The sequence below is a fragment of the Halomonas getboli genome (genome assembly GCF_023094245.1).
Lineage (GTDB): Bacteria > Pseudomonadota > Gammaproteobacteria > Pseudomonadales > Halomonadaceae > Halomonas > Halomonas getboli.
Genome location: NZ_JALMEW010000001.1, coordinates 277,432 through 371,038, shown reverse-complemented (window position 1 = coordinate 371,038; position 93,607 = coordinate 277,432). Strand labels below are relative to the sequence as shown.

The 93,607-nt window shown below is 69.5% G+C and carries 86 protein-coding genes (1 of these 86 cut by a window edge); 28 read left to right on the top strand and 58 right to left on the bottom strand.

Features of this window, described 5'->3' with window-relative positions; genetic code table 11:
- Window positions 1-1,099: TolC family protein (locus MYL53_RS01805; RefSeq protein WP_247851648.1), on the bottom strand; the 1,099-nt coding region annotated here is incomplete at its 3' end.
- Window positions 1,100-1,419: 320 nt separating this feature from the next.
- Between MYL53_RS01805 and MYL53_RS01800 the strand changes: the two genes are divergently transcribed.
- The 3 genes from MYL53_RS01800 to MYL53_RS01790 all read left to right on the top strand — a co-directional run bounded on the left by MYL53_RS01800 (window position 1,420) and on the right by MYL53_RS01790 (window position 4,226).
- The gene (locus MYL53_RS01800) at window positions 1,420-2,361 is read left to right on the top strand and encodes an ABC transporter ATP-binding protein (RefSeq protein ID WP_247851647.1); all 942 of its coding nucleotides are present in this window, start codon (window positions 1,420-1,422) and stop codon (window positions 2,359-2,361) included.
- On the top strand, window positions 2,358-3,119 hold the full coding sequence (locus MYL53_RS01795; protein ID WP_247851646.1) for an ABC transporter permease: 762 nt from the start codon (window positions 2,358-2,360) through the stop codon (window positions 3,117-3,119). Before MYL53_RS01800 ends, MYL53_RS01795 begins: the two co-directional genes overlap by 4 nt.
- Window positions 3,120-3,224: 105 nt before the next feature.
- A complete protein-coding gene (locus MYL53_RS01790; RefSeq protein WP_247851644.1) occupies window positions 3,225-4,226 on the top strand; it encodes a nucleoid-associated protein in 1,002 nt (333 codons plus the stop codon).
- Window positions 4,227-4,251: 25 nt separating this feature from the next.
- On the opposite strand, the gene trxC is transcribed toward MYL53_RS01790, so the two are convergent.
- Complete coding sequence (gene trxC / locus MYL53_RS01785) at window positions 4,252-4,689, bottom strand: thioredoxin TrxC (protein ID WP_247851643.1); 438 nt, start codon at window positions 4,687-4,689, stop codon at window positions 4,252-4,254.
- 96 nt (window positions 4,690-4,785) lie between these two features.
- Window positions 4,786-7,170 carry a DNA polymerase II gene (locus tag MYL53_RS01780; protein WP_247851642.1) on the bottom strand — a complete coding sequence of 795 codons (2,385 nt, stop codon included), beginning with the start codon at window positions 7,168-7,170 and terminating at the stop codon, window positions 4,786-4,788.
- A 305-nt stretch (window positions 7,171-7,475) separates the two neighbouring features.
- On the opposite strand from MYL53_RS01780, the gene MYL53_RS01775 reads away from it, so the two are divergent.
- The 4 genes from MYL53_RS01775 to MYL53_RS01760 all read left to right on the top strand — a co-directional run bounded on the left by MYL53_RS01775 (window position 7,476) and on the right by MYL53_RS01760 (window position 10,941).
- Complete coding sequence (locus MYL53_RS01775; RefSeq protein ID WP_345740344.1) at window positions 7,476-8,501, top strand: NAD(P)-dependent oxidoreductase; 1,026 nt, start codon at window positions 7,476-7,478, stop codon at window positions 8,499-8,501.
- Between the two features lie 134 nt (window positions 8,502-8,635).
- Window positions 8,636-9,283 carry an RNA polymerase sigma factor gene (locus MYL53_RS01770; RefSeq protein ID WP_247851640.1) on the top strand — a complete coding sequence of 216 codons (648 nt, stop codon included), beginning with the start codon at window positions 8,636-8,638 and terminating at the stop codon, window positions 9,281-9,283.
- Entirely contained in the window at window positions 9,280-10,023 is a 744-nt protein-coding gene (locus MYL53_RS01765; RefSeq protein ID WP_247851639.1) for a DUF3307 domain-containing protein, read from the top strand. Before MYL53_RS01770 ends, MYL53_RS01765 begins: the two co-directional genes overlap by 4 nt.
- A gap of 3 nt (window positions 10,024-10,026) precedes the next feature.
- Window positions 10,027-10,941 carry an N-acetylmuramoyl-L-alanine amidase gene (locus MYL53_RS01760; protein ID WP_247851638.1) on the top strand — a complete coding sequence of 305 codons (915 nt, stop codon included), beginning with the start codon at window positions 10,027-10,029 and terminating at the stop codon, window positions 10,939-10,941.
- On the opposite strand, the gene MYL53_RS01755 is transcribed toward MYL53_RS01760, so the two are convergent.
- The gene (locus MYL53_RS01755) at window positions 10,857-11,495 is read right to left on the bottom strand and encodes a helix-turn-helix domain-containing protein (protein WP_247851637.1); all 639 of its coding nucleotides are present in this window, start codon (window positions 11,493-11,495) and stop codon (window positions 10,857-10,859) included. The genes MYL53_RS01760 and MYL53_RS01755 overlap by 85 nt on opposite strands.
- A gap of 169 nt (window positions 11,496-11,664) precedes the next feature.
- Between MYL53_RS01755 and MYL53_RS01750 the strand changes: the two genes are divergently transcribed.
- The 3 genes from MYL53_RS01750 (at window position 11,665) to MYL53_RS01740 (ending at window position 14,504) form a co-directional block, all read left to right on the top strand.
- Window positions 11,665-12,891, top strand: coding sequence for a benzoate/H(+) symporter BenE family transporter (locus tag MYL53_RS01750; protein WP_247851636.1), 1,227 nt, complete (start codon window positions 11,665-11,667; stop codon window positions 12,889-12,891).
- Between the two features lie 108 nt (window positions 12,892-12,999).
- Complete coding sequence (locus MYL53_RS01745) at window positions 13,000-13,596, top strand: GNAT family N-acetyltransferase (RefSeq protein ID WP_247851635.1); 597 nt, start codon at window positions 13,000-13,002, stop codon at window positions 13,594-13,596.
- The gene (locus MYL53_RS01740; protein WP_247851634.1) at window positions 13,593-14,504 is read left to right on the top strand and encodes a carbon-nitrogen hydrolase family protein; all 912 of its coding nucleotides are present in this window, start codon (window positions 13,593-13,595) and stop codon (window positions 14,502-14,504) included. Before MYL53_RS01745 ends, MYL53_RS01740 begins: the two co-directional genes overlap by 4 nt.
- A 4-nt stretch (window positions 14,505-14,508) precedes the next feature.
- Here MYL53_RS01740 and MYL53_RS01735 read toward each other — a convergent pair whose 3' ends face one another.
- Window positions 14,509-15,447 carry a LysR family transcriptional regulator gene (locus tag MYL53_RS01735; RefSeq protein WP_247851633.1) on the bottom strand — a complete coding sequence of 313 codons (939 nt, stop codon included), beginning with the start codon at window positions 15,445-15,447 and terminating at the stop codon, window positions 14,509-14,511.
- An 89-nt stretch (window positions 15,448-15,536) separates the two neighbouring features.
- Between MYL53_RS01735 and MYL53_RS01730 the strand changes: the two genes are divergently transcribed.
- Both MYL53_RS01730 and MYL53_RS01725 read left to right on the top strand, forming a co-directional pair.
- Window positions 15,537-15,968 (top strand): DMT family transporter, encoded by a 432-nt coding sequence (locus tag MYL53_RS01730; protein ID WP_247851632.1) that lies wholly within the window; start codon window positions 15,537-15,539, stop codon window positions 15,966-15,968.
- Window positions 15,969-15,979: 11 nt separating this feature from the next.
- A complete protein-coding gene (locus MYL53_RS01725; protein ID WP_247851631.1) occupies window positions 15,980-16,468 on the top strand; it encodes a DMT family transporter in 489 nt (162 codons plus the stop codon).
- Window positions 16,469-16,496: 28 nt separating this feature from the next.
- On the opposite strand, the gene scpC is transcribed toward MYL53_RS01725, so the two are convergent.
- Window positions 16,497-18,032, bottom strand: coding sequence for a succinyl-CoA:acetate CoA-transferase ScpC (gene scpC / locus MYL53_RS01720; RefSeq protein WP_247851630.1), 1,536 nt, complete (start codon window positions 18,030-18,032; stop codon window positions 16,497-16,499).
- A gap of 236 nt (window positions 18,033-18,268) precedes the next feature.
- Here scpC and MYL53_RS01715 point away from each other — a divergent pair, with 236 nt between their 5' ends.
- Window positions 18,269-19,981 carry a proline--tRNA ligase gene (locus MYL53_RS01715; RefSeq protein ID WP_247851629.1) on the top strand — a complete coding sequence of 571 codons (1,713 nt, stop codon included), beginning with the start codon at window positions 18,269-18,271 and terminating at the stop codon, window positions 19,979-19,981.
- Window positions 19,917-20,657 carry a transglycosylase SLT domain-containing protein gene (locus tag MYL53_RS01710; RefSeq protein WP_425591727.1) on the top strand — a complete coding sequence of 247 codons (741 nt, stop codon included), beginning with the start codon at window positions 19,917-19,919 and terminating at the stop codon, window positions 20,655-20,657. The genes MYL53_RS01715 and MYL53_RS01710 overlap by 65 nt, the downstream gene beginning before the upstream one ends.
- Window positions 20,658-20,909: 252 nt before the next feature.
- On the opposite strand, the gene MYL53_RS01705 is transcribed toward MYL53_RS01710, so the two are convergent.
- The 4 genes from MYL53_RS01705 to rfaH form a co-directional block, all read right to left on the bottom strand.
- On the bottom strand, window positions 20,910-22,106 hold the full coding sequence (locus MYL53_RS01705) for a PqqD family protein (protein WP_247851628.1): 1,197 nt from the start codon (window positions 22,104-22,106) through the stop codon (window positions 20,910-20,912).
- Complete coding sequence (locus MYL53_RS01700) at window positions 22,106-22,468, bottom strand: hypothetical protein (RefSeq protein ID WP_247851627.1); 363 nt, start codon at window positions 22,466-22,468, stop codon at window positions 22,106-22,108. The genes MYL53_RS01705 and MYL53_RS01700 overlap by 1 nt, the downstream gene beginning before the upstream one ends.
- Window positions 22,469-22,607: 139 nt before the next feature.
- The gene (locus MYL53_RS01695) at window positions 22,608-23,114 is read right to left on the bottom strand and encodes an FKBP-type peptidyl-prolyl cis-trans isomerase (protein WP_247851626.1); all 507 of its coding nucleotides are present in this window, start codon (window positions 23,112-23,114) and stop codon (window positions 22,608-22,610) included.
- 42 nt (window positions 23,115-23,156) lie between these two features.
- A complete protein-coding gene (rfaH, locus tag MYL53_RS01690; RefSeq protein WP_247851625.1) occupies window positions 23,157-23,699 on the bottom strand; it encodes a transcription/translation regulatory transformer protein RfaH in 543 nt (180 codons plus the stop codon).
- Window positions 23,700-23,849: 150 nt separating this feature from the next.
- Between rfaH and MYL53_RS01685 the strand changes: the two genes are divergently transcribed.
- Entirely contained in the window at window positions 23,850-25,220 is a 1,371-nt protein-coding gene (locus MYL53_RS01685; protein ID WP_247851624.1) for an AmpG family muropeptide MFS transporter, read from the top strand.
- Window positions 25,221-25,226: 6 nt separating this feature from the next.
- Here the strand turns inward: MYL53_RS01685 and MYL53_RS01680 are convergent, their stop codons facing one another.
- Both MYL53_RS01680 and MYL53_RS01675 read right to left on the bottom strand, forming a co-directional pair.
- Complete coding sequence (locus MYL53_RS01680; RefSeq protein ID WP_247851623.1) at window positions 25,227-27,098, bottom strand: SEC-C metal-binding domain-containing protein; 1,872 nt, start codon at window positions 27,096-27,098, stop codon at window positions 25,227-25,229.
- 61 nt (window positions 27,099-27,159) lie between these two features.
- Window positions 27,160-28,404 (bottom strand): ABC1 kinase family protein, encoded by a 1,245-nt coding sequence (locus MYL53_RS01675; RefSeq protein WP_247851622.1) that lies wholly within the window; start codon window positions 28,402-28,404, stop codon window positions 27,160-27,162.
- Between the two features lie 135 nt (window positions 28,405-28,539).
- On the opposite strand from MYL53_RS01675, the gene MYL53_RS01670 reads away from it, so the two are divergent.
- The 3 genes from MYL53_RS01670 (at window position 28,540) to MYL53_RS01660 (ending at window position 32,145) form a co-directional block, all read left to right on the top strand.
- On the top strand, window positions 28,540-30,546 hold the full coding sequence (locus MYL53_RS01670) for a DNA topoisomerase III (protein ID WP_247851621.1): 2,007 nt from the start codon (window positions 28,540-28,542) through the stop codon (window positions 30,544-30,546).
- Window positions 30,543-31,475 carry a ketopantoate reductase family protein gene (locus MYL53_RS01665; RefSeq protein ID WP_247851620.1) on the top strand — a complete coding sequence of 311 codons (933 nt, stop codon included), beginning with the start codon at window positions 30,543-30,545 and terminating at the stop codon, window positions 31,473-31,475. Before MYL53_RS01670 ends, MYL53_RS01665 begins: the two co-directional genes overlap by 4 nt.
- 85 nt (window positions 31,476-31,560) lie before the next feature.
- Entirely contained in the window at window positions 31,561-32,145 is a 585-nt protein-coding gene (locus MYL53_RS01660) for a hypothetical protein (protein ID WP_247851619.1), read from the top strand.
- A 177-nt stretch (window positions 32,146-32,322) separates the two neighbouring features.
- On the opposite strand, the gene ppc is transcribed toward MYL53_RS01660, so the two are convergent.
- From ppc to cysM, 5 genes are read right to left on the bottom strand one after another with little or no spacing between them, the layout of a single operon-like run.
- Window positions 32,323-34,971, bottom strand: coding sequence for a phosphoenolpyruvate carboxylase (ppc, locus tag MYL53_RS01655; RefSeq protein WP_247851618.1), 2,649 nt, complete (start codon window positions 34,969-34,971; stop codon window positions 32,323-32,325).
- Between the two features lie 14 nt (window positions 34,972-34,985).
- Window positions 34,986-35,876: a nucleoside triphosphate pyrophosphohydrolase gene (gene mazG, locus MYL53_RS01650; RefSeq protein WP_247851617.1), complete on the bottom strand. Its 891-nt coding sequence runs from the start codon at window positions 35,874-35,876 to the stop codon at window positions 34,986-34,988.
- Window positions 35,873-38,155 carry a GTP diphosphokinase gene (gene relA, locus MYL53_RS01645; protein WP_247851616.1) on the bottom strand — a complete coding sequence of 761 codons (2,283 nt, stop codon included), beginning with the start codon at window positions 38,153-38,155 and terminating at the stop codon, window positions 35,873-35,875. The genes mazG and relA overlap by 4 nt, the downstream gene beginning before the upstream one ends.
- Window positions 38,148-39,581, bottom strand: a complete 1,434-nt coding sequence (locus MYL53_RS01640) for a methyltransferase domain-containing protein (protein WP_247851615.1) — start codon at window positions 39,579-39,581, stop codon at window positions 38,148-38,150. Before MYL53_RS01640 ends, relA begins: the two co-directional genes overlap by 8 nt.
- A 1-nt stretch (window position 39,582) precedes the next feature.
- Window positions 39,583-40,479: a cysteine synthase CysM gene (cysM, locus tag MYL53_RS01635; protein WP_247851614.1), complete on the bottom strand. Its 897-nt coding sequence runs from the start codon at window positions 40,477-40,479 to the stop codon at window positions 39,583-39,585.
- A 119-nt stretch (window positions 40,480-40,598) separates the two neighbouring features.
- On the opposite strand from cysM, the gene MYL53_RS01630 reads away from it, so the two are divergent.
- A complete protein-coding gene (locus MYL53_RS01630; protein ID WP_247851613.1) occupies window positions 40,599-43,301 on the top strand; it encodes a hybrid sensor histidine kinase/response regulator in 2,703 nt (900 codons plus the stop codon).
- A 6-nt stretch (window positions 43,302-43,307) separates the two neighbouring features.
- On the opposite strand, the gene acpS is transcribed toward MYL53_RS01630, so the two are convergent.
- From acpS to rpoE, 11 genes are all read right to left on the bottom strand, one after another.
- Window positions 43,308-43,685, bottom strand: coding sequence for a holo-ACP synthase (acpS, locus tag MYL53_RS01625; protein ID WP_247851612.1), 378 nt, complete (start codon window positions 43,683-43,685; stop codon window positions 43,308-43,310).
- Window positions 43,682-44,494 (bottom strand): pyridoxine 5'-phosphate synthase, encoded by an 813-nt coding sequence (gene pdxJ, locus MYL53_RS01620; protein ID WP_247851611.1) that lies wholly within the window; start codon window positions 44,492-44,494, stop codon window positions 43,682-43,684. The genes acpS and pdxJ overlap by 4 nt, the downstream gene beginning before the upstream one ends.
- A 94-nt stretch (window positions 44,495-44,588) precedes the next feature.
- The gene (gene recO, locus MYL53_RS01615; RefSeq protein WP_247851610.1) at window positions 44,589-45,293 is read right to left on the bottom strand and encodes a DNA repair protein RecO; all 705 of its coding nucleotides are present in this window, start codon (window positions 45,291-45,293) and stop codon (window positions 44,589-44,591) included.
- A 96-nt stretch (window positions 45,294-45,389) separates the two neighbouring features.
- Window positions 45,390-46,289, bottom strand: a complete 900-nt coding sequence (era, locus tag MYL53_RS01610) for a GTPase Era (RefSeq protein WP_247851609.1) — start codon at window positions 46,287-46,289, stop codon at window positions 45,390-45,392.
- Window positions 46,286-46,975: a ribonuclease III gene (rnc, locus tag MYL53_RS01605; RefSeq protein ID WP_247851608.1), complete on the bottom strand. Its 690-nt coding sequence runs from the start codon at window positions 46,973-46,975 to the stop codon at window positions 46,286-46,288. The genes era and rnc overlap by 4 nt, the downstream gene beginning before the upstream one ends.
- A gap of 42 nt (window positions 46,976-47,017) precedes the next feature.
- Window positions 47,018-47,824 carry a signal peptidase I gene (gene lepB, locus MYL53_RS01600; protein WP_247851607.1) on the bottom strand — a complete coding sequence of 269 codons (807 nt, stop codon included), beginning with the start codon at window positions 47,822-47,824 and terminating at the stop codon, window positions 47,018-47,020.
- 15 nt (window positions 47,825-47,839) lie between these two features.
- Window positions 47,840-49,660 (bottom strand): translation elongation factor 4, encoded by a 1,821-nt coding sequence (gene lepA / locus MYL53_RS01595; RefSeq protein ID WP_247851606.1) that lies wholly within the window; start codon window positions 49,658-49,660, stop codon window positions 47,840-47,842.
- Window positions 49,661-49,828: 168 nt separating this feature from the next.
- Window positions 49,829-51,253: a DegQ family serine endoprotease gene (locus tag MYL53_RS01590; protein ID WP_247852357.1), complete on the bottom strand. Its 1,425-nt coding sequence runs from the start codon at window positions 51,251-51,253 to the stop codon at window positions 49,829-49,831.
- Between the two features lie 148 nt (window positions 51,254-51,401).
- Complete coding sequence (locus MYL53_RS01585) at window positions 51,402-52,415, bottom strand: MucB/RseB C-terminal domain-containing protein (protein WP_247851605.1); 1,014 nt, start codon at window positions 52,413-52,415, stop codon at window positions 51,402-51,404.
- Entirely contained in the window at window positions 52,415-53,134 is a 720-nt protein-coding gene (locus MYL53_RS01580) for a sigma-E factor negative regulatory protein (RefSeq protein WP_247851604.1), read from the bottom strand. Before MYL53_RS01580 ends, MYL53_RS01585 begins: the two co-directional genes overlap by 1 nt.
- Before the next feature lie 192 nt (window positions 53,135-53,326).
- On the bottom strand, window positions 53,327-53,932 hold the full coding sequence (rpoE, locus tag MYL53_RS01575; protein WP_247851603.1) for an RNA polymerase sigma factor RpoE: 606 nt from the start codon (window positions 53,930-53,932) through the stop codon (window positions 53,327-53,329).
- A 313-nt stretch (window positions 53,933-54,245) separates the two neighbouring features.
- Between rpoE and MYL53_RS01570 the strand changes: the two genes are divergently transcribed.
- Window positions 54,246-55,325, top strand: a complete 1,080-nt coding sequence (locus MYL53_RS01570; RefSeq protein ID WP_247851602.1) for a 3-deoxy-7-phosphoheptulonate synthase — start codon at window positions 54,246-54,248, stop codon at window positions 55,323-55,325.
- A 79-nt stretch (window positions 55,326-55,404) separates the two neighbouring features.
- Here the strand turns inward: MYL53_RS01570 and MYL53_RS01565 are convergent, their stop codons facing one another.
- Window positions 55,405-56,268: an Nmad3 family putative nucleotide modification protein gene (locus tag MYL53_RS01565; RefSeq protein WP_247851601.1), complete on the bottom strand. Its 864-nt coding sequence runs from the start codon at window positions 56,266-56,268 to the stop codon at window positions 55,405-55,407.
- Between the two features lie 159 nt (window positions 56,269-56,427).
- Between MYL53_RS01565 and MYL53_RS01560 the strand changes: the two genes are divergently transcribed.
- Both MYL53_RS01560 and MYL53_RS01555 read left to right on the top strand, forming a co-directional pair.
- On the top strand, window positions 56,428-57,282 hold the full coding sequence (locus MYL53_RS01560; protein WP_247851600.1) for a cytochrome c oxidase assembly protein: 855 nt from the start codon (window positions 56,428-56,430) through the stop codon (window positions 57,280-57,282).
- Window positions 57,283-57,301: 19 nt separating this feature from the next.
- A complete protein-coding gene (locus tag MYL53_RS01555) occupies window positions 57,302-57,892 on the top strand; it encodes an SCO family protein (protein WP_247851599.1) in 591 nt (196 codons plus the stop codon).
- A gap of 40 nt (window positions 57,893-57,932) precedes the next feature.
- On the opposite strand, the gene dinG is transcribed toward MYL53_RS01555, so the two are convergent.
- Window positions 57,933-60,068: an ATP-dependent DNA helicase DinG gene (gene dinG, locus MYL53_RS01550; RefSeq protein WP_247851598.1), complete on the bottom strand. Its 2,136-nt coding sequence runs from the start codon at window positions 60,066-60,068 to the stop codon at window positions 57,933-57,935.
- 218 nt (window positions 60,069-60,286) lie between these two features.
- Window positions 60,287-61,567 (bottom strand): DEAD/DEAH box helicase, encoded by a 1,281-nt coding sequence (locus MYL53_RS01545; protein WP_247851597.1) that lies wholly within the window; start codon window positions 61,565-61,567, stop codon window positions 60,287-60,289.
- Between the two features lie 161 nt (window positions 61,568-61,728).
- Between MYL53_RS01545 and MYL53_RS01540 the strand changes: the two genes are divergently transcribed.
- Both MYL53_RS01540 and xthA read left to right on the top strand, forming a co-directional pair.
- Entirely contained in the window at window positions 61,729-61,965 is a 237-nt protein-coding gene (locus MYL53_RS01540) for a hypothetical protein (protein WP_247851596.1), read from the top strand.
- A gap of 3 nt (window positions 61,966-61,968) precedes the next feature.
- Window positions 61,969-62,799 (top strand): exodeoxyribonuclease III, encoded by an 831-nt coding sequence (xthA, locus tag MYL53_RS01535; RefSeq protein WP_247851595.1) that lies wholly within the window; start codon window positions 61,969-61,971, stop codon window positions 62,797-62,799.
- 23 nt (window positions 62,800-62,822) lie between these two features.
- Here xthA and MYL53_RS01530 read toward each other — a convergent pair whose 3' ends face one another.
- From MYL53_RS01530 to MYL53_RS01505, 6 genes are read right to left on the bottom strand one after another with little or no spacing between them, the layout of a single operon-like run.
- Window positions 62,823-63,959, bottom strand: a complete 1,137-nt coding sequence (locus tag MYL53_RS01530) for a tetratricopeptide repeat protein (protein WP_247851594.1) — start codon at window positions 63,957-63,959, stop codon at window positions 62,823-62,825.
- Window positions 63,956-64,702: an energy transducer TonB gene (locus tag MYL53_RS01525; RefSeq protein WP_247851593.1), complete on the bottom strand. Its 747-nt coding sequence runs from the start codon at window positions 64,700-64,702 to the stop codon at window positions 63,956-63,958. The genes MYL53_RS01530 and MYL53_RS01525 overlap by 4 nt, the downstream gene beginning before the upstream one ends.
- Window positions 64,702-65,109 (bottom strand): ExbD/TolR family protein, encoded by a 408-nt coding sequence (locus MYL53_RS01520; protein WP_247851592.1) that lies wholly within the window; start codon window positions 65,107-65,109, stop codon window positions 64,702-64,704. The genes MYL53_RS01525 and MYL53_RS01520 overlap by 1 nt, the downstream gene beginning before the upstream one ends.
- Window positions 65,102-65,638 (bottom strand): MotA/TolQ/ExbB proton channel family protein, encoded by a 537-nt coding sequence (locus tag MYL53_RS01515; RefSeq protein ID WP_247851591.1) that lies wholly within the window; start codon window positions 65,636-65,638, stop codon window positions 65,102-65,104. The genes MYL53_RS01520 and MYL53_RS01515 overlap by 8 nt, the downstream gene beginning before the upstream one ends.
- The gene (locus MYL53_RS01510) at window positions 65,619-67,031 is read right to left on the bottom strand and encodes a MotA/TolQ/ExbB proton channel family protein (RefSeq protein WP_247851590.1); all 1,413 of its coding nucleotides are present in this window, start codon (window positions 67,029-67,031) and stop codon (window positions 65,619-65,621) included. Before MYL53_RS01510 ends, MYL53_RS01515 begins: the two co-directional genes overlap by 20 nt.
- Window positions 67,031-67,828 (bottom strand): DUF3450 domain-containing protein, encoded by a 798-nt coding sequence (locus MYL53_RS01505; RefSeq protein WP_247851589.1) that lies wholly within the window; start codon window positions 67,826-67,828, stop codon window positions 67,031-67,033. Before MYL53_RS01505 ends, MYL53_RS01510 begins: the two co-directional genes overlap by 1 nt.
- A gap of 188 nt (window positions 67,829-68,016) precedes the next feature.
- On the opposite strand from MYL53_RS01505, the gene MYL53_RS01500 reads away from it, so the two are divergent.
- Window positions 68,017-68,424, top strand: coding sequence for a hypothetical protein (locus tag MYL53_RS01500; RefSeq protein WP_247851588.1), 408 nt, complete (start codon window positions 68,017-68,019; stop codon window positions 68,422-68,424).
- A gap of 186 nt (window positions 68,425-68,610) precedes the next feature.
- Here the strand turns inward: MYL53_RS01500 and MYL53_RS01495 are convergent, their stop codons facing one another.
- Together MYL53_RS01495 and MYL53_RS01490 are read right to left on the bottom strand one after the other, a co-directional pair.
- Window positions 68,611-69,537, bottom strand: a complete 927-nt coding sequence (locus MYL53_RS01495; RefSeq protein WP_247851587.1) for an electron transfer flavoprotein subunit alpha/FixB family protein — start codon at window positions 69,535-69,537, stop codon at window positions 68,611-68,613.
- On the bottom strand, window positions 69,534-70,286 hold the full coding sequence (locus MYL53_RS01490) for an electron transfer flavoprotein subunit beta/FixA family protein (protein WP_247851586.1): 753 nt from the start codon (window positions 70,284-70,286) through the stop codon (window positions 69,534-69,536). Before MYL53_RS01490 ends, MYL53_RS01495 begins: the two co-directional genes overlap by 4 nt.
- Before the next feature lie 365 nt (window positions 70,287-70,651).
- On the opposite strand from MYL53_RS01490, the gene MYL53_RS01485 reads away from it, so the two are divergent.
- Window positions 70,652-72,328, top strand: a complete 1,677-nt coding sequence (locus MYL53_RS01485; protein WP_247851585.1) for an electron transfer flavoprotein-ubiquinone oxidoreductase — start codon at window positions 70,652-70,654, stop codon at window positions 72,326-72,328.
- A gap of 231 nt (window positions 72,329-72,559) precedes the next feature.
- Here the strand turns inward: MYL53_RS01485 and MYL53_RS01480 are convergent, their stop codons facing one another.
- The 16 genes from MYL53_RS01480 to MYL53_RS01405 form a co-directional block, all read right to left on the bottom strand.
- On the bottom strand, window positions 72,560-73,390 hold the full coding sequence (locus MYL53_RS01480; RefSeq protein WP_247851584.1) for a sulfurtransferase: 831 nt from the start codon (window positions 73,388-73,390) through the stop codon (window positions 72,560-72,562).
- Window positions 73,387-75,588, bottom strand: a complete 2,202-nt coding sequence (locus tag MYL53_RS01475; protein ID WP_247851583.1) for an ATP-dependent helicase — start codon at window positions 75,586-75,588, stop codon at window positions 73,387-73,389. The genes MYL53_RS01480 and MYL53_RS01475 overlap by 4 nt, the downstream gene beginning before the upstream one ends.
- Window positions 75,585-76,124: a DUF1285 domain-containing protein gene (locus tag MYL53_RS01470; protein WP_247851582.1), complete on the bottom strand. Its 540-nt coding sequence runs from the start codon at window positions 76,122-76,124 to the stop codon at window positions 75,585-75,587. The genes MYL53_RS01475 and MYL53_RS01470 overlap by 4 nt, the downstream gene beginning before the upstream one ends.
- Before the next feature lie 22 nt (window positions 76,125-76,146).
- Complete coding sequence (locus tag MYL53_RS01465) at window positions 76,147-76,977, bottom strand: TatD family hydrolase (protein WP_247851581.1); 831 nt, start codon at window positions 76,975-76,977, stop codon at window positions 76,147-76,149.
- Between the two features lie 48 nt (window positions 76,978-77,025).
- Window positions 77,026-77,361, bottom strand: coding sequence for a PilZ domain-containing protein (locus tag MYL53_RS01460; protein WP_247851580.1), 336 nt, complete (start codon window positions 77,359-77,361; stop codon window positions 77,026-77,028).
- A 25-nt stretch (window positions 77,362-77,386) separates the two neighbouring features.
- Entirely contained in the window at window positions 77,387-78,376 is a 990-nt protein-coding gene (locus MYL53_RS01455) for a DNA polymerase III subunit delta' (RefSeq protein WP_247851579.1), read from the bottom strand.
- Window positions 78,373-79,023 (bottom strand): dTMP kinase, encoded by a 651-nt coding sequence (gene tmk, locus MYL53_RS01450; protein WP_247851578.1) that lies wholly within the window; start codon window positions 79,021-79,023, stop codon window positions 78,373-78,375. Before tmk ends, MYL53_RS01455 begins: the two co-directional genes overlap by 4 nt.
- 14 nt (window positions 79,024-79,037) lie before the next feature.
- Complete coding sequence (mltG, locus tag MYL53_RS01445) at window positions 79,038-80,042, bottom strand: endolytic transglycosylase MltG (protein ID WP_247851577.1); 1,005 nt, start codon at window positions 80,040-80,042, stop codon at window positions 79,038-79,040.
- A gap of 13 nt (window positions 80,043-80,055) precedes the next feature.
- Window positions 80,056-80,886, bottom strand: a complete 831-nt coding sequence (gene pabC, locus MYL53_RS01440; protein WP_247851576.1) for an aminodeoxychorismate lyase — start codon at window positions 80,884-80,886, stop codon at window positions 80,056-80,058.
- A 2-nt stretch (window positions 80,887-80,888) separates the two neighbouring features.
- Entirely contained in the window at window positions 80,889-82,127 is a 1,239-nt protein-coding gene (fabF, locus tag MYL53_RS01435; protein WP_247851575.1) for a beta-ketoacyl-ACP synthase II, read from the bottom strand.
- 193 nt (window positions 82,128-82,320) lie between these two features.
- Window positions 82,321-82,554: an acyl carrier protein gene (acpP, locus tag MYL53_RS01430; RefSeq protein WP_083005609.1), complete on the bottom strand. Its 234-nt coding sequence runs from the start codon at window positions 82,552-82,554 to the stop codon at window positions 82,321-82,323.
- 125 nt (window positions 82,555-82,679) lie between these two features.
- On the bottom strand, window positions 82,680-83,423 hold the full coding sequence (fabG, locus tag MYL53_RS01425; RefSeq protein ID WP_247851574.1) for a 3-oxoacyl-ACP reductase FabG: 744 nt from the start codon (window positions 83,421-83,423) through the stop codon (window positions 82,680-82,682).
- 32 nt (window positions 83,424-83,455) lie between these two features.
- Window positions 83,456-84,427 (bottom strand): ACP S-malonyltransferase, encoded by a 972-nt coding sequence (gene fabD / locus MYL53_RS01420; RefSeq protein ID WP_247851573.1) that lies wholly within the window; start codon window positions 84,425-84,427, stop codon window positions 83,456-83,458.
- A gap of 11 nt (window positions 84,428-84,438) precedes the next feature.
- On the bottom strand, window positions 84,439-85,557 hold the full coding sequence (gene plsX / locus MYL53_RS01415) for a phosphate acyltransferase PlsX (RefSeq protein WP_247851572.1): 1,119 nt from the start codon (window positions 85,555-85,557) through the stop codon (window positions 84,439-84,441).
- A 42-nt stretch (window positions 85,558-85,599) separates the two neighbouring features.
- A complete protein-coding gene (rpmF, locus tag MYL53_RS01410; protein ID WP_016854357.1) occupies window positions 85,600-85,773 on the bottom strand; it encodes a 50S ribosomal protein L32 in 174 nt (57 codons plus the stop codon).
- Window positions 85,774-85,805: 32 nt separating this feature from the next.
- On the bottom strand, window positions 85,806-86,336 hold the full coding sequence (locus MYL53_RS01405; RefSeq protein ID WP_247852356.1) for a YceD family protein: 531 nt from the start codon (window positions 86,334-86,336) through the stop codon (window positions 85,806-85,808).
- A 116-nt stretch (window positions 86,337-86,452) separates the two neighbouring features.
- Between MYL53_RS01405 and MYL53_RS01400 the strand changes: the two genes are divergently transcribed.
- The gene (locus MYL53_RS01400; RefSeq protein WP_247851571.1) at window positions 86,453-87,034 is read left to right on the top strand and encodes a Maf family protein; all 582 of its coding nucleotides are present in this window, start codon (window positions 86,453-86,455) and stop codon (window positions 87,032-87,034) included.
- Window positions 87,035-87,155: 121 nt separating this feature from the next.
- On the opposite strand, the gene sppA is transcribed toward MYL53_RS01400, so the two are convergent.
- The 3 genes from sppA to MYL53_RS01385 are packed head-to-tail and all read right to left on the bottom strand — an operon-like array spanning window position 87,156 to window position 89,880.
- Window positions 87,156-88,238: a signal peptide peptidase SppA gene (sppA, locus tag MYL53_RS01395; RefSeq protein ID WP_247851570.1), complete on the bottom strand. Its 1,083-nt coding sequence runs from the start codon at window positions 88,236-88,238 to the stop codon at window positions 87,156-87,158.
- Between the two features lie 31 nt (window positions 88,239-88,269).
- Complete coding sequence (locus MYL53_RS01390; RefSeq protein ID WP_247851569.1) at window positions 88,270-88,920, bottom strand: HAD family hydrolase; 651 nt, start codon at window positions 88,918-88,920, stop codon at window positions 88,270-88,272.
- A 12-nt stretch (window positions 88,921-88,932) separates the two neighbouring features.
- Window positions 88,933-89,880, bottom strand: a complete 948-nt coding sequence (locus tag MYL53_RS01385) for an RluA family pseudouridine synthase (RefSeq protein ID WP_247851568.1) — start codon at window positions 89,878-89,880, stop codon at window positions 88,933-88,935.
- 568 nt (window positions 89,881-90,448) lie between these two features.
- Here MYL53_RS01385 and rne point away from each other — a divergent pair.
- Window positions 90,449-93,607, top strand: the 5' portion of a protein-coding gene (gene rne, locus MYL53_RS01380) for a ribonuclease E (RefSeq protein ID WP_247851567.1). 57 nt of this gene lie beyond the right edge of the window; 3,159 of the gene's 3,216 nt are visible here — the first part of the coding sequence; it begins with the start codon at window positions 90,449-90,451; its stop codon lies beyond the right edge, outside the window.

Below are 93,607 nucleotides of genomic sequence, written 5' to 3'. Positions count from 1 at the left end.
CCTCGAGCAGCGTTTCGCGATAGGCCTGGTAGGCATGGGCGCCCTCCAGCTCGGCGATGTCCGCCGCCGCCTTGAGCTGCCCGCCCTGGAACAGCGGTGCGGTGAGCTGGCCCAGCAGTGACCACAGCGGATCGCCGAGCAGGGCCTCGTGGGGCGTCTCGGCGACGTCCTCCAGCGCCGCCGTCACGTCCAGCGAGGGCAACAGGTCCTTGTAGGCCACATCGGTGCGGCGCTCGGCGGCCTCGATCGCCGCATAGGCGGCCTGGAGGTCCGGGCGCCGCGCCAGGGTCTGCTCCGGCAGCTCGGGGCGAACCAGCAGGGTCTCGGGGAAGTCATCCGGCACCGTGATCTGATCGGACGAGGAACGCCCCAGCATTTCCGCCAGCGAGCGACGCTGCTGGGCCAGCGTCTCGCGCTGCTCCTCGAGCGTAGCGCGGGCGCTGGCGACGTTGCTGCGCGCCGTGTCGAGGTCTTCGAGGCTACCGAGCCCCGCGCGATACTGGTCGATGATCAGCGCCTGGTTGGTCTTCAGGGTATCCAGGCGGCGCGTCTGGATCGCCACGGCGCGTCGCTGCGCGATCAGGCCCACCCAGGCGCTCATCACCTCCCCGGCCAGGGTGTCTCGCGCGGACTGGTAGAGCCCCTGCTCTTTGGCGACGTCCGCCACGGCGGCGGCTTGCTCGTCGGCGAGCTGTCCCCACAGGTCAACCTCCCAGTCGATGCTAACGCTGCCCGTATAGCTGGCCGCGGCGTCCTCGTCACGGGAGCCGGAAAGCCCCGCTTCCAGGCTGGGCCAGCGTTCGCCACTGGTCTGACGCAGCTCGGCCTGACGGGTGCGCAGCGTCAGCCAGGTCTGGCGCAGCCCGGGATTGGCCACCAGCGCCTCATGCACCAGCGCCGCGAGAGTGTCCGACGGGATCAACTCGTCGAGGGAACCGGCACTCTCCGCTTCCGACAGCGCGGGCCAGGCGGCAACCTCCGAGCGATCCGCCTCGGCGCGATCGGCGAGGCCGCCATCGGCGTGATCGAACGTACTGCAGGCCGACAGCAATAGCGTCAGGGGCAATACCCAGACGGGCAGCCAGGAACGGTGGGACATCTCGGCAGACTCCGGAGACACAGGGCGGCCGGCAGCCGCCGGCGCAAGAATGTCACAAAATGATACAGAATAATGAGGCAAGACAATGTTAACGCATTAAGCAAATACGCCGGCTTACGCGGTTCGAGGTTCGAAAAAAGAACCGCCCGGGGCGGGCGGTCAAGAACAGGGAATTGCACCTCATAAGAGGTATGGGCAGCTTGTACCCTCGCGGGTTAGGAAAGGGTTAAGGTGGAGAAAGGGTCAGGGGGCGAAGTAAGGAGTCAAGGAACAAGGAACAAGGAGCGAGCGGCATGGACGATGCACCAGGGAGGCAACCAGTGAGCGACAACAGCGTGATCCACGTAGAGGGGCTGTCGAAGACCTACGACAGCGGCTTCGAGGCCCTCAAGGGAGTGGATCTTAAGATCCGGCGCGGCGAGATCTTCGCCCTGCTCGGCCCCAACGGCGCCGGCAAGACCACCCTGATCAGCGTGATCTGCGGGCTGGTCAACGCCTCCGCAGGCCGCGTGCTGGTGGCCGGTCACGATAACGTCGCCGACTATCGCCAGGCGCGCCGCCTGATCGGCCTGGTGCCCCAGGAGCTGACCAGCGAGGCCTTTTCCACGGTATGGGACACGGTGAGCTTCAGCCGCGGGCTGTTCGGCAAGCCGAAGGACCCGGCCCACATCGAAAGAGTGCTGAAGTCGCTGTCGCTGTGGGACAAGCGCCGCAATCGCCTGATCACGCTGTCCGGCGGCATGAAGCGCCGCGTGCTGATCGCCAAGGCGCTGGCCCACGAGCCGCAGATCCTGTTCCTCGACGAGCCCACCGCCGGCGTCGACGTGGCGCTGCGCCGCGACATGTGGGAGGTCGTGCGCCAGCTGCGCGACAGCGGCGTGACCATCATCCTCACCACCCACTACATCGAGGAGGCCGAGGAGATGGCCGACCGCATCGGCGTGATACGCTCGGGCGAGCTGGTGCTGGTCGAGAACAAGCGCGAGCTGATGCGAAAGCTCGGCCGCAAGGAGCTGACCCTGCAGCTTCACGAGCCCCTCGAGCGCCTGCCCGGGGAGCTGGACGCCCACGGCCTGGAGATCGCCGAGGACGGCCAGGCGCTGATCTACACCTATGACGGCCGCGACGACGGCGACGACTCGAGCGGCATCGCCGAGCTGCTCGCCGACCTGGACGCCGCCGGCATCCGCTTCAAGGACCTCCACACCCGGCAGAGCTCGCTGGAGGACATCTTCGTCAGCCTGGTCAGGGAGGACGCATGAACCTCGAATCCGTGAAGACCCTCTACGTCGCCGAGATGTCGCGCAGCCTGCGCACCGTGCTGCAGAGCATCGTCTCGCCGGTGATCTCCACCTCGCTCTACTTCGTGGTGTTCGGCGCCGCCATCGGCACCCGCATCAGCGAGGTGGAAGGCGTCAGCTACGGCGCCTTCATCGTGCCCGGGCTGATCATGCTGATGCTGCTGACCCAGAGCGTCTCCAACGCCTCCTTCGGCATCTTCTTCCCGCGCTTCTCGGGCTCGATCTACGAGATCCTCTCGGCGCCGGTCTCCTACTTCGAGGTGGTGCTGGGCTTCGTCGGCGCGGCGGCCACCAAGTCGGTGATCCTGGGGCTGATCGTGCTCGGCACCGCGAGCCTGTTCGTGCCCTTCACCATCGCCCACCCGCTGGTGATGCTGCTGTTCCTGGTGCTCACCGCCCTGACCTTCAGCCTGCTCGGCTTCATCATCGGCATCTGGGCCGACGGCTTCGAGAAGCTGCAGCTGGTGCCGCTGCTGGTGATCACCCCGCTGACCTTCCTCGGCGGCACCTTCTATTCCATCGACATGCTGCCGCCGCTGTGGCAGGCGGTGACGCTGGCCAACCCGGTGGTCTATCTGGTCAGCGGCTTCCGCTGGAGCTTCTACGGCCTGGGCGACGTCAGCATCTGGGCCAGTCTGGCGGTGATCACGCTGTTCCTGGCAGTGGCGCTTGCCGTGGTCAGCTGGATCTTCCGCAGCGGCTATCGGCTCAAGCCCTGACCGTCCCGGCAGGATACCCGCCGTGCTATTGCCGACCCGCTATCGCCGCCGCGTCGCGGCGGGTATCATCGCCAGCCCCGTTCACCGAGGCCGAGGGAGGTCCCCATGCCGATCCTGCACAGCATCATCCACCGCATCGACAAGGGAGACGGCGAGACACCGGCTCGCCTCGTGCCCGCCGGGGCGCCGCTCGCGGCATCCACTGCCCTCGACGACCTGGTCTCGGGGCTCAACGACGCCTATCACGGCAAGGCCAAGAACTGGGGCCGCTTCGCCGACGACGAGCCGGCCGCCTTTCCCGCAGCGCTGAGCGCCTTCCTCGACGGCGAACGCGACTTTCCCAGCCTGACCCGGGCGCTGGCCGAGCAGATCGTGCCGCTGATCGACGACCACCTGCCCGTGGGCGGCCACCTGCTGGTCGTCGACCATCGCCAGGGCGAGGCCCGCTACCTGATCCTCGCGCTGCTGCATCACCGCGACGGCTTCGGCATCGACGATGCCCTCGGCGTGGTGCCCGCCCGCCAGCTCAACCTGGCCCAGATGACGCTGGCCGCGCGCCTCGACGTCAACCAGTGGCAGAACGGCTCGGCCTCGCACCCCTATCTCTCCTGGACCCGCGACCGCGGCGGCAAGAAGCTGTCCGAGGCCTTTGCCGAGGCACTGGGCGCCCGCGAGCAGCGCGACGCCGACGAAGAGACCCGCACCCTGCTCAAGGCCTTCAGCGACTTCGTCGAGAACGAGGACCTGCCGGAGGAGGCCAGCCGCGAGAAGACAGACGCCCTGGTCGACTACGCCAGCGACCAGGCCAAGCTCGGCGAGCCCATCACCCTCGAGGATCTCTCCGAGCTGGTCGACGAGGAACGCCCCAGGGCCTTCTATGAGCACATCCGCAACAGCGACTACGGGCTGAACCCCGAGATCCCGCCGGACAAGCGCACGCTCAACCAGTTCCGGCGCTTCACCGGCCGCGCCGCCGGCGTCTCGATCAGCTTCGACTCCCACCTGCTGGGCGCCGCCGTGGAGTATGACGAGGACGGTGACCGGCTGATCATCAAGAAGGTGCCCAACGGGCTGCGCGACCAGCTCAAGCAGCGCCAGGGCGACTGACGCCGGCCGCCCCGATCAATGCCTCTCAGCCGAGGTGCGGCGCCAGCCACTGGCGCAGCTGCGGCCCCTGCAGCAGCCCCGGCTGGCGGGCCGCCTCGCGGCCGTGCTTGAACAGGATCAGCGTCGGGATGCTGCGAATCCCGAAGCGGCCGGCCAGGGCCTGCTCGGCCTCGGTGTCGAGCTTGGCGAAGCGCAGGCGCGGCTCCAGCTCGCGGGCCGCCTCGGCGAAGATCGGCGCCATCGCCTTGCAGGGGCCGCACCAGCTGGCCCAGAAATCGACCACCACCGGCAGCGAACTGCGCGCCACCAGCGACTCGAAGTTGGCATTGGTCAGCGTCAGCGGTTCACCGGTGAACATCGGCCGGCGGCACTTGCCGCAGCGCGGACCGGCGGACAGACGCTCGGGACGAACCCGGTTCATGGCATGACAGTGGGCACAGCCCAGCAGCAGGGCATCGGACATGGAGGGGCTCCTGTGGGTGACGACTCGAAAACTATGTCGCCAGATGCCGGCGTCATCAAGCGCCGCGACGGCCGCCCATGGTGACGCCGATCGGGCTCAGAACAGCCCGAGCTGACGGTCGATCAGGGTCGCGAAGTCGTCGCCCACGAACGGCAGGATGGCATCCGCCACCGGCTGCAGCTGGGTGGTCAGGTAGTGCTCGGTGTCGATGGCCGAACGCCGCTGCTCCAGCGGCTCCGGCCCCGCCACCGTCATCACGTAGCGGATCCAGCCGCCGTGCTGATACTGACGCGGCCGACCGAGCCGGTCGTTGACCTCGTCGGCGATCCGCGCCGCCCGCACATGGGGCGGCACGCTGCGCCGATAGTCGGCCAGGGAGCGCCTCAGCCGCTTGCGATAGACCAGGCAGTCGTCAAAGTCGCCGGCCCGGGTGCGACGCACGTAGTCACGCACGAAGTCCCGATGGGGCTCCCCGGCAAAGATGCGCCGATAGAGCTCCTGCTGGAAGTTCTTGGCCAGGTCCGTCCAGTCGCTGCGCACGCTCTCAAGCCCCTTGAAGACCATCCGCTCCTCCCCCGCCGGATCGCGTACCAGACCGGCATAGCGTTTCTTGCTGCCCGCCTCGGCGCCGCGAATGGTCGGCATCAGAAAGCGTCGGTAATGGGTCTCGAACTGCAGCTCCAGCGCGCTCGCGAGGCCATGTTCCCGGGCCAGGTGGTCACACCACCAGACATTGACGTATGCCACCAGGCGCCGGCCGATCGCCGCCGCCTGCGCCTCGGGATGCGCGCGACCGAGCCACACGAAGGTGGAGTCGGTGTCGCCGTAGATGACGGTATAGCCTTCGGCCTCGATCAGCTCGCGGGTGCGTCGCATGATCTCGTGGCCGCGCATGGTGATCGACGAGGCCAGGCGGGCATCGAAGAAACGGCAGCCCTTCGACCCCAGCACGCCATAGAAGCTGTTCATGATGATCTTCAGCGCCTGGGAAAGCGGCGCGTTGCCCGCGCGCTTGGCGGCCTCGCGCCCGCCCCAGACCCGCGCCACGATATCTGGCAGCGCATGCCGAGACCGCGAGAAGCGCGCGCCGCGAAAACCCGGCACCGAGGCCGCATCCGCGGGATCGGCGAGCCCCTCCACCAGGCCCGCCGGGTCGATCAGGAAGCTGCGGATGATCGAGGGATACAGGCTCTTGAAGTCCAGCACCAGCACCGAGTCGTAGAGCCCGGGGCGGGAATCCATGACGAAGCCGCCGGGGCTCTCGACGGCTTCGGCCTCGCCGAGGTTCGGCGCCACGAACCCCAGGCGGTGGAGGCGTGGCAGGTAGAGGTGGGTGAAGGCCGCCACCGAGCCGCCGCTGCGGTCGGCGGACAGCCCGGTCACGGTGGCCCGCTCCAGCAGGAAGTCGAGCAGCTCGGTCTCGGCGAAGATCCGCGTCACCAGCTCGCAGTCCTTGAGGTTGTAGCGCGCCAGCGCCGGCTTGTCCTCGGCAAACATGCGCAGGATGTCATCCAGCCGCTGGTAGGGATTGTCGATGGCCTTGCCCTCGCCGAGCAGGGCCTGGGCCACGTGCTCCAGGGAAAAGGAAGAGAAGTGCCAGGTGGCCGAGCGCAGCGCCTCGATGCCATCGATGATCAGCCGCCCCGCCGCCGAGGCGACGAAACGATTGACCTGATGGCCATGGGCGCGCCACGCCATCTCGGCGCCGCCACGACCCAGGCGCAGGGGCACGCCGCACCGCCGCGCGTGTTCGTGGAGAATGCGCAGGTCGAACTGCACCAGATTCCAGCCGATGATGGCATCCGGATCGTGCTCGGCGAACCAGCGGTTGAGCCGCTCCAGCAGGGCCGAGCGGCTATCGCAGTACTCGAGGTCGAAATCGAGCCCGTCGGCCACGCCGTTGGGCGGGCCCAGCATCAGTACCCGGCGTTCTTCCCCGCTTTCCAGGGCAATGGAATACAGCTCGCCGCTCCCGCTGGTCTCGATGTCCAGCGACACCACCCTGAGCCGCGGACGATAGTCCGGCGCCGGCCTGAGCCGCGTCGCCATCAGGCCGCCCACGCCGTCGGGCTCGCCCTCGACGCTCACCGGCGCGGTGATGAAGCGCTCCATCAGATAGCGCTCCGGCGGCCGGATATCGGCCTCGTAGACCTCCACGCCGGCGTGCGTCAGGCGCCGTTCCAGGGCCGTCAGGCGGTGATGCGGCCGGCAGTAAAGCCCCAGCACGGGGCGTCGATGAAAGTCGCGCAGCGCCAGGGAGCGCAGCTCGACGTCGCGCTCGCCATGCAGCACGACCTCGGCGTGTCGGCGCTGCTCCACCGGGATAAAGGCCACAGACGGCCGCGGCGGCACGCGCACTCGCAGCGGCCCCTCGTCGGTCGCCAGCCAGAACTCGGCCTGGGGGCCCTCGGACGTCTCCTGCCAATCTCGAGTCAGGATGAACCCCTGCCGCACCACTACCGTCGCTCCTCGCTTGCCCATGAGCCTCCATCATATCGCGGCGGCAAGACGCTCACGGGTCACGGACATAAAAAAAGCCTCCCCGAAGGGAGGCCAGTTGGAGCACGCCAGCTCACTCGTCGGGCCGGTCGTCTTACTGCGACGCAATGACGACCGGCAGACAATCGGAGCAAAACCCAGACGGGAAAGGCTCCGACCGCCGACACTCAACCAAAAGCAACACATAGGCCAGAAAATAAATAAACGCTTTAAATCATATATTTAATAAAATTCAGCAGTGCACTGCGACGATACCGCGTCGAGCGATCACGCTGCGACGCACCATCATGAACCGCCTAATGGATGCGATGCGTCATTTCGGAGCGCCGGACACCTGTTGCGATGCCTCGCGGGACTTGATGGAAATCCCTTCCATCGCGCATTCTGATGCTTTCCTTCATTCCCCTCGGAGCATCGCCATGTCCTCTCTCCGCCTCGGCTTCATCGGCATCGGCCTGATGGGCGACCCCATGACCCGCCGCCTGCTGGCGGCCGGCTTCGATGTCACGGTCTGGAACCGCTCGCCGGACAAGACCGCCGGCGTGGCCGAGGCCGGTGCTTGCGTGGCCGGCTCGATCGGCGAGCTGGTCTCGGCCTCGGACGTCATCCTGCTGTGCCTGGCCAACACCGCCGTGGTCGAGGCCGTGGTGTTCGGCGAGGACGGCGTGTCCGCCCATGCGCGTCCCGGCCAGCGCCTGCTCGATCTTTCCAGCAGCGACCCCGAGGCTACGCGCGACATGGCCGCGCGGCTCGCGGACGCCTGCGGCGTCGCCTGGGTCGATGCCCCGGTCTCCGGCGGCGTGGCCGGCGCCGAGGCCGGCGAGCTGGCGGTGATGTGCGGCGGCGCCGACGCGGACGTCGACGCGCTGCGCTCGGTGCTCGCCCCGCTGGCCGCTCGGGTGACGCACATGGGTCCGGTCGGCAGCGGCCAGGTGACCAAGGTCTGCAATCAGATGATCGTCGGCTGCCAGGCGGCGGTGATCGCCGAGACGGTCGCGCTGGCGGAGGCCAGCGGCGTGGACGCCACCCGGCTGACCGAGGCCCTGGCCGGCGGCTTCGCCGACTCCAAGCCCTTTCGCATCCTCACGCCGCGCATGGCCGAACGCGACTTCGCCGCCCCGCCCTGGCACCTGCGCACCCTGCTCAAGGACCTGGACATGGCGGTGGCCCAGAGCGGCCGCGCCACCAGCGCCACGCCGATGAGCGCGCTGGCCGCCCAGCTGATGCGCGGTCATGCCGCCCGCGGGCACGGCGAGGCGGACCCGGCCACCCTGGTCGAGGCCTATCGCTCGCCGGGCTCGGGCGAGGCGTGAGGCGTGAGGCGTGAGGCGTGAGGCGTGAGGCGTGAGGCGTGAGGAGCCTAGATATAGCCATATAAGGCTATTACATTGAAAAATAGCCTTGAGAATCTATCCTGAGACATGACCGCCGTCCTCGGGAGCCCCCCATGGCCACACGCCTTGCCGTCATCACCGGCGACATCATCGACTCGCGCCGCCTCGAAGAGGGTCCACGCCTCCACCGGATCCTCGAAACGACCCTGGCGGGCCTCGCCGAGCGCCACGAGGGCGACTATCAGCGCTACCGCGGCGACGGCTTCCAGCTCGCCATCGCCCGGGCCGAGGCGGCCCTGGACGCGGCCGTGGCGCTGCGTGCCGCCCTGATCGCACACTCCGAGACCGGACACCGCTGGGATGCCCGGCTCGCCATCGCGGTGGGGAACGACGACTGGCGGCCCGGCGATGCGCTGGCCTCCGCCGACGGGCCGGTCTTCGTCGCTTCAGGCCGGGCACTGGACGCGCTGGACGCGTCGGACGCGTGCCTCGTGCTGCATCACACCGAGGCCGACGATGCTGACTGCGAGGCGCTGCTGATCCGCCATCTGGATGCCCTGCTGGCCGACTGGTCCCCCCGCGCCGCCGAGGCGGTCGGCCTGCGTCTGACCGACGATCTCACCCAGCAGGCGCTGGCCGAGCGGCTGGGCATTCGCCAGCCCAGCGTCCACAAGCGCCTGCGCGCCGCCCGCTGGCCCCTGCTGGCCGACACCCTGACGCATGTCCGCGCTTCGCTCGCCGACAAGGAGGCGACGCCATGACCGCCACGGCCCTGACGACGCTGTTCGCCCTGATCATCGCCCACCTGGTGGGCGACTTCCTGCTCCAGCCGCGACGCTGGGTCGAGGCACGCCAGCGCGACAAGGCCCGCGCCGGCGTGCTCTACCTGCATGCCGGGGTGCACGGGCTGCTGGCCCTGGCGGTGCTGATCGTCGCCGGCGTCGATCCGCTCGCCGCCGCGGCCTGGTCGGTGACCATCGCCGCGAGCCACGCACTGATCGACCTGGGCAAGGCACACCTGGACTCGCGGCGGCTGTGCTGGTTTCTGGTCGATCAGGCCCTGCACCTGACCGTGCTGGTCGGCGTCTGGCTGGCCTCGCTGGGCAGCCTGGCGCCTCTGAGCGCGGCGGTCGACTGGCTGAGCCGTCCCGAGGTGATGGCTCACGGTCTCGCCTATCTGCTGGTCACCCGCCCCATGGCCATCGCCATCGCGCTGGCCATGCGCCCCTGGAGCGAGGAGGTCACCGACCCCGGCACGCTGGTCGCCGCCGGGGCGCGCATCGGCATGCTCGAACGGCTGCTGGTGCTGACCCTGGTGCTGCTCGACGAGCTGACCGCGGTGGGCTTTCTGCTCACCGCCAAGTCGGTGCTGCGCTTCGGCGACCTGCGCGCCCGCCGCGACCGCAAGCTCACCGAGTACGTGCTGCTGGGCACCCTGCTCAGCGTCACCGCCACCCTGGCGCTGGGGCTGGCGGTGCGCCAGCTGCCCTGGACAACCTGAGCCATGCGATCCATGACGCTGCTCCACATTTCGCTCGCCCTGCTGCTGGGCGGCTGCGCCGGCGGCGAACGCCCCGGCGAACCCACTGGCGTGGCGATCGACGACAGCCACCCGTCCAGCGCCCACTCCAGCCGGGTGCGCTTTCTGGTGCTGCACTACACCGACGAGGACGAGGCGACCTCGCTGGAGATCCTCACCGGGCCTCGCGTCAGCGCCCACTACCTGGTGCCGCGCCATCCCGACCGGGAACTCGGCGCGCCGCGCGTCTATCGCCTGGTCGACGAATCGCGCCGCGCATGGCACGCCGGTGCCAGCGCCTGGGCGGGCCGCCCCCATCTCAACGACAGCTCGCTGGGCATCGAGCTGGTCAACGCCGGGCCGGATCGCCCGTCCATCGAGGCCGCCTCGACGGTGGCCTGGGCGCCCTTCCCCGACGACCAGATCACGGCGCTGATCGCCCTGCTCAGGGACCTGATCGCGCGCCATGACATCGCCCCCACCGGCCTACTCGGCCACGCCGAGATCGCGCCCACGCGCAAGATCGATCCGGGGCCGGCCTTCCCCTGGCGGCGCCTGTACGCGGTCGGCGTCGGCACCTGGCCACTGGAAGCCGATCTGGCCCGCTACCGTCGCCTCTTCGCCGCGGGCCCGCCGCCGCTCGCCACCCTGCAGCGGGCGCTGGCGGCCTGGGGCTATGCGGTCACGCCGAGCGGCGAACTCGATAACGCGACCCGAGGCGCGCTGAGGGCCTTTCAGATGCGCTATCGGCCCGCCGACTATCGCGGCCGGCCGGACGCCGACACTGCCGCCCGACTGTGGGCGCTGCTCGCTCGCTACCGACCCGAGGCGCTGGTCGATCCGGCGCTGATCGCGCCGTCCGAGGCGACGCCCGGAGAACCGCCCGCGCCGCGGGGATAGTGGATGACGTCGTGGAAGCGCGCCGGCTCCGGTCCCGGGTTGCGATAGGCGTGGGGCAGGTCGGCGGCGAAGCGCAGCCCCTCGCCCGCCGCCAGACGCCGCCAGACGCCGTCCACCCGCACCTCCAGCTCGCCCTCGACCACCACCAGATGCTCGACCACGCCCGGCGCATGGGGCGCCGACTCGCTGATCGCACCTGCGGCCAGGGTCCCCACCAGCAGCTCGAAGCCGAGCGCGGGGTCGAAGGGAAACAGCGGCACGGCCGACATGCCGGCGGCGTCGCCCTCGGAGGCCGGCGCCGCCTGACGCGCGGCACCGGTCGCGCCAGCGTCCGGGGCAACGGCCTCGGGTTCGAACAGGCTCGAGAACGGCACGCGGAAGCCGCTGGCGATCTTCCACAGCGTCGCCACCGTGGGGCTCGATTCGCCGCGCTCGATCTGGCCCAGCATGGCCTTGCTGACTCCGGTCTCCCGGGCGGTGCGATCGAGGCTCCAGGCCTCGGCGCGGCGCAACGTCCTGAGCCGTTCGGCGATATGCTGCGAGATCTCCTGCATTGGCCTCTCCCGGTCGCGTTTGGACAGTTCTGATAGATCGTTCGAAGGAATGGAAAGGCGCCATTGTAGCGCGGTCGCCGCATCCTGCCTGCCCATTTGTGCGTTATAGCGCACGGTGCTAGGGTGACGCCATCGTACGTTATAGCGCACAGCCACCCGGAGCCCTCCCATGTCCACGTCAAGCCGGCCGACGCCGAGCCCCGCTACCGCCGAGCGTTTCTCGCTGTGGCGCGACAGCAGCCTGTCGACCCTCACCGCTGGCTTCATCGCCGTGCTGATCGGCTATTCCAGCTCGGCGGCGATCATCGTTCAGGCCGCCGAGGCGGGCGGCGCCAGCCAGGCCGAGATCGGCTCCTGGCTGTGGGCGCTGGGCATCGGCTCCGGCATCACTACCCTGGTCTTCTCGCTGCGCTACCGCATGCCGCTGCTCACCGCCTGGTCGACCCCGGGCGCGGCGCTGCTCGCCACCAGCCTGCCGGGCCTGCCGATGAGCGAGGCGATCGGCGCCTTCCTGTTATCGTCGCTGCTGATCACCCTGTGCGGCGTGACCGGGCTGTTCGAGCGGCTGATGCACCGCCTGCCGCGAGCGCTGGCCTCGGCCATGCTGGCCGGCGTGCTGCTGCGCTTCGGGCTCGACCTGGTGATGACCGTGGAACATCGGCTGGTGCTGCCGCTGGCGATGGGGCTGACCTACCTGGTGGCCAAGCGGCTGTGGCCGCGCTACGCGATTCCGCTGGTGCTGGCCGCGGGCGTCCTGGTAGCCCAGGTCCAGGGCCTGCTGGATCTGGGCGCCATCACCCCGGCGCTGGCGGTGCCGGCGTATACGGCGCCGAGCTTCGACCTCGGCACGCTGATCGGCGTCGGCATTCCGCTGTTCGTGGTCACCATGGCCTCCCAGAACCTGCCCGGCGTGGCCGCCCTGAGCGCCGCCGGCTACCGGCCGCCGATCTCGCCGCTGGTCGGGGGCACCGGCCTTGCCGGACTCGCGCTCGCGCCCTTCGGCGGCTTCGCCCTCAACCTGGCGGCGATCAGCGCCGCGGTCTGCCAGGGTCCGGAGGCGCATCACGACCCGAGCCGGCGCTACGCCGCCGGGGTCGCGGCCGGCGGCTTCTATCTGCTGCTGGGGCTGTTCGGCGCCACCGTCAGCTCGCTGTTCGCCGCCCTGCCCGGCGAGCTGGTGGTGGCCATCGCCGGCCTGGCGCTGCTGCCGACCCTCGGCGCCGCGCTGGCCGATGCCCTGGGCGATGCCAGCCAGCGCGACGCCGCCCTGCTGACCTTCCTGGTCACCGCCTCGGGCATCGCGCCGGGCGGCATCGGGGCGGCTTTCTGGGGCCTCGTGGCCGGGCTGGTGGCACTGGCCATCGGTCGCTGGCGCGCCGCGGGCAAGGGCGCATGAGCCATGTCGCCCTCGGCACCGCTGGCGTCGCCGCCGCACTGCGTTACCCCGGGCGCATCTGCTAGGGTGCCGCGATCCAATAACAAATTCCTTCCCTGGAGCATGCCCATGGCGATTCCGACTCTATCCATCTGCCGGGGACGCGACATCACCCCGCACCTGCCGGCCCTGGCCCAGCTGCGCATCCGGGTCTTCCGTGACTTCCCCTATCTCTACGACGGCGACGCGGCCTACGAGGCCAGCTACCTCGAGCGCTATGCCGCCAACCCGGAAAGCTTCTTCGTGCTGGCCTTCGACGGCGACACCCTGGTCGGCGCGGCCACCGGCCAGCCGCTGAGCGACGAGGTCGACGACTTTCGCGCGCCCTTCGAGGCCGCCGGCTACCGCCCCGAAGGCGTCTTCTACTACGGCGAGTCGGTGCTGCTGCCCGAATACCGCGGCCGCGGCATCGGCAAGGCCTTCATGGAGGCCCGCGAGAGCCACGCCGAGAGCGAGGGCTTCGGCCATGCGGCCTTCTGCGCCGTGGAACGCCCGGTCGACCATCCGCTCAAGCCGGACGACTACCGGCCGCTGCACGATTTCTGGAACGCCTGGGGCTATCGCCGTACGCCGTCGCTCTCGACCACCTTCGCCTGGAAGGACATCGATGCGGAGGAAGCGACCGCCAAGCCGATGATCTTCTGGCTCAAGGCCCTGGATTCATGAACGAACGCCGCCGGCCGCCGGTGACGGTGGCGACCGCCCAGTACCCCATCGACCGCTTCGCCACCTTCGCCGATTTCCAGGCCAAGGCGGCACGCTGGGTGCATGACGCCGCCAGCCGCGGCGCCGAGCTGCTGGTGTTTCCCGAGTACGGCGCCATGGAGCTGGCCTCGCTGCTGCCCGAGGCCGAGCAGGGCGACCTGGCGGCCCAACTGCACGGCCTGCAGCCCTGGCGCGACGCCGTCGTCGAGACCTGGCGTGAGCGTGCCCGTGAGTACGGCGTGACCCTGCTCGCCCCCTCGCTTCCGTGGCGGCTCGACGACGGCCGCTTCGTCAACCGCGCCTGGCTGTGCGGCCCGGACGGCGATCTAGGCCATCAGGACAAGCAGGTGATGACGCGCTTCGAGAACGACGAATGGGGCGTTGAGGCCGGCCACGGCCTCAGAGTCTTCGACACTCCGGCCGGGCGACTGGGCGTGCTGATCTGCTACGACAGCGAGTTTCCGCTGCTGGCCCGGGCGCTGGTGGACGCCGGCGCCGAGCTGCTGCTGGTGCCGAGCTGCACCGACACGGAAGCCGGCTATCAGCGGGTGCGGCTCAGCGCCCAGGCCCGCGCCATCGAGCAGCAGGTGACGGTGGTGCAGTCACCCACGGTGGGCGAGGCGCTGTGGTCGCCGGCGGTGGACATCAACATCGGCCGGGCCGGCGTCTACACGCCCTGCGACCACGGCTTCCCGCCCGACGGCGTGCTGACCCGGGCCGCGGATGCCACCCCGGGCTGGCAGATCGCCCGCCTCGACCTGGCCGCGATCCGCGAGCTGCGCGACCACGGCCAGGTCAACAACCACGCCGACTGGTCCCTCCAGGACGCCTGCCTGGCCGCGGGCATCGCCCAAGAGACGTTCACCTAGCGTCTCAACCGCCCGCCTCGAGGCGCGGCGACAGCCGCTCGCGCCGCGCCATCAGGTCGTCGACGAAGGCGGCGACCTTGGAGGAGCGCAGCCGGTGCTCCGGGAAGATCAGGTGGATGGCATCGAGCCGCGGCCGGTTGGCGACCTGCCAGTCGCGCATCACCGGCACCAGCTCCCCGCGCTCCAGCGCCTGCTGCAGCAGCCAGGTGGGGAACAGCACCAGCCCCTGATCCTGGCACGCCGCCTCGCAGAGGCTCTCGGCGTTGTTGCTGCGCAGGTTGCCATGGACCTCGACGGGCCGGAACGCTTCCCGGTCTTCGCGCCGCACGTACCACGCTTCCCGCCCCCGGGTTCCCTTGTAGATCAGACAGTTGTGGTGGAGTAGATCGTCCGGATGCTCGGGCCGGCCGTGGCGCGCCAGATAGCCCGGCGAGGCGGCGATGGCGAAATGCTGCGGCGCCAGCTCCCGGGCCACCAGGCTGGAGTCCTCCAGCGCGCCGATCCGCACCACCAGATCGGCGCCCTCCTGTACCGGATCGACCAGGGCGTCGGTCAGCGTCAGCTCCACCTCGAGCTCGGGATAGCGCGACTGGAAACCCTCCAGCCAGGGGGCGATGTGCCGGCGACCGAAGGCCACCGGCGCATTGATGCGCAGCACGCCGCGGGGAGAGCGGGTCGCCCCCGCCACCTCCTCGGCGGCACCGTCCAATAGCGTCAGCGCCTCGCTCACCTGCTCCAGATAGCGCTGCCCGGCCTCGGTGAGCCGCACCGCCCGGGAATGGCGATACAGCAGGCGCTGCCCGAGAGCGCGCTCGAGGGCGGCGATGCGCCGCGACACCGACGACGGCGGCAGTTCGAAGGCCCGCGCCGCCTCGGTGAAGCTGCCGCCCTGGGCCACCCGGGCGAACAGGCGCAGCGACAGCAGCTGAATATCATTGTCCATTCGGCAAAGAACCTTTGTCAGAACACCGGATTGTTCCCATTACAGCACATGAGTAGGGTAAGCCGCCTTTCCCCATCACGGAGGCGAACATGCCACCCCTCACCATACTGCTGCTGGTGCTCTGCGCCGGCATGGGCCTGTCGGTGGAAGCCGGCCTGCTCGGCCCGCTCGGCGAACAGGTCGGCCATCTCTCGGCGACGCTGTCGATCTTCCTGGTCGGCGGCCTGCTGCTCTCGCTGGCCATGGTGTTCAGCCGCGGCGTCTCGCTGGGCACGCTGTTCCGCCAGCCGCGCTGGCAGCTGATCGGCGGCCTGCTGGGGCCGATCTACGTGGTGGTGCTGACCGTCACCACCCCGCTGGTGGGCGTCGGCATCACCATGGTCGGCATCCTCTTCGGCCAGGTCGGCGCCAGCCTGGTCATCGACCACTTCGGCTGGCTGGGCAGCGAACGCCGCGCCATCGACGGCTACCGGGTCGGCGCCCTGGTGCTGATTCTCGCCGCCCTGTGGCTCATCCACTGAGGAGACCCGACATGCTGCTGACCCTGATCTTTCCCCTGCTGCTCGCCGGCGGCGCCGTGCTGGCCGCCCAGTCGTCCGTGAACGGCCGCCTCGGCGCCACCGTCGGCGTGCTGCCGAGCGCCTGGCTGACCTTCATCATGGGCGCCGTGGTGACCTTCCTGCTGATGTTCTTCTTCGAGCCTCCCCATGAGGCGACGCTGTTCAGCGTGCCCAAGTGGCAGCTGACCGGCGCGCTGTTTGGCGTGGTCTACATGCTGGCCATCGTCTTCGCGGTGCCGCGGGTCGGCACCGCCGCCGCCACCGTGGCGGTGATTTCCGGCCAGCTGCTGATGAGCCTGTTGATCGACCACTTCGGCTGGCTGCACAACGACCGCCTGCCCTTCGACGCCTCGCGCCTGGCGGCGGTGGCGCTGCTGGCCGGCGCGCTGTGGCTGATCTACATGAGCAACGCCCGCCGGGAGCGCCGGCAGGCATTGGAGGCAGAAGCGGCGTCGGGCTGACGCCGCCGAGGCGGGATCGCGCGCGGCGTCAGGCCGAGCGCGGCTCGACCTGTTCGATCAGCGAGCGCATGTGGCCGTCGCGTTGGGCGGCCAGGTGCCAGGACAGCGCCGATTCCAGGCAGTGCGGCGTGTGGCCGCCGCGCTCGCAGGCCGCCGCGAAGTAGGCGCGCAGCGCCGGGCGATAGCGCGGATCGGCGCAGCGCTCGATGATCACCTCGGCGCGCTCCCGCGGCGCCAGCCCGCGCAGGTCGGCCAGGCCGTGCTCGGAGACCAGGATATCGACGTCGTGCTCGGTATGGTCGACGTGGCTGGCGAAGGGCACGAAGCTCGACAGGTCCCCACCCTTGGCCACCGACTTGGTGACGAACACCGATAGCTGGGCGTTGCGGGCGAAATCGCCGGAGCCGCCGATGCCGTTCATCATCCTGGTGCCGTTCACGTGGGTGGAGTTGACGTTGCCGTAGATGTCGGCCTCCAGCGCGGTGTTGACGGCGATGATGCCCAGCCGACGCACGATGCCGGGATGGTTGGAGAGCTCCTGGGGCCGCAGCACCAGGCGGTCGCGGTAAGCGGCCAGGCGCGGCCAGACGCGCTCGCCGCAGGCCTCGGACAGCGTGATCGAGCAGCCGGAGGCGAAATCGAGCTTGCCGGCGTCGAGCAGGTCGAAGGTGGAGTCCTGGAGCACCTCGGAGTACATGGTCAGGTGCTCGAAGGGCCCCTCGGCCAGGCCGCACATCACCGCGTTGGCCATGCTGCCGATGCCGGCCTGCAATGGCAGCAGCGACGGCGTCAGGCGCCCCGCCTCGACCTCATCGGCGAAGAAGCCGATCAGGTGCTCGGCGATGCGCGCGGTGTCAGCATCCGGCGGCAGCACCGTGGAGGGGCTGTCCCGCCCCTCGGTGATCACGATGGCGGCGATGCGCGCCGGATCGACGGGAATGGCCGCGGAGCCGATGCGCGAGTCCGGCGCCACCACCGGAATCGGCGGGCGCGTCGGGCGCATGGCGGGCACGAAGATGTCGTGCATGCCCTCTAGCTCGGCGGGCGCGGCCAGGTTGAGCTCGACGATCACCCTGTCGGCCAGCAGCGCGTAGCTGGCCGAGTTGCCCACCGAGGTGGTCGGCACGATGCCGCCGTCCTCGGTGATCGCGCAGGCCTCGACCACCGCCACGTCCAGATCGGCGAGCTGATGGTTGCGCAGCAGCTCGACGGTCTCGGAGAGGTGCTGGTCGATGAACATCACCCGCCCGTCGTTGATCGCCCGGCGCAGGGTGGTATCGACCTGGAACGGCATGCGCCGCGCCAGCACGTTGGCTTCGGTGAGCAGCTTGTCCAGGTCGTTGCCGAGCGAGGCGCCGGTCATCAGGGTGATCGACAGCGGATCGCGGGCGGCCCGCTCGGCCAGCGCCAGCGGCACCGCCTTGGCCTCGCCGGCCCGGGTGAAGCCGCTCATGCCGACGGTCATGCCGTCCTCGATCAGCGCCGCGGCCTGCTCGGCCGATTGGAGCCTGTCGCGCCACAGCGGCCAGCGGCAGCGTTGCCGAATGCGATCGTCGTCGTACACGCCTGCAATCTCCTGTCGGATAACCATTTCGAGCTAATAGATTGCCAGCTATTGATAATCGTCACCCTTCGACCAAAGACGTAGCCATGTCTCTTCCTCATGCCGCCGCTTTTGCCGCCGCTGGCGCTTGATCGTACAATGCCGTCCATATCCGGGCCGCTCATATCCAGGCCGTCCCTATCCGGGCGGCCCGACCGCCCCTCCCTGACAGACGCTTTCGAGGACATCCCCGACCCATGCGCGCCACGCAACTGTTGATCTCCACCCTCAAGGAAACACCCGCCGACGCCGAAGTGGTCAGCCATCAGCTGATGCTGCGCGCGGGGATGATTCGCCGCCTGACCTCGGGGCTCTACACCTGGCTGCCGCTGGGCCTGAAGACCCTGCGCAAGGTCGAGCGCATCGTTCGCGAGGAAATGGATCGCGCCGGCGCCCAGGAAGTGCTGATGCCGGCCGTGCAGCCCGCCGAGCTGTGGCAGGAGTCCGGCCGCTGGGACCAGTACGGGCCCGAACTCCTGCGTCTCAAGGACCGCCACGAACGCGACTACTGCGTCGGGCCGACCCACGAGGAAGTCATCACCGATCTGGTGCGCAAGGAAATCGCCAGCTACAAGCAGCTGCCGTCGAACTTCTATCAGATCCAGACCAAGTTCCGCGACGAGATCCGCCCGCGCTTCGGCGTGATGCGCTCCCGCGAGTTCATCATGAAGGACGCCTACTCCTTCCATATTGATGAAGCCTCGCTGATGGACACCTACCAGGTGATGTATGACGCCTACGTGCGCATCTTCACCCGCCTGGGGCTCGACTTCCGCCCGGTGATCGCCGACAACGGCTCCATCGGCGGCACCGGCTCCCACGAGTTCCACGTGCTGGCCGACTCCGGCGAAGACGACATCGTGTTCTCCACCGAGTCCGACTACGCCGCCAACATGGAGAAGGCCGAGGCGCTGGCGCCCCAGGGCGAGCGCGACGCCCCCGCCGAGGAGCTGCGCCTGGTCGACACGCCGGACGCCAAGACCATCGCCGCGCTGGTCGAGCAGCACGGCCTGCCGATCGAGAAGACCATCAAGACGCTGATGGTGCACGCCGCCGAGGGCGGCCTGATCGCGCTGCTGATGCGCGGCGACCACGAGCTCAACGAGGTCAAGGCCGAGAACCTGCCCGAGGTGGCCAGCCCCCTGACCATGGGCACCGAGGAAGAGATCCGCGCGGCGGCCGGCGCCGGCCCCGGCTCGCTGGGTCCGGTGAACCTCGACATGCCGGTCGTCATCGACCGCAGCGTGGCGATGATGAGCGACTTCGGCGCCGGCGCCAACATCGACGGCAAGCACTACTTCGGTATCAACTGGGAGCGCGACCTGCCGCTGCCCAAGGTCGCCGACCTGCGCAACGTGGTCGAGGGCGACCCGTCGCCGGACGGCCAGGGCACGCTGTCGATCAAGCGCGGCATCGAGGTCGGCCACGTCTTCCAGCTGGGCCAGAAGTACAGCGAAGCGATGAATGCCACCGTGCTCGACGCCAACGGCAAGGCCGCACACCCCTGGATGGGCTGCTATGGTATCGGGGTGACCCGTGTGGTGGCCGCCGCCATCGAGCAGAACCATGACGACGGCGGCATCATCTGGCCGGACGCCATCGCGCCCTTCCACGTCACCGTGGTGCCGATGAACGCCCACAAGTCGCAGCGCGTGCGCGAGGAGAGCGAGCGCCTCTACCAGGAGCTCAGCGCCGCCGGCTTCGACGTGCTGCTCGACGATCGCGATCTGCGCCCCGGCGTGCGCTTCGCCGACCAGGAGCTGATGGGTATCCCCCACCGCCTGGTGGTCGGCGACCGCGGGCTGGACAAGGGAGAACTGGAGTACAAGGGACGCCGTGACAGCGATGCCACCATGGTCCCCGCCGGGGACATCCTCGCTTTCCTGCGCGAGAAGATCGACGTCCAGTAAGCGGCGTCTGACGGCCGCCGCCCTGGCGGCGGCCTACCTGCTGCTGGTGGCCCCGCTTGCCGCCCAGGGCAGCGACGATTTCCTCGACGCCCTCTCCGCGCGCCCGGTCCTGGACCGGGCGCCGGTGGTTCGGGCCCTGCCACCGCTTCCCGCCACGCTGCGCCCGACCTTCGACGCCAGCCGGCAGACGCCGCGCTCGCCCGCCGACGTCTGGGCGACCCGCCAGTGGGTCAACGACATGGCGCCGCGCCTGGCCCGCTACGTGGCCGATTCCGATCGTCGTCAGGCGCTGCTGGCCCGCATCCATCAGGAGGCCCAGCTGGCCGGCCTGCCGCCGGCGCTGGTGCTGTCGGTCATCCAGGTGGAAAGCGCCTTCCGCGCCGAGGCGGTGTCCTCGGCCGGCGCCGTGGGACTGATGCAGATCATGCCGTTCTGGATCCGCGAGCTGGGCCTGCCCGCCGACGATCTCAAGGATCCCGTCCGCAACCTGCGCTACGGCTGCACGATACTGGCCCACTACCTGGCGGTGGAAGACGGCGACCTGACCCGCGCCCTGGCCCGCTACAACGGCAGCCTGGGCAAGACCTGGTATCCCGAGCGGGTGATGCGCGCCCTGGCCCGACGCTGGACGCCCGCGACCCCCGGCCTGCCCGAGCGCCTGACCGCAGATCGCTGAAGGCCCCGAACGACGCACAAAAAAAGGCCGGCCCCGAAGGGTCGGCCCAGTGGGGGGAACTCCCCCCTCCCCTGACGACTGAGGAACGGCTGGTGATACGCGGGTGACTGCCCACGACATGCGCATCCCTGATCCAGCCATCCGATACGATGCGTATGGGCTCACTGTACGGCGCCATCGCCGTGCGTTCGCTGACCTGGATCAAGTGAGCGGCCGGCGCGACGCCTGGGGCGGTGCCGGGATTGATACAGATCAGTTCTCGAGCCGAGTCACCAGCCGGTGGCCTGCCAGCTCGTCGAACAGCCCCGCCACATCCGCCGCCAGCCGGGCGGACGCTATCTCGGGAAAGCGCTCGGCCAGCAGCGCCACGATCTCGTCCTGCGTCAGGGGCTCGAGCCCCAGCAAGCGCCAGATGCCGGCGGCCACGGCACTGAGCCGGTGAACCTCGCCTCGGGCATCGACCAGGAAGTGCTCGTCGCCCAGCGCATGCTCCGACACCATCGGCAGGCGGCGCCACGTCGCCCGTGGCGCCCGGGCACCCGACATGGCCGCTGCTGACGCAGCGGCCGACGAGACGCAGACGGCCTCCTCGTCCACGTCATCCAGCCCCGCGATGACCCGCTCGACGGCCGCCATGGGGTCGTCGTAGCGCAGCAGGCGACAGGGCAGCCCCTCCATCAGGGGCAGCAGTCGTTCGAGCAAACGCGCCGAATCGTGATCCTTTCCGGCGAGCGTCTGACTCAGCAGTTGCAGGAGCCCCTCCCCCGGGCTCAGCCGAGTCAGGCGCGCGTCCTGCGCGCCTGGCACGCGATCCAGCATCACGATGGCACCGAGGGGCCTCGTCTCGCCGTGTGCGGCGAGACGATCGCGCGCCAGGGCCAGGAAGCGGTAGCGATGGTCCGACACGCCGTCATGCTCGGCGATGAACCTCCCGAGCGGGGGCGTGAGCCCCTCGGGCAGGGGCAGCCTCAGCCGCGGCGCGATACCCAGCGCCACCCCCTCATCCTCGGCATTGAGCAACAGCACGTCGTCCGCGAAGACCCGATAGCCGGCGGCGGCGAAGGCCGCGCTGAGCAGGCTCTTGCCCGTCCGATGGGGGGCGGGAAAGAGCACCAGCCGCCCCGCGACCTCCACGGCGGCACAGTGCAGTCCGACCAGCCCGGGGCGCGCGTCGAGGAGCGGCGGTATCAGATCGGCGATCAGGCTGGCGGCCGCGGTGGCCAGGCCCGGCAGCCATCGGGGCCGGGCACGACCGGGTACCCGCTGAAAGTAGCGACCGCCCGCTTCCCAGGCCGACAGCTGCCAGGCCTGCGCGGCTCGGGTCGGCCAGCGGCCGAGCGACCAGCCGGGCATCGCCGCCTGCAGCGCTGGCGCGAGGCGCGGAGCATCGTCCAGCCGCACGCTGGCCTCGAGCCCGGCCGGCTGCAGGACCTCGATGTAACGGCCCATCACCAGCGGCTGGGATGGCTGTGACGGCTATGGCTGTGCCGGCTGTGGCTATGATGGCTGTGCTTCGAGTGCCGATGATGACGGCGATGCCGCTCATGGCGATGGCGCCGGTGCTCGCGATAGTCGTCGACGTAGCGGCGTTCGTGATGCCGGGGTGCGCTTTCGTAGACGATGCGCCATTGACCGTCGTCCCAGCCGTTGGCGCTGGCCTGGCCGAAGGTGGTCAGGGTGGGGGCCGCATAGGCGGCGATGCCGGCCAGCCCGAGGGCGGCCAGCAGGCGCCGGCGTCGCGCTGACGCCGAATGCGAGGTCGTGGCGGAGGCGTTTACGTCGTTCGCCTTGTCATGCGCACTGTCATTCATGAGCAGGCTTCCTGGAGGAACAATGGTCCCCCTAGCCTACCGGTCGCAAACGCGGACGACGCCTGCCCGGCCGCGACTTCCGCGATCGCTGCATATTACCTCCGCCGCGTCGCCGAGCGACGACGAAAGCCGACAACGCTCACACCATCTTCTTGTCTTCGACCTGATCCGGGGTGGTGCCCGGCGGCAGCGGATGGCCCTTGGCCAGCTCGGCGCGGGTGGCGTCACGCACCTCGAGCACCTCGAGGCGATAGTGCAGGGTGCGACCGGCCAGCGGATGGTTGGTATCGATGCGCACGCTGTCGTCGCCGACCTCGAGCACGGTGACGATCTCCGGGCCGTCGTCGCCGCGGGTCTGGAAGCGCATGCCCGGCGCAAGATCGGGGGCCGGGAAGGCGTGCCGGCCGACCTCGCGCACCAGCGCCTCGTCGCGCAGGCCGTAGGCCTCGGCGGGCGCCAGGGTCACGTCGAGCTCGGCGCCGGCCTCGCTCCCGGCCAGGGCGCGCTCCAGCCCGGCCATCAGGTTGTCATGGCCGTGCAGGTATTCGAGCGGCTTCTGTCGGGCGCGGGAGTCGTCGAGGACCTGACCGTCCTCGTCGCTCAGCACGTAGTGCAGGGTCACGACCCGCTGGGGGGCGATGGTCATGGAACCTCCGATTCTGGGGAATGAAAGATCAGGGGCGGCGCCTCAGTCGCGACGGCGCAGCCGGGAGACGGGCATCTCCAGGCGCTGCTGCTGGTGCAGCATGTTGAGCAGCACGATGGCGCGCTCCTCGCCCTTGTGGCTGGCGAAGACCGCCTGCAGGTCCTTGAACGGCCCCTCGGTGATCTCGACCGTCTCGCCGGCGCGGAAGTAGACGTGGGCGACGTCGTGGCCATCCTGACTGGCCTGGCGGCGCAGGGCCTCGATCAGGCCGTCGCCGACCGGCACCGGCATGTCGCCGCCGAAGGTGACGAGCTTGAGCACGCCCCGCGTCGAGCGGATCGGCCGCCAGTTGCTGACCAGCCGGTCGAGGCGGATGAACAGGTAGTAGGGAAACAACGGCTCGCTCACCCATTCGAGCTTGCCACGACGCTTCTTCTGCACCTCGAGCACCGGGTGAAAGACCTCGTAGCCCTGGTTGCCCAGGTGCTCGGCGGCGCGGAAGGACTCGCCGCCCTTGCACTGGATGGCATACCAGCGGGGGACCGCCTCCTCGGCGGCCTCGAGCGAAAGGTCGTCATCACGCATGTCGTCGATCGTCTCTGGCTGGTGTCGGCGCCGGGGCTCTGCAACAATCGGCGGCGCGCGCCGCCCGGTGTCGCCGGACCCCGAACGAGGCCGCCATCTTACCATCGATGGCCCGGCACGTGACCTGACCCAACGCAAGGAGAGCCCGTCATGCCGACCCCCACCGCGCCCCGCAGCTGGCGCAGCTGGCGCAGCGCCCTGTCGGTCTATCTGCGCGCCCCGGTGCTGACCATGCTGTTCCTGGGCTTCTCGGCGGGCCTGCCCTTCCTGCTGGTGTTCTCGACGCTCTCGGCCTGGCTGCGCAGCGACGGCGTCGAGGTGGCGGCGATCGGCTTCTTCGCCTGGATCGGCATCCTCTACTCGATCAAGTTCTTCTGGGCGCCGGTGGTCGATCGCCTGGCACTGCCCGGCCTGACCCGCTGGCTCGGCCAGCGCCGCGGCTGGATGCTGCTGGCCCAGGCGATGATCGCCGCCGGCCTGGCCGGGCTTTCGAGTCTCGATCCGCCGAACCAGCTGCCGCTGGTGGCGCTGTTCGCGCTGCTGGTGGCCTTCGGCTCGGCGACCCAGGACATCTCCATCGACGCCTTTCGCATCGAGTCGGCGCCGGAGGATCTGCAGGCGGCCATGGCCTCGACCTATATCATCGGCTATCGCGGCGGGCTGATCGCCGCCGGCGCGGGAGCGCTCTACCTGGCCTCGCTGGTGTCCTGGCACGCGGCCTATCTGGCGATGGCGGCGCTGATGGCGGTAGGGATGCTGACGGTGCTGGTGCGCCCGGAGCCCGAACGCCTGGCGCTTTCCACCCAGCTGATCCACGAGCCGAGGGTGCGCGCCTTCCTGCGCGCCAGCCGCGGGCGGCCGGCCTGGCTGCGTCGGCTGGGCGCCTGGGTAATCGGCGCGGTGGTCTGCCCGTTCACCGACTTCTTCGCCCGGCACGGGCTCAAGGCGCTGTGGCTGCTGGCCTTCGTGGCCGTGTTTCGGATCAGCGACCTGGCCATGGCCTCCATGGCCAACCCGCTCTACATCGACCTGGGCTTCAGCCTGGAGGCCATCGCCAACGTGACCAACGTGTTCGGCATCGCCATGAGCATCGGCGGCGGCCTGCTGGGGGGCCTGCTGGTGGCGCGCTACGGCGTGGGGCCGATCCTGATCCTCGGCGCCTGCGCCACCACCCTGACCAACCTGCTGTTCGTGGCCCTCTCGCTGACCGGCGACAGCCTGCCGATGCTGGTGATCACCATCGTCGGCGACAACCTCTCCAACGGTTTGGCCAGCGCGGTGTTCATCGCCTTCCTCTCGGGGCTGACCTCACGCGCCTACACCGCCACCCAGTACGCGCTGTTCTCGTCGCTGATGACGCTGCCCGGCAAGTTCCTGAGCGGCTTCGGCGGCCTGCTGGTGGAAGCCCACGGCTACGCGGACTTCTTCCTGGCGGCCTCGGTGCTGGGCCTGCCGGCCATCGCGCTGGCGGTGTGGGTCAGCCGCGACCGCCGCCTGGCGCCGGCACCGACGACGGTCTGACGCGGCTCAGTCCAGCCGATCGGCGAGCCACTCCAGCGCGCCCGGGGTGGTGCGCCACTGGTCACGCATCAGGGTGCGGTACTGCCAGGCCTCGGCCCGCGAGCCGGGCGCCGCGGTGCCGTCGCCCGACGGGCTGGCCGGCCGCGGGTTCTCGGCACACAGCAGCGACAGGGCGTGGCCGTTGTGACGCCGGGACGCCTCCAGGGCCTCGACGGCCTCGTCGACCCGCTCCAGGCGGTAGAGCGCCAGCGCCCGCCCCATCAACAGTCCCAGCACCGCCTCGTCCTCGGACGGCTTGGCCAGCGCCGACTCGCTGAGCGCCAGCGCCTCGGTATCGCGGCCTTCGCGCAGCAGCTGGTCGAGCACCAGCTCGCGCAGCCCCAGGCTGTCGCGGTCGTCCAGCTCGAGCAGCTTCTCGGCCAGGTGGCGGGAACGCTGACGGGCACCGCGCTCCATGCCAACCACCAGCGCCAGGCCGGTGCGCAGCAGCACGGCGTTGTCGGCGGCGTCCCAGCCCAGCGAGGCGTCGCCCGGCGAAGCGTCGCCCGGCGAAGCGTCGCCCGGCGAGGCGTCGCCGGATGCCGCCTCACGGGCCTGCTCCAGCCAGCGTTCCAGACGCTCGGCCAGCGGCTCGAACAGGCTCGGCGCCATCCACGGCAGGCTGCCGAAGCGGCTGGTCAGCGCCAGCGCCAGCGACTGCACCACCGTCGGCGAGTCCAGCCACTCCGGATGGGCGCACAGCGCCGGCAGCCATTCGCCGGCCGCGGGCCAGGGATCGTCGTCGAAGCCCAGCGGGGCCTCGTTCTCGACCTCGGCCGGGAACACCGCGCGGAAGGCGGCATAGAGGGTGTCCTCCCGGGCGCTGCGGTGATAGGCCAGCTGGCCCTCCTCGACGCGCAGGTCAAGCCGAGGCGCGCCGCCCAGCGACTCGAGCAGCGCCTGCAGGGCGACCAGCGGCTCGGCCAGGTCCTCCTCGGCGTTGAGCAGCTGTTCGGCCAGGGTGGCGCCGGGATTGTCGGCCAGATCGGAGAGAAACTGCAGCTGGTCGGGATCGAGCTCGCCCTGGCGCGACAGGCGGCGGAACCAGAAGCGCGAACGCTCCCGGGCCTCGTCCTCGTGTCCTTCATGCAACAGCAGCATGGCCTCGATGTAGGCCAGGGTCGGCGAATCCGGCAGCGCCTGCTGGGCGCGCACGAAGGCGGCCCGGGCGCTGTCCAGGTCGTCGTTGTCGAGGTGCATCAGGCACAGCCGCTCCAGCGCCACGCCGCGCAGGAACAGCGGGCCGCGATCGAGCACGGCATCGAGCAGCGCCTCGCGCTTGCGATGGAAGCCGCGCTCCTGATACAGATCGACCAGGATCTCGAAGGCCGGCTCGGCCTGTTCCGGCAGGCGCGACCAGTCGGCGGTCTCGAACAGCGACTCGAGGATCTGCTGGGCACGACCGCGCTGGCCGGACTCGGCGGCGATCAGCCCGGCCTCGAGCAGCGCCTGGGCCGGCGCCTTGCCGCTGGCCAGCGCGGCCTTGAGGGTATCGCCCTTCCACTCGCGCAGCGACAGCATCCACATCAGGTGATCGGGCACCTCGCCCGGCAGGCTGACGGCGCCGCAGCAGCGCTTGGTCTTGCGCCCGGAGTCGCACCAGCAGGGCTCGTTGCGCCCGGGGCGGGCCAGCGCCTCGCATTCGAAGTCGAGCCGCGCCAGCGGGGTCTGCGACCACAGTTCCGGAGCCAGCGCCTGGGCCATGGCCGGGTCCCCGGTGAGCTTGGGGCCTTCCTCGCGGGCCCAGGCCATCAGCGTCGGATAACGCTCGTCTTCGCGAATCGCCTTGAGGGCGCCCGAGGCGAACCCCAGCAGCTGTTCTACCCATACCGCCAGCATGGCCGTCTCCCCTGCCGAAAAACCGAACAGTCTACCAGCCGCGGGCCAGGCTGGCAGCCGCTCAGCGTGATACCTTCGCCAACAGCGGCCGCACCCGGGCGTCCATGTCCAGCCGCGCACCGAGACGCACCAGATTCCAGTAGTGGCCGTTGAGGGTCCGCGACAGCAGCAGGGTGTCCGCCGGCGGCTGCAGGCGATCCATGGCCGCCCACACACGCGGGCTCAGCTCGCGCAGCCGGCGGTGCACTCGCACGTCGCCGAAGTCCTGCAGGCCGGGGGCGAACAGCGGGACTACCGCCTCGGCGGCCTCGCGATAGAGCGCCAGGGGCGCCCCCTCTCCCTGGCGCCCGCCCAGTTCGCGCATCGCCGCGTCCATGGCCATGGGATCCGCGGCCAGGGTGGCCTCGAGCAGGCGCATCATCGCCGCCAGCCGCTCGCGGGGCACCGGGATCACGGCGCCGAAGTCGTAGATCACCAACCGTCCCTGGTCATCGGCGGCGAAGTTGCCGGCGTGGGGATCGGCGTGCAGCTCGCCGAAGGTGAACAGCTCCTCGGTCAGCCAGTCGGCCAGCGTGGTGGCGACGCGCTGACGCACGGCGTCGTCGGCGTCTTCCAGCTCGCGCAGCGGCGTGCCCGCCACGTGGCGCATGGCCAGCACGTGGGGCCCACAAAGGTCGGGCAGCGGCTCGGGGATCACCAGCGAGTCGAGATGCGCGTAGCGCGCCCGGTAGCGGGCCAGATGCTCGGCCTCGGCGCGGTAGTCGAGCTCGTCACGCAGGCCGGCCGCGAGCTCCTCGAACAGCGCATCGAGGCGCGCCTGGGGCACCTTGAACCAGCGTCCCAGACCCATCAGCCGGCGCAGCTGGGCGAGATCGCCCTCCAGTACCTCGGCGAGGCCGGGATACTGCACCTTGAGCACCACCGTCTCGCCGTCGCGGGTCACCGCCCGGTGCACCTGGCCCATGGAGGCGCTGGCGAAGGGCGCGGTCTCGACCTCGGCGAAGACCGACTCGAGGTCGCCGTACTGGGCCTCGAGCGTGCCCCGGATGGCCTCCCAGGGCATCGGCGTGGCCTGACGCTGCAGCCGGGCCAGCTCATCGGCCAGCTCCGGCGGCAGCAGGTCGTCCCACTGCGACATCACCTGCGCCAGCTTCATGGCCGGCCCCTTGAGCTCGGAGAGGCCTTCGAACAGCGCCTCGCCAAGGGCACGCCAGTCGGCCTGCCCGCCCAGCCGGGTGCGCAGCATGGCACCGCCGGTACGAGTGCCGAGGCCCAGCAGGCGCCGTGTGCGGCCGCGTTCGCGCATCTCTCGCGCCCTCCGATAAAGTGTGACAAGCATTGTACAATGGATCTCCATCTTACCCCTGGCGACCCGCGACAAATACTGTAAGAATCCCCATGACTTTCACCCTATCGACGTTTACCCCGCCGACGAGACGCCATGCGCCTGATCATCGCCGAGAAGCCGAGCCTGGCCCGGGCCATCGCCGACGCCCTGCCCGCCGCCGTTCGCCGCGAGGACGGCGCCCTGGTGGCCGGTGACACCACCGTCACCTGGTGCCTCGGCCACCTGCTGGAACAGGCCCCGCCCGAGGCCTACGACCCCGCCCTCAAGAGCTGGCGGCTCGATACCCTGCCGATCCTGCCCGAGCAGTGGAAACTCGCCCCGCGGCCCAAGGCCAGGGGGCAGATCGCAGTGATCCGCCGGCTGCTCAAGCAGGCCGGCGAGGTCGTCCACGCCGGCGATCCCGACCGCGAGGGCCAGCTGCTGGTGCAGGAGGTGATCGAGCACCTGGGCTGGAAGGGACCGGTGTCGCGACTGCTGGTCAGCGACCTCAACGCCCCGGCCGTCAAGCGCGCGCTATCGCGGCTGGAGGACAACGCCCGCTATGCGCCGCTCTACCGCGCCGCCCAGGCCCGTTCCCGGGCCGACTGGCTGTACGGCATCAACCTGACCCGCGCCTGGACGCTGGTCGGCCGACAGGCGGGAAACGACGGCGTGCTGTCGGTAGGCCGGGTGCAGACGCCGGTGCTGGGCCTGGTGGTGCGCCGCGACGCCGAGATCCGCGACTTCGAGCCGCGGCCCTTCTACGTGCTGTGGGCCGATCTGGCCGTTTCCCGCGGCCGCCTGAGGGCCTGGTGGGCGCCCGGCGAGGGGCATCCGCTGGACGACCAGGGGCGGCTGCTCGAACGCGCCCCGGCGGCCGCGCTGGCCGAGCGCCTGCCCGGCGCCGAGGGCCGGCTGACCAAGCTCGAGCGCCGCGACAAGCGCCAGGCCGCGCCCCTGCCCTACTCGCTGTCGGCGCTGCAGGTCGACGCCGCCCGCCGCCACGGGCTCTCGGCCAAGGCGGTGCTGGACATCTGTCAGCGCCTCTACGAGCGCCACCAGCTGATCACCTATCCGCGCTCGGACTGCCGCTACCTGCCCGAGGAGCACTTCGCCGGCGCCCGCCGCACCCTCGAGGACGCCTGCGCCGGCGACGACACCCTGCGCGGCTGGCTCGCCGGCGCCGACTTCTCGACGCGCTCCAAGGCCTGGAACGACAAGCAGGTCGGCGCCCACCACGCCCTCGCGCCCACCGGCAAGACCGCCGATCCGGCGAAGCTCTCACGCCAGGAGGCCGATGTCTTCCGCCTGATCGCGCGCAACGTGCTGGCCCAGTTCTATCCGCCGCTGGCGACCCGCGAGGTGAAGGCCGAGTTCACGATTCTCGATGAGCGGTTCCCCGCCCGCGGCCAGGAGATCCTCGATCCCGGCTGGAAGCCGCTGTTCACCACCCGCGACGAGGCCCCGCCACTGCCGCCCCTCGACGAGGGCGAAGCGTGCCGCGTCGAGGACGCCGGCGTCGAGGACCGCGAGACCCGCCCGCCGGAGCCCTTCACCGACGCCAGCCTGATCAAGGCGATGATGAACATCGCCCGCTACGTGGACGACCCGGCGGTGCGCCGCACCCTGAGGGACGCCGACGGCCTGGGCACCGAGGCCACCCGCGCCGGCATCCTCGAGACGCTGGAGACCCGCGGCTATCTGGTGCGCGAGGGCAAGGCCCTGCGCGCCACCCGCCTGGGCGACGCCCTGATCGCCTCGCTGCCCGAGGCCGTGAGCCGCCCCGAACGCACCGCGCTGTGGGAGCAGCGCCTGGCCGCCATCGCCGAGGATGGCGACGCCCCGGCGCCCTTCCTCAACGCCCTCGTCAGCGACCTGCGCGAGCTGCTCGGCTGTGCCGACGCCGGCCGCATGCGCCAGTCTCTGGCCAATGCGCGAGGCGCCGAGCCGGCAGCCCGTTCAAGCAAGTCGGGCGGCAAGGCGCGACGCGGGACGGGAGGCAGAAGCGCTGGCAAAGGCAGTGGCAAGAGCGGCGGCCGGCGCGGCAACGCCGGCAAGGGCACGAAGGCCGGCAAGACCGGCACGAGCACCGCCCGGCGCAAGCGGAGCACGTCCTCATGAACACGCTGATCCTCGGCCCCGGCGCCGTCGGTCGGCTGCTGGCGCTGCACCTGGCCACCCGCTCGACGAACGCCGACAGCGTGATGCTGGTCGGCCGCCGCCCGCTCCCCCGCCGCCAGACCCTGACCACCCCGACCGGCCAGACGTTCTCGCAAGAAATCGACAGCGCCACGGCCGCGACGCTGCCCGCCGGACTCGCCGAGCGCGCCGAGATCGTTCACCTGACCACCAAGGCCTACGCCGCCGAGGCCGCCTTCGAGGCGATCGCGCCCCGGCTGGCCCCGGACACGCCGCTGGTGCTTTGGCAGAACGGCTACGGCGTGCAGCCGCGCCTGAGCGAGCGCTGGACCGGCCCGGTGCTGTGCGCCAGCACCACCGAGGGCGCGTATCTCGACGGCGACACGGGTGCCGTGCACGCCGGACGCGGGCAGACGGTGATCGGCGACCTCGCCGGCCGTCACGCTCGGCTGGCCGGGCATGTCGCGGCTCATCTTTCCGCCGCGGGCCTCGCTACCGGCGCCGTCGACGATATCCGCGTGCGGCTATGGCACAAGCTGGCCGTCAACGCCGCCATCAACCCGCTGGTGGCGCGCTTCCGGATCCGCAACGGCCAGCTGCGCGACCGGCCCTTCCGGCCCATGGTCGAGACCGTGATCGACGAGGTCGCGGCGGTAATGGCCGCCGAAGCCATTCCGGCCCCCGCCTCCGGCTGGTCGGCGCGGGTGTGGGCGGTGGTGTCGGCGACCGCCAACAACCGCGCCTCGATGCTGCAGGACGTGCTGGCCGGCCGGCCCACCGAGCACGACGCCATCCTCGGCCCGCTGCTCGCCGCCGGGCGCCGCCACGGCCTGGCCACGCCCGTGCTGGCGGGGCTCAACGCTCGACTGGTCGACGCCTCCCCCGCGGCCGGCCGCGTCACCAGGGACTGATCGCCGCCTGGCCGTTTCGGGTGTCGCCTGCTAGCCTCAACTTGCTGACGACACCCGACGGGCTACTCCTTTCCAGACCTGAGCGATGAAGATCCCGGACTCCTGGCGACCTCCGCTGTTCGCCCTGCTGCTGCTCCCCACCCTCGGCGCCCCTCCCGCGTTGGCGGGATCCGACGAGCCCGCCTATGCCGGCGACGCCATCGATCTCGCTCACTTCGATAACGGCATGCGCCTGCTGGGCGGCGATGTCGAGAGTCCCGACGGCGTGACCTCGGGCTTCCGCCTGGCGGCCGGCTTCTCGCCCCGAGGCCTGCCGAGCTTCGATCTCGGCGCCGAGGTGCGCTATCGCGAGAGCGACGATGTACCGGTTGCCGGCGCCACCCGCAGCACCCTGCTCGACACCACCAGCCTCGGCGGCAGCCTGCTGGCCGGTGTACGCTTCGGCGCGCTCGGGCTGTATGCCAAGTCGGGTCTCGCCGGCTGGCAGGGCAAGGCGGCCGGCGGCCACGCGCCCGAGCTCCCCGAGGGAGGCATGACGCGGGTCAACGGCTTCGGCGCACGCTTCGGCTTCGCCAACGACTGGGTCAGCCGCCTGGAGGTGGAGCGCGTCGACGACCCGGCGCTCGAGCATCTCAATATGGTCACCGCCTCGATTCAGATGGCGTTCTGAGGGGCGAGGTGCGAGGTGCGAGGTGCGAGGTGCGAGGTGCGAGGTGCGAGGTGCGAGGTGCGAGGTGCGAGGTGCGAGGCAGCATGATCCGCCCCTGTATCGCAAACACCCCCGGGGTTGCCCCCGGGGGTGTTTTTCTTGCCGCCTGGAACCGACGGCTAACGGACGACGCCCGGCCTAGCCGGTGTTGCGCAGCCCGGCGGCGATGCCGGCCATGGTCACCATCAGCGCCCGGGAAAGATCCCCGCTGATCGCGCCGTCGGCGTCGCGGTTACGCTGCAGAAGCTCCGCCTGCAGGCCGTGCAGCGGATCGATGTAGGGATTGCGCACCTCCACCGCCTGGCGGATCAGCGGCGTGCTCTCGAGCAGCTCGTCCTGATCGAGGATCTGCAGCACCGCGCCATTGAGGCGCCCGAAGCGCTCGCGCAGCCGTTCGCCCAGGGCCTGCAGGGCCGGCTCGTCGACCAGGCGCTGCTCGTAGTAGGCGGCGATGCTGACGTCGGCCTTGGCCAGCAGCATCTCGAGCATGTCGAGGTAGGTGCCGAAGAACGGCCAGCGGTCGCGCATCTCGCGCAGCACCTCGAGCCCGCCGGGCTCCTCGAGCCGCTTGGCGAAGGCCTCGCCGCTGCCCAGCCAGGCCGGCAGCATCAGGCGCGTCTGGGTCCAGGCGAAGATCCAGGGGATGGCGCGTAGGGTCTCGACGCCGCCCTCCTGACGCCGCTTGGCCGGGCGCGAGCCCAGCGGCAGGCGGCCCAGCGCCGTCTCCGGGGTCACCGAGCGGAAGTAGGGTACGAAGTCGGGATCCTCGCGCACCACGCCCACGTAGGCCTGATGAGCCACGTCGGCGAGGCGGTCCATCTCCTCGCGCCAGGCCGGCTCGGGGGCCGGCGGCGGCAGCAGCGAGGCCTCGAGCACCGCACAGGCATAGATCTCCATGGAGCGCAGCGCGATGTCGGGCTGGCCGAACTTGAAGCGGATCATCTCGCCCTGCTCGGTCACCCTGAGGCTGCCGTTCACCGAGCCCGGCGGCTGGGACAGGATCGCCGCGTGGGCCGGGCCGCCGCCGCGACCGACGGTGCCGCCACGGCCGTGGAACAGCGTCAGGTCGACCCTGTGCCGCTGGCAGATCTCGACCAGGGTCTCCTGGGCGCGATACTGGGCCCAGGCCGCGGCCAGCTGGCCGGCGTCCTTGGCAGAATCCGAGTAGCCGATCATCACTTCCTGGCGATCCCCGGCCAGCTCACGGTAGCCCGGCAGCGCCAACAGCCGGTCGATGACGTCGCCGGCGCGATTGAGGTCGTCCAGGGTCTCGAACAGCGGCGCGATCGGCAGCGTGCCTTCGCCGCCCACTTCCTTCATCAGCAGCGCCACCGCCAGCACGTCGGAGGGCTGACCGGCCATGGAGATGATGTAGGTCCCCAGCGCCTCGATATGCTCGGAGCCGATCACGCGGAAGGTGTCGAGCACCTCGCGGGTCTCGGCGGAGCACTCCCATCGGCGCGGAATCAGCGGGCGCCGCGAGCCCAGTTCGTTGAGCAGGAACTCCTGGCGCTGCTCCTCGCTCCAGTCACGATAGTGGCCGAGCCCCAGGCTGTCGGTGAGCTCCTCGAATACCTGCTCGTGGCGGGTGGACTCCTGACGCAGATCGAGCTTGGTGAGGGTGACGCCGAACACCGAGACCCGACGCAGGGTGTCGAGCAGCACGCCGTTGGCGATGGTGTCGAGCCCCACGTCGCACAGCGAGCGGTAGCAGGCCAGCAGCGGCGCGTAGAGCTGATCGCGGGTCTCGATGATCGGCCCGCCGTCGTAGTTGACGCCATCGAGCTGGGCCTGGGCCCAGTCGCGAGTGGCCTCGACCTTGCTCAGCAGGCGCTTGATCAGCTCGCGATACGGCTCGGCGACGTCGCCCACCTCGGCCTTGAGCGCGCTGTTGGCCTTCCACATCGACAGCTCGGCCTTGAGCTGCTCGAGGTCGCGCGAGTAGAGATCGGCGGCCATCCAGCGGCCCAGCAGCAGCACCTCGCGGGTGACCTTGGCGGTGACGTTGGGGTTGCCGTCGCGGTCGCCACCCATCCACGAGGCGAAGCGGATCGGCGCGGCGTCCAGCGGCAACCGCTCGCCGGCGGTATCGAGCAGCAGGTTGTCCAGGTCGCGGTGGAAGTCCGGTACCGCCTGCCACAGCGAGTTCTCGATCACCGCGAAGCCCCAGCGGGCCTCGTCGACCGGCGTCGGTCGCTCATGGCGGATCTCGTCGGTGTGCCAGGCCTGGCTGATCAGCTCCTCGAGCCGGCCGTGGGCGCGGGCCGCACGCTCGGGATAGTCGGCGGAGGACTCGATGATGGTCAGGCACTCATCGATGGCGTCGTACTTCTGGATCAGGGTACGGCGGATGACCTCAGTGGGGTGCGCGGTCAGCACCAGCTCGACGCGCATGTTGGCCAGCGCCTCGACCAGCTTGCGCGGCGTGTGGCCCTCGCTGCGTGCACGCTCGAGCAGCTCGCCGAGCACCGGCTGGGCGCCGGGCTTGTAGTCCTCGACGCGGCGGAAGCGGGCGCGGTAGTGCTGCTCGGCCATGTTGGCCAGATTGAGAAACTGGTTGAAGGCCCGGGTCACCGGCAGCAGGTCGCTATCGGGCAGGCCACGCAGGTACTCGATCAGCTGGCGGTTGCTGTCGGCCTCGCGCTGGCGACCCTGCTTGGCGAGGCCGCGAATGGTCTCGATGCGGTCGACGAAGTCGTTGCCGAGATCATCGGCGATGGTGCGTCCCAGGCTGTCGCCCAGGATGCGGACGTTGTCGCGCAACGATTCGTGCAGGTCGTGGCTCATGTCCAGTCTTCTCCTTACTCGCTGGTGGTAGGGGGAATGTTGTTGTGCTTGTGGCTGTGATTGTTGTGGTGATCGTCCTTCTGCTTGGCCGCCTGCCAGTGGCGTTCCATGCGCTCTAGTCCCGCTTGTGTCAGCGGCACCCCCTCCTCGCGGAGGGTCGCTTCCACATGGCGGAAGCGGCGCTCGAACTTGTCGTTGGTGCCGCGCAGGCAGCGCTCCGGGTCGGCATCCAGGGTGCGGGCCAGGTTGACGGCGGCGAACAGCAGGTCGCCGACCTCTTCCCTGGCGTGGTCACGATCGCCCTCGGCCAGCGCTTCCTCGACCTCGGCGAGCTCCTCTCGCAGTTTGGCGATCACGCCGCGGGTATCGGGCCAGTCGAAGCCGACCCGGGCGGCACGCTTGGAGAGCTTGGCGGCGCGGGACAGCGCCGGCAGATTGCGCGGCACGTCATCCAGCACCGAGGCCGTGCTGGCCTGCGAGGCGCGGGCGTCGCGCTCCTCGGCCTTGAGCGACTCCCAGCGGGAATGCACCTGACGGGTCTCGACCTCGGCGGCACTCACGCCCTCGCGGCGCGAGGCCAGGGTGCCGTCAGGAAAGACATGGGGATGACGGTGCAACATCTTGGCGGTGAGGACGTGAACCACGTCGTGAAAATCGAAGCGGCCCTCCTCGACGCCGAACTGGCTATAGTACACGACCTGAAAAAGTAGGTCGCCCAGCTCCCCGGGCAGCTCGTCGAAGGCGCGGCGTTCGATGGCATCGGCCACCTCGTAGGCCTCTTCCAGGGTGTGGGGCACGATGCTGTCCCAGTCCTGCTTGACGTCCCAGGGGCAGCCCTGCGCGGGGTCGCGCAGCACCGCCATCAACGTCAGCAGGTCATCGAGATCGAAGCGGCGCTCGGTCATTGGCCCCTGCCCTGTTTCTTGCCCTTCTTGCTCTTGCCGCCGCTGCGCAGACGGCGCACCTCGATGACGTTGGACAGCTGCTGGATGCGCGAGAACAGCCGCCCCAGGGTTTCCAGGCCATCCACCTCCAGAGTGATCTGCATCCGCGCGATGCCGTCGTCGGTGTCGGTGAGAGTGTTCACCGACAGCACGTTGACCTTCTCGTGGCTGAGCACGGCGGTGACGTCGCGCAGCAGGCCGGAGCGGTCCCAGGCCTGGATCTCGATGTTGACCGGATACTGGGTGCGGGCCCGCTCGCCCCACTCCACCTCGATCACCCGCTGCGGCTCGTCGAGGCGCAGCTGCAGAATGTTGGGACAGTCCTCTCGGTGTATCGTGACGCCGCGCCCCTGGGTGATGAAGCCGACGATCGACTCGCCGGGCACCGGGTGGCAGCAGTTGGCCATGCTGGTCTTGAGATTGCCGACCCCGAGCACCGTGATGCCGTCGCCGGCGGCCTTGTCGCCGCCCTTGCGTGGCTTGGCCAGCAGCTTGTCGAGCTGCTCCTGATCGTCGCTCTCGCCGAACAGCTGCTGAGCCTGGTGCAGCACCTGGCCGATGCGCAGATCGCCGGCGCCGAGCGCGGCGTACATGTCGTCGGGGCTGGCGTAGTTGACCTGGTTGGCCAGCCGGGTGAGGTCCATGTCGCCGACGTCGAGGCGCTTCATCTCGCGCTCGAACAGGGCGCGGCCCTCCTCGAGATTGCGGTCGCGGGCCTGGTGCTTGAACCAGGACTGGATCTTGGCCCGGGCCCGAGAGGTGCACACATAGCCGAGGCTGGGATTGAGCCAGTCGCGGCTCGGCCCGCCCTTGCTGGCGGTGAGGATCTCGACCTGCTGGCCGGTGCTGAGACGGTAGGTCAGCGGTACGATGCGGCCGTTGACCTTGGCCCCGCGGCAGCGATGGCCGACCTCGGTATGCACCCGGTAGGCGAAGTCGATCGGCGTGGCCGCCCGCGGCAGGTCGATCACATGGCCGTCGGGCGTGAAGACGTAGATGCGATCCGGCGCCACGTCGCTGGACAGCCCCTCGCGGATATCGGCGAAGTCGCCGACCTCCTCCTGCCACTCGAGGACCTGGCGCAGCCAGGCGATCTTGTCCTCGTAGCTGGCGCTGCGGGCGTTGGTGTCATGGCCCTTGTAGCGCCAGTGGGCGCACACGCCGAGCTCGGCCTCCTCGTGCATGGCGAAGGTGCGAATCTGGATCTCCAGCACCTTGCTCTCGGGGCCGAACACCGCGGTATGCAGCGACTGATAGCCGTTCTTCTTGGGGTTGGCGATGTAGTCGTCGAACTCCTGGGGCACGTGATGCCAGCGCGAGTGGACGATGCCGAGCACGGTGTAACAGTCGGATATCTCGGGAACCAGGATGCGTACCGCGCGGATGTCGTGGACCTGGGAGAAGTCGATGTGCTTGCGCTTCATCTTCCGCCAGATCGAATAGATGTGCTTGGCACGGCCGTCCACCTGGTACTGATGGATGCCCTGGGCCTCCATCAGCCCCTCGAGGGTCGCCACCACGTCCTCGATGTAGCGGTTGCGGTCGAGACGCTTCTCGGCCAACTGACGGGCGATGGTCTTGTAGTCTTCCTCGTGCAGGTAGCGGAACGAGAGGTCCTCCAGCTCCCACTTGAGGTGGCCGATGCCCAGACGGTGGGCCAGCGGCGCGTAGATGTCGAACACCTCGCGGGCCACCTGCAGGCGCTTCTCGCGCGGCGCGTCGCGCACCTGGCGCAGCGCGCAGGTGCGCTCGGCGATCTTGATCAGCGCCACGCGCACGTCGTCGATCATGTTGACCAGCATCTTGCGCAGGTTGTCCTGCTGGTCGTGCTGGCTCAGCCCGTGGCTCGGCATCTGGGAGGTGCTGATGGCGGCCATCTGCAGCACGCCGTCGATCAGCCCGGCAACCTCATGCCCGAAGCGCTTGGCCACCTCGTCCAGGTCGAGCAGCCCCTCGCGCACCGCGCGATACAGCACCGCGGCCTCGAGGGCCGGCTGGTCCAGGCGCAGCTCGCCGAGGATATCGGCCATCTCCAGGCCCATGCGAAAGCTCGAGCCGTCCTTGAGCCAGGCCTTGTGAGGCCGGTCGGACTCCTGCTCGAGGCGCTCGGCCAGTTCGCAGGCCGCGCGCATCTCATCGGCGTCGCGCAGCTTGACGTCCTCCTGGAGGCGCTCGACCCAGCGTGGGATGTCGACCGCCCCCCGCTCGGTCAGGGGCTGATCTTCCCGCACTTTAACCATCGCTTGACGCTCCTTCGCCCTGCTGCCCGGCGTCCGGGTGCTCGAGCAACAGCATGGATTCGAGATGGGCGGTGTGGGTGAACATGTCGGCCACCGCCCATCGCCGGATGACGTAGCCCGCCTGGACCAGGTGAGCGGCATCCCGTGCCAGCGTCGCCGGGTCGCAGGACACGTAGAGCACCCGCGGCACCGGCCGTTCGGCCAGCGCCCGGCATACCGCCTCGGCGCCGTCGCGGGGCGGATCGAGCAACACGCTGTGAGGGCCGGGCGCGTCGAACAGCGCGCCCACGGCCTCGGCGCGATTGAGGTCGGCCTGGCGCGCCGTCACCTCGAGCGCATTGCGCCGGGCGTTGTCGGCCAGCCGCTCGACCATCGCCGGGCTGCCCTCCACCGCGGTCACCTCGGCGCCCAGGGCCGCCAGCGGCAGGCTGAAGTTGCCGACCCCGGCGAACAGGTCGAGCACTCGCTCCCCGGGCGCCAGCGGCGAGAGCCACGCCAGAGCCTCGCTCACCATGCGCTGATTGACCGCCTCGTTGGCCTGCAGGAAATCGCCGGGCGCGAAGCCGAGCGTCAGCGAGCGTTCGCCGACCGCCAGCTGGGCGTACAGATCGGGCGCCGGCGTGAGCCACTCGAAGCTCGGCGACTCGCGCCCCACCCAGCGTGCCAGATGCAAGCCCCGGGCCAGAGCGAACTCGCGCCAGCGCTGCGTGTCGGCGTCGTGCGCGCGCAGCTGGCGCACCACCAGGGTCACGCCGGCGTCGCTCGCCGACAGCTCCAGATGGCCGACCTGACGCGGCGCCTCCAGTTCGGCCAGATGCCGGTGCAGCGGCGTCAGCAGGGCCGCCAGTGCCGGCACCAGAATGGGGCAGTCGTCGAGGTCCACCAGCCGGTGACTGTGGCGCGCGCGGAAGCCCAGGTGCACTCCGCCGTCGGCGTCGACCTTGACGCCGAGCCGCGCCCGGCGCCGATAGCCCTCGCCGGCCGCCGCCAGCAGCTCGGGCTCGCCGTCCGGGGCGATGCCCTGGCGGGCCAGCAGCTCGCGCAGCACCACCTGCTTGTGGCGACGCTGTCCCTCCAGGCTCAGGTGCTGCAGGTCACAGCCGCCGCAGGTGCCGTAGTGGGCGCAGGGCGGCGTGACGCGCTCGGGCGAGGCCTCGACCACCTCGCGCAAGTGGGCCTCGTCGAAGCGCTGGCGGGTGCGATGCACGGCGATCTCGATCCGCTCGCCCGGCAGCGCGCCGTCGACGAACGCCGTCTTGCCGTCGGCCTGGCGCCCCACGCCGCGGCCATCGTGGGCCAGGCCGTCGATGGTCAGGAGGGAGGACGAATCGCCGTCGCCACGGGCGCCCTTCTTGCCGCGCTTCGCCGTCTGCAGCCCCGAGACGCCAGAGCTCTTGCGCGCGGGGCGTCGCTGTCCAAGACCCACCTCAGGACTCCGGGGCGAACAGGCCGGTGGACAGATAGCGGTCGCCGCGGTCGCAGACGATGAACACGATCACCGCGTTCTCGACCTCCTCGGCAACGCGCAGTGCGCCGGCGAGCGCCCCGCCGGACGAGACGCCGGCCAGGATGCCCTCCTCCCGGGCCAGGCGACGCATGTGGTCCTCGGCCTCGGTCTGGCCGATATCCAGCACCCGGTCGACGCGGGCGGGCTCGAAGATGCCCGGCAGATAGGCCTCCGGCCAGCGGCGGATGCCGGCGATGCTGGCGCCGTCTTCCGGCTGCAGGCCGACGATCTGCACTGCGGGATTGCGCTCCTTGAGGTAGCGCGAGACGCCCATGATGGTGCCGGTGGTGCCCATGGAGCTGACGAAGTGGGTGATGGTGCCGCCGGTCTGTTCCCACAGCTCGGGGCCAGTACCGCGGTAGTGCGCCAGGGGGTTGTCGGGATTGGCGAACTGGTCGAGCGGCTTGCCCTCTCCGCGGGCGATCATGGTGTCGGCCAGATCACGCGCGGCCTCCATGCCGCCCTCGCGGCTGACCTCGATCAGCTCGGCGCCGTAGGCCGCCATGGCCTGCTTGCGCTCGCTGGAGGCATTCTCCGGCATGATCAGGATCAGTCGATAACCCTTGATCGCCGCGGCCATGGCCAGGGCGATGCCGGTGTTGCCCGAGGTCGCCTCGACCAGGGTGTCGCCCGGAGCGATGGTGCCACGCGCCTCGGCCTGCTGGAGCATCGACAGCGCCGGACGGTCCTTGACCGACCCGGCCGGATTGTTGCCCTCGAGCTTGGCAAGCAGGGTGTTGTTGCGCCCTGCCGTGATGCGCTTCAGGCGGACCAGCGGCGTGTGGCCGATGGTCTCCTCCAGGGTGGGGAAATGCATGCAACCGTCCTTCTGGAAACGTCTTTTCGGCATTATATCCTCGGGCACCGACACTGGACAGGCATCCTGCCCGGCTGTGGCATACTGGGCCACGACACCCCAGCCGACGAGCCCTCCCGATGTCATTGAAGACCCGCCTGATGCTGGCCATCCTTGCCCTGCCCCTGGTGCTGATCGCCCTGGTGGTGGTGGCGGTGACGGAGCTGAACGATCGTCATCATCGGCACCAGATGCGCGAGCAGCTGACCCAGGCCGCCGACCTGCTGGCACCGAGCCTGGGACAGGCGCTGGCGGACGGCGACGCGGCCGCGCTCAAGACCCTCGCCGACCGCCTGCTCGACCTGAAGGACGTGCGCGCCCTGGGCATTCTCGACGCCGATGGCGATCCGCGGCTGGAGCTCGGCCGGCTGCGTCAGGCCCAGACGCCGTCGGCGTCGGCGTCGGCGTCGGCGTCGGCGACGACGCTGATCGAGGACGGCCGGCACTGGCAACTGCTGGCGCCGCTGCCCGGCACATCCGGCGCCCGGCTGGTGATGGACATCGACGCCTCGGTGCTGCCGCTGACCTATTACCGGCACCTGGCCAGCGGCGGCCTGCTGCTGCTGATCGTCGGCCTGCTGCTGTTCCTGGTGGCCTACGGGCTGGGGCGGCGGCTGACACAACCGCTGGAGAACGCCACGCGCATGCTGGAGTGGCTGACCGCCGGCAGCGCCCCGCCGCCGCTGGCGGTGCCCAGGGAAGCTGAGCTGGCGCGCCTCGCCCAGCGCCTCAACGCCATGGGCGAACACCTGGCCTCGGCGCGGGAAGATCTGCAATCGCAGATCGAGCAGGCCACCGGCGAGCTGCAGGAGTCGATGGAGACCATCGAAGTCCAGAACATCGAGCTCGACCTCGCCCACCGACGCGCCCTGGAGGCCAACCGCGCCAAGTCGGAGTTCCTGGCCAACATGAGCCATGAGATCCGCACCCCGCTCAACGGCATCATCGGCTTCTGCCGCCTGCTGCACCGCACCGAGATGGCCCCCCGCCAGCGCGAATGGCTCGACCACGTGCAGCGCGCCTGCGACAACCTGCTGATGCTGGTCAACGACGTGCTCGACTTCTCCAAGATCGAGGCCGGCCGCCTGGAGCTCGAGCACACCGAGCTCGACATGGTGGCACTGGTCGACGAGGTGCTCGGCCTGCAGGCGCCCCAGGCCCAGGCCAAGGGCATCCAGGTGCTCGGCCTGGTCTACGACGACGTGCCCGAGACGCTGAGCGGCGACCCGCTGCGCATCCGTCAGGTGATGACCAACCTGGTCGGCAACGCCGTCAAGTTCACCGAACGCGGCGAGGTCGTGGTGCGGGTGATGGTCGAACAGCGCGCCGGCGGCCACGTGGTGCTGCGGGTGGCGGTCAGCGATACCGGCATCGGCATGAGCGACGAGGCCCAGCGCCGGCTGTTCCAGGCCTTCCGCCAGGCCGACGCCAGCCATCAGCGCGAGTTCGGCGGCACCGGTCTGGGGCTGGCCATCAGCCGCCAGCTGGTGGAGCAGATGGGCGGCGAGATCAGCGTCGAGAGCACGCCGGGCGACGGCTCGACCTTCGCCTTCAGCCTGCCGCTGGCCTGCCCGCCCGACGCCGGTGAAGAGCGCGAACCCGAAATGGCGCTGGACGGCAAGCGCGTGGTGCTGGACGAACCCCATGGTCCGACCCGCTCCGCGCTGCGCCATCTGCTGGGCCGTTGGGCCGCGCGCGTGATCGACGAGCGCCAGGCGCTCGGCCAAGACGCCTCACTGGCGGTGCTGGGACTGACCGATGCCGATCTCACCCCCTCGGGGCAGACGGCCCTGCAGCAGCGCCTGGAGCGCCTGGCCTGCCCGGCCATGCTGCTGGTCAACGTCAGCCCGCCCGACCTGCCGGCGCTGCCGCTGCCCTACGGCGGCGAGATACTGAGCAAGCCGCTGTCGCGGCGCACCCTGGTGGAGTCGGTGAGCCGCGCCTTCACCCGCGTGCGTCGCGATCAGCCGCCGGCACGCCAGGCGGACGCGCCGCGGGGGCCCCTGCGTCTGCTGGTGGTGGATGACACCGAGTCCAACCGCCTGCTGCTGCAGGAGCTGATCAGCGGCCCGCAGCTCGAGGTCGGCCTGGCCGCCAGCGGCGAGGAGGCCCTGGCCCTGGCTCAGGAGACCCGCTTCGACGTGGTGCTGATGGATATCCGCATGCGCGGCATGGACGGCGTGGAGACGACCCGCGCCCTGCGCGAGCTGGGCGGCCCCTGGCGCCATGTGCCGATCATCGCCGTGACCGCCCACGTTCAGAGCGAGCAGCGACGCCAGCTGCTGCAGAGCGGCATGGACGGCGTGCTCGAGAAGCCGCTGGACACCGCTCAGCTGTCGAGCCTACTGCGCCACCATCTGGGGGTCGGCCTGGCGCTGGAGGAAGCCGGCGAGGCGCCGGAGGCCGACCCGGCCACCGATAGCGAGCTGGCCTCGGTGGACCTGGCTCTCGGCACCCAGCTGGCCGGCGGCCGAGAGGCCCTGGCGCGCAAGCTGCTGGGTCAGTTGATCGACTCGCTGGACGACAGCGAGGCGCAGGTCCGCCAGGCCATGGACGATGACGACGCCGAGGCGCTACTCGACGCCATCCACGCGCTTAACGGCGCCTGCCGCTACTGCGGCGTGCCGCGCCTGGGGCTGCTGGCCGAAACCCTCGAGACCCGGCTGCGCTCTCGTGGCCAGGAGGCAGTCACGCCGCTGCTGCCCGACCTTTACGCGGCCATGGCCGCGCTGCGCGACTGGCAGGCGGCTCAACCGACCGGCATACAGACCTCCGGCGCCTGACGCTCGCTAGGCTTCCAGCACCACGAAGGCCACGGCGAAGGCCGCTTCGTCCGACAGCGTCAGGTGCAGATGCCTGACGCCCTCGGCCTCGGCCAGCTCCCGGGCGCGCCCGGCCAGCGCCAGCGACGGCCGCCCCAGGGCATCGTTGACCACCTGAATCTCGGTCCAGCGCATGCCGTGACGCAGCCCGGTGCCCAGCGCCTTGACGAACGCCTCCTTGGCGGCGAAGCGCTTGGCCAGGAAGGCGGCCGGCTCGCCGCGCTGCCGATAGCTCGCCAACTCGTCGTCGCCCAGCACCCGCCGGGCGAAACGCTCGCCGTGGCGCGCCTGGGCGGCCTCGAAGCGCGCCACCCGAGCGATATCGGTGCCGATCCCCAGGATCATCCGCAGCAGCTGCCGTCGGCCTGATGGTCGTGATCATGCTCGTGGTCGTGCTCGTCGAGGGCCGCCACGAAGCCCGCCTCCTGGCCGGCGATCGCCAGGCGCTTCATCTCCGCCACCGCCTCCTTGAGGCCGACGAACAGCGAGCGCGCGATGATGGCGTGACCGATGTTGAGCTCGTGCAGTCCCGGGATGGCGGCGATGGCCTCGACGTTGTGGTAGTGCAGGCCATGACCGGCGTTGACCGTCAGCCCCAGCTCGCCGGCCATCTCCGCGGCCGCCACCAGGCGGGCATGCTCGGCGGCCGCGGCCGCGCCGGAGGCCTCGGCATAGGCCCCGGTGTGCAGCTCGATCACCGGCGCCCCGGCCTTCGCCGCCGCCTCGATCTGCGCCGGCTCCGGATCGATGAACAGCGACACCTCCGAGCCCGCCGCGGCGAGCCGACGGCAGGCCTCGGCCATCGCCTCGAAGCCGCCGACCACGTCCAGACCGCCCTCGGTGGTCAGTTCCTCGCGCTTCTCCGGCACCAGGCACACGTGGGCCGGGCGAATCTCCTCGGCCAGCGCCAGCATCGCCTCGGTGACCGCCATCTCCAGGTTCATGCGCGTGTTGAGCACCTCGGCCAGCAGCCGCACGTCACGCTCCTGGATGTGCCGACGGTCCTCGCGCAGATGAACGGTGATGCCGTCGGCCCCGGCCTCCTCGGCCAGCAGCGCCGCCTGGACGGGATCGGGATAGCGGGTGCCGCGCGCCTGGCGCAGGGTGGCGATATGGTCAATGTTGACGCCGAGCAGGATGCGGGGAGGATGCATGGGAACTCTCCAGGTCCGGAATACGAGGAAAACAGGGCCACAAGGATAAGGGTAAGCGGACGGGCACGCGAGGTGCGAGGGGCGAGGGGCGAGGCTAGGACGCCTGGCCGCTTCGGCGGCGTGCGACCAGCTGCTGCATCCATTCGCGGGAGCGCAGCGGCCGGCTGCCCAGCAGCGGCGCCAGCGCCGCCCGGGTCACCGCCTTGGCTGCCCCGGCCAGGCCCGGCTCGCGCCAGTCGCCACCGGACAGCAGCTTGAGCGTGCGGCCGTCGATGCCGGCCTCGGCGACCACGAAGGCGCGAGAATCGACGTCGAAGCGATAGCGGGTCTGGGGATCGAGGGCCTGACCGCCCGGCGTGCAGAAGCGCGGCTCGGCGTCCAACGCCTCGAGCAGCGACAGCTCCAGGCGACGCAGCGCGCCGGCCCGACCGTCGGGGCGCGGCAGCGCCTCGAGAGCGGCGGCGTAGAAGGCGAAGACGTCGCTCACCGGCAGCTCTACCGGCAGCAGCCGGGTCAGCAGCTCGTTGGCATAGAGGCCGCAAAGCAGCCCCTCGCCCGCCAGCATCGCCGCCGGCGCCCGACTCTCCATCAGCGACAGGCGCTTGAGCTCGCCCTGGCCGCTCCAGGTGATGTGCAGCGGCGCGAAGGGCTGCAGGGTCGCCCGGGCGCGGCTGCCCGGGCGCTGCACGCCCCGCGCCACGGCCCGCACGCGCCCGTGATCGAGCGTCAGCAGCTCGACCAGGGCGCTGGTCTCGCGGTAGGGGCGCTTGTGCAGCAGATAGGCCGGCTGGGGGGTCATGGTCTGGCGTCAGGAGTGGGAAGTGAGGAGTGAGGGGGAAAAACACAAGGCGCGATCGCTCTCCTCACACCTCACTCTCATCCCCTCACCGAGAGGTCAATCCAGATCGTAACCCAGGCTCTTCAGGGCCCGCTCGTCGTCGGACCAGCCGCTCTTGACCTTGACCCAGAGGTTGAGCATGACCTTGGCATCCAGCGCCCGCTCCATGTCGAGGCGCGCCTCGCGGCCGATCTTCTTGATCCGCTCGCCGCGCTCGCCGATCAGGATCTTCTTCTGCCCCTGGCGCTCGACCATGATCAGGGCGCTGATGTGCACGATGCGCCCCTCGTCGCGAAATTCCTCGATCTCGACGGTCATCTGGTAAGGCAGCTCGTCGCCGAGCTGGCGCATGACCTTCTCGCGCACCAGCTCGGCGGCCAGGAAGCGCTGGCTCTTGTCGGTGACCTGGTCCTCGGGGAAGTAGTGGATGCTCTCGGGCAGATGCTTGGCGACCTCGGCCTCGAGCGCCTCCACGTGGGTGCCGTGCTTGGCCGCGATCGGCACGATGGCGGCGAAGTCGCGCCGCGCGCCGAGCGATTCCAGCCAGGGCAGCAGCTCCTTCTTGTCCTGAAGTCGGTCGACCTTGTTGACCGCCAGGATCACCGGTACCTCGACCTTGGCCAGGCGATCGAGCACTACCTGGTCCTCGGCGGTCCAGCGGGTACGGTCGATGATGAAGACCACGCAGTCCACGTCGCGCAGGGCCTGGGTGGCGGCCTGGTTCATGAAGCGGTTGATGGCCTTGTCGCGATCCTTCTCGAGGATGTGAATGCCCGGGGTATCGACGTAGATGAACTGATCGTCACCCTCGGTCTTGATGCCCATCACCTGATGGCGCGTGGTCTGCGGACGCCGCGAGGTGATGGAGATCTTCTGGCCGAGAATACGGTTCATCAGCGTCGACTTGCCGACGTTGGGACGACCGACGATGGCCACGAAGCCACAGCGTTGGGTCATGAGCGACCTCCATGGCCTTCGATGCGAGACAGCGCCTTCTCGGCGGCCTGCTGTTCGGCATGACGCCGGCTCGAACCGACGCCGCGGGTGTGTTCCTCGAGCATCTCGATGTGACACTCCACGGTAAAGGTCTGGGCGTGGGCCTCGCCTTCCACCGAGATCACCTCGTAGCGCGGCAGCGCCGACTGACGCGACTGCAGGAACTCCTGCAGCCGGGTCTTGGGATCCTTCTGAGTGTCCTGCAGGTTGATGGCCTCCAGTCGCTCGGCGTACCAGGCCAGCACGCGGGCCCGGGCGGTCTCCATGCCGGCATCCAGATAGATGGCGCCGATCACCGCCTCGACCGCATCGGCGAGGATCGAGTCGCGACGATGGCCGCCGCTCTTCATCTCGCCGGAGCCCAGCAGCAGGTGGCCGCCGAACTCCATCTCGCGGGCCAGCTCGGCCAGGGTCTGGCCCTTGACCAGGCGCGCGCGCAGGCGCGACAGCTGCCCTTCCCGCGCCTGCGGGAAGCGCTGGAAGAGGTCCTCGGCGATGACGAAGTTGACGATGGAGTCGCCGAGGAACTCCAGGCGCTCGTTGTTACGGCCGCCGTAGCTGCGGTGGGTCAGGGCCAGCTCGAGCAGGTCGGGCTGCGCGAAGTCATGGCCGATGCGACGGCTGAATTGGGTCAGGGAATTGCTCACGAAGCTCCTGCTATGTCATGCAAGGAATGCCGCTCCCGGCACTCATTGAATACGGCGTACACTGGTGAAACTCGGCAGGCCGCTGTCCCAGTGCATCCAGACGGCGAAGGCCTTGCCCACGATGTTCTCTTCCGGCACGAAGCCCCAGTAGCGGCTGTCGTTGGAGTGATCGCGGTTGTCCCCCATCATGAAGTAGTGCCCCGGAGGGACGGTGATCTCGCGCATCTGCGGACCGGGATCACGAGGATTATTGTAGATAGGGTGCACCGCCTCGCCCAGCTGCTCCTGCAGCAGCCGCTCGTCGGGCGCCTTCAGGGGACCGTTCTCGAGCAGCGACTTCGGCACCGGCTCACCGTTGACGTAGAGCTGCTTGCCCTCGTAGCGGATATGGTCGCCGGGCAGGCCGATCACCCGCTTGATGAAGTCCACCGACGGGTCGTTGGGGAAGCGGAACACCATGACGTCGCCCCGCTCGGGCTCGCCGACGTCGAGGACCTTGGTGTCCAGCACCGGCAGGCGCAGCCCGTAGGCGAACTTGTTGACGAGGATGAAGTCGCCCACCTCGAGGGTCGGGCGCATCGATCCCGACGGGATCTGAAAGGGCTCGACCACGAAGCTGCGCAGTACCAGCACCACCAGCAGCACCGGAAAGAAGGAGCGCGCGTAGTCCACCGGCCACGGCTCCTTGAGCGCCCTTTCACGCGCGGCGGGATCGGCGCCCTCGGTGGTGCCGGCCTCGACGCTGGCCGTCAGGCGGGAGCGACGCGCCGGCCGCCACCACACCAGTTCCAGCAGCCAGATCACGCCGGTGACCAGCACGGCTACCGTCAGCAGGAGTGTAAAGTCCATCGGTCGTTGCCTTCCCTAGTCGTCATTGACCTTGAGCACGGCGAGGAAGGCATCCTGGGGGATTTCCACCCGGCCGACCTGCTTCATGCGTTTCTTGCCCGCCTTCTGCTTCTCGAGCAGCTTCTTCTTGCGCGAGGCGTCGCCGCCGTAGCACTTGGCGGTCACGTTCTTGCGCATCGCCTTGACGGTGGAGCGCGCCACCACCTGGCCGCCGATGGCCGCCTGGATCGCCACGTCGAACATCTGACGCGGAATCAGTTCCTTCATCTTCTCGACCAGCGCGCGGCCGCGGGAATGGGCATGGTCGCGGTGAATGATCACCGCCAGGGCATCCACCCGGTCGCCGTTGATCAGCACGTCGAGGCGCACCAGCTTGGCGGCCTCGAAGCGCTCGAAGTTGTACTCCAGCGAGGCGTAGCCCTTGGAGATCGATTTCAGGCGGTCGAAGAAGTCCATCACCACCTCGGCCATCGGCAGCTCGTAGGTGAGCTGGATCTGGCTGCCGAGGAACAGCATGTCGAGCTGGGTGCCACGGCGCTGTTCGCATTCGGCGATGACGTTGCCGACGAACTCCTGGGGCACCAGGATGCTGGCTCGCACGACCGGCTCGCGCATCTCCTCGACGTCGGCCATGTCGGGCAGCTTGGACGGGTTGGAGACGTAGCGGACCTCGCCGTCCTTCATCAGCAGCTCGTAGATGACCGTCGGCGCGGTGGTCAGCAGGTCGAGGTTGTACTCGCGCTCCAGTCGCTCCTGGATGATCTCCATGTGCAGGGTGCCGAGGAAGCCGACCCGGAAGCCGAAGCCCAGGGCATCGGAGTTCTCCGGCTCGTAGTCCAGCGAGGCATCGTTGAGCGCCAGCTTCTCGAGCGCGTCGCGGAACTCCTCGTAGTCGTCGGAGGAGACCGGGAACATGCCGGCATAGACCTGCGGCTTGACCTTCTGGAAGCCCGGCAGGCGCTTGATGTCCGGCGTCTTGGTATGGGTGATGGTGTCACCCACCGGGGCGCCGTGGATGTCCTTGATGCCGGCGACCACGAAACCGACCTCGCCGGCGCGCAGCACGCCGGTCTCGCGGCGCAGCGGCGTGAAGATGCCGACCTCGTTGGCCTGCCAGTCGCGACCGGTGGAGGTCATGCGAATCTTGTCGCCTTTCTTCAGCGTGCCGTCGAAGATCCGCACCAGCGACACCACGCCGAGGTAGTTGTCGAACCAGGAGTCGATGATCAGCGCCTGCAGCGGCGCCTCGGGATCGCCCTTGGGCGGCGGAATGTCGCGCACCAGGCGCTCGAGCAGCGCGTCGATGCCGAGCCCGCTCTTGGCCGAGACCTGGCAGGCGTCGGTGGCGTCCAGACCGATGATCTCCTCGATCTCCTGGGACACCTTGTCCGGATCGGCCTGGGGCAGGTCCATCTTGTTGAGCACCGGTAGCACCTCGAGCCCCTGCTCGATGGCGGTGTAGCAGTTGGCCACCGACTGAGCCTCGACACCCTGGCCGGCATCGACCACCAGCAGCGCGCCCTCGCAGGCGTACAGCGAGCGCGAGACCTCGTAGGAGAAGTCCACGTGCCCCGGGGTGTCGATGAAATTCAGCTGATAGGTATTGCCGTCCGCGGCCTGGTAATCCAGCGTCACCGACTGGGCCTTGATGGTGATGCCGCGCTCACGCTCCAGGTCCATGGAATCGAGCACCTGCTCCTTGAGCTCGCGTTCGGTGAGCCCGCCACAGGTCTGGATCAGGCGGTCGGCCAGGGTCGACTTGCCGTGATCGATGTGGGCGATGATGGAGAAGTTCCGTATCCCATTGATTACTTTGCGGTTATCGCTTTCTGACATTCGAGAAGATCCGGTTCGTGTACGCAACCCCGTATGAACTACAGGCTTGCCGCCCTCTGCGGGTGCGTCGAGTGAGATGGCGGCATTGTAGCGGGATGCGCCTTCCAGATACAGCGACCCGACGGCGGGCACCGTCGGGTCGCGAGTCATGACCTGAGCGCGATGGGCTCAGTCGTCGGCGAGGCGCAGGGCCACGTAGTAGGAGCGGCCATCCCGATAGAGGCGCACCGGCACGGCGCTGCCGGCCGGCAGCTCGGCGACCAGCTCGGCAAGCTGCTCGGGGCTCTCCACCGCCTGCTGGCCGATGCTGACCAGCACGTCGCCCGGGCGAATGCCGGCCGCCGCGGCGATGCCTTCGGGATCGATCTGGGTCACCTGGACGCCGTGATCGAGCTTCAGCTTGCTCTGCTGGGCCTCATCCAGCGCCTGGACCGCAACGCCGAGTCGCGTGGGCGCGGCATCGCTGCCCTGATCGCCCCCGCCCTTCTGGTTGTCCGGCCATTCGCCGACCTCGACGTTCAGGGTCTTGTGCTCGCCATCGCGCAGCACCTTGATCTCCACGTCGCCGCCGGGCGCGACGTGCCCGATCAGGCGCGGCAGGGTGCTGGAGCGCTCGACCGCCCGGCCGTTGACCTCGAGAATGACGTCGCCGGCCTCGAGACCGCCCTGGGCCGCCGGCCCCTCGGGGTCGAGATCGGCGATCAGCGCGCCCTCGGGGTTGTCCATGCCGAAGGACTCGGCCAGCTCGCGCGACACCGGCTGGATCATCACGCCGAGCCAGCCGCGCTCGACGGAGCCGCTGGACTTGAGCTGGTCGGCCACGTCCATGGCCACGTTGATCGGAATCGCGAAGGACAGCCCCATGAAGCCGCCGCTGCGGGTGAAGATCTGGGAATTGATGCCCACCACCTGGCCATCGAGATTGAACAGCGGGCCGCCGGAGTTGCCGGGGTTGATCGCCACGTCGGTCTGGATGAAGGGCACGTAGGAATCACGCGGCAGGGTGCGGTTGATGGCACTGACGATGCCGTTGGTCACTGAGTGATCGAAGCCGAACGGCGAGCCGATGGCAGCGACCCATTCACCCACCTCGAGCTGGTCGGAATCGCCCAGCTCGAGGGTCGGCAGGTCGGTGGCGTCGACCTTTAGCACGGCGATATCGGTTTTCTCATCGGCGCCGACCAGCGTGGCCTCGAGCTCGCGGCGATCGTTGAGCCGGACCAGGATCTGGTCGGCCCCGTCGACCACGTGGGCGTTGGTCATGATGTAGCCGTCGGCGCTGATGATGAAACCGGAACCCAGCGACTGACGCTCCTCGCTGTGGCTATGCCCCTGGCCGTTGCCTCGCGGCATCGGCATGCGGTCGCCGAAGAAGTGACGGAAGATCTCGGGAATCTCCTGGTTGCCGAAGCCCTGGAAGGGAGAATCGGCACGTTCCACCATGCGCGACGTGGAGATGTTGACGACCGCGGGCGCGGCGTCCTTCACCAGCTCGGTGAAGTCCGGCAGCTCACGGGCCATGGCGGACTGAGCGGAGAACAGCGCCACGACCAGCAGTACCCAGAGGGCTAGCGCGCGCGGCATGCGTGTCATGCGTGTCATGAATGGCTCCTGTGACAAGATGCAATGAATGGCAAGGACATCTGCCCCTACCTCTTACCCCGACGAGGGCAAAAGGTTCAGCGCGGTGGCTCGAGCCGACAGGCTCGGGGCCACGCTGGAATCGGTGGGAAGCGGCATTTCAGCGCTCATCGGCATCGGAAGCCCCCGCCTGGGCGTCGGCCTGCCAGGTCACGGACTCGACGACCCGCTGCAGGACCCGGGACGGCAGCTCGCCCATGGCCACGACCTGACACGGCCGGCCGCCCAGCTCGCGGTGCATCACCGCCGCGCGGGAAACGCCCAGGCGATGGATGCCGGGGATCAGCAGGCTACGCCCCTCGAGGGGCTCGACGAACAGGCTCAGGGTCGACAGGCCATCACCGTAGACGCGATGTTCGATGCCCGGACGCCGCCCGCCCTGCGTCGCGATTGCCTGGGGCACGAAGCCCCTGGGCAGCCAGTCCGGACGCCAGGACAGCGCAGGCAGGGAAGGCGGCGAGGCCAGATCGATCGCCCCCTGATGCAGCCGGGGAGCGCGCAGGTCGGTGATCTGGAAGGTTTCGATCACTCGCCCCTGCTCATCGAGCAGCATCTTCTTGAGCGGCAGGGCGGTATTGGCATCGAGCCACAGTCGGTGGCCGTAGCGCTGGTCGTCGAGGGGTTCGATGTCGAGGCGCATGGCGTGACGGCCCGCGATGCGGTCCGAGCCGGAGAGCTGCAGGCGGTAGAGGCCGTCGAGATGCTCGACGATCGCCTCGGGGGGCGCAGCCGAGGACGCGCTCGACGTCATGCCGCCGGGGCGCGCGATGCGACCCTCGCGCTCGAAGGCGACGGCAGGGCCATCGAGGTAGCGGGCCCGCTCGCGCTCCACGCCATCCTCGATCCCGTGAGACATGGCCAGCGCCCTCACCCCATCGCTGCCGATGCGCACGGCTCGCGCCTGGAAGGCATAGCAGTGACTGGCCCACAGACTGCGTTCGTACCAGGCCGAGGCCGAGTCGGGCTCATCCTCCTCGGCCAGCTGAGTGCAGTCGACGCCCGAAGAGGCGGGCATCGCGGCCTGCACCGAGGGCGTCAGCGCGGCGGCGACGAGCGCCACCCCGGCCAGCCGCCACGCCAGCGGGCGCGACGACCGCTGCCACCGGCCCGCCATCAGCGCTGCCCCAGTGACTCGCTTCCCGAGGCCCGGAGCAAGGGCATCCAGGGGTCGCCCCCGGTGGCGGCCGCGCCTTCGGCGTGGCGGTTCAGGTAGGATTGCAGCAGCAGCGCCTGCTGACGATCCATGCGCAGCGACTGGCGCTGGGCCGGCGACAGCATGATCGGCGCCCCGGTGCCGACGTTCATCAGCCCGGTCTCCCCACCGCTACCAGAGGAGAAGATCGGCATGTCGACCAGTGAGGCGCCCTGGCCGGAGGAAGCACCACCGCCCAGCGACTCGAGCCCGGACGTCGCATGGGTGGCGACGCTGGTGGCGCTGGCATTCGTGGCCCCGGCATTGGTCGCCACCGGTGCCTCGCCGCCGCCCAGCGGAGACGCCCCGTTATAGAACTGCACGCCGGTGATCACCATCAGCGACACCGCCGCGGCGATGCCGGCACTGCGGCCCAGCGGCAGCGAACGGCGCGAGGTCTCGCTGGAGGCCGGCAGCGGCGTCGGCTCGTCCTGCAGGGCCGCCATCACGCCCGCGGAAAGATCGGCCGTCATGTCGACGTCGTTCTCGCGTCGCATCAGGCTTCGCATCATATGATAGCGGCGCCAGGCATCCGCCGCGTCGGGCTCGTCATCCAGCGACTTGAGGACGCGCCGCAGCTCGAGCTCGTCCCCCTCGTTGTCCATTAGCGCAGAAAGCGATTCCCGTGCGTTCTGACTCATGTCTCTACACCCTCACAATCGTCAAGGCGACACCGCCTTGCAGCCTGTTGGAAGCCTGGATTTCCGACCTCATTGCCCGTCGTGACGGCCCCGTCGCGAGGCCCAAGATCCACAGCCATGGATCGGTCACCGCATATGACGTCACTGACGCCCGACAGTTCAGCCAATGGGCAAAAACGATGAAAATTCGGCTCATTCGGTGACCGCCTCCTGGTTGCGAGACGTGGCGACCAGCGGCCGAATGTGCTGATCCACGGCCTCTCGGGCGCGGAAGATGCGCGAACGCACCGTCCCCACCGGGCAGTCCATGATGTTGGCGATGTCTTCATAGGACAGCCCGTCGAGCTCGCGCAGCGTGATCGCCGTACGCAGATCGTCGGGCAGCGCCTCGATGGCCTCGAACACGGCGGACTGCAACTCATCGCGGGCGATCGCGGCTTCCGGCGTCTCGATGTCGGCCAGCCGGCCGCTGTGATCGACCATCTCGGCATCGACGATGTCCAGATCGCTGCCCGGCGGGCGGCGTCCCTTGGACACCAGATGGTTCTTGGCGGTGTTGATGGCGATGCGATACATCCAGGTATAGAAGGCGCTCTCGGCGCGAAACTTGCTGAGCGCCCGATAGGCCTTGATGAAGGCTTCCTGGGCCACGTCCTGGACTTCGGCGTGGTCGTGCACGTAGCGGCCGATCAGGCCGATGATCTTGTGCTGGTACTTCTTGACCAGCAGATCGAAGGCGCGGGTATCTCCCTTCTGCGCGCGTTCGACGAGCTGCTGATCCGTTTCCCGGTTGCCCATTCAACGCCTCCCCGTGGCGGGAGCTTGCCGCGATGCCTCGAGAGGACGTCGCGATGAAACGGGTGTCGCTTCCATATGTATCAACCTAGACCCTGGGGTGAGCGTGCGCCGATCTCGGCGGGTGACCAAGTGTTCCTGTTTCGCCGTTCGGCATCAAGCCTGAGCGCCGCCACGAGCGCCCGCCGCCGATGCGGGCGCTGTGACAACCGCCCCGCCCGCAGAGTTCCGTCTTCGATTGAATTTGCCTGTCACGCGGGCGATAGTAGGGGTTTATAACGCATCAGCGCTGACACGATACAGGTAGCAGAATTCCATGTCCGAGCAACAGGTCAACAACCTCAACGTCCTGGCCGAGGACGTCCTCCTCACCCCGGCCGAGCTGAAGCGAGAGATCCCCCTCTCCGACGACGCCGAACGCACGGTGATCGAGGGCCGCCAGGTCATCCAGAACATTCTCGACGGCAGCGATCCGCGCCTGCTGATGGTCGTCGGCCCCTGCTCGATCCACGACGTCGATGCCGCCCTCGACTACGCCCGCCATCTGCGTCGCCTCGCCGACGAGGTCAAGGACAGTCTCTACATCGTGATGCGCGTCTACTTCGAGAAGCCGCGCACCACCGTCGGCTGGAAGGGCCTGATCAACGACCCGCACCTCAACGGCTCGTTCGAGATCGAGGAAGGCCTGCACATCGCCCGCCGACTGCTGGTCGAGCTGGCCGAGATGGGCCTGCCGCTGGCCACCGAGGCGCTGGATCCGATCTCGCCCCAGTACCTGCAGGACTGCATCAGCTGGTCGGCGATCGGCGCCCGCACCACCGAATCCCAGACCCACCGCGAGATGGCCTCCGGCCTGTCCGGCCCGGTCGGCTTCAAGAACGGCACCGACGGCAGCCTCGACGTGGCGGTCAACGCCCTGCAGTCGGTCGCCCATCCGCACAACTTCCTGGGCATCGACCAGGCCGGCAAGGTGGCGATCATCCGCACCCGCGGCAACCGCTACGGCCACGTGGTACTGCGCGGGGGCAACGGCAAGCCCAACTACGACAGCGTCAGCGTGGCGCTGGCCGAGCAGGAGCTGCAGAAGGCCGGCGTGGCCCCCAACATCATGATCGACTGCTCCCACGCCAACTCCAACAAGGACCCGAGCCTGCAGCCGCTGGTGCTGGAGAACGTCACCAACCAGATCCTCGAGGGCAACCGCTCGATCATCGGCCTGATGGTCGAATCCAACATCGGCTGGGGCAACCAGAAGGTCCCCGAGGACCTGAGCCAGCTGGCCTACGGCGTCTCCATCACCGATGCCTGCATCGACTGGGACGCCACCGAGCAGGCACTCCATACCATGAACGACAAGCTGGCGCCCGCGCTGGCCAAGCGGCGCGCGGGCGCCTGATCACGCCCGCCTGACGCGACGAGGGCCCGCCACTAGGCGGGCCCTCGTCGTTTTCGCTCCCTCTTTTGCCCTCGCCCCGCTACACCGCGCCGCACGCGGCGATCAGCGACCGCGCCCAGGGCATCGTCTCGGGATACTGATCGGCGTCCAGCACGAACTCCTGCCCCCGGGCCACGGCCTGCAGCGCGACCTCGTCGCCGCGCCGCGCCCAGCGCCCGGGATCGGCATGATAGGAAAGCGGCGCCCGCCCCTCGCCGGGGTGCCACCAGCCCGGCAGGCGCCACTGCGATATCGTCTCGGCGTCCGGCGCGGTCAGCCGCTGCCGGGTCGTCTCGTACGGGAAGATTCCCGCCCCCGGCAGTCCGCCGCCTTCGCCGCCGGGCAGCGCCAGAGAATGACGCGCGATATAGAGCGCATTGCGCGCCTCGCCCAGCCGCTGGCAGTGCGGATGCTCGCGCGCCCACTCGAGGCCCGCCGGCAGCTGATCGCCCAGCGTCAGCGCCTCGCCCACCTGCAGCCAGCCCCACAGCACATGACGCGGCCGCGCCTCGGGCACGAAGCGCCATCCACCGTCGACGCGCTCGATGTCGCGAAACAGGCCAAAGAACAGGAACAGATCGCCAGATCCCACGCCCTGATTGCGCAGATGACTCTGGGCCGCGCCCCGCTGGCCGAACAGCGGCCGCCAGCCCACCGGACGCGGGTGCTGATCGGGCACCAGATCGGGATCCAGGTGGGCGCCGGCATCCGGCGAGACCCGCCCCCGGGTCAGATCGGCGACCAGCGGCCCCAGCGGCTCGCCCTGCTGGGTGATCGCCCGGTAGGGAATCACCGAGCGCGCATCGGGAATCGGCAGCGCCAGCAGACGCCCATCGGGGAGGATCGGATTGGGCACGCCGCCGGCGGAGGTATCGAAGCCCTTGCGGCTCAGGATCAGTTTCATCGGGTCTCCGGTCGGTGGGCGCGATCGTCGAGCGCGGGATAGTGACCAACGGCGGCGAGGGTTTCAAGCGTCAGCAGCCAGCGTGGAGCGATCCGTTTGCCGCCTGGATGCGGCTCGGCTAGCTTGAGGCGAAAGGCGCCGCCCGCCAGAGGAGCCCGGATGCCCGAGTCGACGGAACCTTCGATCCTCGCGACCGCGCTGCACTGGCTCGCCCCCTGGGAGTTCGAGCCACTGTGGGGGCTCGCCTGCCTGGCGGCGGTCGGCCTCTACTGGCGCGGTGCACGTCGTCTGCCTCGGCTTGATCCGAGCGCCCCGCCGCTGGGCTGGCTGAGGCCCGCGGTCTTCCTGCTCGGCCTGACGCTGATCTACGTCGTGAGCCAGACTCGCTACGACTATCTGGCCCAGTACATGTTCTTCCCCCATCGGGCTCAGCACCTGGTGCTGCACCACGCGGCGCCTTTCCTGCTGGTGCTGGCCGCGCCGCTTCGGATGCTGGCCGCCGGACTGCCGGGCTGGGCCTCGTCGGCGCATCGCCTCGCCCGGCCGCTGCTCGACCTGCTGCAGCATCCGCTCGTCGCGCCGCTGCTGTTCGTCGGCCTGATCGCTTTCTGGCTGATCCCGTCGGTGCACTTCGACGCCATGCTCAGCCGCCGCCTCTACCAGCTGATGAACTGGAGCATGCTGATCGACGGCCTGCTGTTCTGGTGGCTGGTGCTGACGCCCCACGGCCGGCTCGGCCCCGGGAAGCGCATCCTGCTGCTGCTGACGGTGATTCCGCCGCAGATCCTGCTCGGCGCCTACCTGACCTTCAGCCCCGAGGTGCTGTTCGATGTCTACGAGGTGTGCGGCCGCGCCTGGCCGCTGGCGCCGCTGGCCGACCAGCAGATCGGCGGACTGATCACCTGGATTCCGGCCACCATGATGAGCGTGATCGGCACCCTGATCGTGCTGCGCCAGCTGCGGCGCGACGACACCGATGGACGCCGGCGCTGGTCATCGCCGGCCAGGCCCTAGCTCGCCCGGAGGAGACACCATGCGCCCTGCCCCGCTGACGTCGCTCGTGCTGAGCACCCTGCTGGCCCTGGCCGGCTGCGGTGAACCGGACTGGCGGACCAAGGACATCGCCTCGCTGATGCCGCCGCTGGCCTTCACGCTGACCGACGAGCGCGGCGAGACGGTCGAGGCCGATCGATATCGCGGCGAGGTGACCCTGCTGTTCTTCGGCTATACCCACTGCCCCGACGTCTGCCCCGTGACCCTGGCTCGGCTCGCCGGCCAGGTGCGGGAGTTCCCCGCCGAGCGCCGGGATGACGTCCGGGTGCTGTTCGTCTCGGTCGATCCGGAACGCGACGATCCCGAGCGGCTTTCGGCCTACACCGAGGCCTTCGGACCGGCCGTCGTCGGTCTGACCGGCCGCCCGGCGCAGCTCGGCGCCCTCACCAGGCGCTATCGGGTGACCTACGGCTATGGCGAGAAGGACGCCGCCGGCGGCTATGCGGTCTCGCACCCGAGCGGCGTATTCGTCTTCGACCGCGACGGCGAGGCGCGGCTATTGATCCGCGACGGCGACGCCCCCGAGGCCGTGCGACACGACCTCGAGCGGCTGCTCGCCGAGGAAGGGTGATCTCACAAGAGTGTAAAAGCCGGCGAGCGAAGACGTCCCGTTACTGGCCGTCGATCTCGCGCACGAAGGGCGGCAGCGCATCCAGCAGCGCGCGGCCGTAGCGGCGGGTCAGCACGCGGCGATCGAGCAGCGTGATACGGCCGCGATCGGCCTCCTTGCGGATCAGCCGGCCGCAGGCCTGGACCAGCTTGATGGAGGCGTCGGGCACGCTGATGCGCATGAACGGGTTGCCGCCCTGGCGCTCGATCCATTCGGCCAGCGTCGCGCCCACCGGATCGTCGGGCACCGCGAACGGCAGCCGGGTGATGATCACATGGGTCAGATAGTCGCCGGGCAGGTCGATGCCCTCGGCGAAGCTCGCCAGGCCGAACAGTATGCTGCCCTCGCCCTTGTCGATCCTCGCCCGGTGGCGCTCCACCAGCTCGCGCTTGGGCAGCCGGCCCTGGGCCAGCACCCGCTCCCGCGTGCCTTCCGAGAGCGCGCGCTCCACGGCCCGCAGCTGGGCGCGGGAGGAGAACAGCGCCAGCACCGCCTCGTCCTCGCCGAGCGCCTCGACGAAGTCGACGATGGCGCGCTCGTGGCCCTCGCGGTCGGACGGGTCGGCTGCCTCGCGGGGCACGCTGAGCACCGCCCGGGAATAGTCGAAGGGGCTCGGCAGGCTCTGGTAGCGATAGCGGTTGGCGAGCCCGGCGCGCTCCTGCAGCCGCTCGAAGCGGCCCAGGGCGGTGAGGGTCGCCGAGGTCACCACGGCGCCGAAGCAGCGCCCCCACAGCGACTTGGCCAGGGTATGGGCGGCAGACACCGGGCTCGCCGAGAAGGTCAGCTCCGGATCGCCGCCGAAGCGCTCCAGCGTCAGCCAGCGGGCCCGCGGGGGCTCGCCTTCCGGATCGGTCTCGGCGAAGGCCTGCCACAGGGCATGCGCCTCCAGCGCTCGGCCGTGGAGCAGCGCCACCAGCGGCAGCCAGGGCTCGGCCTGCTCCTTGGGCAGCCCGGTGGACTTCTCCGGGTCCAGGCTCTCGCGCAGGATGTCGGCCATCGACTCCAGGGTCCGCGACAGCTCGGCGAACATCGTCACCAGACCGTCGGCCTGTTCGCGCAGCGCGTCGGGTATTCGCCCCATCTCGAAGCGATGCTGGGCGCTGTCCTCGCCGTCGCCCAGGCCCTCGGGGCGCCCGGCCAGCTGATGGCCCAGCGAGAAGGCGTCGCCGAGGCGTGGCTCGAGCCCCTCGAACAGCGGCGGCAGGCTCGACAGCAGGCGCGCCAGCGTGGGCTGCACCGCCAGCGCCTGATTGAGCTCGGTGAGTGACTTCTTGAGCGTACTCAGCCAGCGCAGGCCATGGCCCACGGCGAAGCGATGGGTGAAGTGGTTGAGCGCCTTGTCCGGCAGGTGGTGGCCCTCGTCGAAGACGTAGATGCAGTCGCCGGGGTCCGGCAGCACCACCCCGCCGCCCAGGGCCAGGTCGGCCAGCACCAGGTCGTGGTTGGCGACGATCACCTCGGCGCTGTCCAGCTCGCGCCGTGCGCGGAAGAAGGCACAGGCGCCGTAGTGTCCGCAGCGACGATTGGTGCACTGGCGATGATCGACGGTCAGCTTGCGCCAGTGGGCGTCGTCGATGCCCTCCGGCCAGCTGTCGCGATCGCCGGCCCAGCGGCCGTTGCCGTAAGCCTCGCCGAGGGACTGGACGAGCGCCTGGAATTCGTCGCCGCCGCTGTCCAGGGCCTGCTCGAACAGCGACAGGGTGGGATTGTCGTCCTCGCCTCCGTCCATGGCCTGGTCGAGGCGCGCCACGCAGACGTAGCGACCGCGGCCCTTGGCCAGGGAGAAGTTGAAGGAGAGCCCGCTGTGGGCCTTGAGGGCCGGCAGGTCCTGGTGCAGCACCTGCTCCTGCAGGGCCACGGTGGCGGTGGCCACCACCAGCCGCTTGCCGTGGGCCTTGGCCACCGGCAGCGCGGCGAGCAGATAGGCCAGGGTCTTGCCGGTGCCGGTGCCGGCCTCGAGCACGCAGACGTGCTCGTTGCTGGTGCGCTGGCCGGCGTCGTCGGCCTCGATACCGCCCAGGGTGCGGGCGATCTCGGCGATCATCAGCCGCTGGCCGTAGCGTGGGGTGAGGTCGAGGCCGTCGAGCACCTTGCGATAGGCGCCCTGGATCTCGCCCTTCAGGGCCTCGTCTAGCATGATGCGTCCATAGAGAAACGCGGCTGTTCCGGCGGCAGGGTGTCGCGAGGACGCGGTGAATCCTTCCCTGGACGCTCCTTTTGTCGTCCTGACAAAAGAGCCTCGCTTCACCCTGCCCCCGGCGCCGCTCGCCAGGGAAAGCCGACCGTTGTGTCGTTACTTCAAGCGGCGAAGCCGCGCCAGCGAGCTTCCAGGCGCGCAACGCCGCTCTTCCAGCTTTACAGCAGCCCTTCCGGCGGATGCTCGCAGGGCAGCTTGTCGTTGATGAAGCGCTCGATCTCCGGCAGCGAGAAGGCGTCTTCCTCGCCCACGAAGCTGATCGACACCCCCTTGGCGCCGGCGCGACCGGTGCGGCCGATGCGGTGGACGTAGTCCTCCGGATCCTCGGGCAGGGTGTAGTTGATGACGTGGCTGACATCCTCGATGTGGATGCCGCGACCGGCCACGTCGGTGGCCACCAGCACCTGGATCTCGCCCTCGCGGAACTGCTCGAGGGTGCTGATGCGCTGGTTCTGGGGCACGTCGCCGGAGATCATGGCGGCGTTGATGCCGGCGTCCTTGAGCAGTCCGTCGAGCTTGCGCACCAGGTCGCGGCGGTTGCCGAACACCATCACCCGGTCGAAGCTCTCCTGCTGCAACAGCTTGACCAGCAGCTTCGCCTTGTCCTCGTCACTGACGAGGTAGACGCGCTGCTCGATGTTGGCCGCGTTGTCGACGGTGACCTCGATATCCACGTGGGCCGCATCGCGGGTCCACTGGCTGGCCAGGTTGAGGATGTCCTCGGTGAAGGTCGCCGAGAACAGGAAGGTCTGGCGCTCCTCGGGCTTGGGCGTGTGGCGGATGATGCGCTTGACGTCCGGGATGAAGCCCATGGAGAGCATGCGATCCGCCTCGTCGAGCACCAGCACCTCGACCTGGGTCAGATCGACGTCGCGCTTCTGGTGGAAGTCCAGCAGCCGGCCCGGGGTGGCCACCAGGATGTCGAGCTGCTGGCCGAGGCCCTCGAGCTGCTTCTGGTAGTCCATGCCGCCGACCACGCTGGCCACGTTCAGCTTGGTGAAGCGCGCCAGGGCCTTGGCGTCCTTCTCGATCTGCAGCGCCAGCTCGCGGGTCGGGGCCACGATCAGCGCCCGCGGTGCACCGGGCTTCTGCCCGTCCGGCGCTTCTTCCTCGAGGAAGTAGGCAAGGATCGAGATCAGGAAGGCCGCGGTCTTGCCGGTGCCTGTCTGCGCCTTGCCGACCACATCGCCGCCGAGCAGCGTGTGGGTCAGCGCCTCGGCCTGGATCGGCGTGCAGTACTCGAAGCCCTGAGCATGGATGGCACGCATCAGCGGCAGCGGCAGGTCGAAATCGTGGAAGCGCCACTTGCCCGCCACGGCGGGGACCTGGAACTGGCGCAGATCCCAGTTCGACTGGCGGCGACGCGGCTTGCGGCGGCGACGCTTGGGCTTGCGGTTCTCGGTCTGGGCCGGTGCTGTGGTCTGTTCCGACTCGCTCATAGGCTGTGCTGTCTCGTCCATGTTCGTGGATGGAGGTGCATCGATGAGGGATGCGTGACGCAAACGCGCATTGTACCAGTCTCGGGCGCCGAGGGCGCGTCTGCTGTCGAAGGGAAGCGTCCGGCTGCTAGAATGGCGCCCATCGAAAGAGGAGCCGTGTCATGACACGCAGGAAGAAGAGCCGTTCCATCGCCGACAAGGTGACCATCCGCACCGGTCGACGCAAGGACTACAAGAAGTGGCGCCACGAGAACCCCGACGAGGTGACCTCGTCGCGGCGCTACACCGAGAAGAAGCGCCAGCAGCGCAAGCAGCAGGCGGAGCGCAAGCTGGCGCGCCAGGAAAGCGGCCAGCAGATCGCCATCCATCCCGACAAGCCCGAGCACAAGGACGACTGACCGATGCGCCTGGTGTCATTCAACATCAACGGGATCCGCGCCCGCCTGCATCAGCTGGAGGCCCTGGTCACCGCACATCGTCCGGCGGTGATCGGCCTGCAGGAGACCAAGGTCCAGGACAGCGAGTTTCCGGTCGAGGCCGTCGAAGCGCTGGGCTACAGCGTCCACTTCCACGGCCAGAAGGGCCACTACGGCGTGGCGCTGATGATCTGCAACGAGCAGTGCCCGGACGGTCCGGAGGCGATCCACCGTGGCTTCCCGGACGACGGCGAGGACGCCCAGCGCCGGCTGATCGGCGCGCGGCTGCGCATCGACGGCGGCGAACCGCTGACGGTGTGGAACGGCTACTTTCCCCAGGGAGAGAGCGTCGACCACCCGGTGAAGTTCCCGCACAAGCGCGCGTTCTATGCCCAGCTGTCGCGACTGCTCGACGAGCACCACGCCCCGGACGAGCGACTGGCGATCATGGGCGACTTCAACATCTCGCCCGAGGACATCGACATCGGCATCGGCGAGCCCAACCGCAAGCGCTGGCTGCGCGAGGGCAAGACCAGCTTCCAGCCGGTGGAGCGCGAGTGGCTCGAGCGTATCAAGGCCTGGGGCCTGACCGACAGCTACCGGCTCTGCCATCCGGACGTGATGGATCGCTTCAGCTGGTTCGACTACCGCTCCAAGGGCTTCGACCGCGACCCGAAGCGCGGCCTGCGCATCGACTACATCCTGGTGACCGAGCCGCTGGCCGGCCAGGTCCGCGACGCCGGCATCGACTACGAGCTGCGCGGCATGGAGAAGCCGTCCGACCACGCCCCCGTGTGGACCGAATTCGAGGCGTAATCATCTCGCGAACGCCCCGCCGACTAGCCGGTGGGGCCACCCTTCTCGCTATCCCCGCTTTCTACAGACGCCTGCCCCGGCAGGCTCGACAGCCACTCTTCCGCCTCGGACTCGCCCAGATCGCGTGCCTTCGCCAGCGCCTCGCCGGCAACGTCCCACTCGCCCCAGCCAACCGCCAGCTGGCCCAGCCGCAGCCAGTCGTCACCGGCCCCGCTGCGCTCGGCGACGTCGCGCCAGGCGGAAAGCGCCCGGTCGTGAGCCCGTGCGGCCTGCCAGGCTTGCGCCAGCAGGCGTCGATGGTCGAGATCGTCGGGCAGTACCTGCGCCTCGAGGGCCTTGACCAGCAGCTCGGCGGCCCGGGCCGGCGTGCCGCCGGCCAGGTGCAGACGGATGCGCTGCTGCAGATCTTCGGCGCCGGACAGCACGCCGCGGCGCCAGCCGGCCTCCCAGATCGCCGCCGCCCGCCCCGGATCGCCCAGGCGCTGGGCCAGCGCCGCCGCGCGCCGCCAGGTCTCGGCGTCACCATCCGCTTCCTCGAGTCGCCGCTCGATCAGCGCCAGCGCGCCGCTATCGTCGCCGGCCCGCTGCAGCACGGTGGCGGCCAGCTCGGCGTGGGCCTCGGAGGGATCATCATCGGCCGCCAAGGCGCGATTCACCCAGCGCGCCGCCGGGCTCCATTCGCCGGAATCGGCCAGCAGTCGGGCCATCAGCCAGCGGTCATCCGCCGAGCCGCCGTGACGCTGGAACCAGTCGCCGAGCAGCGCCCTCGCCCGCTCGGGCTGGCCGCCACGCAGGCGAAGCCCGGCCTCCTGACGCAGCCAGCGATCCATCTGAACACCCTCGACGCCGCGGATGCCGCGCGCCTCGGCCAGATGCCCGGCGGCCGCGAGCGGATCGTCGAGCCGCGCCTCGGCGCTGGCGGCGAGCTGAAGGTAGAGGGCCCGGGCCCAGCGATCCGAGGCATTGCCGCCGGCCAGGCGCTCGGCCTGGCCCAGGGCGCGTTCGCGCACGGCGGAGAATTCCGACTGCCCGAGGCGGCGCTCGAGCCCGCGCAGGTCGTCGATGCGCGCACCGGACAGGGTCGGCGCCGCCAGCGCGGGCGATGCCACGAGCAGCCAGGCGGACAGGCACAGCAGGCGAGTCGGCGTCATGGTCGTCATCTCAGCTGGAACTCCAGGCGCTGGCGGGCCCGACGGCGGTGGTCGGCGGACGTGAACTGCCAGCCGGCGATGGCACGGCGGGCGACGCGATCGAAGACATGGCGCGGCTGCCCCTCCACCACCCGGATGCTGTCGCGCTCGACGCTGCCGTCGCGGCGAATGATGAACTGCACCACCACGTGGCCCTCGAGGCCGCGACGCCGCGCCCGCGAGGGATACTCAGGCGGCACCCGGCGCGTGGCCTGGGCCGAGGAGCCCACGTCCACCGGCTCGTTGGACGCCGCCTGATTCGCGGCCGGGGCCGCCGAGGTCTCGCTGTCCGCGGCCTGGCTCGGAGCAGGGTCCGGTGCCGGCGTCGGCGCGGGCTCAGGCTGCGGTTCGGGCCGTGGCTCTGGCTTCGGTTCGGGCGGCGTCTCGGTGAGCTCCGGCAGAGTCTCGTCCATCGGCGCCTGAGGCGTTTCCATGGGCGGAAGCTCGGGCTCCGGCAGGGCGATGGCGCTGTCGACCTGGGGCGCCGGCGCCGGCTGGGGCGGCGGCATGGGGGCGCTGGGCGGCGGCGGCGGCGCCGCGCTGGCCGCCGTGGCCGGCTCGGGCGCCCTCTCGGCCGGCGCCTCGGCCAGCGTCATCGTGACTTCCTGCTGCGGCTCGGGCTCGGCCTCGGGCGGCGCCACCAGCAGCGCCAGCAGCGCGAACAGTGCCAGAGTCAGTACCGCCCCGGCCAGCAGCGACATCGGTAGCCGCATCACTCACCGCTCCGCTGGGCGGCCACCGCCACGTTGTCGACACCGGCCTTGCGCAGACGATCCATGACCTCGATCAGCACGCCGGTAGTGGCGTCGCGATCGGCCTGGATCACCACCGAGCCGTCATCGCTGACCAGGCCGGCCACGCGGGGGCCGACTCGATGCAGGTCCACCGGCTCGCCGTCGACCCATACCGCGCCCTCAGGGGTGATCGCCACCAGCACCTGGACGTCCGGCCGCGGCGTCGCCGCGCTGGACTCGGGGCGCTCGATCTCCACCCCGCTCTCCTTGATGAAACTGGTGGTGACGATGAAGAAGATCAGCATGATGAAGACCACGTCCAGCATCGGGGTCAGATTGACCTCGCTGCTCTCCTCGGCGGCCGTGGACAGTCGACGTCTACGCATGAGCGTCCTCCGCGGCGCGCGCCAGGCGGTCGTGCAGCCGCTGATCCTCGCGCCGGATGATGTGTTCGAGACGAGCGATGAACAACAGCCCCACCACCGAGACCGCCATGCCGCTCAGGGTCGGCAGGGTCGCCCGGGCCACGCCGTCGGCCATGGCGCGGGCCTGGTTGACCTCGCTCACCGACAGGCTGTCGAAGACGGTGATCATGCCGGTCACCGTGCCCAGCAGGCCGAACAGCGGGCACACCACCACCAGCAGCTTGAGCCAGGGCAAGGGCCCCCGCAGCCGGGCGATCAGTTCGCGGGCCCAGACCTCGCGCAGGGTCAGCGCGCTCCAGCTGGCACGGTCCTCACGGGCCACCCAGCGCGCCACCAGGGCGTGGCGCGCCGGGCGATAGTGGAAGCGGAAGAACCACCAGCGCTCCAGGCTCAGCGAGAACAGCAGCACCGCCACGCCGATGATGACCACCAGCACCGGGCCGCCGGCGTCGACCAGCCACGCCAGAGGATCAAGCCAGGGCATCGGCATGGCGCGGCGTCACGCTCGGGGAATCGGCGTCGCGGCCGGCCTCCAGGGTGTCGGCGAGCACGGCACTGGCGCGCCCCTCGAGGGTGCCGATCAGCGATCGGCTGCGGCTGGAGAGCGCCGTCTGGGCGAACAGCAGCGGCACCGCGGTGATCAGGCCCAGTACCGTGGTCACCAGCGCCTGACTGATGCCGCCGGCCATCAGCTGCGGGTCGCCGGTGCCGAACACGGTGATCGACTGGAAGGTGACGATCATCCCGGTGACGGTGCCGAGCAGGCCCATCAGCGGCGCCACGGCGGCGAGCATCTTGACCAGTCCCTGGCCGCGCTCGAGCTTCGGCTGCTCGGCGAGCAGCGCCTCGTCGAGGCGGGCCTCCAGCGCCTCGGGCGCATGGCCCGGGCCGAGGGCATGGAAACGCTGGAGCACGCGCCCCAGCGGGTTGTCGTCGCGCAGCCGATCCATGTCGCCGAGCTGGCGGCGCAGCCGCACGGTCACCCGCGTCAGATAGGAGTACTGCACCAGCGCCACCAGCAGGCCGACGACGCCCAGCGCCACGACCACGTAGCCCACGGCGCCGCCCTGCTGGAAGCGCTGCCACAGGTTCGGCGTCTGCGCCATGGCCGCGACCACCCGACCATCGGCCGGATCGAAGGCCAGGGTGTCACCCTCGCCGCGCTGGAAAGCCGCGAGCCGGTCGGCGACCGATGCCGGCGTCTTGGGCAGCACCGCCAGGCGACCGTCGGCGCCGGAACGCTCGAGCAGGTGACCATCGCCGGTGGCCGCCAGCAGATCGCCGACACGCAGCACCGGACGCTCGGCGACCTCGCCGTCGGCGCCGGCCACCGGCGCCTTCAACGAGACCACGCGCCCGGTCTCGCGGGTCAGCGCCATCAGGCTGTCGACGAGGCCGGCCACCTGGTCGGCACTGGGAATGCCGTCGGCGTCGAGGCGCGGCGGCAGCTCGGCATCGCCGCCGAGGGTCAGCCAGCTGTCGGCGAGATCGTCGCGCAGCTCGCCGCTGACGCCGGCCACCTCGTCGAAGACGGCCTGGAGATCACCACCCTGCGTCTGGCGGCGTTCGTTCAGGGCATCGAGGGACTCACGCTGGGACTGCTGCCGGGCATCGAGGGATTCGCGCCGCTCGCGGGCGGCGGCCAGGGCGTCCTGCGCCTCGGCCAGAGCCTCGTCGAGAGCCTCACGGTCGTCGACCAGCTCGGCCAGGCGGGCGTTATCGCGAGCCTCGGCGGCCTCGCGTTCGGCGCGCAGGGTCGACAGCGCGGTCGCGTCGTCCGCCGCGCTGACCGGCCGGGGCGTTGACTGAGCCTGAGCCAGCAGCGGCGTGCCGGCCAGCCACAGCCCCACCAGCGCAGCGCGCATTGCCGTCGGTAGGTTCATCAGGCGCCCTCCCCGGCGTTGGCTTGTGACTGAGATGAAGAAACGGATCGGGAAACGGGCAGGTCCAGCAGCTCGGGAGCACGCTGTTCATGGGCGATGGCCAGCCCCTTGCGCACCTCGGCCAGGGCCGCGTCGTCGAGCGGCTGCCAGCCGCCCGCCTCGACGCTCCACACGCCGCCGCGATGGCCGTCGGGCGTCAGGTAGTACCAGCCGACCCGGCCCAGGCGCAGGAAGTCGACCTCCCGGGCGTCGCTGCCGCCCAGCTCGCCGCGCCAGGCATCGATCCCGCGACCGTAGTCGAGCTCGGCGCGCCAGGCGGCCAGCACCCGCGAGAGCTTCTCGTCGCGGCCGGTCTCGGGATCGCCCAGCAGCCGCTCGAGGCTCGCGACCCGGGCCAGACGCTCGTCATGCAAAAAGGGCATGTCGCTCTCGACCCAGGCCCTGAGGCGTTCGACCATGTCGCGCATCAGGCCCGGCAGCGCCTCGCGGGTCGCCGACAGGGTGGAGAGCGCCTGCTCGCGCCGGTCCAGGGTCTCGGCCTGGCGCTCGACCAGCGGCGCCAGCTCGGCGTTGTAGCTGTGCAGGCGTCGCGTCTCCTCGCGTGCCTGGCGCAGCGCCTGGAGCTTGTCGCGCACGGCATCATCGGCGCTGTCGATGCGGGCCTGCAGCTCGGCCTGGCTGCGCTGGGCATCGAGGGCCTCGTCGCGCACCGTCGTCGGCTCGGCCGCCACGCTGCCGGCCAGCAGCAGCGCGAGGCCCGCCACGGCGAGACGGAGCCTGGAGGGGGAATAGGTCACGCTTGTCTCCGGAAGGGTCTGACAGATCCCGGAAACCCTACTCTGAACAAGAATAATTATCAATGATTGGGCCGGTCGCCATACTCCGGAACAGCCGCCAAGACACCACCGGTATCAGCCGTGTCGGTTGACAGACGTCGACCCAACAACAAGAATGAAAATCACTACCAAATAAGAGCTATCCCGTCATGTCGGCAGAGCATTCTCGGCTGTCTCACACCTGCATCTTCCTTGCCGTCTCCTTCCAGGCACTCCAGGACAATCTGGACAAGCCAGGGCAGGCCGCCGGAAGCCGCTGCTGGCTGGATGCTCGACTGGCCGAGATGCTGACCCGCGAGCTGCGACGCTGCCGAGACGATGCGGCCTTCCACCCGGCGGCCTGGCAGTCGCTCGATATCGCCCTCACCCATGCTGCCCTGCTGCTGGCCCAGTGCCCCGGCGGACTGGACCGCGAACGCTGCCGGCGCCAGCTCGAAACCATCGTGTCACCACTGAGAGACGCAGGGGCTTGGCTGGCCGGGGAATGCCCGGCGGGCACACGCGAGAGCCGCTGGCAGGCGGCAACCCGCCGACTGGGCCGCTGGCTGCGGCGCTGATCGCCACTTTACTCAGCGGCACCAACGCAAACGGGCCGCCCTCTCCTCGGAGAAGGCGGCCCGTTTTTTTGCTGCTCGCAAGCAAGGGTTACAGCTTGCTCTCGAGCTGCGGCAGGATCTCGAACAGGTCACCGACGAGACCATGGGTCATCGAGAGTGCGACCTGGAAGATCCCGACCTTCGATCTTACAGCTTGCTCTCGAGCTCCGGCAGGATCTCGAACAGATCGCCCACCAGGCCATAGTCCGCGACCTGGAAGATCGGCGCCTCGTCGTCCTTGTTGATGGCGACGATCACCTTGGAGTCCTTCATGCCCGCCAGGTGCTGGATGGCACCGCTGATGCCCACGGCGATATACAGCTCCGGCGCCACGATCTTGCCGGTCTGGCCGACCTGCATGTCGTTGGGCACGTAACCGGCGTCGACCGCCGCACGGGAGGCGCCGATGGCTGCGCCCAGCTTGTCGGCGATGCCGTCGAGCAGCTTGAAGTTCTCGCCGCTGCCCATGCCGCGGCCGCCGGAAATCACCACCTTGGCCGCGCCCAGCTCGGGGCGGTCGCTCTGCTCGAGCCGCTCGTCGATGAACGAGGACAGCGCATTGTCAATGCCGGCCTCGACCGCTTCCACGCCGGCAGTCCCCGTCGCGCCCACCGCATCGAAGGCGGTGGAACGCACGGTGATCACCTTCAGCGCATCCTCGCTCTGCACGGTGGCGATGGCGTTGCCGGCGTAGATCGGACGCTTGAAGGTATCGGCGTCAACCACCTCGATGATCTCGGAGATCTGGCTGACGTCCTTGAGCGCGGCGAGGCGCGGCAGCACATTCTTGCCATGGGTAGTGGCGGCAGCCAGCACATGGCCATAGTCGCCGGACAGCGCCACCAGCAGCTCGCTCACGGGCTCGGCCAGCTGATGGGCGTAGACGGCGGCGTCGGCGACGCGCACCCGGCTCACACCGTCGAGCCTGGCGGCGGCCTCAGCGACGGTGCCGACGTTCTCGCCGGCAACCAGCACGTCGATGTCGCCACCGATGGCCTGGGCCGCGGCCACCACGTGTGCCGTGGTCTCGGCCAGCTGACCGTCGTGATGTTCGGCAAGGACCAGGATACTCATGAAATCACCTTCGCTTCATTCTTCAGCTTGTCCACCAGCTCGTCCACGGAGCCCACCTTGACGCCGCCCTGGCGCTCGGCCGGGGCCTCGACGGAAACCAGCTTGAGGCCGGAGGCCACCACGACGCCGAGCTCCTCGGGCGTCTTGGTATCCAGCGGCTTCTTCTTGGCCTTCATGATGTCGGGCAGCTTGGCGTAGCGAGGCTCGTTGAGACGCAGGTCGGTGGTGACGATGGCCGGCAGCTGCAGCGCGACGGTCTGCAGGCCGCCGTCGATCTCGCGGGTGACCTTCAGGGTCTCGCCCTCGACTTCCACCTCTGATGCGAAGGTGCCCTGGGGACGACCGGTCAACGCGGCGAGCATCTGTCCCACCTGGTTGTTGTCGCTGTCGATGGCCTGCTTGCCGAGAATGGTCAGCTGCGGCTGCTCTTCCTCGACCACCTTGGCCAGCAGCTTGGCAGCGGCCAGCGACTCGACGGGCGCCTCGGTCTGCACGTGAACGGCGCGATCGGCGCCCAGCGCCAACGCGGTGCGCAGCTGCTCCTGGGCGGCCTTCGGGCCCACGGTAACGGCGACCACCTCGGTGGCCACGCCGGCTTCCTTGAGCCGCACCGCCTCTTCCACGGCGATCTCGCAGAAGGGGTTCATGGCCATCTTGACGTTGGTGAGGTCGACGTCGCTGTGGTCCGGCTTGACCCGGATCTTGACGTTGTAGTCGATGACGCGTTTGACCGCGACGAGTACCTTCATAATGTCCTCGCTGGGTTCTGTCTCGGAACCTGGGAAACGGAGCTCGGCGACACGTCGACGTAACGCGAACACCGGCCTCATAGAACTGACCGATATGCTTTTATGCGTTTCAGACGAGCGTTTGATAGGTGCCTTGCCGAAAAACCCCTTAAATGTGCCACAGCCCGGGCCACTCCAACAATCCCCGGCATGCCGGGAATGGCGCTTTCCTGGCGCTGGCCATCGCTGAGCCATCGTAAGGGGGGGCCAATCCGGCTATCATGCGCAGCATGGGACATCCCAGGAAGCACACGACCGTTTTAACACCCTGACGACGCCGCGCATGCCCGGCCGTGACGTCGTCGGGATGGGAGGAGAAGGATCCAATGACAGAACAGATCGAGCGCGACGCCATGGAGTTCGACGTGGTCATCGTCGGTGGCGGCCCCTCCGGCCTGGCCGCCGCCTGCCGCCTGATGCAGCAGGCCAACGAGGCCGAGCAGGAGCTGACGGTGTGTCTGGTCGAGAAAGGCTCCGAGATCGGCGCCCACATCCTCTCCGGCGCCGTCTTCGAGCCCCGCGCCCTGCAGGAACTGTTCCCCGACTGGCAGGAACGCGGCGCGCCGCTGACCACGCCGGCGATTCGCGACGAGCTCTATCTGCTCAAGGACGCCGAGAAGGCCCAGAAGCTGCCCAATGCCCTGGTGCCGAAGACCATGCATAATACCGGCGGCGACCAGACGCGCTACGTGATCAGCGCCGGCAACCTGTGCCGCTGGCTGGCGGAACAGGCCGAGGAGCTAGGCGTCGAGGTGTTCCCGGGCTTCGCCGCCCAGGAGACCATCGTCGAGGACGGCGTGGTCAAGGGCATCCTGGTGGGCGACATGGGCGTGGGCGCCGACGGCCAGCCCAAGGACGGCCACATGCCGGGCATGGAGCTGCGCGCCAAGTACACCCTGTTCGCCGAGGGCGCCCGCGGCCACCTGGGCAAGGACCTGATCGAGCGCTTCACGCTCGACGAGGGCCGCGATCCTCAGCACTACGGCATCGGCCTCAAGGAGCTGTGGGACGTGCCCGCCGACAGGCACGAGCCGGGCCTGGTGCTGCACGGCTCCGGCTGGCCACTGGACAAGTCGACCCATGGCGGCTGGTTCCTCTATCACGCCGAGAACCGGCAGGTGGTGGTCGGCCTGATCCTCGATCTGTCCTACCAGAACCCGTACCTGTCGCCCTTCGACGAGTTCCAGCGCATGAAGCACCACCCGGTGCTCAAGCAGTACCTGGAAGGCGGCTCGCGGGTGGCCTACGGCGCTCGGGCCATCGCCAAGGGCGGCCTCAACTGCCTGCCGAAGATGACCTTCCCCGGCGGGCTCTTGATCGGCTGCGACGCCGGCACCCTGAACTTCGCCAAGATCAAGGGACTGCACACCGCCATGAAGTCCGGCATGGTGGCCGCCGAGAGCGTCTTCGAGGCGATCGTGGCAGGTGGAGAGAGCGACGAGGGCGGCGCCGATCTCACCGCCTTCGAGGACAAGTGGCAGGCCAGCTGGGCCTACCAGGAGCTCGACGAGAACCGCAGCTTCGGCCCGGCGATCCACAAGTACGGCACCGTGGGCGGCGGCGCCTACAACTTCCTCGACCAGCTGCTGGGCGGCAAGCTGCCGACGGTCCACGACACCACGCCGGACCACGCGACGCTCAAGCCGGCGGCCGAGTGCGAGAAGATCGACTATCCCAAGCCGGACGGCGTGATCTCGTTCGACAAGTCCTCCTCGGTGTTCCTCTCCAACACCAACCACGAGGAAGATCAGCCCTGCCACCTGCGCCTCAAGGACCCGGAGCTGCCGATCCGCGACAACCTGCCGACCTACGCCGAGCCCGCGCAGCGCTACTGCCCGGCCGGGGTCTACGAGGTGGTCGAGGACGACGACGGCAAGCCCGCGTTCCAGATCAACTTCCAGAACTGCGTGCACTGCAAGACCTGCGACATCAAGGACCCGGCCCAGAACATCACCTGGGTCGCGCCGGAAGGTGGCGGCGGGCCGAACTACCCGAACATGTAAGGGACGCCTGATTCACTGCTGCGCTCGATATCCTGGCCGCCGGCGGTACCGGATCGCCGGCGCGGCCGGAATCCTCATGTAGCAGGCTACATTCCGGTTCCTCCGTTACGGCGGCGACCAGCCTATCGTCGCTCGCGATGTGAATCCGTGCCCCCTGAGTCAAAAAGGCAAAAAACGCCCCGCAGGCACACAGCCTGCGGGGCGTTTTTCCGTGGACCGGCGACGCCGGACTCAGTCGCCGGTGGCGATGGGCCTGTCGGCGTCGGTGATCCAGTCGCTCCAGGAGCCAACGTAGAGTCGCGGCAGCGGGCGGCCGGCGATGGCGTAGGCGAGGATGTCGTGGCAGGCGGTGACGCCGGAGCCGCAGTAGGCGATCACCGGGTCCGCATCCGGCAGCTCGGCGTCGAGCGTCTCGGGCGACTTGAATCGGCCGTTGGCGTCGAGGTTCTCGGCACTGGGGCGGCTTCGCGCGCCGGGAATGTGGCCCGCCACCGGGTCGACGGTCTCGCCCTCGCCGCGGAAACGACCGGCGGGGCGCGCATCGAGCTTCAGCGCGCGGCCGGAGAACACCTCATCGGCCTGTACCATCACATCGTCGCGGTAGTCGGGCGACCAGTCGCTCGGCGCGGGGGCCGGCTCGCGGCCCAGCGGCAGCTCGCCGCCGGCGGCCTGCCAGGCGCCGAGGCTGCCATTCAGCAGCCGAACGTCGGGGTGGCCGGCCCAGCGGGCGATCATCCACCAGGCCCGGGCCGCGGCCAGCTGGCCGCCGGTATCGTCGTAGACCACCACCGGCCGCTCGGGCGTCACCCCGAGGCGGCGCAGCGTTGCCGCGAAGGCCTCGCGGCTCGGCAGCGGATGACGCCCGCCCGCGCCGTTCTCTCCCGGCGAGGTGGCCAGGTCGCGATCCATGTCCAGATGCTGGCTGCCCGGCACATGGCCCTCGCGCCACAGCCGCTCGCCGGCCTCGGGGTCGCCGAGCCGCGCCCGGCAGTCCAGCACCAGCGGCGGGGCGTCGCCCGCCAGCGCCTCGGCCAGCTCGGTGGCTTCGATCAACACGTTCATGCGCCCTCTCCTTCCAGCCATTCGATGGGGGCCCGCCGGGCGATCAGTCGCCTGCGGCCGGCCTGACGGAATCGCACCTCGATCACCGGATTCGCCGGATCGCCTTCCACCACGCTGATCTCGCCCTCGCCGAAGACGGCATGGTTGAGGCGCTGGCCGACCCGGTAGTCGACGGCGCTATCGGCGACCTGCCCCGTCTGCGCCGCGGCGGCCTCGACGGGCAGCGGCCGGCCCAGGCGCTCGAGGTAGCGCTGCACCAGCGCCGGGCGGGAGACCCGCAGCGGCGCCGCCGGCTCATCGACGCCCTCGGCGACGAGGCGCTCGGCCACCCGCTGGCCGTCCTGCCAGGCAGTCTCGCCGAGGAAGCGGCTGGGCCGGTGATCGCCGCCATCATGCAGCATCACCAGCCGCTCGCAGGCGCGGGTGATCGCCACGTAGAACAGCCGCCGCTCCTCCTCGAGGCGCGCCGGGCTCAGCGGGTTGTCGCGGGTATAGTGCGGGAAGTCTTCCTCGTTGACGCCGCCGAGCATCACCAGCGGCCACTCCAGCCCCTTGGCGCCGTGCACGGTGGTGATCAGCACGCCGTCGTCGCGGTTCTCCACCGGGCGGCGCAGCAGCTCGATGAAGGCGCCAAGATGCTCGGCCTCTCGGGCCTGTTCGACCAGCACGTCGAGCAGACGCACGTCCTCCTCGCCCTTGTCACGCCGCGCCGCGGCGCGCTTGAGCACCTTCTCGGCCTCGACCTCCTCGACCACGTGCTCGAGCAGCTTGGCCGGCGACCAGCCGCCGCGTTTGGGCAGCTCGCACAGCAGCGCCCAGCGTCGCTTGAGGGTACGCCGCTGGTGCGGCTTGAGCGAGGCCAGCAGCGGGTCCTGGCGCTCCGGCCAGCGCTGGGTCTCGGCCAGCCGGGCGGCCAGCGCCGAGAGGCGTTCGCGGGGCACGAAGGGCGTGGGCTGGGCGAGCAGCAGCAGCAGATGGCCGGGATCGCGCAGCAGCTGGCCGTCGAGCGCCAGCGCCAGGTAGCCGGCCAGCGCCTCGACCAGCGGCAGGCGGAACACGAAGCGGTCCTCCCGGGACAGCCGGAAGGGCACCCCCTCGCGCAGCAGCGCCAGCTGCAGCGGCACCGACAGCGCCCAGCTGCGTACCAGCAGGCAGGCCTCATCGAGGCGGCGGCCGTCGCGCTGCCAGCCGGCCAGCTCGTCGAGCAGCGCCTGGCTGCCCTGCCCTACCGCCAGCCGGGTATCCGGGTTGTCCGGCGCGGCCAGGCACAGCTGGTCCGGTCGCCGCCGGTTGGCCTCGATGGCGTGATTGGCCGCCAGCGCCAGGGCGTGGCCGTGGCGGAAGGTGGTCGAGAGCGGGTAGTCCCGGGCCTCGCCGAAGATGGCGGTGAAGTCCTCGAGCATGGTGTCGGGGTGGGCGCCGCGCCACTCGTAGATGCACTGGTTGGCATCGCCCACCGCCATCACCGCCGCGTCGCGACCGGCCAGCACCGCCAGCAGGCGCTGCTGGGTGGGGTTGATGTCCTGGTACTCGTCGATGATCACCTGGTCGAGGAAGCCCTGGACCCGGGCGCGCAGCGCGGGATCGGCCTCCAGCGCCCGCACCGGCCGGTACAGCAGGTCGGCGTAGGTCATCAGGCCCTGGTCGGCGAGCAGGGTCTCGGCGTGTTCGAAGGCGGCGACGAAGTGCTCGGTGTCCTCGCCGAAGTCGAGGCGGGCGTAGAGTTCGGCGGGCTCGGCCATCTCGGCCTTCACCAGGCCGCTGAAATGGGCCAGGGCCTCGAGCTTCTCGGCCTCCAGAGCGCGCTCGCCGGCCTCGGGGAAGGCCTCCAGCGACTGCTGGGTAGCCTGGCGCAGCAGCCGCTCGAGTTGCCAGTCGGCGGTCAGCAGACGGCGGTTCTCCAGCACGCCCCAGCGGGTCAGGCTCTGGGTCAGGCGATGGCCCAGCGAGTGGAAGGTGCGCACGTCGGGCAGCGCCTGGCCGGCGGGCGCCGCCGCGGCCAGCCGGGACTGGAAGTCCTCCCGCGCCGAGCGGTTGAACATCAGCACCAGGATGCGCCCGGGTGCCATGCCGCGCTCGAGCAGGTGCAGCACCCGCGCCACCAGGGTGGTGGTCTTGCCCGCCCCGGCCACGGCGGCGACCCGGGCATGGCCATCGGGATGGCCGACCACGGCGTGCTGTTCCGGCGTCAGCCTCATGATGCCTCGTCGTCCCAGCGGCCCAGCGAATGCCAGGCGCCGCCGCTCTGAAGGCCCAGCTCGTCGCCGCGGCACTCGGCGGCCTCGGCGAGGCGATAGAAGACGTTGCGCGAGAGCCGCGCGGCCAGACCGAGGCGTACCGGTACCTCCGGCACGGCCTCGCCGCGGGGCGTGTCGCTGACCGTCAGCCGGCGCTCGGCGTCGAGCCTCACGCGATCGCCGGCATTGGTGACCAGCCGCCAGTCGCCGGCGGCATCGCGCTCGGCATCGACGATCATCAGCGGGCGATCCTCGACGCGGATACGCCATTTCTCGCCGGGCGTCACCAGGTAGTACTCGCCGTCGTCCTCGCGGCGCATCACGCTCGCCAGCAACCGCACCAGCGCAGGACGCGCGATGACGGTCCCCTCGTGGATCCAGCGGCCGTCGGCGGCGATGGTCAGGTCCATGTCGCCCCGGCAGTCGGGATGCCAGCGATCCAGCGGCGGGATCTCGCCTTCGGGCGGAATGCCGGCCAGCCAGGTGTCCAGGTTCATGACGCCTCCTTTGCGCGCCGGATCAGACCACCAGGCCCGAGCGCGACAGCGCCTCGCGGACTTCCGCCGACGCCTCGGGCGCCGCGGCCTTGAACAACCGGTAGAAGTTGGCGGTGGTCTGCATGGCCACTTCCTCGACGCTGATGCCGCGCTCCTCGGCGATGCACTCGGCGACCTCGACCACCCAGGCCGGCTCGTTGGGCTTGCCGCGGTGCGGCACCGGCGCCAGATAGGGGCTGTCGGTCTCGATCAGCAGGCGATCCAGCGGCACCTGGCGGGCCAGCTCGCGCACCGACTCGGCGTTGCGGAAGGTGACGATGCCCGACAGCGAGATCATGAAGCCGTGGGCCACCGCCTCGCGGGCCATGTCCAGGTCCTCGGTGAAGCAGTGCAGTACGCCGCCGACCCGCGGGTCGACGTGCTCGCGGATCAGCGCCAGGGTGTCCTCGCGCGCGGCGCGGGTGTGAATGATCACCGGCAGCTCGAGCTCGGTGGCGGCGATCAGATGGCGGCGAAAGCGCTCGTGCTGCACCTCGCGCGAGACGCCATCGTAGTGATAGTCGAGGCCGGTCTCGCCGATTGCCACCGCCTCATGGCGCTCCGCACACTCCTTGATGGCCTCGACGCTCGGCTCTTCCGGCACCACATGCAGCGGGTGCACCCCGGCGGAGATCACCACGTCGTCGTGCTCGCGGGCGATGGCGGCGATGCCCGGCACTTCCTCCAGGGTGACCGCGATGGCCAGGAACTGGCGCACGTCGCGGGCGCGGGCGGCGTCCAGAGCGGCGGCGATATTGCCGTCGTGGGTGCGGGGATCGAGGCGATCGAGATGGCAGTGGGAATCGACAAACATCGGCAGGTTCACACGGAAAGTAGGGTAAGTTAAGGCGCTCGAAGCTCGTCAGAGCGTGTAGGTCGGCGCGCCCTTGTCGAGCTGGCCCGCCAGCAGGGTCTCGATATGATCGCGCACGCCCTGGTCCTCGACGCCGAAATGCACGCCGATGCCCGGCACGCGACGCCCGGAAACGCCTTCGGGCGAGACCCAGACCACCCGGCCGGTGACCGGCAGGCGCTCGCTCTCGTCGGGCAGGGTCAGCAGCACGAAGACCTCCTGGCCGAGCTCGTAGCGTTCGCGGGTCGGCACGAAGATGCCGCCGCGCTCCAGCGACGGCATGTAGGCCGAGAGCAGCGTGGGGATATCCCGGATCGTCAGGGAGAGGGCTTTCTGGGCGGACATCGACGAGCCTCCTCGGGCAGTGTCTTCAGGAGCGCAGCAGGGCGGACCAGCGCACCAGCCAGGCTTCCAGCACCAGCTGCGGGTTGGGATTGCCCCCCGCGCCGAGCAGGCGCCGCTGTTCGCGAGCATAGTCCAGCAGGCGGAACCAGTCGCGGACCCGGCCGTTCTTCACCGCCTGGCGGTAGAGCGGCAGCAGGTCGGGGTTGCGCAGCGTCGCGCTCTCGCCCGACAGGCCCAGCCGGATCAAATCCTCGAGCCAGGCGATACCGTACCACAGGATGGCGTCGAGGGACTGGCGGTCCAGGCGCGCGGCCTCGGCCACCGGCTCGGCGCCGCGCACCAGGGCGTCGAAGGTCTCGTGGAGCTGCTGGCGCAGCGCCCGGGCATCGGGCTCGGCCAGCTCGAGGGCCCGCAGCGGCAGGCCGCCGGCGGCCTGGTACCAGAAGCGGGCGTCGTCGCGGCCGCCGAGGCGCTCGGCCAGCCAGTCGAGACACTCGGCCTCGCCCGGCGCGGTCAGGCTCCAGTGCTGGCAGCGCGAGCGGATGGTCGGCAGCAGGTGCGAGGGAATGTCCGAGAGCAGCAGGAACAGGGTCCGGCCGCCGGGCTCCTCCAGGCTCTTGAGCAGGGCGTTGGAGGCGGCCACGTTCATCGCCTCGGCGGGCGAGATGACGATCACCCGATAGCCGCCCTGCTGGGCGGTCTGGGAGACGAAGCCGTTGATCTCGCGGATGGCATCGATGCGGATCTGGCGCTTGCCCTCGTCCGGCGACACCCGCATCAGGTCCGGGTGATAGCCCGAGGCCAGCATCTGGCAGGCGTGGCAGCGGCCGCAGGCGACCTCGCCCGGCGCCTGGCACAGGGTGCGGGCGATCAGCGCTTCGGCCAGCGACGGCTTGCCGACGCCGTGGGGGCCGGAGAACAGCAGCGCATGAGGCAGCCGCCCGGCCTCGGCCAGCGCGATCAGCTCCCGCCAGCGCGGCTCGAGCCAGGGCAGCGGCCGGAGGGGCTCGCTCATGACGCCTCCAGATGCGCATCCAGCAGGCGGCCGAGCTCGGCCTGCACGTCCGCCAGGGGTCGATCGGCGTCGACCACGGCGATGCGCGCGGGCGCGGCGGCGGCGCGGGCCAGATAGGCCTGGCGCACGGCCTCGAAGAACTCGCCCCGCTCGCGCTCGAAGCGGTCACGCTGGCCACCATTCTGCTCGAGACGGCCCTCGAGGCGGCGCTGCGCCGCGGCCATCGGCATGTCGAGCAGCAGCGTCAGGTCGGGCTGCAGCCCCTGCTGAACGAAGGCCTCCAGCTCGGCGATGCGCGCGGACGGGATGCCACGCCCGCCACCCTGGTAGGCGAAGGTGGCGTCGGTGAAGCGGTCGCAGACCACCCAGGCGCCGCGCTCCAGGGCCGGGCGCACCACTCGCGCCAGGTGCTGGGCGCGGGCGGCGAACACCAGCAGCAGCTCGGCGTCGTCGTCCAGCGGCTCGTCGGCCGCGGGATCGAGCAGCAGGCCGCGGATCGCCTCGGCGCGCGGCGTGCCGCCCGGCTCGCGGGTGCTTACCACCTCGAGGCCGCAGGCCTCCAGGTGCTCGGCGACCCAGGCCAGGTTGGTGGACTTGCCCACCCCTTCGCCGCCTTCCAGGGTGATGAAGCGTCCTCGGCGTTGCATGGTCTCTCCGATGCTCAGCGGTTGCGAATGTAGCGATTAACGGCGTTATTGTGCTCGCGCAGCGAACGCGAGAACTGGTGGGTGCCGTCGCCCCGAGCCACGAAGTAGAGCGCCTGCCCCTCGGCGGGACGCACCGCCGCCTGCAGCGCCGCCTTGCCCGGCAGGGCGATGGGCGTCGGCGGCAGGCCATCGATCACGTAGGTGTTGTAGGGCGTAGGCTCGCGCAGGTCGGCGCGGGTGATGTTGCCGTCATAGTCGTCGCCCATGCCGTAGATCACGGTGGGGTCGGTCTGCAGGCGCATGCCCCGCTCCAGGCGACGCACGAAGACGCCGGCGATACGGTCACGCTCTTCGGGGGCGCCGGTCTCGCGCTCCACCAGCGAGGCCAGGATCAGTGCCTGATAGGGCGTATCGAGGGGCAGGTCGTCGTCGCGACCTTCCCAGGCCTCGGCGAGCATGTCGTCCATGCGCTCCAGCGACTGGCGCAGGATCGCCAGATCGCTGACACCCTTGCGGTAGCGATAGGTGTCGGGGAAGAAGCGCCCTTCTGGCTGCTCTCCCTCGCGGCCGAGTGCGGCCATGATCTCGGCGTCGGACCAGTCGGCGGTGCGGTGCTCGAGCTTGGGCGCGGCATCCAGCTCGGCGCGCATCTGAGCGAAGGTCCAGCCCTCGGGGACGGTCAGCGGATAGGTGACCACCTCGTGGCGATCCAGCAGGCCGAGCAGCTCGCGGCCGCTCATGCCCGGCGTCAGCCGATACTCGCCGGGGCGCAGGTCGGGCATGGCCTCGGGCTCGAGGCGCCCGAGCAGGCGGAAGGCCCAGCCGTCGGCCAGGATACCGCGCTCGCCGAGCTCGCGGACCACGCGCTGGAAGCCGGCGCCGCTCGGCACCTCGTAGAGGGTCGGCGCATCCAGGGCCAGCGGCGCCTCGAGGCGAGTCTGCCAGTAGCGATATCCCGCCCCCAGCGCCAGTGCCGCCAGGATCAGCAGCAGCGGCAGCAGCTTGGCCACTCGCTTCATGGAAAGTCCTCGTTCAATCGTGGGGATAGCCGAGACTGGCGTGGGCCTCGGCCTGCAAAGCGCGATGGCGATCGTCGATGTCCCAGCGTGCCAGGCAACGGCCGTCGGTGGCGTCGAGCCGTACCACCGGCCACAGCCCCTGCACCGAGTTGGCCAGGCATACCGCCTCGGCGGCCGCCAGCGTCTCGGCGGGAACATCTGCCTCTCGGACCACGCCGGAGGCGAGCAGTGCCGCTCGCAGGGTGCCGGCCACGCCGCAGCGATCGAGCCTCGGCGTGAGCCAGGCCCCATCCTGCCACCAGAAGAGATTCATGCAGGTCGCCTCGACCAGCCGCCCCTCGGCGTCGCCGAGCAGCCCCTCGGCGACCTCGGGGTCGGACCATTCGGCCCGGGCCAGGACGTTCTCCAGACGATTGAGATGCTTGAGGCCGGCCAGCGCCGGCTGGATACCCAACCGCAGCCGGCAGTGCCGCACCCGCACGCCCTCCTTCCAGCGCGACTCAGCCGGCGCGAAGGGCGCGACCTGCCAGCGCAGCCGCGGCGCGGGGTCGTCCGGCGCGAGATAGCCGCGTCCGCCGGAACCGCGAGTCAGCATCAGCTTGAGCACCGCAAGCCCCTCGCCGGCCCGGGCCGGCAGGGCATCAAGCGTGGCCCGATCCGGCATCGGAATGCCGAGGGTCTCGGCACCGCGTGCCAGCCGGGCCAGGTGCTCGGCCCACAGCAGCGGCTCGCCGTCGCGCACCAGCACGGTCTCGAACAGGCCGTCGCCGTAGGCCAGACCACGGTCGTCGAAGGGCACGCTCTCCCCCGGCGTCAGCCGGGCGACATCGACGTCGCCCGTCATGTTCACACCTTGGAGAAGACCAGGGTACCGTTGGTGCCGCCGAAGCCGAAGGAGTTCGACAGACTGACGTCGATCTTCATCTCGCGGGCGGTGTGCGGCACGTAGTCGAGCACGCAGCCTTCCTGGGGATTGTCGAGGTTGATGGTGGGCGGTGCGACCTGATCGCGGATCGCCAGCACCGAGAACACCGCCTCGACGGCGCCGGCGGCGCCCAGCAGGTGGCCGATCATCGACTTGGTGGAGCTGACCGCCACGTCCTTCGACGCCTCGCCCAGCACGCGCTCCACGGCGCGGCTCTCGGCCAGGTCGCCGGCGGCGGTGGAGGTGCCGTGGGCGTTGATGTAGTCCACCTCGGCCGGATCGATCTTGGCGTCGCGGATGGCGTTGGCCATCGACAAGGCGGCCCCGCTGCCGTCTTCCGGCGGCGCGGTCATGTGGTGGGCGTCGTCGCTCATGCCGAAGCCGGTCAGCTCGGCGTAGATGGTCGCGCCACGGGCCTTGGCGTGCTCGTATTCCTCGAGCACCATCACGCCTGCGCCGTCGGACAGCACGAAGCCGTCGCGATCGCGATCCCAGGGGCGGCTGGCCGCGGCCGGGTCGTCGTTGCGGGTCGACAGCGCGCGGGCCGCGGAGAAGCCGCCCAGGCCCAGCGGCGTGGTGGCCATCTCGGCGCCGCCGCAGACCATCACGTCGGCGTCGCCGTAGGCGATGGTGCGGGCGCTGTAGCCGATGTTATGGGTACCGGTGGTGCAGGCGGTGGTGATGGCGATGTTGGGGCCGCGGAAGCCGTGCTGGATCGCCAGGTTGCCGGAGATCATGTTGATGATCGAGCCCGGCACGAAGAACGGCGAGATGCGGCGCGCGCCACCCTTCTGCAGGGCGCTATGGTTATGCTCGATCATCGGCAGACCACCGATGCCGGAACCGATCGCCACGCCGATGCGGTGGGCGTTTTCCTCGGAGCACTCGATGCCGGCATCGCTGATCGCCTGCCCACCCGCGGCCACGCCGTACTGGATGAACAGATCCATCTTGCGGGCGTCTTTCGGGTTCAGGTACGGGCTGATGTCGAAGTCCTTGACCGACCCGCCGAACCGCGTGTTGAAGCCGCTGGCATCGAAGTGCTCGATGGGGGCGATACCGCTCTTGCCGGCCAGGATGTTGCCCCAGCTCTCGTCCACGGTATTGCCGACTGGCGTGACCAGGCCAAGCCCCGTCACCACAACCCTTCTACGAGCCATCCGCTCTCCTCCAGATCCAGATAGTGATACGGCCCCGTGGGGCCGTCTTGGCGCGTATTATACCCGAGTCCGCGCCCGCTGTGGTCTCGCCACCCCTCCCTGGATAGCACGAGAGCCGTCCTGCGGGGCAGGACGGCTCTCTCACCAGGGTATGTTACCCCGGGCACACCTCAGCAAGCGGTGTCACACACCCTTACTGGTGGGTGTTGACGTAGTCGATGGCTTCCTGAACGGTGGTGATCTTCTCGGCTTCCTCGTCGGGAATCTCGGTGTCGAATTCCTCTTCGAGCGCCATCACCAGCTCGACGGTATCCAGGGAATCCGCGCCGAGGTCTTCAGTGAAAGAAGAAGAGTTCTGGATGTCCTCTTCCTTGACGTTCAGGCGCTCAGCCACAACCTTCTTCACGCGCTCTTCGATGGTGCTCATTATGAAGTACTCCAGTCGTTCACGTTAAGCGACTGCTAACCAGCCGTTTCAGATCCGCAAGCCAATAAGCTGCGGGGTAGTTTATAGACCGCTCAAGAACAACGCAACCGCCGCATGCCGCGGCTTCAGCGCATGTTCATACCGCCGTTGACGTGCAGCGTCTCGCCGGTGATATAGCCCGCCGGTTCGCTAGTCAGGAAACCCACCGCGGCGGCAATTTCCTCGGGCTGACCGAGACGCGCCAGCGGAATCTGGCCGAGCAGCGCATCCTTCTGCGCCTCGGGCAGCGCCTCGGTCATGTCGGTAGCAATGAAGCCCGGCGCCACGGCGTTGACGGTGATGGCGCGCGAGGCAACCTCACGGGCCAGCGCCCGGGTAAAGCCTTCCATGCCGGCCTTGGCCGCAGCGTAGTTGGTCTGACCGAGGTTGCCCATGGTAGCGACTACCGAGCTGACCGACACGATGCGGCCGAAGCGCGCCTTGGTCATGCCGCGCAGGCAGGCCTTGCTGACGCGATACACGGACTTGAGATTGGCGTCGATGACGGAATCCCACTCGTCTTCCTTCATCCGCATCAGCAGATTGTCACGGGTGATCCCGGCGTTGTTGACCAGGATGGTCGGCGCCCCGAACTCCTCGTTGATGGACTGAATCAGCCCATCGACGCTGGCTTGGTCGGTGACGTCGAGACGACGCCCCGCACCCTCGAAGCCCTGCGCCTTGAGGTCGGCGTCGATGCGCTCGGCACCGGCGTCGCTGGTGGCGGTACCGATCACGATACGGCCCTGGCGGCCGAGCTCGTGGGCGATGGCGCGGCCGATGCCACGGCTGGCCCCGGTGATCAGGGCGACTCTAGACTCGCTTGACATGGTCTCTTCCGTTCTCGTCCAGGAGAGGAGGGTCAGCCGTTGGCCGACGGTGACTGCCCGGCCGCCTCGCGGGCCAGCTCGAGGGCCGCCGAGAGGCTGTCGGGATCGTTGACCGCCAGGCCGCGGCTGCCCCGGGCGATTCGCTTGTTCAGGCCGGTGAGCACCTTGCCCGGCCCGCACTCGATGAACACTTCGGCGCCCTGGCCGACCATGTTCTCGACGCAGGAGGTCCAGCGCACCGGCTGGTAGAGCTGCTCGATCAGGCGCGTGCGCAGGGTGTCGACATCGGCATGGGCCTGGGCATCGACGTTCTGCACCACGGTGTAGCGCGGCGCGCGCAGGGCAATGTCATCCATCGCCGCCGCCAGGCGCTCGGCGGCCGGGCGCATCAGATCACAGTGCGACGGCACCGATACCGGCAGCGGCATGGCACGCTTGGCACCGGCCTCCTGACAGGCGGCGATGGCGCGCTCGACGGCACCCTTGGCACCGGCGATGACCACCTGACCCGGCGCATTGTAGTTCACCGCGGACACCACCTCGCCCTCGGCGGCCTGAGCGCAGGCCTGCTCGACGGCGGCGTCGTCCAGGCCGAGGATGGCGGCCATGGCGCCCTGCCCCATGGGCACGGCCTCCTGCATCGCCTCGCCGCGCAGCTTGACCAGCCGCACGCCGTCGGCGAACGACAGCGCGCCGGCACAGACCATGGCGCTGTATTCGCCCAGGCTATGGCCGGCCATGGCGCCCGGGCGCGGCCCCTCGAGCTCCTGCCAGACGCGCCAGATGGCGACGCTGGCGGTCAGCAGCGCCGGCTGAGTGCAGGCGGTGGCATTGAGTGCGTCGGCGGGCCCTTCCTGGACCACCTGCCACAGATCGTAGCCCAGCGCGTCGGCGGCCTCCTCGAAGGTGGTCCGCACCACGCTGTAGCGTTCCGCCAGCTCGCGCAGCATGCCGATCTGCTGGGAGCCCTGCCCGGGAAAGATGAGGGCAAGGGGTTGTGTCATGTCGATCACCTTTACTCTGTTTGACTGATCGCGGAGCCGTCATCGTCCGTATCGACGACGCCGCGAGTCCTGGATCCGCTGTCGGCTCGGTCGCCAGCGGCGGCCGAAGCGACGACGGACCGTTGCCGGCCAAGTTCGACGGCCAGCCGCTCGGGCAGGCCATGATGCACTTCCTGGACGGCGCGAGCCACGGCGTAATGAAAGCCCGCGGCATCGGCACTGCCATGGCTCTTGATGACGATGCCATCCAGACCCAGCAGGCTGGCGCCATTGTAGCGCACCGGATCCAGCTCCCGACGCAGGCGGGCCAGCGCCGGGCGCGCCAGCGCACCGACCAGGCGACTGGTCCAGTGCGCCTCGAAGGTCGCCTGGACCCGCCGCACCAGCATCTTCGCCAGCCCCTCGCTGGCCTTAAGCACGGCATTGCCGACAAAACCGTCGCACACAACCACGTCGGCCTCACCGGCGAAGATCCCGTCGCCCTCGATGAAGCCGATATAGCGCATGCCGCGCACGCGGCGCAGCATCCGATCCGCCTGCTGCACGCTCGACGGTCCCTTGGTGCCCTCGACGCCGACATTCAGCAGCGCCACGCGTGGCTGCTCAAGCCCGTCCACGTGGCGCGCCATGATCTCGCCCATCAGCGCGAAATCGAGCAGCCGTCGGGCATCGACATCGACGTTGGCGCCCAGGTCGAGCAGATAGCAGCGCCCTTCCCGATCGGTGGGAATGGCCGTGCTGATCGCCGGGCGCGCCACGCCCGCCACCGTTCCCAGTTCGCGCCGTGACAGCGCCATCAGCGCACCGGTGTTGCCGGCGCTGACGCCGGCCTCGACCTCGCCGCGCGCCAGGCAGGTCAGCATGGCCGCCATACTGGAGTCGCGACCGTGGCGCAACGCCTGGGCCGGACGCTGGTCCTGGCGAATCTCCGCGGCAGCGTTCTCGATGCTCAGATGCGACGACGCCGCGGCGAGAGACCGCGGCAGCCGGGAGAGCTCCTGCTCCAGCCGTGCGGCGGGGCCGAACAGCCGGATCTCGAGCCCGGGGTCGGCCATGACGGCGCTTGCCGCGCCGGCCACGGTGGCGCGGGGACCGAGATCCCCGCCCATCGCATCGACGGCAATCCGCATGTCAGCGGGCGGCAAGCGTCATGGCGTTCGGGACGCGTCGCCTCAGGCGTCGACGACCTTGCGACCCTTGTAGAAGCCGTCCGGAGAGACGTGGTGACGCAGGTGAGTGGTACCGGTCTCCTTGTCCTGGGACAGCGCCTTGTTGTCGGCCAGGGCGTCGTGGCTGCGACGCATGCCGCGCTTGGAACGGGTCTTGCGGTTCTGTTGAACTGCCATGAGATATCACTCCAGAGTGAATCGATGAAGTATCAGGTTTTGCCCTTGAGCTGCTTGAGCACCTCAAAGGGATTCTTCGAGGGCGCGCTCGAGGCCTGCTCGGCGCCGTCCCCACTGCTCAGCTGGTCGCGCGAGACCGCGCAGTCAGCCTCGTCGTGGTAAACCACCTGGGGCAGACTGAGGATCAGCTCATCCTCGATCACCGCCAGCAGGTTCAGCTGTTCGTTTTCCACCAGCACCGGCTCATGGGTGCTCGGCAGATCGGCTGCCAGGGCATCACTGGTGACCATCCCCAGCAGAAATTCGCTCTCGACCGCCTGCGGCATGGGCGAGAGGCAGCGACGACACAGCAGCTGCAGCTCGGCCGTCAGGCGACCGCGAATCTCCCGACGTCCCTGGGCGTCGATGGCGAAATCCAGCCATACCTGGGCATGACCGTCCTGCGCGCCAGCCTCTTCGGCAAGACGCGGCATATCGCCCAGCGCCACCAGGCCTTCGAGATGTTCGGCATGAGTCGCGAGCTTGTACGGCTCGACCCTGCCTGGGAGATGTGAGGTCAACATAGGCGCGCAATGATAGGCACTCCCCTCCCCCCTGTCAAAGCCCTCGGGGTTCGGGGTTACAATGCCCTCCCATCGCGGCTCCGGCCGCCCCGATCCAGCCAAGTAAGGAACCTGCCATGCCACGCCTGGTGCTCGCCTCGAGCTCTCGCTTTCGCCGCCAGCTGCTCGACCGACTGGCACTTCCCTGCGCCTGGGAGAGCCCGGACATCGACGAGACGCCCCGCTCCGGCGAAACGCCCCGCGCGCTGGTGCATCGGCTATCGCTGGCCAAGGCCGAGCGGCTCGCCGCCGACTGGCCGGATCACCTGATCATCGGCTCCGATCAGGTGGCGGTCTTCGACGGCGAAGCGCTGGGCAAGCCCGCCGACGAGGCCGCCGCCCGCGCCCAGCTGGCGCGCTTCTCGGGCCATCGGGTCAGTTTCCTGACCGGGCTGGCGCTGATCGACACGCGCAACGCCAGCCATCGGGTCTGCCACGAGCGCTACGACGTGGTGTTCCGCCAGCTGAGCGAGACCGAGATCGCCCGCTACGTCGAGCGCGAGCGGCCGCTGGACAGCGCCGGCAGCTTCCGCATGGAAGGCCTGGGCATCACCCTGTTCGAGCGCCTCGAGGGCGACGACCCCAATACGCTGATCGGGCTACCGCTGATTCGCCTCTGCCAACTGCTGCGAGAGGCCGGGCTGGATCCGCTGGGCTGAGCGAGGTGCGAGGTGCGAGGTGCGAGGTGCGAGGTGCGAGGTGCGAGGTGCGAGGTGCGAGGTGCGAGGTGCGAGGCAAGCGTAGCAAGGGGCGAGAGGCGCCTTGCTACGCTTGATCCGGCTAGTAAATCTGATAGCGCAGCGGCGAGGCGGCCTGGGGCACGCCGACCCACTCGGCGGCGACACGACCGAAGCGCCGCGCCAGGCGCTCGAACGGATCGAGCTGCGGCGTGTAATCCTGGGTGCGCGGCGTCTCCAGCCGCTCCCGCGCCAGGGTGTCGAGGCTGCCCAGCTCGTCCACCAGCCCCAGATCGAGTGCCTGCTCGCCGGTCCAGATCAGACCGCTGAACAGCCGCTCGTCGTCGGCCAGCCGATCGCCGCGCCCGGCCTTGACGTCATCGATGAACTGGCGATGGGTCGTGGCCAGCACCCGCTGCCAGAAGTCGCGCTGCTCGGGAGAAATGTCCGAGAAGGGATCGAGGAAGGCCTTGTTATCGCCAGCGGTGAACACCCGGCGCTCGACCCCCAGACGCTCGAGCGCTTCCTTGAAGCCGAAGCCTGCGTTGATCACCCCGATCGACCCCACCAGGCTGGCCGGCGCGGCGACGATCTCGTCGGCCGCCGAAGCGATATAGTAGGCACCGCTGGCGCCGATGTCCTCGATCACGGCGATGATCGGCTTGTCGCCCTGCACGCGCAGGCGCATCAGCTCGTCATAGATGCGCTGCGACTGCACCGGACTGCCGCCGGGGCTGTCGATATGCAGCACCACCGCCTCGGCGCCCGGTGCCTTCCAGGCGCGCTGCACGCCCTCGATGACGCGCTCGGCGCTGGCTCGGGCGTCGCCATCGATCACGCCCTCGACCTGGACGATACCCAGGTGCGGACCGGCGGCGCTGGTCGCACCCGGCACCACGAACAGCCCGTAGAGCGTGGTGGACAGCGAGGCCAGGATCAGCAAGGCGAACAGGAAGCGGAAGAACAGCTTCCAGCGCCGCGATCGACGCTGCTCGACCAGCACACCATCGATCCAGCGGTCGAGCATCGCCTGCTGGGCGAGGCGCTGCCGTTCGCGCAGCGTCTCGGCGTCTTCATCGCTCGCCTGCGGCGTCTCATCCCCTTCGCGCCGACGCTGCGCTTCCCGGGCCTGTTCGGCGCTGAGCTCGGGACCCTGCGTCCAGTCGTCGCGTCGATCGTCTTCCATGACATCACTCCTCTTGAAGGGCAGGTGGCGGTCAGTCGTGCAGCCAGTCGATCAGCTCGGGAAAGGCATCGGCGGTGAACACCGGGCGGCTCAGGGCCAGACGTTCGGGCGCGTGCACGCCATAGGTCACGGCGATCCGGTCCATGCCCAGCGCCCGGGCCATCTCCAGGTCGTACTCGGTATCGCCGATCATCACCGCCTCCTCGACCGGCACCCCGAGCTCATCGAGCAGCTCCTCGAGCATCCGCGGATGCGGCTTGGAGAGCGTCTCGTCGGCGGTGCGGCTGGCGTGGAACCAGTGCCCGCACTCGGCTTCGCGAAAGATGCGGTCGAGCCCGCGACGGCTCTTGCCGGTGGCCACCGCCAGGCGACTGCCGTCTGCAGCGCGCAGACGGGCCAGCCCCTCGGCCACGCCCGGGTAGAACGGCATCGGCGTGACGTCGCCTTCCACGAAATGATAGGCGTAACGCTGCCGCAGCGCCTCGGCGCGCTCGGGGTCGATGCCCGGGCACAGCTTGGCGATGGCTTCGGGCAGCCCCAGGCCGATGATGTCGCGCACCGCCTCCTCGGACAGCTCGCCCCAGCCGATATCGCGCCCGGCGGCCTGCATGCAGGCGACGATGCGCGCCAGCGAATCCATCAGGGTGCCGTCCCAGTCGAAGATCATCAGTCGATAACGCATGCAGCCTCCGGGTCAGCGGGCGTTGCGGGCACTTTCCAGCACGCCGTCGAGGGTCTCGCCGAGCGGCGCGCGGATCTTCACCGGCTTGCCGCTCGTCGGCTCGGGAAAGGTCAGCGACGCCGCATGCAGGAACAGCCGCGACAGCCCCAGCTGAGTGGCGATGCGCCCGCCCTCGCGGGTGCCGTACTTGTCGTCGCCGAGCAGCGGATGCCCCGCATGGGCCGCGTGCACGCGAATCTGATGAGTGCGACCGGTGATCGGCTCGGCCTCGACCAGGGTCGCCCGCGCGAAGGTCTCGCGCACCGCGAAGCGGGTACGCGCCACCTTGCCGGCGCTGTCGACCCGCACCCGCCGCTCGCCGTTGCCGGCGTCGAAGCGATCCAGCCGGGCGCTGACGAAGTCGCGTCGCGCCGGCCAGCGGCCGGCCACCAACGCCAGGTACTGTTTACTCATCTCGTGGCGCTTGAGCGACTCGTTGAGGCTCAACAGCGCCGGACGCGACTTGGCCAGCAGCAGGCAGCCCGAGGTGTCTCGGTCGAGCCGATGCACCAGCTCGAGGAAGTCCAGGTCCTCGCGCACCTGACGCAGGGCCTCGATCAGGCCGATCTTGACGCCGCTGCCGCCGTGCACGGCGAGCCCCGACGGCTTGTTGAGCACCATCCAGTCGCGCCCTTCCAGCAGCACGCTGCCGGCCAGCAGATTGCGCAGGTTGTCGCTGACCTCGCGCACCGCCTCGCGCGGGGCGAGCTTGAGCGGCGGAATGCGCACCACGTCACCCAGCGCCAACCGGGTATCGGCCTTGACGCGCTTCTTGTTGACCCGCACCTCGCCCTTGCGCACGATGCGGTAAATGAGCGCCCTGGGCGCTCCCTTGATGCGCGTGATCAGGAAGTTGTCGACCCGTTGACCCACCTGGCCCTCGGTCACTTCCACCCATTGCACCTCGCGGCCGTCGGTCATCCCGCTCTCCACTTGCCAACGTCGTAAAAGCCGCATTCTATCGCACTGTGCGGCGTCCTGCCGCCAATTGCTGGGCACCCCCTTTACTGTTATATTGCCGAGGCGTTCCAATGGACAGAACCGTCCGCTTGGCGCCTGCACGACAGACACGCAGGCCGGAACGACGAAATCAGGCCGCGACGACGCTCCCACACGAGGTCCCGCCGCCGACAGTAAAGCGATACAACGCCACGCCCGCCCCGCCTCGCACCCAACCGCGAGCGGCTATCACGGGATACGTACAACATCGTGCCGGAGGCCGGCGTTGGCGAATCGATGAATGCCAGGTGTTGGCGGTGACCGCAGGACCGGATGGGCAACGACTAAGACCCACCGAGAGCACGTCCTGCCTCCGCCCCGTACTCAACATGATCTTGCCGTGCCGGCCCGCCACCACCATCAGGCCCCGACACGGCCGGGCGCAGCTCCGCTTCCGCGACATGCGCTGAGCACAAGCACGCAGCACCCAGCGGTTCGCCTTCGTCATTGCCCATGGGCGCCCACCGGCGCGTCCATTTTGCGAGACGACATGAAACGGATGCTCATCAACGCGACCCAGCCCGAAGAGCTGCGCGTCGCTCTGGTCGATGGACAACGCCTGTACGACCTGGACATCGAATCCGGTGCCCGGGAACAGAAGAAAGCCAACATCTATCGCGGCAAGATCACCCGCGTGGAACCCTCCCTCGAAGCGGCCTTCGTCGATTTTGGCGCCGAGCGTCACGGCTTCCTGCCGCTGAAGGAAGTCTCCCGCGAGTACTTCCTCAAGGAACCCTCCGGGCGCCCCAGCATCAAGGAAGTCCTCAAGGAAGGCCAGGAAGTCATCGTCCAGGTCGACAAGGAGGAGCGTGGCAACAAGGGCGCGGCCCTGACCACCTTCATCAGCCTGGCCGGCCGCTTCCTGGTGCTGATGCCCAACAATCCTCGCGCCGGCGGCATCTCGCGGCGCATCGAGGGCGAGGAGCGCGCTCAGCTCAAGGAGGCCATGAGCCAGCTGACCGTGCCCGACAAGATGGGCCTGATCGTGCGCACCGCCGGCATCGGTCGCAATCCCGAGGAGCTGCAGTGGGACCTCGACTACCTGACCCAGGTCTGGGAGTCGATCACCGAGGAAGCCGGCAAGCGCGCCGCGCCCTTCCTGATCTACCGCGAGTCCAACGTCATCATCCGCGCCATGCGCGACTACCTGCGCCAGGACATCGGCGAGGTGCTGATCGACAGCGAACAGGTGCACCAGGAGGCGCTGGGCTTCATCCGCCAGGTGATGCCCTCCTACCAGCAGAAGATCAAGCGCTACGCCGACGAGGTGCCGCTGTTCTCGCGCTTCCAGATCGAGTCCCAGATCGAGACCGCCTACGAGCGTGAGGTCAAGCTGCCCTCCGGCGGCTCGATCGTCATCGACCACACCGAGGCGCTGGTCTCCATCGACATCAACTCGGCGCGCGCCACCCGCGGCAGCGACATCGAGGAGACGGCGCTGCAGACCAACCTCGAGGCCGCCGACGAGATCGCCCGCCAGCTGCGCCTGCGCGACATCGGCGGTCTGGTGGTCATCGACTTCATCGACATGTCGCCGGCGCGCAACCAGCGCGAGGTCGAGAATCGGGTGCGCGACGCCCTGAAGATCGACCGCGCCCGGGTGCAGATCGGCCGCATCTCCCGCTTCGGCCTGATGGAGATGTCCCGCCAGCGCCTGCGCCCGTCGCTGGGCGAGACCAGCGGCGTGGTCTGCCCGCGCTGTGATGGCCAGGGCACCATCCGCGACGTGCGCTCCATCTCGCTGTCGATCATGCGCCTGATCGAGGAAGAGGCGATGAAGGAGCGCAGCGCCCAGATCCGCGCCATCCTGCCCGTCCCGGTCGCCACCTACCTGCTCAACGAGAAGCGCGCCGTACTGGCCGACATCGAGCGTCGCCAGGGCGTGCGCGTGGTGCTGCTGCCCAATCCGGACATGGACACTCCGCACTACGACGTCCAGCGCCTGCGCGACGACCACGTCGACGAGGAAGGCACCACCCACGCGCCCAGCCATGAGCTGCCCGTTGAGACCGAGGTCGGCAAGGAGCCCGAGGCCGCCTTCGGCAAGCCGGTCAAGCGCGACGAGGCCGCGGTCAAGACAGTGGTACATCACGAGCCGGCCCCCGCCTCGCTGATGGAAGAACCCGCCGCCCCGGCCAAGCCGGCTGAAAAGGCAGCGCAGAAGCCCGCGCCCCGGCCGGCCGCTGCGGCGAAACCGACGACCGTTCCGGCGGCCCGCGACGGGGTGCTGAGCCGCCTGGTCAAGGGCTTCTCGCGCCTGCTGAGCGGCGAAGAGACCGCTCCGTCCGGCCCGCAATCGCGCCCAACCGAGCGCAGTGGCCAGCAGGCCCCGCGCCAGGCAGGCACCGCCCGCTCCGACGATCGCAGCCAACAGCGCCGCGAAGGCGGTCGCTCCAGCGATAATCGCTCCGGCGGCGGCAACGGTCGCCAGCGCAATAATCGCCGCGGCGGTCAGCGTCAGGAGCGCGGTGACAATCGCGACGAGTCACGCAGCGCCAAGCCGCAGCGTCAGGGCGAGGACAAGCCCCGTACCGAACGGCAAGAGAAAGGCGAGAAGAGCGGCGGCCAGAACCGCGGCGGCCGCGGTCGCAGCCAGCGCCAGGACGACAATCGCCAGCAGACCGAGGATCGCAAGCCCCAGGAAGGCAAGGGCCAGGAGCGCAAGGACCAGGGCGGTCGCAAGCCCCAGGAGGCCAAGCCTCAGTCCGACAAGCCGCAAGGCGGCAAGTCCCAGGACGCCAAGCCTCAGCAACCCAAGGGCGATGTTCAAGCGGCTCCCGCCAAGGACGAGGCGCCGGCCAAGGCCGAGGCGAGCGACAAGCCCAAGCGCACCCGCAACAATCCGCGCCAGCGCCGCCGCCAGCACGCCCTGAACCCCGAGTCCGTGGCGGAGCAGCAGCGCCTGCAGTCCGAAGCCGCCAAGGCCGAAGCACAGCCGGAAGAGGCTAAAGCCGAGGAGCCGAAGGCAGACACCAAGGCCGAACAGCCCAAGACTAACGCCAAGCCGGAAGCCCAGAAGGCCGAAGCCAAGGCCGAGCAGCCCAAAGCTGACGCTAAAGCCGAGGAACCGAAGGCAGAGGCCAAGGCCGAACAGCCCAAGGCTGACGCCAAGCCGGAAGCCCAGAAGGCCGAGGCCAAGGCCGAGCAGCCCAAGGCTGATGCTAAAGCCGAGGAGCCGAAGGCAGAGGCCAAGGCCGAACAGCCCAAGGCTGACGCCAAGCCGGAAGCCCAGAAGGCCGAAGCCAAGGCCGAGCAGCCCAAGGCTGAGGCTAAAGCCGAGGAGCCGAAGGCAGAGGCCAAGGCCAAGGCCGAACAGCCCAAGGCTGACGCCAAGCCGGAAGCCCAGAAGGCCGAAGCCAAGGCCGAGCAGCCCAAGGCTGATGCTAAAGCCGAGGAGCCGAAGGCAGAGGCCAAGGCCGAGCAGCCCAAGGCTGATGCTAAAGCCGAGGAGCCGAAGGCAGAGGCCAAGGCCGAGCAGCCCAAGGCTGATGCTAAAGCCGAGGAGCCGAAGGCAGAGGCCAAGGCCGAACAGCCCAAGGCAGAGGCCAAAGCTGATGAGCCCAAGGCCGAAGCGCCCAAGGCACAAGCTGAAGCCGAGGCGCCCAGGGCCGAGACGCCGCGTCGTCGCCGCCGCGCCCACAACGACCCG

Coding starts and splice junctions, on each gene's coding strand:
- MYL53_RS01780 (WP_247851642.1), bottom strand. CDS start 7,170: ATGGGCAAGCGAGGAGCGACGGTAGTGGTGCGGCAGGGGTTCATCCTG.
- MYL53_RS01485 (WP_247851585.1), top strand. CDS start 70,652: ATGACAGAACAGATCGAGCGCGACGCCATGGAGTTCGACGTGGTCATC.
- mltG (WP_247851577.1), bottom strand. CDS start 80,042: ATGAAGCGAGTGGCCAAGCTGCTGCCGCTGCTGCTGATCCTGGCGGCA.
- MYL53_RS01740 (WP_247851634.1), top strand. CDS start 13,593: ATGAACGAACGCCGCCGGCCGCCGGTGACGGTGGCGACCGCCCAGTAC.
- mazG (WP_247851617.1), bottom strand. CDS start 35,876: ATGACCGAGCGCCGCTTCGATCTCGATGACCTGCTGACGTTGATGGCG.
- MYL53_RS01385 (WP_247851568.1), bottom strand. CDS start 89,880: ATGACCGACGGCCGCGAGGTGCAATGGGTGGAAGTGACCGAGGGCCAG.
- MYL53_RS01750 (WP_247851636.1), top strand. CDS start 11,665: ATGTCCACGTCAAGCCGGCCGACGCCGAGCCCCGCTACCGCCGAGCGT.
- MYL53_RS01730 (WP_247851632.1), top strand. CDS start 15,537: ATGCCACCCCTCACCATACTGCTGCTGGTGCTCTGCGCCGGCATGGGC.
- MYL53_RS01795 (WP_247851646.1), top strand. CDS start 2,358: ATGAACCTCGAATCCGTGAAGACCCTCTACGTCGCCGAGATGTCGCGC.
- rfaH (WP_247851625.1), bottom strand. CDS start 23,699: ATGCGTGATGACGACCTTTCGCTCGAGGCCGCCGAGGAGGCGGTCCCC.
- MYL53_RS01560 (WP_247851600.1), top strand. CDS start 56,428: ATGCCCGAGTCGACGGAACCTTCGATCCTCGCGACCGCGCTGCACTGG.
- MYL53_RS01705 (WP_247851628.1), bottom strand. CDS start 22,106: ATGGGCCGTTACATCGAGGTCCTGCAGCCGGCCGGGCTCGAGGCCAGC.
- xthA (WP_247851595.1), top strand. CDS start 61,969: ATGCGCCTGGTGTCATTCAACATCAACGGGATCCGCGCCCGCCTGCAT.
- MYL53_RS01665 (WP_247851620.1), top strand. CDS start 30,543: ATGAACACGCTGATCCTCGGCCCCGGCGCCGTCGGTCGGCTGCTGGCG.
- trxC (WP_247851643.1), bottom strand. CDS start 4,689: ATGTCCGATGCCCTGCTGCTGGGCTGTGCCCACTGTCATGCCATGAAC.
- MYL53_RS01675 (WP_247851622.1), bottom strand. CDS start 28,404: ATGCGCGAACGCGGCCGCACACGGCGCCTGCTGGGCCTCGGCACTCGT.
- MYL53_RS01700 (WP_247851627.1), bottom strand. CDS start 22,468: ATGAATGACAGTGCGCATGACAAGGCGAACGACGTAAACGCCTCCGCC.
- cysM (WP_247851614.1), bottom strand. CDS start 40,479: ATGCATTTCCCCACCCTGGAGGAGACCATCGGCCACACGCCGCTGGTC.
- MYL53_RS01710 (WP_425591727.1), top strand. CDS start 19,917: ATGCCACCATGGTCCCCGCCGGGGACATCCTCGCTTTCCTGCGCGAGA.
- MYL53_RS01775 (WP_345740344.1), top strand. CDS start 7,476: ATGAACCGCCTAATGGATGCGATGCGTCATTTCGGAGCGCCGGACACC.
- rpoE (WP_247851603.1), bottom strand. CDS start 53,932: ATGGGCAACCGGGAAACGGATCAGCAGCTCGTCGAACGCGCGCAGAAG.
- MYL53_RS01405 (WP_247852356.1), bottom strand. CDS start 86,336: ATGTTGACCTCACATCTCCCAGGCAGGGTCGAGCCGTACAAGCTCGCG.
- MYL53_RS01400 (WP_247851571.1), top strand. CDS start 86,453: ATGCCACGCCTGGTGCTCGCCTCGAGCTCTCGCTTTCGCCGCCAGCTG.
- MYL53_RS01670 (WP_247851621.1), top strand. CDS start 28,540: ATGCGCCTGATCATCGCCGAGAAGCCGAGCCTGGCCCGGGCCATCGCC.
- MYL53_RS01510 (WP_247851590.1), bottom strand. CDS start 67,031: ATGAACCTACCGACGGCAATGCGCGCTGCGCTGGTGGGGCTGTGGCTG.
- MYL53_RS01555 (WP_247851599.1), top strand. CDS start 57,302: ATGCGCCCTGCCCCGCTGACGTCGCTCGTGCTGAGCACCCTGCTGGCC.
- MYL53_RS01695 (WP_247851626.1), bottom strand. CDS start 23,114: ATGACCATCGCCCCCCAGCGGGTCGTGACCCTGCACTACGTGCTGAGC.
- acpP (WP_083005609.1), bottom strand. CDS start 82,554: ATGAGCACCATCGAAGAGCGCGTGAAGAAGGTTGTGGCTGAGCGCCTG.
- fabG (WP_247851574.1), bottom strand. CDS start 83,423: ATGTCAAGCGAGTCTAGAGTCGCCCTGATCACCGGGGCCAGCCGTGGC.
- MYL53_RS01525 (WP_247851593.1), bottom strand. CDS start 64,702: ATGCGGCTACCGATGTCGCTGCTGGCCGGGGCGGTACTGACTCTGGCA.
- lepA (WP_247851606.1), bottom strand. CDS start 49,660: ATGTCAGAAAGCGATAACCGCAAAGTAATCAATGGGATACGGAACTTC.
- pabC (WP_247851576.1), bottom strand. CDS start 80,886: ATGACGGGCGACGTCGATGTCGCCCGGCTGACGCCGGGGGAGAGCGTG.
- fabF (WP_247851575.1), bottom strand. CDS start 82,127: ATGGCTCGTAGAAGGGTTGTGGTGACGGGGCTTGGCCTGGTCACGCCA.
- MYL53_RS01500 (WP_247851588.1), top strand. CDS start 68,017: ATGTCGGCAGAGCATTCTCGGCTGTCTCACACCTGCATCTTCCTTGCC.
- MYL53_RS01455 (WP_247851579.1), bottom strand. CDS start 78,376: ATGAGCGAGCCCCTCCGGCCGCTGCCCTGGCTCGAGCCGCGCTGGCGG.
- MYL53_RS01480 (WP_247851584.1), bottom strand. CDS start 73,390: ATGAACGTGTTGATCGAAGCCACCGAGCTGGCCGAGGCGCTGGCGGGC.
- MYL53_RS01390 (WP_247851569.1), bottom strand. CDS start 88,920: ATGCGTTATCGACTGATGATCTTCGACTGGGACGGCACCCTGATGGAT.
- MYL53_RS01460 (WP_247851580.1), bottom strand. CDS start 77,361: ATGTCCGCCCAGAAAGCCCTCTCCCTGACGATCCGGGATATCCCCACG.
- dinG (WP_247851598.1), bottom strand. CDS start 60,068: ATGCTAGACGAGGCCCTGAAGGGCGAGATCCAGGGCGCCTATCGCAAG.
- MYL53_RS01475 (WP_247851583.1), bottom strand. CDS start 75,588: ATGAGGCTGACGCCGGAACAGCACGCCGTGGTCGGCCATCCCGATGGC.
- sppA (WP_247851570.1), bottom strand. CDS start 88,238: ATGGAAGACGATCGACGCGACGACTGGACGCAGGGTCCCGAGCTCAGC.
- MYL53_RS01760 (WP_247851638.1), top strand. CDS start 10,027: ATGCGATCCATGACGCTGCTCCACATTTCGCTCGCCCTGCTGCTGGGC.
- MYL53_RS01530 (WP_247851594.1), bottom strand. CDS start 63,959: ATGACGACCATGACGCCGACTCGCCTGCTGTGCCTGTCCGCCTGGCTG.
- MYL53_RS01745 (WP_247851635.1), top strand. CDS start 13,000: ATGGCGATTCCGACTCTATCCATCTGCCGGGGACGCGACATCACCCCG.
- MYL53_RS01680 (WP_247851623.1), bottom strand. CDS start 27,098: ATGCTGGCGGTATGGGTAGAACAGCTGCTGGGGTTCGCCTCGGGCGCC.
- MYL53_RS01520 (WP_247851592.1), bottom strand. CDS start 65,109: ATGCGTAGACGTCGACTGTCCACGGCCGCCGAGGAGAGCAGCGAGGTC.
- MYL53_RS01725 (WP_247851631.1), top strand. CDS start 15,980: ATGCTGCTGACCCTGATCTTTCCCCTGCTGCTCGCCGGCGGCGCCGTG.
- MYL53_RS01770 (WP_247851640.1), top strand. CDS start 8,636: ATGGCCACACGCCTTGCCGTCATCACCGGCGACATCATCGACTCGCGC.
- MYL53_RS01580 (WP_247851604.1), bottom strand. CDS start 53,134: ATGAGTCAGAACGCACGGGAATCGCTTTCTGCGCTAATGGACAACGAG.
- MYL53_RS01590 (WP_247852357.1), bottom strand. CDS start 51,253: ATGACACGCATGCCGCGCGCGCTAGCCCTCTGGGTACTGCTGGTCGTG.
- tmk (WP_247851578.1), bottom strand. CDS start 79,023: ATGCAACGCCGAGGACGCTTCATCACCCTGGAAGGCGGCGAAGGGGTG.
- MYL53_RS01545 (WP_247851597.1), bottom strand. CDS start 61,567: ATGAGCGAGTCGGAACAGACCACAGCACCGGCCCAGACCGAGAACCGC.
- MYL53_RS01685 (WP_247851624.1), top strand. CDS start 23,850: ATGCCGACCCCCACCGCGCCCCGCAGCTGGCGCAGCTGGCGCAGCGCC.
- MYL53_RS01755 (WP_247851637.1), bottom strand. CDS start 11,495: ATGCAGGAGATCTCGCAGCATATCGCCGAACGGCTCAGGACGTTGCGC.
- MYL53_RS01565 (WP_247851601.1), bottom strand. CDS start 56,268: ATGAAACTGATCCTGAGCCGCAAGGGCTTCGATACCTCCGCCGGCGGC.
- pdxJ (WP_247851611.1), bottom strand. CDS start 44,494: ATGCATCCTCCCCGCATCCTGCTCGGCGTCAACATTGACCATATCGCC.
- MYL53_RS01465 (WP_247851581.1), bottom strand. CDS start 76,977: ATGTTTGTCGATTCCCACTGCCATCTCGATCGCCTCGATCCCCGCACC.
- MYL53_RS01735 (WP_247851633.1), bottom strand. CDS start 15,447: ATGGACAATGATATTCAGCTGCTGTCGCTGCGCCTGTTCGCCCGGGTG.
- MYL53_RS01660 (WP_247851619.1), top strand. CDS start 31,561: ATGAAGATCCCGGACTCCTGGCGACCTCCGCTGTTCGCCCTGCTGCTG.
- rpmF (WP_016854357.1), bottom strand. CDS start 85,773: ATGGCAGTTCAACAGAACCGCAAGACCCGTTCCAAGCGCGGCATGCGT.
- MYL53_RS01495 (WP_247851587.1), bottom strand. CDS start 69,537: ATGAGTATCCTGGTCCTTGCCGAACATCACGACGGTCAGCTGGCCGAG.
- fabD (WP_247851573.1), bottom strand. CDS start 84,427: ATGACACAACCCCTTGCCCTCATCTTTCCCGGGCAGGGCTCCCAGCAG.
- recO (WP_247851610.1), bottom strand. CDS start 45,293: ATGACCCCCCAGCCGGCCTATCTGCTGCACAAGCGCCCCTACCGCGAG.
- MYL53_RS01470 (WP_247851582.1), bottom strand. CDS start 76,124: ATGAACCTGGACACCTGGCTGGCCGGCATTCCGCCCGAAGGCGAGATC.
- plsX (WP_247851572.1), bottom strand. CDS start 85,557: ATGCGGATTGCCGTCGATGCGATGGGCGGGGATCTCGGTCCCCGCGCC.
- MYL53_RS01490 (WP_247851586.1), bottom strand. CDS start 70,286: ATGAAGGTACTCGTCGCGGTCAAACGCGTCATCGACTACAACGTCAAG.
- ppc (WP_247851618.1), bottom strand. CDS start 34,971: ATGAGCCACGACCTGCACGAATCGTTGCGCGACAACGTCCGCATCCTG.
- MYL53_RS01570 (WP_247851602.1), top strand. CDS start 54,246: ATGTCCGAGCAACAGGTCAACAACCTCAACGTCCTGGCCGAGGACGTC.
- MYL53_RS01515 (WP_247851591.1), bottom strand. CDS start 65,638: ATGCCGATGCCCTGGCTTGATCCTCTGGCGTGGCTGGTCGACGCCGGC.
- lepB (WP_247851607.1), bottom strand. CDS start 47,824: ATGGACTTTACACTCCTGCTGACGGTAGCCGTGCTGGTCACCGGCGTG.
- MYL53_RS01630 (WP_247851613.1), top strand. CDS start 40,599: ATGTCATTGAAGACCCGCCTGATGCTGGCCATCCTTGCCCTGCCCCTG.
- era (WP_247851609.1), bottom strand. CDS start 46,289: ATGACCCAACGCTGTGGCTTCGTGGCCATCGTCGGTCGTCCCAACGTC.
- MYL53_RS01790 (WP_247851644.1), top strand. CDS start 3,225: ATGCCGATCCTGCACAGCATCATCCACCGCATCGACAAGGGAGACGGC.
- MYL53_RS01715 (WP_247851629.1), top strand. CDS start 18,269: ATGCGCGCCACGCAACTGTTGATCTCCACCCTCAAGGAAACACCCGCC.
- MYL53_RS01540 (WP_247851596.1), top strand. CDS start 61,729: ATGACACGCAGGAAGAAGAGCCGTTCCATCGCCGACAAGGTGACCATC.
- relA (WP_247851616.1), bottom strand. CDS start 38,155: ATGGTTAAAGTGCGGGAAGATCAGCCCCTGACCGAGCGGGGGGCGGTC.
- MYL53_RS01585 (WP_247851605.1), bottom strand. CDS start 52,415: ATGGCGGGCCGGTGGCAGCGGTCGTCGCGCCCGCTGGCGTGGCGGCTG.
- acpS (WP_247851612.1), bottom strand. CDS start 43,685: ATGATCCTGGGGATCGGCACCGATATCGCTCGGGTGGCGCGCTTCGAG.
- MYL53_RS01765 (WP_247851639.1), top strand. CDS start 9,280: ATGACCGCCACGGCCCTGACGACGCTGTTCGCCCTGATCATCGCCCAC.